The organism is Streptomyces sp. NPDC054866, from assembly GCF_053610745.1.
Map to the genome: position 1 here is coordinate 733580 of NZ_JBSGZA010000001.1, position 114912 is coordinate 848491.

Consider the following 114912-nt stretch of genomic DNA (forward strand, 5'->3'; position numbering starts at 1 on the left):
GCTCCAGGAAGGCCTTGAGGCATACGAGGGAACGGTCCTCGCCGTGACCCACGACCGCTGGTTCGCCCGCTCCTTCGACCGCTATCTCGTCTTCGGCAGCGACGGTCTCGTACGCGAGACGCCCGAGCCGGTCTGGGACGAGCGCCGGGTGGAGCGGAAGCGGTAGCGCCTCCTGGCTCCAGGAGGACAATGGCGGGTATGGCAGACACGACTGGCACAGCGGGCCCGTCCGATCCGGCGGGCCACCCGCTCCTCGCCCGGCACGCGGCCGCCCTCGACCTGTTCACCGACCGGGTGCACGCGGTCGGTGCCGATCAATGGGACGCGCCTACGCCGTGCACCGACTGGTCCGTGCACGACCTCGTCAACCACCTCACCACCGAGCAGCTCTGGGTGCCCTCGCTGGTCCGTGACGGCGCCACCATCGAATCCGTCGGCGACGCCTTCGACGGCGACATGCTCGGACCCGACCCGGTCGCCTCCTGGGACACGGCGGCCGCCGCGTCCCGCGAGGCGTTCCGCGAGCCGGGCGCCCTCGACCGCACGGTCCACCTCTCCTTCGGCGAGACCGCCGCGGACTTCTACTGCGGGCAGATGATCAGCGACCTCGTCGTGCACGCCTGGGACCTCTCCCGGGCCATCGGCGCGGACGAAAAGCTTCCGGACGACCTCGTCGCCTTTTCCGTACGGGAAATCACGCCGTACGCTGCCGACTTGGCGAAGACCGGGCTCTTTGCCCCCGCGGTGGAACCGCCGCGGGGCGCCGATGTGCAGACGAAGCTGCTGAGTCTGCTGGGGCGCAGGGTGTAGCCGCGGGGGAGCGCGAGTGATGGCGGGGGAGCGGGTGAGTCACGCGTGAGTGCTGAAGCACTGAGGACGACCTTCAGGACCGCGGACGTGGACGAGGCACGGCAGATGATCGGTGCCACGTTCTACAGCAACTTCATGGATGTCCTCGACGGACCGCGCCCCTTCAGCGCCGAGTTCGACATCGGGCAGCTCGGCGCGCTCACCGTCGGCGAGCTCAGCTGCGGCGCCGATGTGCGGATGCGGCTCGGCGAACTCGGCGCGTACCACGTGAACATACTGCTCGGCGGGCACATGCACTTCCGGCAGGGCGACGGCGCGGGCACCGTCGCGACGGCGGAGCGCGCCGGGGTGTTCCAGCCCGTCGGCGACACGGTGGTGGAGCGGTGGACCGGCGACTGCCGGATCCTGGCGGTGAAGATGGACCGCGAGGCGCTCGACCGGCGCCTCGAGCAGCTGCTCGGGCGGCCCGTCCGCGCCCCGCTGTCGCTCGGCCCCGAACTGGACACCACCCGTGGCCCCGGCCGCAGTTGGGCCCGTCTTGTCACCACGGTCATCGAGGATCTGCGCGAGGAGCCGGGCGCGCCGTACGGCCAGGCGTCGCTGTATACGCCCCTGATCGCCGCGCCCCTCCAGGAGGCGATACTGAACGGGCTGCTGCTCGCCGCCGAGCACCCCTTCCGTGACGAACTCGCCGCTCCGGCCCAGAAGTTGCGCCCGGCGCCCGTGAAGCGCGCGATGGACGCCGTCCAGGAGCGGCCCGAGCATCCGTTCACGCCGGCCGGGCTCGCGGCCGAGGCGAGGGTCGGGGTGCGCTGGCTCCAGGAGGCGTTCCGCCGCTATGTGGGCATGTCGCCCATGGCGTACGTACGGGACGTGCGGCTGACCCGCGTGCGGGACGAGCTGCGGGCCGCGGAGCCCGGCGCGCTCAGCGTGAGCGAGGTGGCGCACCGGTGGGGCTTCGGTCATCTGGGGAGGTTCGCCGAGCAATACCACGCCAGGTTCGGGGAGTTGCCGTCCCAGACGCTGCGGAGCTGAGGCCGAAGCCGACCGGGCCCTCGCTCGCCGCCCCCTGCGTTATCCGGACAGTGGCCGCGCTCAGCGGATCGTGACCGCGGGGCGGCTGATTTATCGTTTCACCTGTCACCGGCTGGGCCGGTCGCTGCCCACGGGTCCATAACCCGCCCCAGGGGCACGACCGTGACGGACCTCCGGGGACGATCCGGCCCGGCCCCAGGCCGGGCCGGGCCCGTGCCGCGGGTCCGGTCGCTCCCCCCGCACCACCGTGCAACCGGACCCGCTCCCTCAGGGTCGGGTCTCAGGCCGAGGCGGCGAGATCCGTGAGGGTCACCATCCCCACCGGCTGTCCGTCCTCGACGACGGGCAGCCTGCGGACGGCGTTCTCGAGCATCAGGCTGACCGCCGACGCCACCGCGTCGTCCGGAGCGACCATCACCGGATTCGGGGTGCAGATGGCCTGCGCGCTGACGGTGAGGGGATCGGCGCCGTCGGCGACGGCCCGCAGGGTGATGTCCCGGTCGGTGAGCACCCCGACGACCCGGCCGGCCGTGGCCACCAGGACGTGACCGATGTCCTGCGCGCGCATCAGCTGCGCCGCTTCCACCAACGAGGCATCGGGACCGACCGCCACGACGCCCGGTGTCATGACGTCCCTTACGACGACAGCCATGGTGGGGCCCTTCCTGTGGGGGGTGAGTCGTTCCGCCGCAGTACCCCTGTGGGGGCGGTCCATGCGGGTTTGCCCGGAAGAAGTGGGGAGACCCGGCCCGTGCACCCCCCACGGGCGGTACCGGGAGGGAAGGAGTCATGGCTGTTCTCGCTGTGTTCATCCCGGTGGTGATGCTGGGAGTGATCCTGGCACTCGGCCGGTACGAGGAGTGGATGCTGCCGTCCGTCGCGCGCCCCAAGCACGCCGCGAACGCCGACGAGGCGGAAGCCGTACGCCGCGCCACATGAAGGCGGCAGGGCGGCGCCCACTCCCGCGGGTGCCGCCCCCCCCGGTAGCGGGCGGGTTCCGCCCCCCCCCGTAGCGCACATGTGTTTGCCTCCCGGGCCTCGGGGCAGGCGGAGTTCATAGTGCTTCGGACCGGAGGCACGTCCGTGGGAGCAGCTTGCGCTCGCCCCGGGTGTGCCCCGACGTGATGCCGCGTGCAGCCCACGGTGACTCTTCAACCCAAGGCACCGACAAGGGAGTTGCGACGCATCATGCGATCCGACGCGCGACAGACGAAGCGCCATCCGCACGACGACGCCCCCGACACCGCAGCCGCTTTCCGCAGGCTCACCGAGATGCCGCACGGTCCCGAACGCGACGCACTGCGCCAGGAGTTGGTCAAGGCTTGGCTGCCGATGGCCGAGCGGCTCGCGGGCCGGTTCCGTAACCGTGGCGAAGCCCTTGACGACTTGCGCCAGGTGGCGGCCCTCGGCCTCGTCAAGGCCGTCGACCGTTACGACCCCGAGCGTGGCAGCGCCTTCGAGAGCTATGCGGTGCCGACCGTCACCGGCGAGATCAAGCGTCACTTCCGTGACCACATGTGGACCCTCCATGTGCCGCGCCGTGTGCAGGACTTGCGCAACCGGGTGCGGTTCGCCCGCCAGGACCTGGCCCAGACGGTCCCCGGGCGTGCGCCGACTCTCGCCGAGATCGCCGAGAAGGCGCAGCTCTCCGAGGAGGACGCGGCGGCCGGGCTCGAAGCGCTCGACAGCTTCACCGCGCTCTCCCTGGACGCCGAACTGCCGGGCAGCGAGGACGGATACGCGCTGCGCGACGCACTCGGCGCGGCCGACCCCGCGCTCGACGTCGTCATCGACCGCGAGGCCGTCAAGCCCCGCATCGCAGCGCTGCCCGAGCGGGAGCGCGACATCCTCTACATGCGGTTCTTCGGCGACATGACGCAGAGCCGCATCGCCGAGCAGCTCGGCATCTCGCAGATGCACGTCTCGCGCCTGATCAGCCGCTGCTGCGACCGCCTGCGCGAAGAGGTCATGCAGGACGCCGCTTAGGTCTGTTCGGGTGTCCCGTCAGTTCTGTTCGGATGTCCCGCGGCCCGCGCGGCGGGTCATGGCCAGCGCGATGTGGCGCGACATCACGTCGACCGTCTGTGCCTCGGCCATCGAGAAGGCGAGCCGCGCCCCGCTCCTGAACAGCGTCAGGACACCCTCCACCGGCCCGTCCGAGCGTCCCCTCAGCGGCACGCACAGCAGGGAGTTCACCTGCGCGCGTACGAGGACGGGGGCGCCGGACGCGTCCCGGCCGAAGGAGTCCGGGTCCTCCGGACGCACCTGCAGCATGGGCGCCCCGCCGCGTGCCGCCTCGACCACGAGGGGGCACGCGGCGGGCGCCTGCGCGAGGACGTCGCCCACCGGTGCGTCCTTCGGCCCCAGGACGGTCGTCCGCCGCTGCCGAGCCGCCCCCTCGTCGGTAATCACCCAGTCCGCGAACCGCGGGTGCAGGACACCGGCCGCGCGTTCGAGCACGGCCGCGCGGTCACCAGCGGGGGCGGTGAGCAGGGCGGTGGTCATGGCGTCCGCGAGGTCCATGCGGGCCGCGTGCCGGGTCGCCTCGCCGAGATCGGGGGCGGGCGGCTGGAAGGTCTCCTGAGCCGATTCCGATACGTGTGAGCCCGCGGGCCGAGTCCCCGGCTGGAGCACCACCAGGACCGCCGTGCGCGGCTCGGCGCCGGGCCGCAGGGCGGTGAGCGTCGCGCGGACCGGGAGCCGCGGATCGCGCTGGAGATGGACGGTGAGGCTGCGGTCGCCCTCGCCACGTGCGACCGCAGCGGTCTGCGAGCGGAACGCGGCCCGGTCCGCGTGCAGCAGGAGTCCGGTCAGCGGTCTGCCGGTGGCGTAGCCCGCGCGTACGCCCGTGAAGCCGGTCGCGGTGAAGTTCATCCGCCGGACCACCGACTCCCGGTCGACCAGGGCCACGGGCAGGGGGAGGCGTTGGAAGATGGCCCGCAGCAGCCGCTGCTCTTCCCGGTCGGGCGCGCCGCCGCCCAAGTGGCCGTCGGCGGCGAGCCGTTCGTAGAGCGGCCTCAACTGTTCGGCGACATGGTCGAGTTCGAAGATCGCCGCGTCGAGAACCCTGCCGAGGTCGCCCGCCGGAACGGCGCGCGCCGACTTCAACTCGGCGACGCGGCGCACGAAATCCGCAATCTCTTCACCGAACTCCTCCGTTTGCGCCATGTGCCGAACGTATCCGCTGCGGCCGTTTTCCGGGGGAACTCGCGGGAAGGCGGAGGGAAGGAGAGGTAAGGAGGAGGAAACCACCATGCCCCTCACAGCGGAACCGGACCTCGACCTCGCGGGACCCGAATCGGCGCTGCCCGGGCGCAGGCTCTCGGAACTGGCGGAACAGGCCGTGCGCTGCACCACCGCGTGCTGCGGCGCGGGCACGACCGTCTCGGACGGCGGCGGTGAACATCCCGCCTCGGTGACCCACCCCGACCTCGCCGGTCTCGTCTCCGTCCAGCTGCGCTCGGGCGACGGGCCCATACCGGCGGCGCAGGAGCGGGGTGCGCCGGTGGAGACCGGTGACCTTCTGCGGGACGAACGGTGGCCCGCGTACCGCGCCATGGCGCTCGACACCGGCGTACGCTCCAGCGTCACGCTGCCCTTCCAGCGCGCGGGGCTCACGGTCACCCTGACCCTGTTCAGCTTCCGCCCCGGCGCCCTCGACGACGTCCGGCACGGCCCCGCCCGGGCGCTGGGCGACCTCGCCACGACGGGCCTGGTCCGCGACCGCCGCTACCGCGCGGCGCTCGCCGAACTGGACCACCTCGGCACGGCCCTGCGCACCCGCCCCGTGGTCGACCAGGCCTGCGGCATCGTCATGCACGTCCTGACCTGCGACGTGGACAAGGCCTTCACGGTGCTGCGCCGCGTCTCCCAGACCACGAACCGCAAGCTGGCCGATGTCGCGTCCGCGGTGGTGGAGACGAAGGGGAAGGGGCTGGAGCGGGAGCTGGCGGGGCTGGCGGCTGCCGAAGACTGACCGGCCTGCTCGGGCATGGGTGGATCCGGGTCCCGGAAGGGTGGATCCGGGGGCCGGCGGGGCGGGAGACCGGCGGGGCGGAGACCGGCAGGGTGGATCCGGAGACCGGCGGGGCGGATCCGGGAACGGCAGGTCGGGTCCGAGACCCGCGGGGTGGATCCGGAGACCGGCGGGGCGGATCCGGGAACGGCAGGTCGGGTCCGAGACCCGCGGGGCGGATCCGGAGACCGGCAGGGCAGAGATCGGCAGGGTGGATCCGGAGACCGGCAGGGCGGATCCGGGAACGGCAGGGCGGCGGGTCCGGGGGAGGAACCACTCGGCCGGAGGCTCCCGCGCGCGCGGAGCCGCCCGTCACGCTTCGATTGACGCATGCGGACGGAACCCGAAGGCCGTGGCCCTGTCCGGTACGGACCTCCCCTGCCGGAGCCAGGCCTCCCGGTCCTGCCCGAGCTGTCCGCCGTGCTCGCCGGTGCCGCGGGCGGCGCGCACGCCGAACCCCCCGGCGGCAGCCCCGCACTCCTGGATGCCGCGAGCGGCTACTGGGCCCGGCGCGGCCTCCCGGTGGAGCGGGACCAGGTCGTCGCCGCGCCCGGCGCCGCGTCCCTGCTGCTCGCGCTGACCGCCGCCCTCGGTGGCGGCGACGTCCTGCTGCCGCGGCCCTGTCCCGCCTGGTGGGCGCCGCAGGTGCGGTTGCTCGGCCGGTCGGTGTACCACGTGCCGACGCCCGCCGAGTGCGGTGGCGTCCCCGATCCCTACGCCCTCATGGAGACCGTCCGCCGTATCCGTGCCGAGGGCGGCACCCCGCGCCTCCTCGTGCTCTCCGTCGCCGACGACCCGACCGCCACCGTGCCGCCGCCGGAAGTGCTCCACGAAGCCGTGGAGGCGGCAGCGGACGAGGGGCTGCACATCGTCGGTGACGAGACCTGGCGCGACACCCTGCATCGCCCGCACGACACGGTCCTGGTCAGTCCGGCCGAGATGGACCCGGGACGGGTGACGGTCCTGACCGATCTCTCCGGATCGTTCCTGCCGCCGGGCTGGCCCGCGGCGGCCGCCCGTTTTCCGGCCGATGCGCGGGGCTCGGCGCTGCGGGCCCGCACCCTTGACGCCCTCACCGCGCTCGGGGCGTGTGTCGCGGCGCCGGTCGCGGCGGCGGCGTCGTACGCGCTGGGTGAGCCGGACGAGGTGACCGACCGCCTTGCCCGCGCGACCCGCCTGCACGCGCGCGTGGCCGCCGCCGTGCAGCGGGCGGTGCTCGCCGCGGGTGCGCTGGCCCGGCCCCCGGCGGCGGGCCGTCACCTCTACGTGGACCTCGGCCCGCTGCGCCCCGCCCTCGCCGCGCGCGGAGTCGGCGACTCGCAGGACCTGGAGGACTTCCTGGGCGAACGCCTCGGGATGCCCGCGCCGGGCGGCCACCGCTTCGGCGACGAGCTGGGAGCACTACACGTACGTCTGTCCACCGGGCCTCTACTGGGCTCGACCCGGCAGGAACGCCTGGCGGCTCTCGCCGCACCGGACGCGCTGGAACTACCGCACGTGGAACGGGCGTTGAGCAAGCTTGGATCGGCCTTCGACGACCTCAGCGCAGCATCACAGCGCATGGAGCCTCCCCGGTGAAGCAAGAGACGCAACCGCAGCAGCCCGGCCACACGCCCCAGCCCACCCAGGCGAAGCAGCCACAGCAAACGCCCCGCCCCGCCGAGCGGCAACGGGGGCAGCGGCAGGCGCAGGGTTCGGGGGTGGCTGCGGACGCGGGGTCCGCGGACACCGGGTCCGTGTATGTCGGATCCGCGGCCTCCGGCGCGGCGGGCTCAGTGGCCTTGGGGCCCGGTGTTGGGGATGTCCGTGAGGTCGGGGCTTCCGGGCGGCGAGGGGTGCGGCAGGCGCAGGGCGCGGAGGCATCCGTGGACGCGGGATCCGTGCGCCCTGTGGCCTTGGAGCCCGGTGTTGGGGGTGTCCGTGGTGCCGGGGTGCCCGGCCGTGGTGGACTGTTTGCCCGGGTGGCCTCAGGTCCCGCCACCTCCATCCCCCTCGACCCGCCGGCGCCCCGGCTCTGGCCGAAGTCGTTCGTCGATCGGCTCACCGCGCCCTTGCCCGGGCTTCGGGACTTCGCGCGGTTTGCTCGTGAAGGTGCCCTGCGGCCCACTCCCGAGGGCCTCGCCGACATTCAGCGGCTGCCCTTCGAGCCGGGGCCCTTGCCGCGCGTGGACCACCGCACCGTCGCCGTCACCTGGGTCGGGCACGCCAGTTGGGTCGTGCGGATCGGTGGGCTCACGGTCCTCACCGATCCCGTCTGGTCCCGCAAGATCCTCGGCACCCCGGCCCGCGTCACACCTCCCGGAGTCGCCTGGAGCGCGCTGCCGCGTGTCGACGCGGTCGTCATCAGCCACAACCACTACGACCACCTGGACGCCCCGACCCTCGCCCGACTCCCCAGGGACACACCGGTGTTCGTACCCGCAGGGCTCGGCCGGTGGTTCACGCGCCGCCGGTTCACCAGGGTCACCGAGCTCGACTGGTGGGAGGCAGCCGAACTCGCGGGGGTGCGCCTCGACTTCGTGCCCGCACACCACTGGTCCAAGCGGAGCCTGATCGACACCTGCCGGACGCTGTGGGGCGGGTGGATCCTCACCGACCGCGACGGGCAGCGCGTCTACTTCGCGGGCGACACGGGCTACGGCCACTGGTTCGAGCGGATCGGCGCCCGCTATCCCGGCATCGACCTCGCCCTCCTCCCGATCGGCGCCTACCACCCGCGGTGGTGGCTCAGCGATGTCCACTGCGATCCGGAGGAGGCGGTGCGGGCGGCGGCCGACGTCGGGGCGCGCCGCCTCGCCCCGATGCACTGGGGCACGTTCCTGCTGTCCGGCGAGCCCGTGCTCGAACCGCTGACCCGGGTGCGGGGCGCCTGGGAGGCGGCAGGGATGGCTCGGGAGGACCTGTGGGACCTGCCGGTCGGTTCGTCCCGCGTACTCGCCAGGGGTCCGCGCTCCTAGGCCTTGATCCGCGCCGTGGCTTGTCGCGCAGTTCCCCGCGCCCCTTACGGGGCGCTGCCGAGCCGCTCAGGACGCCGTACGCCGGACCTTGCGCCACACCGTCGGCGCCACGCTGATCAGCACCGTGAGACCGACCGCCACCACCACGCCCTCCCACGGCTCCTTGAAGAGGGAGCCGCCGAGGATGCCGATCAGCTGGTACGTCACGGCCCAGGCGAGGCACGCAGGCACGTCGCCGCGGGCGAACTCGCGCAGCGGCATCTTTGCCATGAGGCACGCCAGCATCACCGGAATCCGTCCGGCGGGGACGAGACGGGAGAGCACGAGGACCAGGACCCCGTGGTCCGCGAGCTTGGCCTGCGCCTGCGCGAGACGGTCCTCGGGAGCGCGGTCACGGATCGCCGCGAGCCAGCGCGAGCCGTTCTTCGAGCGCATGCCCCGCCGCCCGAGCCAGTACAGCGCCATGTCCCCGAGGAACGCGGCGAACGCCGAGACCCCGAACACCACCAGCAGCGCGAAGGGCGCCGATTGGTGCACCGCCACCACGGCGGCCGAGCTGACCAGCGCCCCCGTCGGCACCACCGGCACCAGCGCGCCGAGCACGATGAGCAGGAACAGCGACGGATAGCCGACCGCCTGCTGCGTCGACTCCGGCGGCACCTGGGCCGCTGCGGCGAGGATCACTGAGGCTCTCCCTTGGTGACCTCGGGCCGCACGCTCTCGCCGTGCCCCAGGCGGTGCACCGCCACCTCGGGCGCGAGCAGCGCGGCCTGGCGCACGAACTCCTCGCCCGGCGTGTGGAATTCATGCGGTCGCACGGCGTCCATGCCGTACGGCCAGTACGTCCCGTAATGCACCGGCACCGCACTGCGCGGCGCGATTCTGGCGAGGGCGACCGCCGCGCGGCCCGCGTCGAGATGACCATGGCCGAGATACGGCCCCCAGCCGCCGACCGGAAGCAGCGCCACGTCGACGTCCCCGACCTCTTCGGCCATCGAGTCGAAAAGACCGGTGTCCCCGGCGAAGTACGTCCGTGCCTCGCCCCGCACCACGAAGCCGAGAGCGGGCGCGGCGTGCGGGCCCACGGGCAACCGCCGCCCGTCGTGCCGCGCCGTCACCACCCGTACGACGAGCTCGCCGATCCGCACCTCGTCGCCCGGAACGACGTCGATGAGACGCAGATGGGAGAGCCTGCGCGCGAGCCCCGGCACCTGCCTGCGGGCGCCGCGCGGCAGCAGCACGCGCGTGCCGGGGGCGATCCGTGCGAGGGACGGCAGATGCAGATGGTCGGCGTGCAGATGGGAGAGGAGCACGGCGTCGGCGACGGCCGCCTCGGGAGGCGGGAGCGCGCCTCTGCGCCGGCGCAGATGGGCGAGGCGGCGGGCGAACAGCGGGTCGGTGAGCACCCGGAGCCCGGAGTCCTCGACCGTGCAGGTGGCATGACCCCACCAGGTGATCTCCACCGGCACTCCGGTTCCTCCTTCGCGCGACTGTTTACGAGCCTACGGCCAGGAGTAGGGTCTTCGGCTGACGCCAGAGGTGAGGGGGACGCGATGGGAGACACCGCGAGCGTGACAGTGCTGCGGGTCGCGGCGATCGCGAGCCTGACACCGCTGGAGGAGCTGGACGCCGATCCCTTCCTGGTGGACTCCCGCAGCCAGCACGCGATGTGCGCGCGATGGGCCGCCGCCAGGGGGTACGTCGTCACCCGGGAACTCGTCGTCCGCGGGCTGCCCGCCGATCACGCCGTGCTCTGGGCCGACGTGGACGAGGGCCTCGTGGACCTCTTCGTCGTGCCGAGCCGCCGGGTCCTCGACCGCGCGCTGCGCTCGCCGGACGAGTTCACCGCGGAGTGCGGGCGGCGCGGGGTGCGGATCGAGACGGCGGGCCTCGCGGAACCGTCGTACGACGCGGTGATGAAGGCCCATGTCCACCGGCGGCTCTCCATGCCGACCGCGGGGTACGACGGCCGCTGACCCTTCCCCGCCCGCCGACCTTTTCACCCTGTGACACGCTGGTGTCCTGATCTGTCATGAAACGTGAGGCGGCACGGCGTGGGGCGAGGGCGATGGCGGGCGGTCGGCAGTGCTCTGTGGAGATCCGTCGCCGTGTGGCTGGTCAGTACGCTCACCATGCTCGCGCTCGCCGGGATCCTGCCCGACTTCCAGTTGCAGTCCGACGACGGTGACAGCGCCACCCGCATCGCCGTCACGGCCGCCCTGGGCGCCGGAGCCTTCGGCCTGCTCTCCTCGCTGGTGTGGCCCCTGCTCGTGCGGGCTCTGCTGCTCGTGCCCGCGCTCGTGCTCGGACTTCTCGCCTTCTTCCTCAACGGGTCGCTGCTCCTGCTCGCCCTCGGGCTGATTCCGGACGGCCGCGGTGAGGCCAACGCCGAGACCGCGGTCGTCGTGGCCGCCGTCATGTCCGCCGTCGCCTCCGCCACCGGCGGCGCCCTCGCCGTCCGCGACGACGACGCCTACCGCCGCCGCCTCTACCGCCTCGCCGACCGCAGGCGCCGCCGCCGCTCCGAAGGCAGGGTCGGCCCCGTCCCGCCCGGCACCGTCTTCATCCAGCTCGACGGCGTCGGCCACGACGTCCTGCGCACCGCCGTGGACAAGGGCCTCATGCCGACTGTCGCGGGCTGGCTCGGTCACGGGGGCGAGCCCAGCCATCGCCTCACGCCCTGGCGCACCGACTGGTCGAGCCAGACCGGGGCGAGCCAGCTCGGCATCCTGCACGGCTCCAACCACGATGTCCCCGCCTTCCGTTGGTACGAGAAGGACACCGGGGAGGTCATGGTCTCCAACCGGCCCGCGTCAGCCGTCGAGCTCCAGCGCCGCGCCATCGAGCGCACCGGCGACGGCGGCCTCCTCACCCTCGACGGCGCCAGCCGCGGCAACCTCTTCAGCGGCGGCGCCGAGCAGGTCGCCCTCGTCCTCTCCATGGCCGCACGCCGCGGCAAGGAGAACCGCTCGCGCGCCGGGTACTTCGCCTACTTCTCCGACCCCGCCAACGCCGTACGCACCGCCCTGTCCTTCGTCGCCGAAGTCGGCCGCGAGATCGGCGAGTCGACCCGCGCCCGGCTCAAGAAGCGCCGTCCGCGCGTCGGCCGTGGCGGGCTCTACCCCTTCATCCGCGCCTTCGCGACCGTCGTCGAGCGCGATGTCGTCGTCGCCGCTGTCATCGGGGACATGCTCGCCGGGCGCAGCGCGGTCTACGCCGACCTCGTCGCGTACGACGAAGTGGCCCACCACTCGGGGCCCGTCGGCAGCGACGTGGAGAAGGTGCTCCAGCGGCTCGACCGGTCCCTCGCGCTGATCACGAAGGTCGCCGAACACGCCCCCCGCGCCTACCGCATCGTGGTCCTCTCCGACCACGGCCAGAGCCCCGGCGAGACCTTCCGCGCCCGCTACGGCCTCACCCTCGGCGACCTCGTCAGGGCCGGCTGCGGCCTGCCCGTGCCGCGCAAGGCGCAGCGCACGCACAGCGGTGCCGAGGCCCGCTCGACGGTCCGCGCCGCGCTGCGCCGCCCCGTCGAGGAGGGCGCGGGCGAACACCGCCCCGCCCGCCGCGCGGAGCCCGTCGTCCTCGCGTCCGGCAACCTCGGCCTCGTCTCCTTCCCCGACGTCCCGCACCGCATGACCCGCGAGGAGATCGACCTGCGCCATCCGGCGCTCCTGCCCACCCTCGCCAACCACCCGGGCATCGGCTTCCTCCTCGTACGCAGCTCGGAGCGCGGCCCGGTCGTCCTCGGCGCGCGCGGCGGCGAGGTGTACCTCGACGAAGAAGACGCAGAAGACGCAGAACCCGGCGACCTCGGACCGCTCGCCGACTTCGGGCCCGGCGCCGCCGACGCCGTGCGCCGCACGGACGGCTTCCCGCACGTCGCCGACATCATGGTCAACTCCTGGTACGACCCCCAGGACGGCGAAGTCCTCGCCTTCGAGGAGCAGATCGGCTCGCACGGCGGACTCGGCGGCGCCCAGGCCCAGCCGTTCCTCCTTTCGCCCCTCGCGCTGTCCGCGCCGCTCGACGACGGGCAGGAACTCGTCGGCGCCGAGCAGGTCCACGAGGTCCTTCGGCGCTGGCTCGGTGAGTATCTGGGGCCCGAGATTCCGCTGGTCGGAGGGGTTGCCGCGGCTGTGGACGATTCCCGGCACCGCGGCCCGGAGGGCACAGCTTTTGCGGTCGCCGACCCTGCCGCGCAGGACAAAACACACTGATTTTGCGCGGCCCGCGCCGTGCCCGACCATGTCTCTCGCCCCGGCGATCCCGGGCGTCTTCGGCACGATGAGAGGCACCACCCCATGCACGACACCGGAACCGCGATCCAGCCGGCTCCGGCCCCCGACCAGGAAGAACAGCCGACAGAGCGGCACGAGGACGGCGGCAGCAAGCACGCCCGCCGCTTCGGCCTTCCCATCGCCACCTGCCTCGTCATGGGCAACATCATCGGCGGCGGCATCTTCCTGCTCCCGGCCTCCGTCGCCCCCTTCGGGACCATCAGCCTCGTCGCGTTCGGCGTCCTGACCGCGGGCGCCATCGCCCTCGCCCTGGTCTTCGGCCGGCTCGCGCAGCGCGATCCGCGCACCGGCGGACCGTACGTCTACGCCCGCGCCGCGTTCGGCGACTTCGCCGGCTTCCTCGCGGCCTGGTCCTACTGGGCCACCGCCTGGGTGTCGAACGCCGCGCTCGCCGTCGCCGCCGTCGGCTACCTGGACGTCCTGATACCGGTCAACGACCACAGGTGGACCGCCTGCCTGGCCGCCCTGGCCCTGCAACTCCTGCCCGCGCTCGCGAACTTCGCGGGCACCCGCTACGTCGGCGCGGTCCAGGTCGTCGCCACCGTCCTGAAGTTCGTGCCCCTGCTCCTGGTCGCGGTCGGCGGGCTCTTCTTCTTCGACAGCGCCAACCTCGGCCCCTTCCAGGCGAGCGACGACAGCCCGGCCGGCGCGATCTCCGCCTCCGCCGCGATCCTGCTCTTCTCCTACCTGGGCGTGGAATCGGCGGCCGTCAGCGCCGGTGAGGTGCGCGACCCGCGGCGCAACGTCGGGCGCGCCACCATCCTCGGCACCCTCGGCGCCGCCCTCGTCTATCTGCTCGGCACCCTCGCCGTCTTCGGCACCGTCGCCCACGACAAGCTCGTCGGCTCCACCGCGCCCTTCTCGGACGCCGTCAACGTCATGTTCGGCGGTTCCTGGGGCGGTACGGCGGTGGCGCTCGCGGCGGTCGTCTCGATCCTCGGCGCCCTGAACGGCTGGACCCTGCTGAGCGCCCAGACGCCGTACGCCGCCGCCAAGGACGGGCTCTTCCCCGCGGCCTTCGGCAAGAAGAAGCGCGGCGTGCCGACCGTGGGCGTCCTGGTCACCGTCGTCCTGGCCTCGCTGCTCACCGTCTACAACTACACGGCGGGATCGAGCGGCGTCTTCGAGTCCCTCGTCCTGATCACCACGTTCACCGCGACCGTGCCCTACCTCCTGGCCACCGTCGCGCAGATCTACTTCCTCGTCTCCGGGCAGGGCGAGCGCGTCAACCGTGCCCGCCTGGTGCGGGACGGCGTCCTCGCGGGCATCGCGTTCGGATTCTCCATGTGGCTGGTCGCCGGGTCCGGGTACGCGGCCGTCTACCAGGGCGTCCTGTTCCTCTTCGCGGGCGTGCTCGTCTACGCGTGGATGGCGGCCCGCAAGGAGCGGACCGCCACCCACTGATGGTTCCGTACTACCTGGCCAGCGGCGCGACCACCCAGCGGCGGGTGGTGAACATGCCGTCGGACGGGCCGATCTCGATCAGCTTGCGGGCGGCCGGGTAGGCCTCGTTGCCCTCGATCTCATAGCCGACGTCGAACGTGCCCGGCACGTCCCTGACCTCGGGCTCCCGCTGCGCCGCGGCACCCTGGCCGCCCGGCTCGTCGGCCGTGACGGCGGCGAGCTCGGCGAGCAGCTTCCGCTGGGCCGCGGCGAGAGCCTCGCGCGGGTCGCGTGCCCGCGGCGCGGCGGCCGCGGCCGTGCCGCCCTGGGGCGGCGGCGCGATGTCGGTGCTCGGCTCGCGCGTCGTGCCGGTGGTCTCGCGCGTGGAGATCTGCGCCTGGACGACGGTCGCGTCGTTGTCCAGGGCCACGCGGATGAGACCGCGGTCGGGCGTGATGACGGGGATGCCGTCGAAGACCTGCCGGAACGTCACATGGGTTTCGAGCGACACCGGCTCGCCCAGCTCGGAGCCGTCCTTCGCCCCGGAGTTCTGCATCAGGTCGTGCACGCTGTCCACGACGAGCTCGGCTCCGTCGGCGTGCTGCGCGGCGAACTCGTGCGCCGCCTGGACCGCCCGCTCCGTGGGCAGCTGCCGTAGGTTGCGGTGGTTGGCCTCGGCGAGCTTGACCCACCGGATGGCGTGCGGAGCCGTGGAGACGGTCCGGTCACCGGAGGTGGCGCTGAGCACGCCCTGCCGCTCGACCTGCACCTCTTGCAGCGCCGCCGACGGGAAGTCGGCGATGCGGCCCATCTTGGTGAGCTCCTGACTCGGGTCGCGCGGCGCGAGCTGCACGATCTGCGGGCTGGCCGGCGCCTGCGTCAGCGGCTCCCTGAGGCTCTCGCGCGCGTTGTACCAGCGCCACGCGTACCAGTTGTCCGCCACGTGCTCGCGGTACAGGGTTCGCTCGCCGTTGAGCCGGGCGTTGGCATCGGCCTGGTTGACGCCGACCGCACAGACCGACGGCGCCTGGCCCTTGTAGATGTCCCAGCTCGCGTTCAGCCACGCGTCGGTGAACGTCTGCCCGGCCCGCCACTTCTCCCAGAACTTCTTGCCGTAGTCCGGGCTGTCGATGCTGACCGTCTCGAACCCGAAGATCATGCGGAAGCCGATGTTGGGCCCCGCCCAGGTGCGGATCGGGGAGTGCCCGCCGAGGACCCGCAGCGAGGTGCAGGTGGACCAGAAGACGTAGTTGGCCTTCTCGTTGCCGAGCGCCATCCGGTTCGAGATCGCGTCGCTGCGGCCGTCCCAGACCGCGCCGAGCGGCGCGAAGAAGACGCCGTTGCCGTCCATGCCGCCGTGGCCCGAGTGGTAGACGGCGACCACCGCGTCCATGCCGTAGCGGTCCTGCCAGTTGTCGTACGTCTCCTCGTACGCCCAGACCTGCGCCCCGCCGTCCGCGAACCAGAAGTTGCGGTCGTAGAACTGCTGGAGGTACGCCAGCCACCCGGAGGCGTCGGCGTGCGTGTGGAAGAGAGGTGACTGGTTGACGAACTTCTGGATGCTGAAGGCACCCCACCAGCCAAACGTCGAGTCACGGTCACCGGCGGCTCCGGGCTTCGCGCCTTCCAGCGGAGACGGACCGCGTTCCGAGTAGTTCATGCGCATGGCCAAACCCCCTGAGTGGACTCCTCGTCCCGTGGGCGAGGGGGCCTCAAAGTGTCACCGCAGACGCGCCTTGCACAGTTGGCATTTCGGCCATAGCGACCGCGCACCGGGACTGCCGTGCCGCCTCAGGAACCCCGGCTCTCGCTGCTGAGGAGCCTGCCGCGGATCTTCTGCAGCCGTGGCATCAGGACGTACACGACCGTGAGGACCACGGCCGCGCTGAGGAGCAGAGTCTGGACGACCATGGGCAGTTTCGCCAGCCAGGAATGGAAGAGCAGTTCCAGGATGGTGAGGGTCGGGAAGACCGAGAGCCAGATCATCAGGGCCATGTGGTGACGGGGCGGGGGTGCGGTCTGCATGGGGGGTTCCTTCCGGGAATCCGGGAATCTCCAACCAACTGTTTGGAGATTGGTGCCGGAAAGCTAACACGCGGCAGGGTCATCTCCAAACAACTGGTTGGGTATGCTGGCCCCATGGCCTGGGACACCGCACGCACCCGTCAGGCGCTGCTCGACGCCGCCGTGGACGAATTCTCCGAGCACGGCTTCGACGGCGCCCGCATCGACCGCGTCGGGAAGCGGGCGGGCGTCAACAAGGAGCGGATCTACCAGTACTTCGGCAACAAGGAGAAGCTCTTCGGGCATGTCCTGGAGGCCGAGCTCGACCGCATCGCCACCGCCATCCCGGTCACCGTCGAGCAGGCCGCCGACCTCGGCGACTACGCGGGCCGGCTGTACGACTACCACCGTTCACGCCCCCAGTTCATCCGGCTCCTGCACTGGGAGGGCCTGCGCGACACCGGCGCCCCCGCACTCAAGGAGCCCGAGCGCGCCGCCACCTACGGGTCCAGGGTCGAGGCGCTCGCCCAGGCCCAGCGTGACGGCACCCTGGACCCGGACCTCGATCCCAAGGCGCTGTTCTACGCCGTACTCGCCCTTGGGGCCTGGTGGTTCAGCGTGCCCCAGGCGGTCAGGATGATCTTCGGCGGAGAGCAACGCCCGGAGACGGAGCGGGACGCGCTGATCGGACTCGTGCGCCGCCTTGCGGGCCAGGGTGACGGCTGACCCGCAACCCCCCATGGAGCGCGACCCCTTGGGGCGCCCGGTGGTCGCCCGTCGTTCACCGCCCGTGAGCCGGTCTTCCGCGTGCCTCGACTCAGGGTGTGATCGGATGGGAGCACGGACGTTCCGCGACGCATCACGGAACCGCACTGAAGGGATCTACATCGTGGCTACCACGCGCTCCGCGCACACGGTCTGGGAAGGCAACCTGCTGGAGGGCTCCGGCACGGTCACCTTCGACTCCTCCGGGATCGGGGAGCAGGCCGTGTCCTGGCCGTCCCGCGCCGAGCAGGCCAACGGCAAGACCAGCCCGGAAGAGCTGATCGCCGCCGCGCACTCCAGCTGCTTCTCCATGGCCTTCTCGAACGGCCTCGACAAGGCGGGCACCCCGCCGACCCGCCTGGTCACGTCGGCCGACGTGACGTTCCAGCCGGGCACCGGCATCACCGGCATCCACCTCACCGTCGAGGGCACGGTGCCGGGCATGGACGAGGCCGCGTTCCTCGCCGCCGCCGAGGACGCCAAGGTCAACTGCCCGGTGAGCCAGGCGCTGAAGGCCACGCCGATCACGCTGACGGCGAAGCTGGCCTGACGTACGGCTTTCCGGCCATTTTCTGACGGTGCCGCCGTCCCGTACGGGACGGCGGCACCGTCATAGGCGGCATTGACAACGGGCCGCTCAAGTTTTGTGATGGAGGTCGAAGTACGCCGGGAAACGGGCTCGCGGTGGAAGGGGACTGGACATGGCACGTGCAGTCGGGATCGACCTCGGTACGACGAACTCGGTGGTGGCCGTCCTGGAGGGCGGTGATCCCACGGTCGTCGCCAACGCGGAGGGAGCGCGCACCACACCTTCGGTCATCGCCTTCGCGAAGAACGGCGACGTACTCGTCGGAGAGGTCGCCAAGCGGCAGGCGGTCACCAATGTGGAGCGCACCGCGCGCTCCGTCAAACGCCATATGGGTGACGGGAGTTGGCGCTTCCCCGAGGGCGGGTCGGTGGACGGCACCCGCTACACCGCGCAGGAACTGTCCGCCCGCGTCCTGCAGAAGCTCAAGCGTGACGCCGAGTCCTATCTGGGCGAGGACGTCACGGACGCGGTCGTCACCGTCCCCGCGTACTTCGACGACACACAGCGCCAGGCCACCAAAGAGGCCGGCGAGATCGCGGGCCTGAACGTGCTCCGCATCATCAACGAACCCACCGCCGCGGCCCTCGCGTACGGCCTGGACAAGGGCGACGACCAGACGGTCCTCGTCTTCGACCTCGGCGGCGGCACCTTCGACGTCTCGCTCCTGGAGATGGGCGACGGCGTCATCGAGGTGAAGGCCACCAACGGCGACACGCAGTTGGGCGGCGACGACTGGGACCAGCGCATCGTCGAGTACCTGGTGAGGCAGTTCAAGAACGCCCACGGCGTGGACCTCGGCAAGGACAAGATGGCCCTGCAACGGCTGCGGGAGGGCGCCGAGAAGGCGAAGATCGAGCTGTCGTCGTCGAGCGAGACGGACATCAACCTGCCGTACGTCACGGCGTCGGCGGACGGCCCCCTGCACCTGGCGGAGAAACTGACCCGCGCTCAGTTCCAGGAGCTGACGGCGGACCTGCTCGAGCGCTGCCGCAGCCCCTTCCACCAGGCGGTGAAGGACGCGGGCGTGAAGCTCTCGGCCGTCGACCACGTGATCCTGGTGGGCGGTTCGACCCGGATGCCCGCGGTGACGGAACTGGTCAAGGAACTCACCGGCAGTGAGCCGCACAAGGGCGTCAACCCCGACGAGGTGGTGGCGCTCGGCGCGGCGCTCCAGGCCGGGGTGATCAGGGGTGACGTGAAGGACGTCCTGCTCCTGGACGTGACGCCGCTGTCCCTCGGGATCGAGACCAAGGGCGGCATCATGACCAAGCTCATCGAACGCAACACCACCATTCCCACCCGGCGTTCGGAGACCTTCTCCACCGCCGAGGACAACCAGCCGTCGGTCGGCATCCAGGTCTTCCAGGGGGAGCGGGAGATCGCGGCGTACAACAAGAAACTGGGCGTCTTCGACCTGACGGGGCTGCCCCCGGCGCCGCGTGGGGTGCCCAAGATCGAGGTCACCTTCGACATCGACGCCAACGGAATCATGCACGTGTCCGCCAAGGACGAGGCGACCGGGCGCGAGCAGCGCATGACGGTCACGGGCGGCTCCGCACTGCCCAAGGACGACATCAACCGCATGGTGCGCGAGGCCGAGGAGCACGCGGAGGAGGACCGCAAACGACGCGACGCCGCCGAGACCCGCAACCAGGCGGAGCAGCTCGTGTACCAGACGGAGCGGTTCGTGCGGGAGAACGAGGAGCGGGTCCCTGCGGAAACCCGGGCCGAAGTGGAGGCGGCGACAGCGGAGTTGAAGGACCTCCTGAAGAACAGGGCCGACGACACGGCGGCCCTGCGCGTGGGCGCGGAGAAGCTGGCCACCGTCAGCCAGCGGATGGGGCAGGCCATGTACGCGGGTTCTGGCGAGGGCGCCCAGGAGCAGGGGGCTTCGGCTTCGGGGGCCTCTGCCGAGGAGGGCGTGGTCGACGCGGAGATCGTGGACGACGAGAAGCCGGGGGAGCAGGAGAAGCGGGCCGGGGAGTAGCGCACCGTCGATCACCGGCTTCGCCGAGTTCGTCCTCAAACGCCGGACGGGCTGTCATCAGCCCGTCCGGCGATCACGACCCCGTCTTCTCCCACCCCCGCCGCTCCGGACGCGGCCCCACCCGGCGGGGGTCCCTGCTGCGGTACACGACGTACGGACGGAACAGGTACTGCACCGGCGCGCTGAACATGTGCACGAGCCGCGTGAACGGGATCAGCGCGAACAGCGCCATCCCGACCACCGCGTGGATCTGGTACATGACCGGCACCCCCGCCATCAGGTCCGTGTCCGGCTGGAGAGTGAACAGGCTGCGGGCCCAAGGCGCCATCGACTCGCGGTAGTTGTAGCCCTCGCCCGACGCGTGCGTCAGTTTGGCCACCATGCCGAGCACGATCGCCGCGAACAGCACGAGGTACATGAGCTTGTCGTTGGCGGTCGTCGCACGGAACACCGGCGCGTTCGTGCGACGCCGGTAGAGCAGCAGCAGGATGCCGAGCACCAGCAGGACGCCCGCCGCCGTGCCCCCGTACAGCGAGAACAGGTGGTAGGTGTGCTCGCTCACGCCCACCTTCTCCGTCCACGACTCCGGGATGAAGAGCCCCACCAGATGCCCGACGAGGACGAAGAGGATCCCGTAGTGGAACATCGGCGACGCGATATTGAGCAGCTTCGACTCGTACACCTGCGAAGAGCGCGTCGTCCAGCCGAACTTGTCGTAGCGGTAGCGCCACAGGAGGCCCGCCACGAGGAGGACGAAGGCCACGTACGGGATGACGCCCCACAGCAGCGTTCTCATCAGTGCTCCTCGATCAGTGCGAAGGGTTCAAGGCCGACGTCCTCCCGCGGGGGCCCCGACCTGGCAAGGGCCTGCGCCTCGGCCCGGTCCTTCGGCGAGGGCCCCGGCAGCGTCGCGCACACAGCGTCGAGTACGGGCGCGTACGGCGTACCGAAGTCGGTGAGGGCGAGCCGCAGCAGTTCGAGGCCCGCCCGGTTCTCCTCCAGGAGGACGGGGCCCGCGTGCGCCGAGAACTCCAGGACCGCGGGCAGGAAGTCCGGCAGCTCCTCGCCGGTGAACTCCATGCCGTGCTCCCGGTAGACCTCCTTGAAGCGGACCAGGGCCATCCCGCGCCGCCGCGTGTCGCCGTCGCGCCACCAGCTCAGATAGAGGCTGTGGCGGTTCTTGAAGTCGAAGACCTGGACGTAGTGCGCGGCCAGTTCGGACGCGCCGGTCTGCGCCGCGTGCGACAGGAAGGGCTCCAACTCGGGTGCGGCAGCGTTGAGTTGGGGCAGAAGCCCGCGGAACTCCTCGTCCGGATAGGACAGGCAGTGCGCGGCTGCCTGGTAGAGCACGGCGTGGTCGCTCACAGGGTGTCCTTCTCGGTGGCGGATGGCTGCTCGTCGGCGGTCTGCCGGTCCCGCAAGGCGTGGAAGTTCTCGATGGTCACAAGGGGGAGCTGCTTGCGACCCGAGTCCTGACCGAAGGGGCCGTCGCCGCCCATCCCCGGACCGTCCTCGTAGTCGAGGCTGCACGAGTCCGGCAGCGCGGACTCCTCGAGGCGCTGTGCGTCACCGACCGCGGCGGTCGGGATGACGTAGCGGTCCTCGTACTTGGCGATGGCGAGCAGCCGGTACATCTCCTCGATCTCCTGGCCCGACATGCCCACCGTCTCGGCGACCGAACTGTCGGGACGTTCCCCGAGGTTGATGGCCCGCATGTGTGCCCGCATCGCCGCCAGCTTCTCAAGGGAGGATCGCACCGGGCCCACGTCACCGGCCGTGAAGATCTCCGCGAGGTATTCGAGCGGGATGCGCAGGGTGTCGATCGCGCCGAAGAGGTTGTCCAGGTCCTCGCCGTCGTGCCCGGTCTCGCTCAGCGCGTCCACGACCGGGGAGAGCGGCGGGATGTACCAGACCATCGGCATCGTGCGGTACTCCGGATGCAGCGGAAGCGCTACCTTGTATGTGCTGATCAGAGCGTGCACGGGGGAGCGGCGTGCCGCCTCGACCCAGTCGTGACCGATCCCGGCCCGCTCGGCCTCGCGCCGCACCTCGGGGTCCTCCGGGTCGAGGAAGACCCCCAACTGGGCCTCGTACAGCGCCTTGTCGTCCGTGACCGACGCCGCTTCCGTCACCTTGTCGGCGTCGTACAGGATCACACCCAGATACCGCAGCCGCCCCACGCACGTCTCCGAGCAGACCGTGGGCAGACCCACCTCAAGGCGCGGGTAGCACATCGTGCACTTCTCGGCCTTGCCGGTGCGGTGGTTGAAGTACACCTTCTTGTACGGGCAGCCCGTCACGCACTTGCGCCAGCCCCGGCAGCTGTCCTGGTCGACCAGGACGATGCCGTCCTCCTCGCGCTTGTACATCGCCCCGGACGGACAGGACGCCACGCACGCCGGATTCAGGCAGTGCTCACAGATCCGCGGCAGATAGAACATGAAGGTCTGCTCGAAGGCGAACTTCACCTTCTCCGCCGCCTTTTCACGGGTCTTCGCCACCATCGGGTCGAGATCGCCGTACTCGGTCGCGCCGCCCAGGTTGTCGTCCCAGTTCGACGACCACTCGATCTTCATGGGCTTGCCGCTGATCAGCGAGCGCGGTTCGGCGACCGGATAGTCGTCGCCGAGGGGGGCGTCGGTGAGGTTCTTGTATTCGTACGTCCAGGGCTCGTAGTAGTCCTTGATCTCCGGCAGCTTGGGGTTGGAGAAGATCTCCAGGAGAGCCTTGATGCGGCCGCCGTTCTTGAGCTTCAGGGCGCCCTTCTTGTTCAGCTCCCAGCCGCCGCGCCACTTCTCCTGATCCTCGTAGCGGCGCGGATAGCCCTGGCCCGGACGGGTCTCGACGTTGTTGAACCAGACGTACTCCATGCCGTCGCGGTTGGTCCACGCCTGCTTGCAGGTGACGGAGCAGGTGTGGCAGCCGATGCACTTGTCGAGGTTCATCACCATCGCGATCTGTGCCATGACGCGCATCTAGTACTCCACCTTCTGCGAGCGGCGGCGGATGACCGTCACCTCGTCGCGCTGGTTGCCCGTCGGGCCCAGATAGTTGAAGGCCCACGACAACTGGGCGTATCCGCCGATGAGATGGGACGGCTTGAGGATCAGGCGGGTCAGGGAGTTGTGGATGCCGCCGCGCTTGCCGGTGGTCTCCGCCTTGGGGACGTTCACCGTGCGCTCCTGCGCGTGGTGCATGTAGACCGTGCCGGCCGGCATGCGGTGCGAGACGACCGCTCGCGCGACCACGACGCCGTTGCGGTTGACCGCCTCGATCCAGTCGTTGTCCTTCACGCCGATCGCGTCCGCGTCCTGCGGCGCCATCCAGATGCACTGCCCGCCCCGGGAGAGCGACAGCATGAAGAGGTTGTCCTGGTACTCGGAGTGGATGGACCACTTGTTGTGCGGGGTGAGATAGCGGACCGTCACCTCCTTCTCGCCGTCCGGGCCAAGGCGTGGCTCCCCGAAGAGGCGGTTCATGTCCAGCGGTGGCCGGTAGACGGGCATCGCCTCGCCCAGCTCGTGGATCCAGTCGTGGTCGAGGAAGAAGTGCTGGCGCCCGGTGAGCGTGTGCCAGGGCTTCAGGTGCTCGGTGTTGAGGGTGAACGCCGTGTAGCGGCGCCCGCCCGACTCGCTGCCCGACCACTCGGGCGAGGTGATCACGGGGACGGGCGCCGCCTGCGTGTCGGCGTACGTGATGCGCTTGCCCTCGTGCTCGGCGGCCAGGTGCGCCATCTCCTGGCCCGTACGCGCCTCCAGGGTGTGGAAGCCCTGCGTGGCGAGGCGGCCGTTGGTCGTGCCGGACAGGGCGAGGATGGTGTTCGCCGCCTTGACCGCCGTGTCCAGGGCGGGGCGCCCGTCGGCGGGTCCGCCGCGTACGACGCCGTTGCGCTCGCGCAGCTCGTCGACCTCCTGGTCGGGGTGGAGCGCGATGCCCTTCGCGGGCAGGCCCAGCTGCTCCGCCAGCGGACCGAGCGCCGCGAACTTCGCGCCGATCGCGGTGTAGTCCCGCTCCACCACTGTCAGACCCGGCATGGTCTTGCCCGGGATCGCCTCGCACTCGCCCTTGCGCCAGTCCAGGACGACCCCGCCGGGCTGCGCCGTCTCGCCGGGGGTGTCGTGCTGGAGCGCGGTGGCGACGACGTCCTTGCGTACGCCGAGATGGTCCACGGCCAGCTCGCTGAGCCGTTCCGCGATGGCCTTGAACGTGTCGAAGTCGGTGCGGGCCTGCCAGGGCGGGTCGACGGCGGGGGTGAAGGAGTGGACGTAGGGGTGCATGTCCGTGGAGGACAGGTCGTGCTTCTCGTACCAGGTGGCCGCGGGCAGGACCACGTCCGAGAGCAGCGTCGACGACGTCTGGCGGAAGTCCAGCGAGACGAGCAGATCGAGCTTGCCCTCGGGAGCCTCGTCACGCCACTTCACCGTCGAGGGCCGCTCGTCGGGCGCCGCCTCCTCCGCCCGCAGCGAGGAGTGCGTGCCGAGCAGGTGCTTGGTGAAGTACTCCGCGCCCTTGGCCGACGAGCCGAGCAGATTGGCGCGCCACAGGGTCAGGACGCGCGGCCAGTTCTCCGGGGCGTCCGGGTCCTCGCAGGCGAAGTTGAGGGTGCCTGCCTTGAGTTCGTCGACGACATTGGCGACGGGATCACCCGAAGCCCCCGAAGTGTCGCCCAGATCAAGGGAGTTGCGGTCGAAGGTCGGATAGGACGGCATCCAGCCGGTGCGCGCCGACAGGGCCAGGCAGTCGGCGCCCGTCATCCCGGCGAACCGGCCCTCGCCGAGCGGCGACGCGAGCACGTCCGCCGCGAACTTGTCGTAGCGCCACTGGTCGGTGTTGAGGAACCAGTACGCGGCGCCGATCATCTGCCGAGGCGGCCTGCTCCAGTCGTTGGCGCTGGCAAGCGTCGCCCAGCCGGTAGCGGGGCGGCACTTCTCCTGCCCGACGTAGTGCGCCCAGCCGCCACCGTTGCGGCCCTGGCAGCCGGTCAGCTGGAGCAGCGCGAGGAAGGCGCGGTAGATCGTCTCGGAGTGGAACCAGTGGTTGGTCCCCGCCCCCATGAGGATCATGCACCGGCCGCGCGACTGCTCGGCGGTCCTCGCGAACTCCCGCGCGATCTTCACCGCCTTCGCGGCCGGGACCGAGGTGTGCGCCTCCTGCCAGGCCGGGGTGCCGGGCGCGTCGGCATCCTCGTACGAAGAAGGCCACTCGCCCGGAAGCCCCTCGCGCCCGACGCCGTACTGCGCGAGCAGCAGATCGAAGACCGTCGTGACGAGCGGCCCGTCCTGGCCGCCGAGCCGGGTCGCCGGAACCCCCCGGCTGACGACCTCGCCGCGGCCCTGACCGTGCGTGCCGCCCTCGGTGTCGAAGCGGGGGAGCAGCACCTCGACACCTGTGGCCACGTCGGAGCCGTGCAGGGAGAGTTGCGGCTTGATGTTGCCGAGTTCCAGATTCCACCTGCCCTTGCCGGACTCGGTCCAGCGGAAGCCGAGCGAGCCGTTCGGGACGGCCGGGTGCCCGGTGTTCTCGTCCAGGACGGCCGTCTTCCAGTCGCCGCCCTCACCGCTCTGGCCCAGGTCGGTGGCGCGCAGGAACTTCGAAGGGACGTACGCGCCGTCGCGCTCGGTCAGCGTCACCAGGAAGGGCAGATCGGTGAACTTGCGCACGTAGTCGGTGAAGAAGTCCGTCTGCCGGTCGACGAAGAACTCCTTGAGGATGACGTGACCCATCGCGATGGCGAGCGCCCCGTCCGTGCCGGGGTGCGGGTGCAGCCACTCGTCGGCGAACTTCGTGTTGTCCGCGTAGTCCGGCGACACGGCCACGACCTTCTGGCCGCGGTAGCGCGCCTCGGCCATCCAGTGCGCGTCGGGCGTCCGCGTCACCGGGACGTTCGAGCCCCACATCATCAGATACGCGGCGTCCCACCAGTCACCTGACTCCGGTACGTCGGTCTGGTCGCCGAACACCTGCGGCGAGGCGACCGGCAGGTCCGCGTACCAGTCGTAGAAGGACAGCATGGGCGCGCCGATCAGCGACATGAAGCGGGCGCCCGCCGCGTGCGACACCATCGACATCGCGGGGATGGGGGAGAAGCCCGCGACCCGGTCGGGGCCGTGCGTCTTGATCGTGTGGACGTGCGCCGCCGCGATGATCTCGACGGCCTCGTCCCAGGTCGCCCGCACGAGCCCGCCCTTGCCGCGTGCCTGCTGGTACGTCCTGCGCCGCTCGGGGTCGTTCTGGATGTCCGCCCAGGCCAGGACCGGGTCCCGCAGCCGGGACTTCGCCTCGCGGTACATCTCCAGGAGCACGCCCCGGAGGTAGGGGTAGCGCACGCGGGTCGGCGAGTACGTGTACCAGGAGAACGCGGCGCCGCGGGGGCAGCCGCGCGGCTCGTACTCGGGGCGGTCGGGGCCGACGGAGGGGTAGTCCGTCTGCTGGGTCTCCCAGGTGATGATGCCGTCCTTGACGTACACCTTCCAGCGGCAGGAGCCCGTGCAGTTCACGCCGTGCGTCGAGTTCACGACCTTGTCGTGGCTCCACCGGTCCCGGTAGAAGGCGTCCGCGTCCCGGCCGCCGACGAGGCCGATGCTGTGCAGGTCGGGGGCGGCGGTGCCGCGGCGGAAGAACTTCCCCGCACGCAGCAGCGCGGCGCCGGGCTCGGTCGTCTCTGTCACCCTTGAGCTCCCTAGGTCTGCCTTTCAACGAACCTAGGTCCGGGGTGGCGGGGGCACACGGCGGCGACAGCCGTACGGGTTGCGGGGGCGCTCGTGGCATCGGCGCTTACCCCAGAGGTAATCGACCCCCGCCCGCGGGCCCGGCAGGGTGGTCTCACCGGATCCGGTCCGGCGCACTCCGGACCGGATCCGGCTCCCTTCCCTTTCCCCTTCCCCTTCCGCTGATGGAGGCCGGTTCCTCATGTCGACGTACTCTGCGCACCCGCTCACCGCACTGGCCCGCACGAACGACCCGAAGACCATGCTGCGCCGCTTCCTCGCCCTCGACGCGGTCGTGACCACCGGGAACGGCCTCGCGTACGCCGCCGCCTCGGGCCCCATCGGGCGCTTCCTCGGCGTCGACGCGGGACTCCTGCTCGGCCTCGGCGTCTTCCTCACGGCGTACGGCGTGGGCGTCGGCTTCCTCGCCTCGCGCAAGAGTCCGCCCACGCTGCCCGTCCGCGGGGTGATCGAGGCGAACGCGGCCTGGGCGGTGCTCAGTGTCGTCGCGCTGGTCGCCTGGCTCTCGCCGAGCACGGCGGGCGCGGTGTGGACCCTGCTCCAGGCCGTGACCGTCGGCGGCTTCGCCGCCGTCCAGTACGCGGCGCTGCGGGCTCTGCGGAGCTAGGGCCGGGCGTCGAAGCGGGTGCGGGCGGCCTCGATCTCGGCGAGGTACCGGTGCGTCCAGGCGCACATGCCGTCGACCGTGGCGAGCAGCCCCTGGCCCGCCTCGGTCAGGCGGTACTCGACGCGGGGCGGCACGGTGGCGTACACCGTCCTGTGCACGACGCCGTCGCGTTCGAGGCCGCGCAGGGTCTGGGTGAGCATCTTGTGGCTGATGCCGTCCACCGCGGTCCGCAGCTCGGTGAAGCGCAGGGTTCGGTCGGCCAGCGCGTTGATGATCAGCAGCGCCCATTTGTTGGCCACGCCCGCGAAGATCTCGCGGGCCAGCGAGTCGGCGCGCGTCAGGTCCGCGTCGTCGTGACGGCCGCCGCTGAACTCCTCGGTCCGCATGATGTTCCCTTTCACCAGCCGCTAGGACGCCGACGACTGGAGGTATTTGACCGTCGCCGGATCGGCCGGCAGGAGCGTCTCGACGGCCAGTTCGGCGACCGTCACGTCCATGGGGGTGTTGAAGGTCGCGATCGACGAGATGAAGGAGAGCAGGTGCCCGTCGTGCTCGATGCGCAGGGGCAGGGCGAAGTAGGGCACGCCGCTCTGCGGGCCGTCGGCCTCGAACACGTCGACACCGGGATCCGCCACCGGATAGGCCGCCACCTCCTCGTACACCGCGCGCAGCGCGTCCGGCCGCTGGAGCGCGATCTGCCGCTCCATCTGGTGCAGCAGATGCCCCCGCCACTCGCGCAGATTGCGGATCTTGGGGGCGAGGCCCTCGGGGTGGAGCGTGAGCCGCATGGCGTTCAGCGGCGGCTGGAGGAGGTGCTCGGGGATGCCGTCGAGGAACATCGCGATGCCGCGGTTCGCGGCGATCACGTCGTACGTCGCGTCGACGACCAGGGCGGGGTAGGGCTCGTAGGCGCGCAGGAGCTGCTCGAGGCCCTCCCGCAGGGCGCCCATCGAGGGGTCGTCCATCGAGGTCTCCCGGAAGCGGGGCGCGTAACCGGCCGCCAGGAGCAGGGAGTTGCGGTCCCTTACGGGAACGTCGAGGTGCTCGGCGAGGCGCAGCAGGATCTCCTCGCTCGGGCGTGACCTGCCGGTCTCGATGAAGCTGATGTGCCGGGCCGACGAGTCGGCGCGCAGGGCCAGTTCCAGCTGGCTCACCTTGCGCCGCTCGCGCCAGCCGCGCAGGAGCGGGCCGACGCCGGTACTTTCCTTGGTGGACACGGCAGTTGTCATACCGAGACAGTAATCCAAGGCTCCCGTCCGGTGGCGCTGAGCAGGGCCTTGTGGGAGGCGGTGTGGCAGGCTGAGGGAGATGGGTGTGTGCGTACGCCATACAGGTCGTACGCATGCCGTACGCACGCCATACGCACGTCATACGGACGGGAAGGGGCGCGGCCATGTCAGTCGAACCGCTGTCACAGAAGGACGTCGAGGAGCGGCTCGCGGAGCTGCCCGGCTGGTCACTGGAAGGCGACCGGATCACCCGCTCCTTCCAGCTCGGCTCGCACTTCGCGGCGACCGCGATGGTCGTCCACATCGCGCAGATCCAGGAGGACCTCGGCCACCACTCCGAGCTGACGCTGGGCTACAACACCGTCTCCCTGTCCGTGAACACGCACAGCGCGGGCGGCGCTCTCACCGCGCTCGACTTCGAGCTTGCGGGCCGGGTCGAAGAGCTTGCGGTCGGGCACGGGGCGGTCTGAGCGCGGATGCTGGACTACGGCAAGGAAGCCGGCCGCTACGACGCCTCGCGCGGCGGAGAGCCGCGCGCCGACGCCGCTGCCGCCGCGGTCGTCGGCCTGCTGCCGCCGGACGCCCGCACCCTCCTGGACGTCGCCTGCGGCACGGGTCTCGTCACCCGGCGCCTAGCCGGGGCGGGCCTTCGGGTCACCGGAGTGGACTCGGCGCACAACATGGCGCGCATGGCATCGGGGAGGGTGCCGGGCGCCATAGTCCTTGGCGACAGCCGCCGACTCCCCTTCCCCGACGCCTCGTTCGACGCGGTGTGCGCGGTGTGGCTGCTCCATCTGCTCTCCGGCGCCGAGGAGGCGGCCGCCGTCGTCGCCGAGTGCGTCCGGGTGCTGCGGCCCGGCGGGGTGTTCGTCACGACCGTAGACAAGGCCGCCGCGCACGACGTGGGCAGCGACATCGACGCCGTGCTCGCCCCGCGCCCGATCCGCCCCGCCGTCGACCATGGCAGGGCGGTCGAGGCATACGCGGCGGCGCGAGGCCTGACACCGGCCGGTGGAGCCCGGTTCCGGGGCCACGGTCAGGGACGCACGCCCCGCTCCACGGTCGACGACATCCACCGGGGATGGTTCACACGCATCCCGCCCGACGGCCCCCTGGCGGCGCAGCTCGCGGAGGGCCTCGCCGCCCTCCGCGACCAGGAAGTCCCGCGCCCCGACCCGTGGTTCACGCTCAAGTCGTTCCGAAAGCCGTCCCTGAGCCCGCCCGTCGCGTGAACCACATCGTCCAGTTGGCCAGCCAGGTCTTCCCCTCGTCGACGGAGAAGGCCTGCTCCCAGCGGGCGGTGCTCGCGGAGATGTCCGACCAGGCGAAGCGCACCCGGACGGCCTTGCCGTCGTGCTCGTCGTCTCCGTAGAACTCGCCCAGGCCGTCCGCCCCGAACCGGCCGACGACGGGCGGGAAGAGCTTGCCGCTGCGACTGGAGGACCAGTTCAGCGACCACTCCTCGGTCTCCCTGTCGAAGAGCCGCAGGGTCAGTCCCATGAAGCCCTCGCTGGGACAGTCCATTTCATCGATGTTCGCGGCTCCGCCGAAGAGGCTCCAGCAGCGGGAGACGGCTGCGAACTCCTCCCACCCGCTCTCAGGATCGAGGAAATCCGTCCGGCGGCGGTGCGCGACGTCCCAGTGGCCGAAGAAGAAGTCGAAATCGTGCGGGCTGCTCATGAGCGGTGGTCTCCTGTGGTGCCGTCGGGCAGGACATCGGCGATGTAGGCGTCGAGGCCGGTCGGTCCGGTCGGTCCGGTCGGTCCGGCCGGTCCGGCCGGGCCGGTCGGTCCGGGGGCGTCGGTGGTGCGCTCGGGTGCGAGCAAGTGCCGTACCCACGCGTCGCGTTCGTGCAGCAGGGGCGGCAGCTCCCAGACGCAGCCGATCAGCGGCCGGTCGAGGAGCATGAAGTGCGTCGGGTCCCGGTCGGGGCAGCCGAGCGCGGGCTGGCCCGCGACGGCGACGCGGCAGTGCAGGACGTTGTCCCACACCCAGCTGTACGCGTTGAGGTAGGCACCGCTGTCCCCGCCCCGGTGCAGCACGACGAACGTCGCGGGCGGCGTCCCGTCCGGCTCGGGAAGGAGCCGGGGCAGGATCTCGTACGCCGCCTTCTCGACGCCGGGCTCGATGCCCGCCGGGTCGGCGGTGACGTGATAGCGCTTGACGCGGCGGCCCGCCACTTCGATGGGTGGCGGCGAGTGCCGCAGTTTCTCCTGAAAGGGCATGTCAGGGACGCTAGGCCCGCTTCACTGACATCCTGTGTCAGTGAAGTTCACCAGATGTCCGGACGATGTGGGGGAGGCGTCGCCGTGAAGGCCGACAGGCTCGTCTCGATCCTCCTGCTGCTCCAGACGAGGGGCCGGATGACGGCTGCCCAGCTGGCCGGCGAGCTGGAAGTGTCGGTGCGGACGGTCTACCGGGATGTCGAAGCCCTGCACACCGCCGGGATCCCGCTCTACGGGGACGCGGGCCACGCGGGCGGCTACCGGCTCCTGGACGGCTACCGCACCCGGCTCACCGGCCTGACCGCGCCGGAGGCGGAGGCGCTCTTCCTGGCGGGCGCGCCGGGCCCGGCCGCGGAGCTGGGCCTCGGCCCGGTCCTCGCCGCCGCCCAGCTCAAGGTGCGCGCCGCGCTCCCGGCGGAGCTGCGCCCGCACGCCGACCGGGTCGGCGCCCGCTTCCACCTGGACGCGCCCGGCTGGTACGCACGCGCCGACGACGTACCCCACCTGGCCGCCGTCGCCGACGCGGTCTGGAACAGCCGTGTCCTGCACGTCCGCTACCGCCGCTGGCGGGCCCCCACCGAGGTGGAACGCGTCCTGCGTCCGTACGGCCTGGTCCTGAAGGCGGGCCGGTGGTACGTGATCGCGGAGGCCACGGATTCGGCCGGACCGCCACGCACGTACAGGGTCGACCAGATCCTCCAACTGGAGCTGACCGACGGTCAGTTCACCATCCCGGAGGACTTCGACCTGGCGGCGTACTGGGAGTCGTACCAGGAGGCTTTCCACGCGCGGCTCCACCAGGCCGAGGCGGTGGTGCGCCTGGCCCCGCACGCCCTGCCCCGCCTGACGGGCCCCGCGGCGCGCGCCGCCGAGGCGACGGGCCGCGCCGACCCGGACGGCTGGATACGCGCGGTCCTGCCCATCGAATCAGTCAGCCACGCCCACGACGATTTCCTGCGCTTGGGAGCGGACATCGAGGTGCTTGAACCCCCCGAACTCCGAGCGGAGTTGGCGTCGACGGCGGAGAAGCTGTACAGGCGATATGCGTGACCGAGACAGCCCACAGAGCTTGCCGAAACCGCAAGGGAACTGGCCAGGAGGAAGGCGTAGGCGCAGGCTGGACAAGACCCCAGGACCCCCCACACAAGACACAGAGACGGCGGCACTGAATGGCCCACGACGACGACCACGACCACGACCACGGCGTTGGCCATAAGCACGGCCACAAGCACGGCCACCACCACGAGGACATCGACTGGTCGACCATGGGCCCGATGCTGGAGCGGAACGCCGAGCTGGCAGCCCCGCAGAACCGCGAGATCGCCGAGTGGCTGCGCACGTGGCAGCCGGAGCCGAAGCTGATCGCGGACGTGGGCAGCGGCTCGGGCAGCATCTCCTTCCTCCTCGCGGAAGCCTTCCCCAAGGCCGAGGTGATCGCGGTGGACCCGGCCGAGCCCCTCCTGGAGCGCGCGAGGGAACGGGCGGCTCGCGACGGCCTGGCGGACAGGGTGAGCACGCTCCACGCGGAACTCCCGGAGGGAATCGGCGAGTTGCCGCCCGCCGACCTCCTCTGGATCGGCAGGGCCCTGCATCACGTGGGCGACCAGGAGGCGGCGTTGGCCGCCCTCGCGGACCGCCTGGCGCCGGGCGGCGCGATCGCGCTCCTGGAGGGCGGCCTGAACCAGCGCAGCCTGCCGCGCGACATCGGCTTCGGCCGACCGGGCCTCCAGACCCGCTTCGACGCGGCGGACGACAAATGGTTCACGCAGATGCGCGCGGAGCTGCCGGGCGCGAAGTCGGTCACGGAGGACTGGCCCACGCTCCTCACCGAGGCGGGCCTGCGCCACGCGGGCACCCGCTCGTTCCTCCTGGACCTGCCGGCCCCCGTCTCCGACACGGCCCGCGCCCAGATCCTCTCGGAGCTCTCCCGCCGCCGGGAGATGCACGAGGACACCCTCGACCCCGACGACCTGGCCACGGTCGACCGCCTCCTGGACGAGAACGACACCCAGAGCCTGCACCACAGGCCCGACGTGTTCCTGCTTTCGGCACAGACGGTTCATGTGGGGGTCAAGGGTTAGCGCGGCAGTGGCCGGGGCGGACGTACACGGTGACGCGCCAGCCCCGGGCGCTCTTGGTGCCGCACTGCTCGAAGCGGTCCTTCAGGACGTCGCGCTTCACGGTCTCCCGCTCGATCGCGTCGCCGGGGTCGCGCGAGGGATCGGTGACGAAGACGATCCGGTGCTGCTTGAGCATCCGCGCCCGGATGACATCGGCGGGGGCCTCGGTGCCGTACAAGGTGTGTGACGCGGCCGGACGCCGCTCGAGGGCGAGGTCGTCGAGCCCGGCGACGGCCCGCGGGTGAGGCAGGGTCCAGACCCGGCGCCGCAGGGGCATGTACAGCACGGCGTCGCCCTCCCGCCCGGCGTCCTGAATGGCTTGCGTGACCGCTGTCGTGTCGTCGAGGCGGCTCTCAGGGGTACGCAGATGCGCGCTGACGGGCGCCAGTGCGAGCAGACCGGCAGCGGCGGCCACCACGGCGAGGGCGGCGCGCCCTCGCCCGCCGCGCGTGACCCGGTCGAGAAGCGCTCCGATGAGCTGCGCCAGCCCGGCGAGGCCGTACAGGACGTAGCGGTCCGTGTAGAGGGGCTTGACCGGGGCGATGAGCAGCAGCGTGAGGGTGGGGGCGACGAGCAGGGGCAGGGCGAGTCGGCGCAACCCGACCGGCCGCGTCGCATCCCCCGCCCGCCTCCCCAGGAGCGCGGCGCAGACGGTCCCGGCAACACACAGACCGGCGGCCCCCGCGTACAGGTTCAGGTCGACATGCAGCCACCCCACCTGATCCTGCTGCCTTCGGCTCAGCACAGCGAGCGGCGCGAGGCCGGTGACCACGGCCGCCGCGGCCAGGGCCCACGCCCGACGCGCGGTCCGCGGCACCGTCAGTGCGTGCGCGGGCAGCGCGAACACCGCGAACTCGTGCAGCAGGCAGGCCACAAGCAGCAGTGCGCCGTACCAGCACCACAGCCGGCGCGCCCGACGCCCGTCGGCCGAGACCGCTCGCACCAGCGCGTACGTGGCCCAGACGACCAACGCGCTCACCATCGTGTACGAGCGCCCTTCCTGCGCGAACCGCTGGATCGACGGCACCACCGCGAACACGACCCCGGAGAACAGCCCCGCACGCGGACCGGCGAGGTGCCGCCCGATCACCGCCACACCGGCGGCGGCCACACTCATCGCGAGGACGGACGGGATCCGCATGACGAGCAACGGATCGGCGCCGCCGAAGAGTTCACAGACCCGGAAGAGGCCGTACATCAGCAGGTAGTAGAGCCCGTGGACGGCGTCCGCGTTCCACAATGTCTGCCAGAGGTCGGACAGGCCGCGGTGCGCGACGTCGTAGGTGACCGCTTCGTCCCGCCACATGTGGCCGCCGCGGCGTACGCCCCAGAGGCCGAGGGCGATGGCGAGCAGCACACCTGGCAACACAGCGGGCAACCATCCGGCCCATTCCCGGAGTTGAAGTGTGCGTTCCGCTCGCGGCGTGGTTGCCCGTGGCCGGGGCGGAGGAGTGGTCTGCGTAGTGGCGGCGATGGCGGGCTCCCCGTGCGTGTGCGGTCTGTTTTCCAAGCCCCGGGGCCCATGAGCGGGTCCGGGAAGCCGAGTTCAGCGGCGTGTGGATTGATAGGCAGCCCTGTTCCGCCGTGCCGATCAATTGCTAGCGTGGCCCCGGATCTTGACCAGAGGGGGCTGGGAGGGGCGGGTTGCGATGGGGCGTCGCGAGAAGCCACTGGAACCAACAGCGGGACCCGTCCATCGCTTCGCGCACGAACTCCGCAAGCTCCGCGCCGAGGCGGGCAGTCCCACTTACCGGGCGATGGCGCAGCGCGTGCCGTACTCGGCGCCCACACTCTCCGCGGCTGCCGCGGGAGAACGCTTGCCCACGCTGCCCGTGCTGCTCGCCTATGTGGCCGTGTGCGAGGGGGACCCGGCGGAGTGGGAGCGGCGCTGGTACGAGACGGTCGCCGAGGACGCCCGACGGGACACGGACGAAGGCGAGTCGCCCTATCCGGGGCTCACCAGATTCGGCACCGACGATCAGGCCCACTTCCACGGCCGTGACGACCTCGTGGACGAACTGGTGCGGCTCGCTTCACGACGGCGCGTCGCGGCAGTGATCGGCGCATCAGGCAGCGGCGAGTCCTCGCTGCTACGAGCCGGGCTCATCCCGGCGCTACGGGACTCCTCCGCCGCGTGGCGTCCCGCCGCGATCCGCATCCTCACTCCGGGCGACCGCCCGGCCCGCACCCACCGGGGCCTGTTGGTGCCTGCCGACGGCGAGGGCGACACGCTCCTTGTGATCGACCAGTTCGAGGAGGTCTTCTCGCTCTGTCACGATCCGGTCGAACGGGCGGAATTCCTGCACCGGTTGCTGGCGGCCCGAGCCCACGACAGCCGCCTGCGCGTGATCGTCGCCGTGCGCGCCGACTTCTACGGCCGCTGTGCCGAACACGGCCCGCTCGCGGAAGCGCTGGGCGACGCCAACCTCCTCGTCGGGCCCATGCGGCCGAGCCGCCTGCGCGAGGCCATCGTCAGACCGGCGGCGTCCGAACGGCTCATCGTGGAGCGGTCGTTGACCGCCCGGATCGTGGCCGACGTGGCGGGCGAGCCGGGCGGGCTTCCGCTCATGGCGCACGCGTTGCGCGAAGTGTGGCGCAGGCGCAGCGGCAAGACACTGACGGAGGCGGCGTACGAGGCGATCGGCGGTGTACGGGGCGCCATCGCGCACACCGCGGAGGACGTCTTCGGGCGCCTGACGGAGACGGAGGCCGCGACAGCGCGTCGGCTGCTCCTGCGGATGGTGGCGCCCGGCGACGGCACGCAGGACACTCGCCGCCCCGTCGACCGCACCGAACTCCCGCCCGGCTGCGACGACGTACTGGAACGCCTCGTCACCGCGCGGCTGCTCACCGTCGACGGCACCACCGTCGACCTCGCCCATGAGGCCCTGATCAGCGCGTGGCCCAGGCTGCGCGGCTGGGTGGACGCGGACCGGGACCGGCTGCGGCTGCACCGGGCGCTGACGGAGGCTGCCGTGACGTGGGAGGAGCTGGGGCGGGACCCGGGGGCGTTGTACCGGGGGACCCGGCTCGAGGCGGCTCGGGAGTCGTTCGGTGAAGTGCCTGCCGGGGGTGAACTGACGGCGCTCGAGAGTGAGTTCCTGGCGGCGGGTGTCGAGGCGTACGAAGACGGAGTGCGGGCCGGAGCCCGCGCCGCACGGCGTACACGCACGCTGTTGTCCGGCCTGGCTGTGCTGCTCTGCCTCGCCGTGGTGGCGGGCGTCGCCGCCTGGCAGCAGAACCGGAACGGGGAGCGGCAGCGGGCGGAGTCGGAGGCGCGGCGGATCGTCGGCGTCTCGCGGACGCTGCGGCTCTCGGATCCGGTGACCGCGATGCGGCTGAGTCTGGCTGCCTGGCGGGTGGCGGATCTGCCTGAGACGAGGGAAGCGGTGCGTGCCGCCGGCGCGTGGCAGGAGCAGGACTCGTTCTCCGGCCTGGACGACGGCACCGCACCGAACGCGCCACGCTACTTGAGCGGAAACGGTCGCACGCTGACGGCGATCGACCGTGACCGCGTGGTGCGGTGGGACGTGCGTGGCCAACGCCGCATCGGCACGTACGCAAGGCGGGGGATCCATGAGAGCAACATGGATGTCAGCGCCGACGGACGCCTGATCGCGCAGCACGGCAAGCGCGGCGTCCTGGTGTGGGACCTGAGCAGAAACCGAGCGGTGGGTCCGCGCTTCGGTACAGGGGAGTGGCAGGACACGGACGGATGGTTCGGGCCGAGCGGGCGGACCTTCGTCATCCGTAAGGGGGTCCGTGACGGCGCCACGGTCCAGGTGTGGGACGTTCGAAGGCACAAGCTGCTCGATGAGATCCGCGGCAGGACCACGGAGAGCCCGGCCCCCGTGCTCAGCCCGGACGACCGGCTGCTCGCGACGTGCTCGGAGACGGGCAGCAGTCTCTCCGTCCGGGACATCGTTAGGGGGCGAGAACTCCGGAGGACTTGGCCGCGGGAGGTGGACGAGCAGGTCTGCGGCGCCCCGGAGGTGACCTTCACCCCGGACAGCCGGGCGCTCGCCTTCTCCGTCCCGGGCGGCATCCGCACGTGGGAGGTGCGGACCGGACGGGAGCGGCCGAAGATCAAGCTGCCCGGTGACACGGAGGCGAGCCTGGACTTCGGTGAGGACGGCGCCACCGTCGCCGTCCTCACCGAGGGGACGATCACGCTGCGGCGGACCCATGCCCCTGGCAGGCCTCTGCTGCGATACCCGGTGCAGGATCGTGGAGCCACCGACGTGAGGCTGGACGCGGCGGACGGAGTGATCCGATACCAGGCCAACGCCGAAGTCGTACGAAGCCTCGACATCCGTACGGCCCTGTCGGCGCACCGGCTGGAGCAGCCGCTGACGGCGGCGCGCTTCAGCCCGGACGGCCGCACGCTCGCGACCGTCGAACGCCGGGCCGGCAAGGCGGAGTTCAGGCTGCGTGACGCTCAGAGTGGTGCGGTCTCGGCGTCGCTGCCCGGTCGGGCGTGCGCGGACTGCGAGGCGCCGCCGTGGGCGTTCTCCCCGGACGGCCGGACGTTCGCGTACGGGTTCATGGGGAAGCGTGGCACGACCGTTCGGCAGTGGAATGTCGAGCGGGGCGAGGAGTCGGCCCGTACGAGGGTGTCGTCGTGGGTCGAGAGTCTCGTGGTCCCGCCGGACGGCGCGGACGTGGTCACTGGGGGTGCGCCGTTGGGCGCGCGGGACAATGACGACTGGGAGATCGAGGTCTGGAAGGTCACGGAGAAGGCGCCGAGCAGAGCGCTGCGCCGGTCGACGGGCGGCCTCTCGGGAACGCTGTCCCCCGACGGAGGCTCCGTCCTCACCTGGGACGGTGTGCTGACCGACCTCGCGACGGGACGGTCCGCGCGGGTATTGCGCGGCGAGAATCTGTTGGAGACCGCTGTGTACAGCCCCGACGGCCGCTATCTCGCCGTGGCCGACGACAACGGGAGACTCACCTTGTGGGACGCCAGTGGCACCCGCGCACTGGGTGTGCTCTCCCCGGGGTCGTACGACCGGGCCGAGGAGAGCCAGGCACTCGGGTCGTCCCTGTCCTTCTCCGAGGACGGCCGATACCTCGCGGCGGGCAGGGCGGACGGCGCCGTACGTGTCTGGGAGACGGACACCCCCCGCCTCGCGGGCGCCGAGTACCCCGGCACCGACGGGCCCGTCCTGGCGCTCGGCTTCGCGGGGGAAAAACTCCGTGTGGCGACCGCGAACATACCCAGTCGTTCGATGCCGATCGCCGCAGGTCGCATGGCGGACGTGGTGTGCGATCGTGCCCGAGGCGGGCTCAGCAGGTCGCAGTGGCGTACGTATCTCCCGATTACGGAGTACCGAAGGACCTGTTGAGTCAGAGAGGCGCCCCCGCCCGGCAGAACCGGACGGGGGCGCGCCCCGCGCTGACCTCAGACCACGTCGAACGTGGCCGGGTCCGGTCCCAGTCGTCGGTCCTCGTTCAGTGCGCTGATCGCCGCCATGTCCTCCGGGTCCAGCTCGAAGCCGAAGACGTCGATGTTCTCCTTGATCCGGGATGGTGTCACGGACTTGGGGATCACCACGTTGCCCAGCTGGATGTGCCAGCGCAGGACGACCTGGGCCGGCGTGCGGCCGTGCTTCTGGGCGATCGCGATGATCGCCGGGACCTCCAGGAGGCCCTTGCCCTGGCCGAGCGGGGACCAGGCCTCCGTGGCGATGCCCTGTTCCGCGTGGAACTCGCGGGCGGCGCGCTGCTGGAGGTGCGGGTGGAGCTCGATCTGGTTCACCGCCGGGATGACCGACGTCTCGGCCAGCAGCTGCTCCAGGTGCTCGGGCAGGAAGTTCGAGACGCCGATGGACTTCGCGCGGCCGTCGGCCTGGATCTTCTCGAAGGCCTTGTACGTGTCCACGGCGAGGCCCTTGGAGGGCAGCGGCCAGTGGATCAGGTACAGGTCCACGTGGTCGAGACCGAGCTTCTCCAGGGACGCGTCGAAGGCGCGGAGCGTGGAGTCGTAGCCCTGGTCGGTGTTCCAGAGCTTCGTCGTGACGAAGAGCTCCTCGCGGGCGATCCCGGAAGCGGCGATGGCCTTGCCGGTGCCCTCTTCGTTGCCGTAGACGGCAGCGGTGTCGATGCTGCGGTACCCGGCCTCCAGCGCCGTCGCGACGGCAGACTCGGCCTCGTCGTCCGGGACCTGCCAGACGCCGAAACCGAGCTGCGGCATCTCGACGCCATTGTTCAGGATGATCGGGGGGACCTTGCTCACGAGCTTTCGATCCTTAAGTCGTCGGGTGGTACTCCCATGGTCAACGATCAGATGCGGTGCTGCATTCCTTGAACACTCCCGGGTGAAGTCCGGGCGTGTTTCGGCCCGCACCATTGACCGCGTTCCGTCATGCCGCGACTCTATTGCACATCACTGAACGCAGAACACTCATGTGAACGCCTGGTGAACACCCCACCACTCCTCGGCGCCGTGCGCGAAGGGCTGGGGCTCGACGCCATCTCGCTGACCGTCGCCCCGGACGGCACGGTACTTCCGTGCCCGGCCGCCGGTGAGCTGCTCGGGCCCGACGCGCCGAACGTCAGGAACCACCAACTGGGATGGATCTGGCGGCAGTCGGAGGCCTTCAACCGATACCGCGGCGAGGCCTGGATGCGTGAGCCCTGCCGCGGCTGCGCACTGCGGACCGTGGACTTCGGCGGCTGCCGCTGCCAGGCGTACGCCCTGACCGGCGACGCATCCCGCACGGCCCCCGCCTGCCACCGCTCGCCGGACAACGCGACGGTCCGCGCCCTCGTCGACGGCGCGGGCGGCAGGGCGAGCGACTTCGTCTACCGGGTGTCCCCGCAGACGTAAGCCCAGGCGCTGGATCATTCGGGCACGGCCGAAACGTCTGGCCCGCTCCCGGGCCCGTCCCTGACCTTGAGGTGTACGGGGAAGCACCGGACCCGACCAGCTCGGTGTGATCGGAACGGAGACACATGATGGCGACGAGGCAGATGACGAGGAAGACCTTTGTCCGTGCCGGCACCGTCACGGCTGCGGCCGTGCTCACGGCAGGTGGCGTGACGACGGCCCAGGCGGCCGCGTCCGGACCGGAGGTCAAGGGCAAGGCGGGTATTCCAAGTCGAGTGCCAAGTACGGTTACGCGTCCGCCAAGTGGACGTGGAAGGGGCCGGGCTCGACGAGCAAGGTCAAGTTCTACGTGAAGGACAAGAGCTGCCGGGACGGCGACGACGCCTTCGCCTTCATGCAGTTCAAGGGGTCGGACGGCGCAGTGATCGACGGGGACGCCCGCCCCGAGGACGAGACCTGCGGCAACGGGGGCATCAAGGAGACCCACCCCGGGTTCAGCGACGGCTTCAACGTCAAGTACGCCCGCGTGGTCGTGTGCAAGGACGACGTGTTGGGCAGCGGAGACACCTGCAAGAAGGGCAACTGGCACCGCAACCCCAAGGCCTGACCGGGGGTCAGGTCATCGGAGTACCAGCGGGTTCCCCTAGGCCGCGGTGGTCCCGAGGTACGCGTCCCGGACCCTCGGGTCCGCGCGTACCTCGGCCGCCGTGCCCTCGGCCAGGACTCTGCCGAGGTCGAGGACGACCACGCGGGCGCAGAGCTCCATCACGAAGGCGACGTTGTGCTCCACGAGGAGCACGGCACAGTTCTCCTCGTCCGCGAGGTGCCGGACGACGGCCGTCAGCTGGCCTCGCTCGTCGGCCGTCATACCGGAGGCGGGCTCGTCCAGGAGCAGCACCCTGGGCGGGTCCGCCACCGCGCGTGCCAGTTCCACCATGCGGGCCTGGCCGACCGGGAGCGCGCCCGCGTAGTCGTCGGTCAGAGCCTCAAGTCCGCACTCGCGCAGCACGGTTGAGGCGCGAGCGCGTCTTTCCTTCTCATGCGTACGTCGAGTGGGCGCCGCAAGGAGATCGGCGGCGAACCCGCCACCGCCGCCGCGCCACTCCTGCGCGACGAGCAGGTTGTCGGCGACCGTGAGCTGCCCGAAGAGCTGCTGGCGCTGGAAGGTGCGGCGCATCCCGTGGCGGGCGCGCCAGACGGGTGAGCGGCGGGTGACATCGACGCCGTCGAGCAGGACGCGCCCCTGGTCGGGGCGGCGGATGCCGGACACGACGTCGAACAGGGTGGTCTTTCCGGCCCCGTTGGGCCCGATGAGGCCGCAGACCTCCCCGGGCCGCAGGCTCAGGTCAACGCCGGTGAGTGCGTGAATGCCGCCGAAGCGGACGCCGATTCCGGAAGCTTCGAGTACGCGGTCGCTCATGGCCGGCCCACTCCTTCGGTGCGGCCGCCCCGCGCGGCTATGCCCAGATAGGCCTCGGTCAGCTGGTCCGCCCGCACCTCGGAGCGCGGGCCGCACCAGGAGACCCGGCCCTGTGCGAGATAGGCGACGGTGTCGGCGATGCCGAGGATCTCGGCGGCCTTCTCCTCCACCAGGAGCAACCCCGTGCCTGCGTCGCGGAGTTCGGCGAGCAGCCGGAAGACCTCGTCGACCACGCGGGGGGCGAGACCGAGGGACGGCTCGTCCGCGATCAGCACTTCGGGCGGGCGCTGGAGGAGGGGTGCGAGGGCGAGCATCTGCTGTTCGCCTCCGGAGAGGGAGCCGGCGGTGATCTTTCGCCGTGCGGCGAGGCCGGGGAAGCGGTCGTAGACGGCGTCGCGGGCGTGCCCGTCCGGCAGGTGCAGGGTGAGGTTCTCCTCGATGGTGAGGGCGGGGAAGATGCCGCGGCCCTCGGGGGCGAGGAGGACTCCCGCGCGGGAGCGGTGGACGGGGCCATTCCGTGTGGCGTCCATGCCGGCCACGTAGATCTGCCCCTTGGTGGGGGCGAGGAGCCCGGCGGCGGTCTTGCACGTCGTGGACTTGCCTGCCCCGTTGGGGCCGAGGAGGGCGAGGATCTCGCCCGGGTGGACGGTGAGGTCCACGCCATGGAGTACGGGGGCGCCGTCGTATCCGGCGTGGACGTCACGCAGGGCGAGGGAGGGCGGGTTCTTTTCCCCGATCCCGCCCCTTCCCGAAACCGGCCCCGCCGTCACCGGTGGCCGTCGATCACCGGCTCCGCCGAGTTCGTCCTCAAACGCCGGACGGGCTGAAACCTCCGCCACGCGCCGCCGATGCAACCGCACCGAAACCGCCGCGCAGTACCCATCCGGATCATTGGCCAACGCCAGCCCCGCCAGCCCGAACAGAATCACCGGCAGCTGCACCGACTCCGTCACGTAGTCGGCGACCAAGTGCGGCACGATCGCGAAGACGAGCCCCGCCACCACCGCGAACTGCGGCCTCCGCACCCCCGCGGCCACCACCACCGCCAGCCACACGAGGCCCGTCATCGCGGTGAAGTCCGTAGCCGTGATCCGTGTGTTGAACGACGCGTACATCACGCCGCCGAACCCGGCGAGCCCCGCCGACAACGTGAACAAGAGCAGCTTCGTCCGCACCACCGAGACGCCGGAGGCCATCGCCGCCGCCGGAGCGGACCGCACCGCCAGCATCGCCCGCCCCGTCGCAGACCCCCGCAGCGCGCTCAGCGCGGCCACGGCCACCGCCACCAGGACGACCATCGCCACGCCCATCGCGCGGTCGTCGCTCAGATCGACAGGGCCGAAGACGGCGCGCGGGATCTCCCAGCCGGTGTCGCCGTTCCTCAACCACCCCATCTGGAACAGCACTTGATCGGCGAGGAAGGCAAGGGCGAGCGTGGCGAGCGCCAGGGACCGGCCGCCGAGACGCAGCGCGGGCAGCGCGACAAGGGCGCCGAGTACCGCGGCCCCGCACGTCCCCACAAGGGCCGCGGCGATGAACGGCCACCCATGGCTCATCAGCAGGCCCGCCACGAGCGCCGCGCCCGTCACGAACGTCGCCTGCGCCAGGGACACCATCGCGCCGAGGCCGGTCACCACGGTGAAGGAGATGAAGACCAGGGAGATCGCGAGGCCCTGCGCGAGGATGCCGCTCCAGAAGGGGGTGGTGACCGTGTAGAAGGACAGGGCGAGCAGCACGCCGCCTACAGTCCACGGCCCCCAGCGCCGCACCCACGACCGGCCCGCCAGATAGTCGATCGGCGGCGCGTCCACCGCCGCCATGCCCGCCGTCCGCTGCCGCCGCGTCATGAGCAGAAGCCCGGCGAAGAGGATCAGGAAGGGCACCGCCGTGCGGAAACCTGTGATCTTCTCGGCGAAGTCCGCGTACCCGGCGACCAGATTCTGTAGTACGCCCAGGCCGAGCCCGCCCGCGAACGCCAGCGGGATCGACATGAAGCGCCCGAGCACCGCGGCCGTGGCCGACACGAAGAGGAACAGGGTGAAGTCGTGCGAGGACAACCCCAGCAAGGGGGTCGCCAGCACACCCGCCAACCCCGCGAGCCCCGACGACAGCATCCACGCCACCGAAGAGAGCCGGTCCGCGCTCATGCCCCGCAGCTCCACGAGCGAGCGGTTGTCCACCGCGGCCCGCAGCCGCAGCCCGAGCGGTGTGTGCCGCATCAGGATCCACAGGCCGATCGCGACCACGGCCGTCGCGACCCATGTGATCAGCTGGTCGGAGTCGATGCCGACGCCGTCCATGAGCTGCCAGTTCTTGGCGGGGCTCGGCCCGACGCCGGGCAGGCCGAACTGGTTCTCGGCCGGTTTGACGGACGCCCCCGCGTCCTCCAGGAGCTCCACCACCCACAGCCCGAGCGCAGGGAGCGCGACGAGCAGCCCGATCGTCGCCACGATCTGCGCGGTCTCGCCCACCCGCGCCAGTTTGCGGAACATCATCCGGTCCAGGCCCCAGCCGAGCGCGGGCGCCACGACGCAGACGAGGAGGAGCGCCGTCGGTACGGCGGGCCAGCCGAAGCCGGAGTGGAGTTCGTAGAAGGTGAGCGCGCAGAGGTAAGCGGTGGCGCCGTGCGCGAAGTTGAAGAGGCCGGATGCGGAGTAGGACAGGACGAGGCCCGTCGCGAGCAGCGCGTAGAGGGCGCCGGACACGAGACCGCTCAGCACGAACCCCAGCAGGTCGGACACGGGTGACACGCCCCTCTCCTAGAAGCTGCTACAGGCCCTCTACTTGAAGGGGATGGGTTCGTAGCACGTGAAGGGCGACGACACCGAGTACTTCCCGCCCTTCAGCTGCACGAGGGCCCCGCAGCCGAACGCCTCCTTCTGGCCCTTGGGCAGGCTGCGGTCGCCGACCATCGTGTCCTTGTCGGAGAAGCCGTTCGCCGCCTGCTGGAAGGAGTCGACGGACAAGTCCTTGCCCGCCTTCTCGGTGATCGCGAGGAAGAGATCGGCCGACATGTAGCCGGTCATCATGTGCATGTTGAGCGGGACGTCCTTGCCCGCCGTCTTCCTGATGTCCGCCTTGAACTGCTTCATCGCCGCGGTGTTCTGCTCGAACGGCTGGAAGGACAGCAGGATGTGCACGCCGTCGAGCGCCTTCTTCGTCGCGCTCTTGGCGAGCAGGCCGGGGTCGTAGTCGGTCGGGTCCGTGATCACGCCCTTGAAGCCGGAGCGCTTGACGGCGGTGAACAGGCCGATGTTGTACGGGGTCTGCATCACGGAGACGACCACGTCCGGCGCCTTGCCGCCGTCGGAGCGCAGGATCTCCTTCGTGTACGCCGACCAGTCGCTCGGCACGGAGGTCGCGGGCACGGTCGACTTGGCGTACGTGACCTTGTAACCGGCCGCCGCGAAGCTCTGCTTGTAGGTGCGGATGGCGAAGGTGCCCGCGTCGTTGTCGTTGGCGAGGATGGCCACGGACTTGCCCTTCGAGCCGTCCGTCACCTTCTTCAGGCCCTCGGGCCAGCTCTGCGTGATGGTGCCGCCGGGCATCGGGACCATGCAGCCGCCGAATCCGTACATGTAACTCGGCCCGCAGAAGGGCGGGATGGTGCCCCAGCCGAACGTTGGGACCTTCTGCTTCTGGAGGAAGTCGGAGCCGGAGAAGGTGACCGAGCTCATCGGCGAGATGGCGAACACCTTGTCCTGCTGGACGAGTTTGCGTGCCGCCGCGAGATTCTTGCCGGGGTCCTGGCCGTCGTCCTCCGCGCCGAGGTAGTCGATCTTCCGTCCGTGTACGCCACCTTCGGAGTTCACGCGGTCGAAGCGGGCCTTGGCGCCGAGGTCGGTGTCCTTCTTGCTGTAGCCGCTGGCGGTCGTCATGGAGACGATGCCGCCGACCTTGATGGAGTCGGCGGTCACACCGCGTACGGAGCCGCCTGCCTTGTCGCCGCCGCTCGAATCACTGCTGTTGGAGGCGGAGTTGCAGGCGGTGGCGAGCAGCAGTGCGGCCACGGTGGCGGTGATGGTGCGGATACGGATCGATCGCGACACGGGTCAGCCCCCTGAAGTCGAAGTGGGGCTGATTCTGTGCGGGACCTGATGAACCGTCAAGAACTGTCGCGCCGGTAATTGATGGGCCGTCAGAAACCCGCCCTGTTCACCTCACGCCCGGTACAGGGCCTCGACCTCAGCCGAGTAAGCCGTCTCGATAGCCTTACGCTTGAGCTTCAGCGAGGGCGTGAGCAACCCGTGCTCCTCGGAGAACTGGTTCGCCAGTATCCGGAACGTACGGATCGATTCGGCCTGCGAGACAAGGGTGTTGGCGGCCACCACGGCCCGCCGCACCTCCGTCTCCAGATCAGGGTCCCGCACCAGGTCCGTGGGCGACATCGGCGGCTTGCGGCGCATGTTCAGCCAGTGCTCGACCGCCTCGCCGTCCAGCGTGACGAGCGCCGCGATGTACGGGCGGTCGTTTCCCACCACGATGCACTGCGCGACCAGCGGATGATCGCGCACCCGCTCCTCCAGCTGCCCCGGCGAGACGCTCTTGCCGCCGGACGTCACCAGGATCTCCTTCTTGCGCCCGGTGATCGTGAGGTAGCCGTCCTCGTCGAGCGCGCCGAGGTCACCGGTGGCGAGCCAGCCCTCGTGCAGGGTCGCGTCGGTGGCCTTGGGGTCGTTGAGGTAGCCCTGGAAGACGTTGCCGCCGTTCAGCCACACTTCACCGTCCTCCGCGATGTACACGGTGGTGCCGGGGATGGCCTGGCCGACCGTGCCGAAGCGGGTGCGCTCGGGAGGGTTGGCGGTCGCGGCGGCCGTCGACTCCGTCAGGCCGTAGCCCTCGTAGATCTGGACGCCCGCGCCCGCGAAGAACAGGCCGAGCCGCCGGTCCATCCCGGACCCGCCCGACATCGCGTGGCGCACCCGGCCGCCCATGGCCTCGCGCACCTTGGCGTAGACGAGCTTCTCGAAGAGAGAGTGCTGCATGCGCAGGGCCGCCGAAGGCCCGGGGCCGGTGCCGAAGGCCCTGGCCTCCATGGCGTCGGCGTACCGCACCGCGCACTCCACGGCCTTGTCGAAGGGGCCCGTCTTGCCGTCCTTCTCGGCCTTGCGCCGCGCCGCGTTGAAGACTTTCTCGAAGATGTACGGCACGGCCAGGATGAAGGAGGGGCGGAACGCGGCCAGGTCGGGGATGAGCGCCGCCGCGTTCAGGCTCGGCTGATGGCCCAGCTTGACCCGGCCGCGGACCGCAGCGACCTGCACCATGCGCCCGAAGACGTGCGCGAGGGGCAGAAAGAGCAGCGTCGTCGCCTCGTCGCCGCGCCGGGAGTGGAAGACCGGCTCCCAGCGCTGGATGACCGTATCCGCCTCGAACATGAAGTTCGCGTGGGAGATCAGACAGCCCTTGGGGCGGCCCGTGGTGCCCGAGGTGTAGATGATCGTGGCGATCGAGTCGGGGGTGACGGCGCGGCGGTGGCGGTTGACCACCTCGTCGTCGACGTCCTGGCCCGCGCGGTACAGCTCGTCCACGGCGTCGGCGTCCAGCTGCCACAGCCTGCGCAGCTGCGGCAGCCGGTCGATCACCGAGCCGATCGTCATCGCGTGGTCCTCGTGCTCGACCATGGCGGCCGACACCTGCGCGTCGTGCAGCATCCAGAAGACCTGCTCGGCGGACGACGTGGGGTAGATGGGCACCACTTGGGCGCCGACCGTCCAGAGCGCGTAGTCGAAGAGCGTCCACTCGTAGCGGGTGCGGCACATGATGGCGACGCGGTCGCCGAAGCGCACGCCCTGGGCGAGCAGCCCTTTGGCGAGCGCCATCACCTGGTCGCGGAACTCCGCCGACGTGACGTCGCGCCACACGCCGTCGGTCTTGCGGCCGAAGGCGATGTGGAGCGGATCCTCAAGGGCATGGTCGAACACGACGTCGGCAAGGCCGCCCACCAGCGGCGCCGACGCCGACGGAGGGTTCGTGAACTCGCGCAATGATGCTCCTTGTGGCGCTCCGCACAGCGCCGGTGACGGTACCCCACCGCGCTGCCGGGCGGGAGAGGGGTGACCGACCCCTCGGTACGTACGATCCACGCTGGTCAGCCGGTTAAATGCGGCCACAAGGGGAGAGGCGGGACAGAATACTTACGGTTGAGTAAGTTTCGGTGGCGTAATCTCCACCGAATCTGTACGCGGCGGTTACGGCTGTGGCTGTCGTTCCAAGACCCGCCCCGCGGCCGCCGGAACGACAGCTTCCGGCGCCTTGGGCGTCCTGCGCGCGGACCGCACCATGACGAGGACCGCCGCTCCCGCGACCAGACCCACGACGCCCGCGACGACCGCCGCCGTGTTGAGGCCCGAGGCGAACGCCGCCCGCACGGCATGATCGCTAAGCGTGCCACGCATGGCCGCCGCACCGCCGCCCGCGACGGTGTGAGCCGCGTCATGGCCGAGCGAGTCCTGCATGCGCGAGGTCAGCACGGTGCCGAAGACGGCGACGCCGAGCGCGTACCCGAGCTGCCGGAACGTGTTGACCGCGCCGCCCGCCATCCCCGCGTTCGCAGGCGGCACCGCCGCGAGGGCCGCGCCTCCCAGGGCGGGCGAGACCAGGCCGGTGCCGATGCCCGCGAGAGTGAGCCCGGGGACGAGCGAACCCCAGGACGACCCGGCGTCGAGCACCGCGAGGGCGACACCGCCCGCACCGATCAGGAGCAGGCCCACGCCGATGGTCAGGCGCGCCGGCACCCCGTGCAGCAGGCGTCCGCCGAGCGCGGCCACGACGAACGAGGTCGCGGCCAGCGGCAGCATGACGAGGCTGCCGGTCACCGGGCTCATGCCGAGCACGGTCTGCAGCCAGATCGAGAGGTAGGGCATCAGGCCGAAGGCGGCCGCGTTGTAGCCGATCGCGCCGACCAGTACGCCCGTGAAGGCGGGCATGCGCAGCAGCCTCAGGTCGAGCAGCGGGTGCGCGACGCGGCGTTCGACGGCCACGAAGGCGGCGAGCGAGAGCACCGCGACCGCGAGGGTCGCCACGGTGGGCGCCGAAGTCCACCCCTCCGCACCGGCCCGCACCACCCCGTACGTCAGCGCGCCCGCGAACAGCGCGAACGTCACCGTGCCCGCCCAGTCGACCCGACGCCCTGCCAGGCCCTTCGACTCCGGCACCACACGCAGGGTCAGCCACATCGACGCGACGCTCACCGGCAGGTTCACGAAGAAGATCCACCGCCAGCCGGGCCCCTCGGTGAGCAGCCCGCCGACGATCGGCCCGAGCGCCGCCGCGGCCCCGCTGACCGCGCCCCAGACGCCGAGCGCGACCGACCGGTCCCGCCCCTGGTAGGCCGCGCCGAGCAGCGGCAGCGTCGTCGCGAACATCGCGGCGGCGCCGAGCCCTTGCAGCGCGCGGGCGGCCACCAGAGCCTCCGCGTTCGTGGCGAGCCCGCAGCCGAGCGAGGCGAGCGCGAAGAGCGCGGTGCCCACGACGTTGAGCCGCCGCCGGCCGAGCACGTCCGCCGCGGCGCCGACCCCGAGCAGCAGCGCGGCGAGCGCGAGGGCGTAGCCGTCGATCACCCATTGCAGATCACTCAGCGAGGCGTTCAGCGCCCTCGCCATGTCGGGCAGTGCCACGACCACGATGGTCACGTCCAGCAACAGCATGAACGTCCCCAGGCATACCGCTGTGAGCGGCCCCCATGTACGCATCTTCAACTCTCCTCGTGCGATTCGTACGACGCGTGTACGTGCCTCGTATGGCTCGTACGATGGAGTTCGCCCGGACGATCCAAGTCACCAGTCACGAGAGATCGAAGGAATCCGACACCGATGGGCAGTGCAGGAACGGAATCCCCCACATCGGGCATGCAGGACTCGTTCGACGCCAGGCTCCTCCAGGCGCTGGAGATCGACGGCCGCGCGCCCTTCAGCAAGATCGCCGCCGTCCTGGGGGTCTCCGACCAGACCGTCGCCCGCCGCTACCGCAGGCTGGTCTCGGACGGCAGCCTCCGGATCGTCGCAGTCCGGGACCACGAGAAGCTCGGCCAGGAGCAGTGGATGCTCCGGCTGCGCTGCGCTCCCGACGGCGCCGATGCCATCGCCACCGCCCTGGCGCGCCGCTCTGACACCTCATGGATCGGCCTCACGTCCGGCGGCACCGAGGTCGTCTGCTGCACCCGGCCACGCACCCGCACCGACCAGGACGAGCTGCTGCTCGCCAAGCTGCCGCGCACCCCGCACATCGTCGACATCCGCGCCCAGCAGATGCTGCACCGCTTCTTCGGCGGCCCGGACGGCTGGCTGATGAAGCACGGGCCGCTCTCCGATGAGCAGATCGCGGCCCTGCGCGCCGTGCCGCCCGCGCCCGCCGCCCACGCCAAGGCGCCCCAGCGGATCGAGCCGGAGGACGAGCCGCTCGTCGCCGCGCTCGAACAGGACGGCCGAGCGACCTACCCCGAGCTCCAGCGGGCCACCGGGCGTTCGGAGTCGGCCGTCAAGCGCCGCCTCGGCGCGCTCCTCGCCTCCGGCGCGATCTACATCGACATCGAGTACGCCAACACCCTCATCGGACTGCACGTCGCGGCGATGCTCTGGATCACCACCGCACCCTGGGCCATGGACTCGGTGGGCAAGGCCCTCGCGTCCCACGCCGAGATCGCCCACGCCACCGCCGTGGCAGGGCCGTCCAACATCATGGCGACGGCCGTGACCCGGGACATTCCGGCGCTCTACGCCTACCTCAGCGGGAAGCTGGGGCAGCTCGACGGCGTCCAGCACGTCGAGACGGCGCCGTACATGCGCCGCGTCAAGCAGCTCACCTACCGGCCCTATCCCCGCTGACGCCGCCGGTGCAGCCGGTCGCCGCCCGCGAGGATCGATGCCGCCAGCGCGTCCGCCGCGCCCTGCGCCGACGCCTGCGGCTCCCCGTGCAGGAGTACGAAGTCGACCGCGCCGAGCTCCGGAAGGCCCGCCCGCTCCGGGACACGGACCAGACCCGGCGGGATCAGGCCGTGCGAGTGCGCCATCACGCCGAGTCCCGCGCGGGCGGCGGCCACCAGGCCGTTCAGGCTGCCGCTCGTGCAGGCGATCCGCCAGGCGCGGCCACGCCGCTCCAGGGCTTCCAGGGCGAGGGCGCGGCTGATGCCGGGCGGCGGGAACACGATGAGCGGCACCGGCTTCTCGGGGTCGAGGCGCAGCCGTTCGGCGCCGATCCAGACCAGCTCGTCGTGCCAGACCAGCTCGCCGCGCGGATCCTCGGGGCGCCGCTTGGCCAGGACCAGATCGAGCTTGCCCGCGTCCAGCTTCTCGTGCAGCGTGCCGGACAGCTCGACCGTCAGCTCCAGATCGACGTCCGGGTGGTCGTGCCGGAACGACTCCAGGATGTCGGTGAGCCGGGTCAGGACGAAGTCCTCCGAGGCGCCGAACCGCAGCCGCCCGCCGAGCCGCGTCCCGGTGAAGAACGCCGTCGCCTGCTCGTGCACCTCCAGGATCCGCCGAGCGAAGCCGAGCATCGCCTCGCCGTCCTCGGTCAGCTCCACCGAGTGCGTGTCGCGCGCGAAGAGCTGGCGCCCGGTGGCGTCCTCCAGGCGGCGCACGTGCTGGCTCACCGTGGACTGCCGAAGCCCCAGACGCCGGGCGGCCTGCGTGAAGCTCAACGTCTGGGCCACCGCGAGGAACGTACGGAGCTGGGCGGGGTCGTACATGCTCACAAGGTTATCGCGGAACGTGATGACAGTCAGAGCGGTATCCGGGATTCCCGATCGCGGTGATCAGGAGGATCATCGAGAGGGCACGACATGAACCGAACCGATGGAGCGAAGTGAAACGCCCGAGCTGGCCCACCTGGATGCCGATCGACCCCTACATCCTGGCGTTGCTCGGCACCGTAGGCGTCGCCGCGCTGCTGCCCGCGCGCGGCGTGGGCGCCGACATCGCGGGCGGGGCGTCGACCGGGGCCGTGGCGCTCCTGTTCTTCCTCTACGGAGCGCGGCTCTCCACCCGTGAGGCACTGGACGGGCTCAAGCACTGGCGGCTCCATCTCACCGTCCTCGCCTGTACGTTCCTGGTCTTCCCGCTGCTCGGGCTCGCGGCGAAGGGCCTCGTTCCGTACGTCCTGACGCCCGCCCTCTACAGCGGGTTCCTCTTCCTGACGCTCGTGCCGTCCACGATCCAGTCGTCGATCGCCTTCACCTCCATGGCGCGCGGCAACGTGCCCGCGGCGATCTGCGCGGGCTCGTTCTCCTCGCTCGCCGGCATCGTCCTCACGCCGCTGCTCGCGGCCGCCCTGCTCGGCAACAGCGGGGGCGGGTTCTCCGCCGACTCGGTCCTGAAGATCGTGCTCCAGCTCCTCGTGCCGTTCCTCGCCGGGCAGGTCCTGCGGCGGTGGATCGGCGGCTTCATCGCGCGGAACAAGAAAGTGCTGAGCCTCGTCGACCGGGGCTCGATCCTGCTCGTCGTCTACACCGCGTTCAGCGAGGGCATGGTCCAGGGCATCTGGCACCAGGTGACGCCGCTGCGGCTCGGCGCGCTGCTCGGCGTGGAGGCGGTGCTGCTCGCCGTGATGCTCGCCCTCACCTGGTACGGGGCCAAGAAGATGGGCTTCGGCCGCGGGGACCGCATCGCCATCCAGTTCGCCGGGTCGAAGAAGTCCCTCGCGGCCGGACTGCCCATGGCGAGCGTCCTGTTCGGGGCACATGCCTCGCTCGCCGTGCTGCCGCTGATGCTCTTCCACCAGATGCAGCTGATGGTCTGCGCGGTGATCGCCAAGCGCCGCTCGCGGGACGTCGTGGACTTCGAGGACACCGTCACTGAGCCGTCGCGATCCGAAGAGACACGAACCGCGGTCGGTACAGGGACACGTTCCGGCTGACGTTCGCCTGCGCGCTCGCGGGCGCCGCGTCCAGCCAGTTGACGTCGTAACTGAGCAGCAGCCGCCCGTTCCGGCTGAGCGCGGGATGCGCCTGGGGGTTGTACGCGGCCATGTCCTGCTCGGCCGAGCCGTCCTTCGGCAGCGGCGGCGCGAAGCCCTTCGCGGGGCCGTGCCAGGGCCCGGTGGGCGAGCACGCCCAGTAGGACGTCACGTTCGTCAGGCCCTCGGTGCCCGCGGCCATCGTGAACAGGACGTACGTCCCCTTCACGCGCACCACCGTGAACGCGCTGCCCACACCCTTGCGCTCGCCGTCACCGAGGACGGACCGCGGCTTCCCTGACCCGGTCCAGTCCTCGCCGTCCCAGTACCGCCACGCGCCGGGCTCCGCAAGCCTGCCCTTGGGGACGCGCGCCACGTAGGCGTGCGACGCGGGGCGCGCGACCGCCTTGCCGTCGTTGCCGCCGAAGACGTACGTCCAGTCGCCGTCGTCGACCGTCGTCGTGCCGTACAGGACGCGCTTGTCGAGGTCCCGCACGGCACTCTGGTCGGAGACCTTGACGATGCCCTCGACGCGCAGATCGGGCAGGGAGAGCGTGGCGACCTCGGTCGCGGTCGGCACCCCGTAGATCCACGGACCCGAGCCGGTGGCGCGGGTCCACAGCAGGACGCGTACGACCTTGTCGGACGAGCCGGGGGAGCGGGGCTCCACCTTCGCGGCGACCGGCCAGCGCCACTGCTGCGGCGCAGGGTCGGGGAAGAGCGGGGCGGGCAGGGTGCGTTGCAAGGTGCCCGAACGCGACATCACCACGGCCGAGTTGCGCACCATGGGCGCGGTCGCGTCACGCCAGGTGTGGGGCTGGCCCGCGGGGTTGGGCGGGGCGTGCACCTGGCCGAGGAAGGTGTCGGAGAACAGCCAAAGGAGTCGCCCGTCCGGCAGGCGCACCGAATGCGTTCCGTCGCCGCCGGTCCAGTCGTCCGCCCGCGCCGTGTCGTCGCCGTAGCGGGCGAACGCCCCGGTGACCTTGTCGTCGGCGGTCCAGGACGAGACGGTGCGTGCCTGACATGCGTCGCCGCCCTCCCGGTCGTCTTCCGGGAGGGCGGTGAGCAGCACGGCCGCGCAGGCCAGGGCGAGCAGCAGGACGAGCCACGTCCTGCGCGCGCCCCAGCCACGGCGTGGACCTTGGTCGGCGGACACGTGCGGGACGTTAGTTGCTCCCGCGGATGTGGTCCATGGGGAGCCATGCGACGGTGTCCCGCGTCACAGGCGCCTTGGACGCGCCGTCCCGGCCGAGTGAGGCCAGCTCGGCATCGCTCAACGCACGGTCGAAGACCCGTACTTCGTCGATGGCTCCGGCGAAGTGGGCGCGGCTGTCGATCCGTTGGCCGATGTGGAAGCCGTACCCGGAAGTGCGGGTGACCGTGCCCGGGACGTCCGCGGTGGTGATCCGCGTGCCGTCGACGGACATCGTCAGCTGCCCTCCGCCACGGCGCAACGCGATGTGGTGCCACTGGCCGTCGTTGTAGGCGCCCGTGGTGCGCACGGACGCGGACTTCGGGGGAGTGCCGCCTTCGCGCGTGGTGATCAGACCCGTGACGCGGTTGCTCGCGGGCTCGCCGCGCAGCCACACCTGCGGCTGATTGGTGCCGATGCCGCCCATCCAGAGCAGCGGCTGTTCACCGCTGGTCGCGGAGTAGCGGAACCACAGGGATGCCGTGAAGTCCTTGGTGCCGAGCGGGAGTTGACTGCGGAAGGGCAGGCGTACGGCGTCGTTCGTGCCGTCGAAGGCGATGGCATCGCCGAACCGGCCCTCGGTCGTGGACGCCCCGCCGAGCACGGCCGCCGCCTTCGCGCGCGGCGCGCGGTCGCCGGTCGTCGGGTCCGGGCCGCGGCGCGGCTGCAGCCAGTCCTCGGTGAAGCGCGCGAAGCGGATCTCGTCGCGGGCGTCGACCGCCCCGCCCTCGTACATCAGGCCCACGTGCTCGCCGTCGGCCCGCACCATGTCCGAATAGCCGGACCAGTCCGTGGTGACCGTCGTGCCGCGGTCCACGCTGTCCCAGGTGCGGCCGCCGTCGTAGGACGAGCGGATCTGCATCGTGCGGCGCCGGTCGGGGTCACCGGGGCAGGCGAGCAGCATCCGCTTGCCGAACTGGAGTGTGGAGCCCTGCACTTGGGGCGTGTAGAGACCGGGAATGGCCTTGAACGGCGCCACGAAGGAATCACCCCCGTCACGGCTGACCGTGTGGGTGCGGTGCCCGAGGTCGGTGCCGTCCTGCTCGCGCCCGCTGACGTAGACCGCCCCGTCCGGGCGCTCCGTGATGGTCATCTCCGACGGCTTCTGCCGGAACGTGCCGTCGGCCGGTATCGGGTACGAATCCTTGGCGCCGATCCGCCAGTTGTCGCCCCCGTCGTCGCTGACGATCAGGGCCGCGTGGTTCGCGGTGACCCGACTGCCGTTCCACGTCTCGGTGTTGACGGTGAAGACGAGTCGGCCCGCGTGCTTGCCGCGGGTCAGCTGGAGACCGTGCACGGGCCCGGTCGCGTACCAGGAGTTCCAGTCCTTCGGCAGGATCTGGTCGCTCAGGTCGCGCGGCGCCGACCAACTGCGGCCGTCGTCGTCGCTGTACTGGAGGTGTGGGGTGCGGTCGCACGGTATGGCGCAGTTCTGTCCGTCCGTGCGGCCCGTGTTGTACGTCTCCGCGAGAATGATGCGGCCGGTCCTGCGGTCCACGATCGGCGCGGGATTTCCGTGGGTGTCGCCCGCGCCCTCGTTCACGACCTGGAGCGGGCTCCACGTGCGGCCGCCGTCGTGCGACCGCTTGACGACGATGTCTATGTCGCCCGCGTCACTGCAGTCGTTCACCCGCCCCTCGGCGAAGGCGAGGAGCGTGCCCTTCACTGTCTTCACCACCGCGGGGATGCGGTAGCAGGCGTACCCGGGGTCCTGCGAGGCCTTGAAAAGCACCTGCTGCTCGAACCCCGCCGCACGGGCGTCCGGCGCCGCCTGCGCCGCGGGCCCGGGGACCAGCGCCCCCAAGGCGACGACGGCTAAGGCAGCCGTGGCGGTGCGGAGCGATCTGAGGCGTACATGGAGAGCTGATGGCATGGCGCGGCCCACCCTTCAAGGTGACTGGACATCCTGACATCCCACGTCCGACGTTCGCGCCTCAGACGCTACTTGGACGGTTCGACACCCCACAAGAAGCGTGCGTGGCACGAATGGACGCGGCCTGGTCAGGGGACCGGACCCAGTGGACCCGGGAGGGCGGGCGGGACCGGGACCCCGCCGGCGCAGGGGGCGCTCCCCGCCGGCCGGGGTCCCGCCGCCGTGCAGCCGGGAGCGGCCGGTCAGCCCTGGGAGGCCGCGGCCCGCACGGCGATCCGGTGCTCGCCCGCGTACACGTTCATGGAGGAGCCGCGCAGGAAGCCGACCAGGGTCAGGCCCGTCTCGGCGGCCAGATCGACGGCGAGGGACGACGGCGCGGAGACGGCGGCGAGCACCGGAATGCCCGCCATCACCGCCTTCTGCGCCAGCTCGAACGAGGCGCGTCCCGAGACCAGGAGCACCGCCCGCGACAGGGGCAGCCTGCCGTCCTGGAGGGCGCGCCCGACGAGCTTGTCGACCGCGTTGTGCCGGCCCACGTCCTCCCGTATGTCGAGGAGTTCGCCGTCCTCCGAGAAGAGCGCCGCGGCGTGCAGGCCCCCGGTCCGGTCGAAGACCCGCTGTGCCGCGCGCAGCCGGTCGGGGAGGCACGCGAGCAGCTCGGTCCCGAGCCGGACCGGGGGAGTGTCGGAGATCGGGAACCGGGCCGTCGTCCGGACCGCGTCCAGGCTCGCCTTGCCGCACAGGCCGCAGGACGAGGTGGTGTAGACGTTGCGTTCGAGATTGATGTCGGGCAGGACGAGCCCCGGGGCGGTCTTCACGTCGACCACGTTGTACGTGTTCACGCCGTCCGCCGTGGCCCCGGCGCAGTAGACGATGGACTGGAGCTCGTCCGCCGAGCCGAGCACCCCCTCGCTCACCAGGAAACCCGCGGCGAGCGCGAAGTCGTCACCCGGCGTGCGCATCGTGATGGCCAGGGGCTTTCCGTTGAGCCGGATCTCCAGAGGCTCCTCCGCGACGAGGGTGTCCGGCCGCTCGCTGACGGCCCCGTCCCTGATGCGGATGACGCGGCGGCGCTCCGTGACTCGTCCCATGTCGATCAGTCCCGGTTCTGTACGTGCTGGTAGCCGAAACGGCCCTTGATGCAGAGGTTGCCGTGGGTCACAGGATTGTCGTGCGGTGAGGTGACCTTCACGATGTCATTGTCCTGCACGTGCAGGGTCAGATTGCAGCCGACTCCGCAGTACGCGCACACCGTCGTCGTCTCGGTCTGCCGCTCCTCGTCCCAGGTCCCCGCGGCCCGCATGTCGAACTCCGACTTGAAGCTGAGGGCGCCCGTCGGGCAGACCTCGATGCAGTTCCCGCAGTACACGCACGCGGATTCGGTCAGCGGTCCGTCGTGCTCGACGGCGATCCGGGCGTCGAAGCCACGGCCCACCACGGAGATGGCGAACGTGTTCTGCCACTGGTCACCGCAGGCGTCGACGCACTTGTAGCAGAGGATGCACTTGTCGTAGTCGCGCACATAGAGGTCGTTGTCGACCCTGGGCTCCTCGTTCAGGCGGGCGGCGTCCGGTCCGAAGCGGTCGGGCTTGGCCTCGTACTCCTTGAGCCAGCCCGCGACCTTCGGCGTGGTCGACATGTCGACGGAGGAGGCGAGGAGTTCCAGCACGACCTTCCGGCTGTGGCGGGTGCGCTCGGTGTCGGTGAGGACGGTCATGCCCGGCTCGGCGCGACGCGAGCAGGCCGGGGCGAGCGTGCGGGCACCTTCGACCTCGACGACACACACCCGGCAGGCGTTCTTCGGGGTGAGGGTGTCGCCCTCGCAGAGGGTCGGGACGTCCTTGCCCGCGGCCCGGCAGGCGTCCAGGATGGTCGACCCCTCGGGCACTCTGGCGTCCTGCCCGTCCAGCGTGAACTCGACGAGACGGCGCGGGATTCCCAGCGGTACGGCGGTCACTTGTACGCCCCCAGGCGGTCGATGGCGGATTCCACGGCATTCCACGCGGTCTGGCCGAGCCCGCAGATGGAGGCGTCCCGCATGGTCCGCCCCACCTCGCGCAGCAGGGCGATGTCGGCGGCGGTGTCCGCCCCCGTCCGCTCGACGATGCGGTGCAGGGCCTCCTCCTGCCGGACGGTGCCGACCCGGCAGGGCACGCACTGGCCGCAGGACTCGTCGCGGAAGAACTCGGCGATGCGCAGGAGGACGCGGGGGAGCGGCACCGTGTCGTCCAGGGCGAGCACGACACCGGAGCCGAGCGTGGTGCCCGCGTCCCTGGTCCCCTCGAAGGTGAGCGGGATGTCGAGCTCGTCGGGCCGTACGAAGCCTCCGGCCGCGCCGCCCAGGAGGACCGCGCGGAGGTTGTCCGGCATCCCGGAGAGGGCGAGGAGCTCGCCGAGGGTGGCGCCGAAGGGGAGTTCGTAGATGCCGGGGCGTTCGACGCTGCCGGAGACGCAGAAGAGCTTGGGCCCGGTGGATTTGCCGGTGCCGATGGCGGCGTAGGCCTCGGCGCCCATGGTCAGGATGGGGAGCACGTTGACGAGGGTCTCGACGTTGTTCTCGGCGGTGGGTTTGCCGAAGAGCCCCTTCTCGACAGGGAAGGGCGGCTTGGAGCGAGGCTCTCCTCTGTACCCCTCGATGGAGTTGAAGAGGGCGGTCTCCTCACCGCAGATGTAGGCGCCTGCGCCCCTTCGTATCTCGATGTCGAAGGCGTAGCCCTGCCCGAGGACGTCGTCCCCGAGGAACCCGCGGGCGCGGGCCTGTGCGATGGCGTGTTCCAGCCTGTGCAGGGCGCGGGGGTACTCGCCGCGGAGGTAGAGGTAGCCGAGGTGGGCGCCGGTCGCGTACCCCGCGATGGTCATCGACTCGATGAGTGAGTACGGGTCGCCCTCCATGATCACCCGGTCCTTGAAGGTGCCGGGCTCGGATTCGTCGGCGTTGCAGACGAGGTAGTGGGGGTGGTCCGGCTGCGAGGCCGTGGCCTGCCACTTCCTTCCCGTGGGGAAGGCGGCGCCTCCTCGGCCGAGGAGGCCGGAGTCCGTGACTTCGCGGATTACTTCGGCGGGGCCGATGGCGAAGGCCTGCCTCAGGGCGGTGTAGCCGCCGTGGGCGCGGTAGTCGTCCAGGGAGGTGGGGTCCACGGTGCCGATGCGCTTGAGGAGGATCAGGCCGTCCTGCCCGGCCTGGGGGACGGCCAGGGCCGCGGGGGGTTCTGCGGGGGCGGATTCGGGGGTGAGGGCGGCTTGGGTGAGGGTGTCGGGGGCGGCGGGGGCGAGGGTCGCGGTGACGTAGGTCTTCTCCCCAACCCCGCCCCTTCCCGAAAACCCGCTCTGGCGCGGGGGCCTTGGTGGCCGTTGATCACCGGCTTCGCCGAGTTCGTCCTCAAACGCCGGACGGGCTGGAGGGGTTTCAGCCCGTCCGGCGTTTGAGGACGAGCCGTCAAGGCGATTGGCTGTGACGCCAGGCCCCCGCGCCAGCGGGTTTTCGGGAAGGGGCGGGGTTGGGGAAAAATGCGCCGCAGGCACACCGGCCCGCACCACAAGCGCCGCAGGCGCCCGCTCGCACAGCCCCAGGCAGGGCGAGGCCTCGACGGTCACCCCGGACGCGGGGCCCAGCCGCGCCTCCACCTCCCCGCAGAGCGAGGCCCCGCAGACGAGGTCCGTGCAGACCCGCACCACCGTCGCGGGCCGCGGCCGCACCGAGAACATGGAGTAGAACGTGGCCACCCCGTACCCCTCCGCCGGCGGCACCATCAGCCGCCGGCAGAGGTAGTCGAGGCCCCCCTCGCTCACCCACCCCACGCGGTCGTTCAGCGCGTGCAACCCCGGCAACAGCTCATCCCGCCGCTCCCGCGCCGCCCGGCCACCCCGCGCCCACCGCAGGTCCGCGTCGCTGCGGTCATCGGCACCCTCCCAGGCCGATTCCGGCGGCCCGAGCACCGCGTCGACCGCCGCCCGCTCCTCGTCCGTCGGCTTGCTGTCACCGAAGTGCAGATCCATACGTCACCTCACCTCACTGGACCGTCGCCGGCACGGTCAGCTTGTCGATACGTATCGCCGACGCCTTGAACTCCGCCGTGCCCGCGATCGGGCAATTGGCCTCGATCGTGAGCTGGTTGGTGTCGACCTCGTCGGGAAAGTGCATGGTCATGAAGGCCAGACCGGGGCGGAGCCCGGGGTCCACCCACACCGGCGCCGTCACCGTGCCGCGCCGCGAGGACACCCGGACCTCCTCGCCGACCACGACCCCGTACCGCTCCGCGTCCTCCGGGCACAGCTCGACGTACTCGCCGCGCCGCAGCGGCGAGGCGAAACTCCCGCTCTGGACACCGGTGTTGTAGGAGTCGAGCCGCCGTCCCGTCGTCAGCCGGATCGGGTAGGAGTCGTCGGTGAGGTCGACCGGCGGGTCGTGTGCGACGAGCCCGAAGGGCGCGAGCATGCCGCGTCGCGCCGGGTCCGCTTCCCACAACCGGCCGTGCAGGTACGTCGGTTCGACCCGGTCCTCCGAAGGGCAGGGCCACTGGATGCCCTGCAGGGACTCCAGACGGTCGTACGTCATGCCCCAGTGGTCCGGCGACACCGCCCGCAGCTCGTCCCACACCGCCTGCGCGTCCGCGTACTTCCAGTCGTGGCCGAGCCGCTCGGCGAGGTCGCAGAGGATGTCGATGTCCTCGCGCGCCTCGCCCGGCGGCCGCACGGCCTTGCGCACCCGCTGCACGCGCCGCTCACTGTTGGTCGTCGTGCCGTCGGTCTCCGCCCAGGCCGCCGTGGCGGGCAGCACCACATCGGCCAGCTCGGCCGTCTTCGTGAGGAAGATGTCCTGGACCACGAAGAAGTCCAGGGCCCGCATCCGGCGCATCGCCTGCTCGCTGTCCGCCTCCGACTGCGCGGGGTTCTCGCCGATGCAGTAGACGGCCTTGAGCGAGCCCTCCTCCATCGCCTCGAACATCTCCGTCAGGTTCAGCCCGTACCGCGGCTGGATGACCGTGTCCCAGGCCGTCTCGAACTTCACCCGGCTCTCCGGGTCGAGGATGTCCTGGAAGCCGGGCAGGCGGTTGGGGATCGCCCCCATGTCGCCGCCGCCCTGCACGTTGTTCTGCCCGCGCAGGGGTTGCAGGCCCGAGCCGTAGCGCCCCACGTGGCCGGTCAGGAGCGAGAGGTTGATCAGCGCGCGGACGTTGTCCGTGCCGTTGTGGTGCTCGGTGATGCCGAGGGTCCAGCACAGCTGGGCCCGCTCGGCGCGGGCGTAGGCGTGCGCCAACTCCCTTATCGCGGCGGCCGGTACGCCCGTCACCTTCTCGGCGAGCGAGAGCGTCCACGGCTCGACCAGGGCCGCGTACTCCTCGAAGCCGGACGTCGCCCGCTCGATGAACGCCCGGTTGGCCAGGCCCGCGTGGATGATCTCGCGGCCGATCGCGTGCGCCATCGGGATGTCCGTGCCGACGTTCAGGCCGAGCCAGCTCTCCGCCCACTCGGCGGTCTTCGTGCGGCGCGGGTCGACCGCGTACATACGGGCGCCGTTCCTGATCCCCCTCAGGACGTGCTGGAAGAAGATCGGGTGCGCGAAGCGGGCGTTGGAGCCCCACATCACGATCAAGTCGGTGTGTTCGACCTCTTCATAAGAAGACGTGCCGCCGCCCGAGCCGAAGGCCGCGGAGAGGCCCGCGACGCTCGGTGCGTGGCAGGTGCGGTTGCAGGAGTCGACGTTGTTCGTGCCCATCACCACGCGGGCGAACTTTTGCGCCACGTAGTTCATTTCGTTGGTCGCGCGGGCGCAGGAGAACAACCCGAACGCACCGCGTGCCGCCTGGAGCCCCGCCGCCGTACGGGTCAGCGCCTCGTCCCAGGTGGCCCGGCGGAACGGCTCGTCGCGCGAGTCGCGTACGAGGGGGTGGGTGAGCCGGGTGTACGTCGTGGGCACCCGGTCCCGCTTCTTGCTCATGCCGCGCTCCTCATGTTCGCGCTCATGCCGCGCTCCTCATACGGTCGGCCAGCAGATCCGAGATGGCGTGGACGGTACGGAGCGTCGGCACCGGGACCCCGGTGATCTCCGCGAGTTCGACGACGGCCGCGAGCAGCACGTCGAGTTCAAGGGGTTTGCCGCGCTCCAGGTCCTGGAGCGTGGAGGTGCGGTGGTCACCCACGCGCTCGGCGCCGGCCAGGCGCCGCTCGACGGAGATGTCGGGGCGGCAGCCGAGTGCCGCCGCGACGGCGAGCGTCTCGTTCATCATGATCTCGATGACGCGGCGCGTCCCGCCGTGCAGGCACATCTCACGCATCGTGGCGCGGGCGAGCGCGCTGATCGGGTTGAAGGAGATGTTGCCGAGCAGCTTGATCCAGATGTCGCCGCGCAGTTCGGGCTCGACGGGGCACTTCAGGCCGCCCGCCTGCATGGCCTCGCTGAAGGCGAGACAGCGCTCGGAGCGCGAGCGGTCGGGCTCCCCGATGGAGAACCGGGTGCCTTCCAAGTGCCGTACGACGCCCGGCCCTTCGAGCTCCGTCGCCGCGTACACCACACACCCGATGGCCCGTTCGGGCGCGATCACCGCACTGACCGCGCCGTCAGGGTCCACGCTGCTGACGCGGTGGCCGTCGTGCGGGCCGCCGTGCCGGTGGAAGTACCACCAGGGGATGCCGTTCTGCGCGGCTATCACCGCCGTCTTGTCGTGCAGAAGCGGCTCGATCAGCGGCCCGCACGCCGCGTACGAGTTGGCCTTCAGGCCCAGGAAGACGAAGTCGACGGGGCCGATGTCGGCCGGGTCGTCGGTGGCGTGGGCCCGCGCGGTGAAGTCGCCGCGAGGGCTGTGGACACGTACTCCGTGCTGCCTCATGGCCGCCAAATGCGGTCCACGGGCGACGAGATGGACGTCGGCACCGGCGCGGTGCAGCGCGGCTCCGACGTAGGCGCCGATCGCACCGGCGCCGAGGACTGCGACTTTCACGGTGGCGCGCTCCGTTCGGTTGAGGGATCCGAAGAAGGCTCAGGGATCGACATCGCACGGCCATGTCGCATGCCGCATCGCATGCCATGAGTGTCGATGGAATATTGTCTACAGTATGGAAGTTGGCCCAGCAAGGGGTCGCGCGCCACATTGCATACCGTCGACGGAATCGCGCTTGCCTCTTCCCAACTCCCCTTCCGGGTTCCTACTGTTCGGGATCATGAGGCCCCCCGTCGCACCCCCGGGCTGGAGCCGCTGGCTCGTACCGCCCGCCGCCCTGTCCGTGCACCTCTCCATCGGCCAGGCCTACGCCTGGAGCGTCTTCAAGCCCCCACTGGAATCGGCACTCCACCTCAGCGGCACGCAGAGCGCGCTCCCCTTCCAGCTCGGCATCGTGATGCTCGGCCTCTCGGCGGCCTTCGGCGGCACGCTCGTGGAGCGCAACGGTCCGCGCTGGGCGATGACGGTCGCGCTCGTCTGTTTCTCGTCCGGCTTCCTGATCGCGGCCCTCGGCGCGGCGATCAGTCAGTACTGGCTGATCGTCTTCGGCTACGGCTTCGTGGGCGGTATCGGACTCGGCATCGGCTACATCTCGCCCGTATCGACCCTGATCAAGTGGTTCCCGGATCGTCCCGGCATGGCGACCGGCATCGCGATCATGGGCTTCGGCGGCGGCGCGCTCATCGCCTCGCCATGGTCGGCGCAGATGCTGGACTCCTTCGGCGCGGACTCCGGCGGCATCGCGCTCGCCTTCCTCGTGCACGGCCTCACGTACGCCGTCTTCATGGCGCTCGGCGTGCTCCTGGTGCGGGTGCCGCGTACGGAGGGTGCGCGGAAGCCGGGCGCTCCCGGCGCGCTCGACGGGCCGCAGGTGTCCGCGCGGGCCGCCGTACGTACGCCTCAGTTCTGGTGCCTGTGGGTCGTGCTCTGCATGAACGTGACCGCGGGCATCGGCATCCTGGAGAAGGCGGCGCCGATGATCACCGATTTCTTCTCCGACACCTCGACACCGGTCTCGGCCGCCGCGGCCGCGGGCTTCGTCGCCCTGCTCTCCGCGGCGAACATGGCCGGACGTATCGGCTGGTCGTCGACGTCCGACCTGATCGGCCGCAAGAACGTCTACCGCGTCTACCTGGGCGTGGGCGCACTGATGTATCTGCTGATCGTCCAGTTCGGGGACACATCGAAACCGCTCTTCATCGTCTGCGCGCTGGTGATCCTCTCCTTCTACGGAGGCGGCTTCGCGACGATCCCCGCGTATCTGAAGGACCTCTTCGGGACCTATCAGGTCGGCGCGATCCACGGGCGTCTGCTGACCGCCTGGTCGACGGCCGGTGTCCTCGGTCCGCTGATCGTCAACTGGGTCGCCGACCACCAGGAAGAGGCGGGCAAACGGGGAGCGGGGCTCTACGGCCTCTCCCTGACGATCATGATCGGACTGCTGATCGTCGGCTTCGTGGCGAACGAGTTCGTCCGTCCCGTCCACGCCCGCCACCACATCCCCGCCCCGAGGGAGGCCGCCCATGACGGCGCCGACCAGCACGCCGCCCAGTAGTCCGCCCCGCCGCAGGGCGCTGATCGTCGCCGCCTGGCTCTGGGTGGGGGTTCCGCTCGGATATGGGCTTTATGAGCTCGTACACAAGGCCACCCAGCTCTTCACCGGGTGACACGATGATGAGAAGTGGCCAAAGCCGACGCCCGATTCCTGTCGCTTTACGTGTCCTGTTACTGGTGAGTCGCTGAGCAGACTGGACCGTCCCGCATCTCCGGCAACAAGGGGGACCCGTTCATGCACGGCTCACGCATCGCCGCCGTCGGCCACTACCAGCCCGCCAAGATCCTCACCAACGAGGACCTGGCGGGCATGGTCGACACCAGCGACGAGTGGATCCGCTCCCGCGTGGGCATCCGCACCCGCCACATCGCCGGACCCGATGAGCCGGTCGACGAGCTCGCCGCGCAGGCCGGCGCCAAGGCCGTGGCCGCCGCGGGCCTCGCGCCCGACGCCATAGACCTCGTCCTGGTCGCCACCTCCACCGCGATCGACCGCTCACCGAACATGGCGGCCAGGGTGGCGGCCCGGCTCGGCATCCCGTCACCGGCCGCCATGGACATCAACGTCGTCTGCGCGGGCTTCACGCACGCGCTCGCCACCGCCGACCACGCCGTGCGGGCCGGGGGCGCCACCCGCGTCCTCGTGATCGGCGCGGACAAGATGTCCGAGGTGGCCGACTGGACGGACCGCACCACGTGCGTCCTGGTCGGGGACGGTGCCGGAGCCGCGGTCGTCGAGGCGTGCGGCCCCGGCGAGGAGCCCGGCATCGGTCCCGTGCTCTGGGGCTCGGTGCCCGAGATGGGCAATGCCGTCCGTATCGAGGGCACGCCCCCGCGGTTCGCGCAGGAGGGGCAGAGCGTCTACCGCTGGGCGACGACACAGCTGCCGCCGCTGGCCCGCAAGGCCTGCGAGAGGGCCGGTCTCACGCCGGAGGATCTGGCCGCCGTCGTCCTGCACCAGGCCAACCTGCGCATCATCGAGCCGCTCGCCGAGCGGATCGGCGCGGTCAACGCCGTCGTCGCGCGCGACGTGGTGAACTCCGGCAACACTTCGGCGGGCAGCATCCCGCTCGCCCTGTCCAAGCTGGTGGAGCGCGGCGAGATCAACCACGGCGATCCGGTGCTGCTCTTCGGCTTCGGAGGGAACCTGTCGTACGCGGGCCAGGTCATCCGCTGCCCGTAATGCGGCCCCACCATCGTCCCCGCACGGTGTGACGGGACCGACTCCCCCTGGTGCTGGCCATTGTGCTCAGTAGACTGTAGACAAAAGGCAATCGTCGAGGAGGGGACCGCGATGTTGTCCACAGGACTGCCGCAGGGGGCGGTGCCCAAGCTCGAACGGCCCGGTCCGCTCCGTGAGCGGGTCTACGAAGCGCTGCTCGAGCTCATCACGACCCGCGCGCTCCAGCCGGGCCAGCACCTCGTGGAGAGTGAACTGGCCGGGCACCTTGGGGTGTCGCGGCAGCCGGTGCGCGAGGCCTTGCAGCGGCTGAACACCGAGGGCTGGGTCGATCTGCGGCCCGCGCAGGGCGCGTTCGTGCACGAGCCGACCGAGGAGGAGGCGGACCAGCTGCTCACGGTCCGCACGCTCCTGGAGGCCGAAGCCGCCCGGCTCGCCGCGGCCAACACGGGCACGGCCGGGATCACCGCCCTGGAAGAGCTGTGCGCCAAGGGGGAGAAGGCCGTCGCGGACGGCGAGGTGGACCTGGTGGTGGCCACGAACGCGGGCTTCCACGCCAAGGTCATGGAGCTCGCCGGCAACGTCGTCCTCGCCGAGCTCGCCGGGCAGGTGGACCGCCGCGTGCGCTGGTACTACACGCCGGTGGCCCGGCAGCGCGGCAAGCAGTCCTGGATCGAGCACCGTCAGCTGATCGCGGCGATCGCCGACCGCGACGAGGGCCGGGCCACGGAGATCATGCGCGCGCACACGGAGCACACGCGCGAGACCTACCACCGGCGCGAGCGCGACGCCTGACGCTCACCTCTGAGGTCATGCGTGGGACACACCTGCCCCTCCCTTTGTCCTGTGACTGGAGAAAGTCATGGGTAATTCGTGCGCAACTTCTTCCCACTCCCGGCAGGCGCTGCTACGTTCCCCTCGAAAGCCCGGCGAGCTGAACGAAAGCCGGGCGTGATGACGTGAGTTGCCCGATGAGGCGGGGAGGGGCGCGTGAGACGTATGACGGCTCGACCCGCCAATGCGCACCAGGCGCGACTGCTGCGGCTGCTGCGTGACGGAGGGCCCAACTCCCGTGCCCAGCTGGGCGATCAGGTCGACCTCTCGCGGTCGAAGCTGGCCGTCGAGGTGGACCGGCTCCTGGAGACCGGACTCGTGGTCGCCGACGGACTCGCCGCCTCGCGCGGCGGCCGCCGCTCCCACAACATCCGCCTGGCCCCCGCCCTCCGCTTCCTCGGCGTGGACATCGGCGCGACCTCGGTCGACGTAGCGGTGACCAATGCCGAGCTGGAGGTCCTCGGCCACATCAACCAGCCCATGGACGTGCGCGAAGGCCCCGTCGCCGTCTTCGAGCAAGTCCTCGCCATGGCAGCCAAGTTGAAGGCCTCCGGGCTCGCGGAAGGGTTCGACGGCGCCGGTATCGGCGTCCCGGGTCCCGTCCGCTTCCCCGAAGGCGTCCCGGTCGCCCCGCCGATCATGCCGGGATGGGACGGCTTCCCCGTACGGGAGGCCATCAGCCAGGACCTCGGCTGCCCCGTCATGGTCGACAACGACGTGAACCTGATGGCGATGGGGGAACAGCACGCGGGCGTCGCGCGCTCCGTGGGCGACTTCCTCTGCGTCAAGATCGGCACGGGCATCGGCTGCGGGATCGTCGTCGGCGGTGAGGTCTACCGAGGGGTGACCGGCAGCGCGGGCGACATCGGCCACATCCAGGTCGAACCGGACGGGCGGCCCTGCGCCTGCGGCAACAAAGGCTGCCTGGAGGCGTACTTCAGCGGCGCGGCGCTCGCCCGCGACGCGGAGGACGCCGCCGGGCAAGGGCTCTCCCAGGAGCTCGCGGCCCGCCTGGAAGCCGCCGGGAAACTCAGTGCGGTCGACGTCTCCGCGGCGGCCGCCGCGGGGGATTCCACCGCGCTCGACCTCATCCGCGCGGGCGGCAACCGCACCGGCCAGGTCATCGCGGGCCTCGTCAGCTTCTTCAACCCGGGCCTCGTGGTGATCGGCGGCGGGGTGACCGGCCTCGGCCACACGCTGCTCGCCGCCATCCGCACCCAGGTCTACCGCCAGTCGCTGCCCCTGGCGACCGGCAACCTCCCCATCGTTCTGGGCGAGTTGGGGCCCACCGCCGGAGTCATCGGCGGCGCCCGACTCATCAGCGACCATCTGTTCTCACCGGCCTGACGGGCCGGTCCGTCCGACCCTCGCACCACCTCCGTACGACCTCTTGAGTACGCCTCACCCAGTACAGCGCCTTGCTCTGCCCTGCCCGAAATCGTCGGCCTTCCCCAAGCTCTCGGCTGCGCTCGAGCAGGGGATACCCCATTCGCCCAAGGGAACCGTCATGGCACCAGAACCACCGCTGCTCACCATGTCCGGCATCACCAAGTCGTTCCCCGGCGTCCGCGCCCTCGACGGCGTCGACCTCCAGGTCCAGGCCGGCGAAGTGCACTGCCTCCTCGGCCAGAACGGCGCCGGGAAGTCCACGCTCATCAAGGTCCTCGCCGGGGCCCACCAGCCCGACGACGGCGAGATCACCTGGCGCGGCGAGCGCACCACGCTCAAGTCGCCCATCGCCGCCATGCGCCTCGGCATCGCCACCATCTACCAGGAGCTCGACCTGGTGGAGGGACTGTCCGTCGCCGAGAACGTCCACCTCGGGCATGAACCGACGGCGGCCGGTTTCGTCGTGAAGGGGCGCGAGGCCAAGGCGTCAACTGCCGCCCTGCTCACGCGACTTGGGCATGGTGAGATCGATCCGGGCACGCTCGTCGGTGATCTCTCCGCCGCCCAACAGCAGATCGTTTCGATGGCCCGCGCGCTCTCCCACGAAGTGCGCCTCATCGTCATGGACGAGCCGTCGGCCGCCCTCGACCCGGACGAGGTCGACAACCTCTTCCGCATCGTCGGCGACCTCACGGCGGACGGCGTCGCCGTCGTCTACATCTCCCACCGTCTCGAAGAGATCCGCCGCATCGGCGACCGCGTCACCGTCCTCAAGGACGGCCGTGCGGTGGCGAACGGACTCCCCGCGAAGGAGACCCCGACCCGCGAGGTCGTCGCGCTGATGACGGGCCGCAACGTCGAGTACGTCTTCCCCGACCGACCCGTCGAACCGCCCCTCACCGAACCGGTGTTGAAGGTGACGGGCCTCGCCCGCGAGGGCGAGTTCGAACCCCTCGACCTCGAACTGCGCCCCGGCGAGATCGTCGGCCTCGCCGGACTCGTCGGCTCCGGGCGCTCCGAGATCCTGGAGACCATCTACGGCGCACGCAAGCCGTCCGCAGGTCAAGTCACCGTGGACGGGAAGCTGTTGAAGCCCGGAAGTGTCCGCGCCGCCGTCCGCGCGGGCCTCGGGCTCGCCCCCGAGGAGCGCAAGGCGCAGGCCCTGCTGATGCTGGAGTCCGTCACCAACAACGTGTCGGTCTCCTCCATGTCCCGTTTCTCACGCGGCGGTTGGATCGACCGGGGTGGCGAGAAGAAGGCCGCGCAGACCGCGACCCGCGAGCTGTCCCTGCGCCCCGACAATCCCGGCGCCCCCGTGCGCACGCTCTCCGGCGGCAACCAGCAGAAGGCCGTCCTGGCCCGCTGGCTGCTCCGCGGCTGCCGCGTCCTGCTGCTCGACGAGCCGACCCGCGGCGTGGACGTCGGCGCCCGCGCCGAGCTGTACGCCGTGATCCGCAGGCTCGCCGACGACGGCCTCGCCGTCCTGCTCGTCTCCAGCGAAGTGCCCGAAGTCCTCGGCCTCGCCGACCGTGTCCTGGTCCTCCGCGAGGGCCGCGTCGTCCATACGGCGCCCGCCCGTGACCTCGACGAACACCGCGTACTCGACCTCGTTCTCGAAGGGAGCCCGGCGTCATGACGCAGCCCGCATCGCCGCCACGGCCCGCCGCATCGAAGAGTCAACCGGCGGACGGCGCAAGCCCGTTGCGGACACTCACCGCACGAGCCGACGTGCGGACGCTGTCCCTGCTCGGTGTGCTCGCCGCGCTGGTCCTGATCGGCGGCATCACTCAGCCCGACTCGTTCCTGGACACCGACAACGTCCAGCTGATCCTCACCCAGGCGTCCGTCATCGGCGTCGTCACGGTCGGCATGACGTTCGTGATCATCTCCGGTGGCATCGACCTGTCGGTCGGCGCGATCGTCGCGCTCGCCTCCGTGTGGGCGACGACGGTCGCCACCCAGGAGTACGGCTTCGCGGGCATCCTGTTCACCGCGGTGATCGTCGGCATGGCCTGCGGCCTGGTCAACGGAGTGCTCATCGCGTACGGCGGGATGGTGCCGTTCATCGCGACGCTCGCCATGCTGGCCGCGGGCCGCGGCCTCGCCCTGCAGATCACCGACGGCAAGACGCAGATGGTCACCGTGGACGGGGTGCTGAAGCTCGGCGAGCGCGACTCCTACATCCTCGGCATCCCGCCGCTGGTGCTCGTCTTCGCGGCCGTCACCGTCGTCGGCTGGCTGCTCCTGAACCGCACCACCTTCGGGCGGCGCTCGGTGGCGGTCGGCGGCAACGCGGAAGCGGCGCGGCTCGCCGGCATCGACGTACGCAGGCAACGCCTTTATCTCTACCTGCTCTCCGGCCTCTGCTGCGGCATCGCGGCCTTCCTGCTGATCATCCTCTCCGGGTCGGGCCAGAACACCAACGGCAACCTCTACGAGCTCGACGCCATCGCCGCGGCGATCATCGGCGGCACGCTGCTCAGCGGCGGCCGGGGCACCATCACGGGCTCCGTGCTCGGCGTACTGATCTTCATCACGATCCAGAACATCTTCGCGCTGAACAACCTCCAGAGCGACGTCCAGCAGATCGCCAAGGGGGCGATCATCGTCGCCGCGGTGCTCGTCCAGCGACGTACGTCCTCCACTCACTGACCCACAGATCAGCAGACCCGCAGACCCGGAGAAGGGTTCACCGTCATGCCAGAGACATCCCCATTCGCGAGCCGCAGAGGGCTGCTCTTCGGAGCCGCCGCCCTGTCGACCGGTGCCCTCATCACGGGGTGCACCAGCAACGAGCCGAAGGACGAGGGCTCGGACGACAAGAGCCAGCCGGTCGCCGACGACAAGCCCGGCAAGAAGGTCACGATCGGCTTCGCGGGCCCGCAGGCCGACCACGGCTGGCTCAACGCGATCAACGACAACGCCAAGGAGCGGGCGAAGAAGTACTCGGACGTCACGCTGGAGTCCACCGAGGGCTCGAACGACACCGCCGCCCAGATCGGCCAGGTCGAGACGCTGATCAACAAGAAGGTCGACGTCCTGGTGATCCTGCCGGCCGACGGCAAGGCCCTCACCCAGGTCGGCCTGAAGGCCATGCGGGCGGGCATACCCGTCGTCAACCTCGACCGGGTCTTCGCCTCGCCGCAGGCCTACCGCTGCTGGATCGGCGGCGACAACTACGGCATGGGCCTCAGCGCCGGGCACTACATCGGCGAGAAGCTCAAGGACAAGAAGAACGCCAAGGTCGTCGAACTCGCGGGACTCGACAACCTCGAACTGACCAAGCAGCGCACGAAGGGCTTCGACGACGCCCTGAAGAACTACTCGAACATCGAGAAGGTCGCCCGGCAGGCCGCCGAGTTCACCGTCGAGTCGGGACAGCAGAAGATGTCCCAACTCCTCCAGGCCCAGAAGAACTTCGACGCCCTGTGGAACCACGACGACGACCAGGGCGTGGGTGCCCTGCGCGCCATCAAGCAGGCGGGCCGCGACGACTTCCTGATGGTCGGCGGCGCGGGCGCGCTCTCCGCCTTCCAGGCCATCGAGTCCGACAACAGCGTGCTCAAGGCCACCGTCCTCTACCCGCCGTCGATGGCCGCATCGGCCATCGACCTGGCCCGCGCGCTGGGCCAGAGCAAGGGTGTCAGCGGGATGGCGGAGTTCGAGATCCCGGCCTTCATCACGCTCTACTCGGCCGTGGTCGACAAGGAGAACATCAGCACGTACATGTCCACCGGCTTCAAGTGATGCGCGCGTCCGCACCCCCCACCGAGCGTTTACGAGGAGGAGTACCGCATGCGTGAGACGGAACACGAGGCCGGGACAGGGAAGCGGCGGCTGGGGGTGGGCATGGTCGGCTACGCCTTCATGGGCGCCGCCCACTCCCAGGGCTGGCGCACTGTCGGACGCGTCTTCGACCTGCCGGTGCAGCCGGTCCTCTCGGCGGTCTGCGGACGCGACGGCGCCGCCGTGCGCGCCGCGGCGGACCGGCTCGGATGGGCGGCCGCGGAGACCGACTGGCGCGCTCTCGTGGCCCGTGACGACGTCGACCTCATCGACATCTGCACCCCCGGCGACAGCCATGCGGAGATCGCGATCGCCGCGCTCGACGCGGGCAAGCACGTGCTGTGCGAGAAGCCCCTCGCCAACACCGTCGAGGAGGCCGAGGCGATGGCCGAGGCCGCCGAACGGGCGCGCACCCGGGGGCAGATGGCGATGGTCGGCTTCAACTACCGCCGTGTTCCGGCTCTCGCGCTCGCCCGGCAGATGGTCGCCGAAGGTCGCATCGGCAGCCTGCGGCACGTCCGGCTCACGTACCTCCAGGACTGGCTGGTCGACCCCGGCTTCCCGCTGACGTGGCGGCTGCGCAAGGACCGCGCGGGCTCGGGCGCGCTCGGCGACCTGGGCGCGCACATCGTGGACCTCGCGCAGTATCTGGTCGGGGAACCGGTGGCTGGTGTCTCGGCACTGACGGAGACGTTCGTACGGGAGCGGCCGTTGCTCGACGGGGCGTCCAGCGGGCTCACGGCGGAAGGCGGCACCGCGACCGGCCAGGTCACGGTGGACGACGCGGCGGTCTTCACCGGCCGCTTCGCGTCGGGCGCCCTCGCCTCCTTCGAGGCGACCCGCTTCGCCGCCGGTCGCAAGAACGCCCTGAAGCTCGAACTCAACGGATCCGACGGCTCATTGGCCTTCGACCTGGAGCGCCTGAACGAGCTCTCCTTTCACGATCACACGGAGCCCGCCACGTCATCGGGCTTCCGCCGCATCCTGGTGACCGAGCCCGGCCACCCGTACCTGGAGGCCTGGTGGCCGCCGGGGCACGGACTCGGTTACGAGCACACCTTCGTGCACCAGGCCCGCGATCTGCTGCACGCCATCGCCACGGGCGAGCAGCCCGAACCGTCCTTCGCCGCGGGTCTCTCCGTGCAGCGGGTGCTCGCCGCGGTGGAGGAGAGCGCGGCGAAGAACTCGGTCTACACCCCGGTAGCTTCCACCCCCGTCACGGTCTGAGGAGGCCTGTTCATGCCCCGCGACTTCACGCTGTTCACCGGCCAGTGGGCCGACCTGCCGCTGGAGGAGGTCTGCCGCCTCGCCCGCGACTTCGGCTACGACGGTCTCGAACTCGCCTGCTGGGGCGACCACTTCGAGGTCGACAAGGCGCTGAACGACCGTTCCTACCTGGACTCGCGCCGTCAGCTCCTCGACAAGTACGGACTCAAGTGCTGGGCCGTCTCCAACCACCTGGTCGGGCAGGCCGTCTGCGACGCGATCATCGACGAGCGGCATCAGGCGATCCTGCCCGCCCGCATCTGGGGCGACGGGGACGCGGAGGGCGTACGGCAGCGGGCCGCCCGCGAGATGGAGGACACGGCACGCGCGGCGGCGGCGTTCGGCGTCGACACGGTCGTGGGCTTCACGGGCTCGGCGATCTGGCATCTGGTGGCGATGTTCCCGCCCGCCCCGGAGTCGATGATCGAGCGCGGCTACGACGACTTCGCCGAGCGCTGGAACCCGATCCTCGACGTCTTCGACGTACAGGGCGTGCGCTTCGCACACGAGGTGCATCCCTCGGAGATCGCCTACGACTACTGGACAACACACCGTGCTCTGGAGGCGGTTGGCCACCGCACGGCCTTCGGCCTGAACTTCGACCCCTCGCACTTCGTGTGGCAGGACCTGGACCCGGTCGGTTTCCTCTACGACTTCCGGGACCGCATCTACCACGTCGACTGCAAGGAGGCGAGGCGCCGCCTGGACGGCCGCAACGGCCGCCTGGGCTCGCACCTCCCGTGGGGCGACCCGCGCCGCGGCTGGGACTTCGTGTCGGCGGGCCACGGGGACGTCCCCTGGGAGGACGTGTTCCGGATGCTCGGCTCGATCGCGTACGAAGGCCCGATCTCGGTGGAGTGGGAGGACGCCGGAATGGACCGCCTCCAAGGTGCGCCGGAGGCGCTGAAGCGCCTGAAGGCGTACGACTTCGAGCCGCCCACGGCGTCGTTCGACGCGGCGTTCGGCGGTAACTGACCGCCGTTCGGCGGAAACCGAGCCGCACGAGCGGCAGTCGCGCGGAGCCACTTTGTCCTGGGCAAGGAAAAAGCTGAACTTCATTGCTGTGCAAGGGCTTTCCGTCCCGGACAAACGTGGCTACCGTCCCTGATGTGTACAGGACATGAACCTTCCGGGGTGACGGCGCACCCCGGCGCCCAGCGCCCACCCCGCACCACACCCGCGTACGACCGTCCCCCTTCCGGAGGAACTCCGTGCACAGGAAACGCCTCAGACTCCGTAACACCCGCAGCCTTCGCAAGACCCTCGCGCTCTTCACCGGCACCCTGCTGGCGGGCGCCACGCTCAGCCTCACCGCCCCCACCGCGAACGCCGCCGACCCGGAGGCCGTCCGCGCCGCCCAGGAGCAGGCCGCCAAGGCCGCGGCGGCCCCGGTGGCCGAAGACTTCCAGCAAGTCACCCTCGCCAAGGGCGAGCCCGAGACGGGCGAGCCCATGACGCTCGCCGTCCTGCCCGACCGCTCGGTCCTGCACACCTCCCGCGACGGCACGCTGCGCCTCACGGACGCCGCGGGCAACACCAAGATCGCGGGCAAGATACCGGTCTACACGCACGACGAAGAGGGCCTCCAAGGCATCGGTCTCGACCCGAAGTTCAGCGAGAACCGCGCGATCTACCTCTACTACGCGCCCCCGCTCGACACCCCGGCCGGCGACGCCCCGGAGACCGGCACGGCCGAGGACTTCAAGAAGTTCGACGGCGTCAACCGCCTCTCCCGCTTCGTCCTGAAGACCGACGGCACCCTCGACAACGCCAGCGAGAAGAAGGTCCTCGACGTCCCCGCGAGCCGCGGCATCTGCTGCCACGTCGGCGGCGACATCGACTTCGACAAGGACGGCAACCTCTACCTCTCGACGGGCGACGACTCCAACCCCTTCGCCTCGGACGGCTTCACGCCCATCGACGAGCGCGCGAACCGCAACCCCGCCTTCGACGCCCGCCGCAGCGCCGGCAACAGCAACGACCTGCGCGGCAAGATCCTGCGCATCAAGGTCGCCGACGACGGCTCGTACACCGTGCCGGCCGGCAACCTCTTCGCGCCGGGCACCGAGAAGACCCGCCCCGAGATCTACGCGATGGGCTTCCGCAACCCCTTCCGCATGAGCGTCGACAAGCCCACCGGCACGGTGTACGTCGGTGACTACGGCCCCGACGCGGGAGCGGCCGACCCCAAGCGCGGCCCCGCCGGCCAGGTCGAGTTCGCCCGCGTGACCAAGCCGGGCAACTTCGGCTGGCCGTACTGCACCGGCAAGAACGACGCGTACATCGACTACGACTTCGCGACGCAGACCTCAGGCGCCGCCTTCGACTGCGCCGCGCCCAAGAACACTTCCGTGCACAACACCGGCCTGACCGACCTTCCTGCTTCGCAGGAAGCCTGGATCCCGTACGACGGCGGCTCCGTCCCCGAGTTCGGCTCAGGGTCCGAGTCCCCGATGGCGGGCCCCGTCTACCGCTACGACGCGGCGAACACCTCCCCGGTGAAGTTCCCGGAGGCGTACGACGGTGACTTCTTCGCCGGTGAGTTCGGACGGCGCTGGATCAAGCGCATCGAGCACGGCGCTGACGGAACGGTCTCGAAGATCAACCCGTTCCCGTGGACGGGCACGCAGATCATGGACATGGAGTTCGGCCCAGACGGCGCGCTGTATGTCCTCGACTACGGCACCGCCTGGTTCGGCGGCGACGAGAACTCCGGACTCTTCCGCATCGAGAACGCCACAGACGGCCACTCACCGGTCGTCGAGGCCAGCGCCTCCGTGACCAGCGGCCAGGCCCCGCTCAGGACCAAGTTCACCGCGAAGGCCACAGACGCCGACGGCGGCACGCTGACCTACGCGTGGGACTTCGGTGACGGCGGCAAGTCGACCCAGCAGAACCCCACGTACACGTACAAGAAGAACGGCGTCTACACCGCGACCGTGACCGTCAAGGACTCCACAGGGCGCACCGGTTCGGCCAGCGCGCACGTCACCGTCGGCAACACCGCACCCAAGGTGACCCTTGAACTCCCGGGCGACGGGCAGCTGTTCACCTTCGGCGACAAGATCCCCTTCAAGATCAAGGTGACCGACAGGGAAGACGGACCGATCGACTGCACGAAGGTCAAGGTCACACACATCCTCGGCCATGACAGCCACGGCCACCCGGTGACCTCGGCCAACGGCTGCGAAGGCACCCTCCAGACGTCCGCGGACGGCGAGCACGACCCGAACGCGAACATCTTCGGGGTCTTCGACGCCGAGTACACCGACAAGGGCGCGAACGGCCAGCCCGCGCTGACCACCCACGACCAGAACGTCGTCCAGCCCAAGCACCGCCAGGGCGAGCACTACAACGACTCCAAGGGCGTCTCCGTGGTGAACCACACCCCGGCGCACGGCGGCAAGACGGTCGGCGACATCAACAACGGCGACTGGATCTCCTTCAAGCCCTACATCCTCGGCAACGCCACCAAGCTGACCGCGCGCGTCGCGTCGGGCGGCGCCGGCGGCACGCTGGAGGTCCGCAGTGGATCGGCCACCGGAAACCTCCTTGGCAAGGCCCAGGTCGCACCGACCGGCGGCTGGGAGACGTACAAGGACGTGAGCACCGCCATCAGCAAGGCACCCAAGAGGACGACGACGCTCTTCCTGGTCTTCAAGGGCACGGGCACCGGAGCCCTGTACGACGTCGACGACTTCACCTTCACCACGAGCTGAGGAAGGGGTCACCATGCGCGCATCCGCACGGATCGCCACCGCGAGCGCCGCGGCCGCACTGCTCATCGGCTGTGTGTCGGGCCCCGCGGCGTCCGAGCCGGAGGGCAAGCAGGAGGGTGAGAGGGTCCTGGTCTTCTCGAAGACCGCGGGCTTCCGACACGACTCGATCCCCGACGGCATCGCAGCCATCAAGGAGCTGGGCGCGGCGGGCGGCTTCGCCGTCGACGCCACCGAGGACGCCGGAGCCTTCACGGCCAAGAACCTCGCGCGGTACGACGCCGTGGCCTGGCTCTCGACGACGGGCGACGTCCTCAACGCCGCCCAGCAGACCGCCTTCGAGGGCTACATCAAGAAGGGCGGCGGGTACGTGGGCGTGCACGCCGCCGCCGACACCGAGTACGACTGGCCCTTCTACGGCGGGCTCGCGGGCGCGTACTTCCAGTCGCACCCCGCGATCCAGCCCGCGAAGGTGCGGGTCGAGGACCACGGGCACCCGTCAACGGCACATCTGCCGGGGGTCTGGGACCGGACCGACGAGTGGTACAACTACCGCTCCAATCCCCGGGACCGCGCCCACGTCCTCGCCTCGCTCGACGAGTCGTCCTACTCGGGCGGCTCCATGTCGGGCGACCATCCCATCGCCTGGTGCCAGGACTACCAGGGGGGCCGCTCCTTCTACACGGGCAGCGGCCACACCAAGGAGTCGTTCGCCGATCCCGCCTACCGCACCCATCTGCTCGGCGGAATCCGCTGGGCGACGGGAGCGGCGCAGGCCGACTGCCGTCCGGAGAAGGGCTATACGCCGATCTTCGACGGTACGGCGAAGTCGTTGGAGGCCTGGAAACAGGCGGGCCCCGGCTCGTTCTCGCTGAACGAGGGCGACGGGACCCTGACGACCGTCGGCGGCATGGGCATGCTCTGGTACGACGGGGCGAAGGAGCTCGGCTCCTACTCTCTGAAGCTGGACTGGCGCATGGACGGCGACGACAACTCCGGGATCTTCGTGGGCTTCCCGGCCTCCGACGACCCCTGGTCGGCCGTGAACAACGGCTATGAGATCCAGATCGACGCCACCGACGTCCCGGAGAAGACCACGGGCTCCGTCTACGGCTTCAAGTCCGCCGACCTGAAGAAGCGCGACAAGGCGCTGAATCCGGTGGGGGAGTGGAACACGTACGAGCTCCGGGTCGAGGGCGAACGCCTTCGGATCTATCTCAACGGAGTGAAGATCAACGACTTCACCAACACGGATGCGGCGAGGAGCCTGAAGGACGGTCACATCGGCATCCAGAACCACGGTGCCGATGACCAGGTCTCCTTCCGTGACATCCGGGTGAAGGACCTGCCGGCCCGCACCGCGTCCGGCGCGGGCCGCTAGACGGCGGCGGGCGGAGGACGCCGGACCTCCGCCCGCCGTCTTTTCCCCGTCCGCCATCCTTCTCCGTCCGCCGTCTCATTCCCTGTTTCTTCCCTGCGCGTTCGCCGCGTGTACGACAGGAGGCAGCCGTGTCCCATCCCTCTTCTTCCCCATCGTCCTCCTCCTCTGGTGGCCTCACCGGGGTGTGGCTGATCGGGGCGCGAGGTTCGGTCGCCACCACGGCTGTCGCGGGGTGCGCGGCCGTGGCGGCCGGTCTGCACGCGCCGACCGGCATGGTGACGGAGACCCCGCCGTTCGCGGACAGTGGTCTGCCAACGTTGTCTTCGCTGGTCTTCGGCGGCCACGACGTGATGGAGTGCCCGCTGCCCAAGCGGGCGGAGCAGCTGGCCGCCGGGGGCGTGCTCCCGCACGGCGTCCCGTCGGCCGTGCGCGCGGAACTGGCGGCGGCCGACGCGGAGATCCGCATGGGCGGACCGCGCCGCGGGGACTCCGACACCAGGACGGACGAGGAACTGATCGCTTCCTTCGCCGCCGACCTCCGCGATTTCGTACGCCGCCGGGGGCTCGCCCGTGCGGTGGTGGTGAACGTGGCGTCGACGGAACCGCTGCCGGTGGAGGGCGAGGGGAGACTGCCCGCGAGCTCGCTCTACGCGGCGGCGGCCCTGCGGGCGGGCTGCCCGTACGTGAACTTCACCCCGTCGGCGGGCCTGCACCACCCGGCGCTCGCCTCTCTGGCGGCTTCGTCGGGGCTCCCTCACGCGGGCCGGGACGGCAAGACGGGCCAGACCCTCCTGCGCTCGGTCCTCGGCCCGATGTTCGCCCAGCGTGCGCTGGCGGTCCGCGCCTGGTCGGGCACGAACCTCCTGGGCGGAGGCGACGGCGCGGCCCTCGCGGACCCGGCCGCGGCGGCGGCGAAGAACGCGGGCAAGGAACGGGTGCTCGCCGACACGCTGGGCTCCGCCCCGGAGGGCGAGGTCCACATCGACGACGTCCCCTCGCTCGGCGACTGGAAGACCGCCTGGGACCACATCGCGTTCGACGGCTTCCTCGGCGCACGGATGGTCCTGCAGACAACTTGGCAGGGCTGCGACTCGGCCCTGGCGGCACCTCTGATCCTGGACCTGTCCCGCTTGCTGGCCCGCGCCCACGAGAGGGGCCTGACGGGGCCGCTAGGGGAACTGGGCTTCTACTTCAAGGACCCGGACGACGGCTCGTCCTCGGCCCTCGCCGAGCAGTACGAGGCGCTGGTGGGGTTTGGGGCGCGGTTGCGGGGGGGCTTCGGCATGAGGGGGGCGGGGGCTTCGGAGGGGGCTTCGGAGGGGGCTGAGCCTGGGGCCGGCAGGGAGGGTGAGGGCGCGGGGGATGGCCTGGTGAATGGTGAGGGCGAGGCTTCGCCGGGGTTGCGCCTTGTGGGCGGGGGTGAGGCTTTGCACGACCAGCGGGGCGGGGCGGATGGTGATGGTGGGGGTGTGGCTGCTGACGGTGACGGCGCGGGTGAGGCTGCTCGTGGTGACGGTGATGGTGGGCGTGTGGCTGCTCGCGGTGACGGCGCGCGTGCGGCTGCTCGCGGTGACCGTGGTGATGGTGCGGGTGAGGCCGTTCGTGGTGGCGGCGTGGGTGGGGGGCCGTGCGGGCCTGGCGGCCTGGGGGCCGGTAAGGACTGGGCCGAACTCCTGCGCGTCTCCGCCCTGTTCACCGTGCCCGGGGACGCCATCGCGGGCGCGGCGGCGGCAGGGCTTCGGCCCAACCGCCGCACCCTCCTCGCCATCGCCGCCTCACTCTCCCTCTACGAAGCGGGCATGGCCCTCAACGACTGGGCGGACCGGGCGGAGGACGCGATCGAACGCCCTCACCGCCCACTGCCGTCCGGCCGCATCGCCCCGTCGGCCGCACTGGGCGCTGCGGCGGCCCTGACGGCAGGGGGCCTGGCTCTGGCCGCGGCCGCGGGACGCCCCGCGCTGACGGTGGCGACCGGGCTGGCGGCCACGGTGTGGGCGTATGACCTGGGCCTGAAACACACTCCGGTGGGCCCGGCCGCCATGGCCACGGCTCGCGCCCTCGACTTGCTTCTGGGCGCGGCGGCCACGTCGGCGGGGACATCGACCGCTGGGCCGCGACGGCACCGGGCGGGTCGGCTCGGGGCGGGCACGCAGGCAAGGGTGGGGGAGCGGAGCTCCAACCTCCTGGGACACCTCGCAACCGTTCGTCGCGGCAGGGGGTTCAGTCTCGGTCTCGGTCCGGGGCCCGGACCTCGCGCTGCGGTGCCCACCGCCCTGGTTCTGGGTGCCCACACCCTCGCGGTGACCGCGGTCTCGCGCCGCGAGGAGCAGGGCGGCTCCACGGCGGCCCCACTCTGCGCACTCGCCGCGACAGCCGCGCTCACGCAACTGCTGGCCCGAAGCGGGGGCGCTGGCGGCGGAGTTGGCACGGTCGCTGGCGTCGGCACAGGGGCCGGTACGGGAGCCCGCGCTGGCATCGGCAGCGGTACTGGAGCCAGCAGCGGCATCGAGCCTGGGACCAGTTCCGGCGCGGGCACTGGGCCTGGAATCAGCCCCGGCACGGGCACTGGCACCGGCAACGGGACCCTTCAACTCCCGGTGGGTCGCGGGGTAGCAGCCACCCCCGGCCTGCCAGGTTCGCCCTCGGGGCAGCTGATCGGGACCCGCCTGGTGGGCCGAGCGGCGGGGCGAGGTTGGCGTACCGGCGGCGTGTTGGGCTCCGCTACGGGGAGCCCCAAAAGCGCTGCCTGGCGCACCGGAGCCCGCGGTGCTGTCCAGGCCGCGCTCGCCGCCACCTACGCGGCCACCGCCGCCCGCCCCCTCTTCCACGCCTCGCTCAATCCGTCGCCCCAGCTCACCCAGCGGGCCGTAGGCGGTGGCATCCGAGCCATGATCCCGCTCCAGGCCGCACTCTCCGCCCGTGCGGGAGCCCTGGGCCCCGCCCTCCTGACCGCCGCTCTGGCCCCGGCGGCCCGCAAGTTCGGCCGGAAGGTGAGCGTCACATGACGGAGACGACAGCCGGGACGAGCACCCCGCAGGCCCAGGCGACCGCGCGGAGTGTGAGCCCCGCCGAAGCGGGACCCTCCTCCCCCTTCCGCTTCGGATACGGCACCAACGGCCTCACCGACCTCCGGCTCGACGACGCCCTCGGCCTCCTCGCCGACCTCGGCTACGCAGGCGTCGGACTCACCCTCGACCACATGCACCTCGACCCCCTCGCCCCCGACCTCGCCGCCCGCACCCGCCACGTGGCCCGCAGCCTGGAACGCCTCGGTCTGACGGTGACGATCGAGACCGGCGCCCGCTACGTGCTCGACCCGCGCCGCAAGCACGGGCCCTCGCTCCTGGACCCCGACCCGGACGCGCGCGCCGCCCGGGTCCGCCTGCTGATACGTGCCGTGCAGGTCGCCGCCGACCTGGGCGCCCATGCCGTGCACTGCTTCAGCGGCGTCACCCCCGAAGGCACCCCAGAGGAGACTGCTTGGCAGCGGCTCGCCGAGGCCCTGGGCCCCGTACTGGACGCCGCGTCCGGCACCGGCGTACCTCTGGCCATCGAACCCGAACCCGGCCACCTCCTCTCCACACTCGCCGACTTCCATCGGCTCCGTCACGAACTGGGCGACCCCCAGCTCCTGGGCCTCACCCTCGACATCGGCCACTGCCAGTGCCTCGAACCGCAGTCCCCCGCCGACTGCGTACGCGCCGCCGCCCCCTGGCTACGGCACGTCCAGATCGAGGACATGCGCCGCGGCGTCCACGAACACCTCCCGTTCGGAGACGGAGAGATCGATTTCCCGCCCGTCCTCGAAGCCCTGGCCGCCACCGGCTACCAAGGCCTCACCGTCGTCGAACTGCCCCGCCACTCCCACGCCAGCCCCCAACTCGCCTCCCACTCCATCGAGTTCCTGCGCAAGGCGGCAACCGAAGCGACCCGCACAGCCCCAGTCGCCCCTACAACTTCAGCTTCAGCCAGAGGAGGAACCCCGTGACCGAAGCCCCCGTCATCGACGACCTCCGCACCCGCCTCGAAGCCACCCTCGGCGGAGCCGCCCGCGCCTGGCTGGACCAGGCCACCGCGGAGGCCACCGCCCACCGCGGGCGGCCGGCCCAGAACGAGACCCCCGTCTGGGAGTTGCGCTTCGCCGAAGCCGGGCGACGCTGCGGCCAGGACAACGCCGACGCCGCCCGCGTACTGCTCCTGCACGCGGCCGCCGCGGACCCGGCCACCCTCACCCGCGTCTACGAACAAGGCACCGCGGCCGAGCGCCGCGCCGTCCTGCTCGCCCTGCCCCACCTGATCCAGGGCCCGGAGGCCTTGCCCTTGGTCGAGGACGCCCTGCGTACCAACGACACCCGGCTCGTCGCCGCCGCCGTCGGCCCGTACGCCGCCCGGCACCTCGCCCCGCACGAATGGCGCCACGCGGTGCTCAAGTGCCTGTTCACCGGCGTCCCCGTGGAAGCCGTCGCCGATCTGGACCGGCGCGCCCGCGACGACGCCGAGCTCGCCCGGATGCTCGGCGACTTCGCCGGCGAACGCACCGCCGCAGGTCGCACCGTCCCCAGCGATCTGCACCGCGTCCTGGCCCTGACCACCGCCCCGGCGGCCCCCGAGACCCCTTCCACCGGCGAGGAGCAGGAGTCCTGATGCGCATCTTCGACCCCCACATCCACATGACGTCCCGTACCACCGACGACTACCAGGCCATGTACGCCGCAGGCGTCCGTGCCGTCGTCGAGCCCGCGTTCTGGCTTGGTCAGCCCCGCACCTCACCCGCCTCCTTCTTCGACTACTTCGACTCCCTCCTCGGCTGGGAACCCTTCCGCGCGGCCCAGTACGGAATCGCCCACCACTGCACCATCGCCCTCAACCCCAAAGAGGCGAACGACCCCCGCTGCACCCCGGTCCTGGACGAGCTGCCCCGGTATCTCATGAAGGACAACGTCGTGGCCGTCGGTGAGATCGGCTATGACTCCATGACCCCCGCCGAGGACGCGGCGCTCACCGCCCAGCTCCAGCTCGCCGCCGACCATGAGCTGCCCGCGCTCGTCCACACCCCGCACCGCGACAAGCTCGCCGGCCTGCGCCGCACCATCGATGTCATCCGGGAATCCGCGCTGCCCCTGGACCGGGTCCTCATCGACCATCTCAACGAGACCACGGTCAAGGAGGCCAAGGACAGCGGCTGCTGGCTCGGCTTCTCCGTCTATCCCGACACCAAGATGGACGAGGACCGGATGGTGGCCATCCTGCGCGACCACGGACCCGAGCGGGTCCTGGTCAACTCGGCCGCCGACTGGGGCAAGAGCGACCCGCTCAAGACCCGCAAGGTCGCCGACGCCATGCTCGAATCCGGGTTCAGCGAGGACGATGTCGACCTGGTGCTGTGGCGCAACCCGGTCGCCTTCTACGGACTCAGTGGCCGCCTCGCGCTCGACGTCACGGACACCGAAGCCACCCACGAGGGCAACTCCATCCTCCGCGGCGGGGCGTGAGCCATGCGCTTCCGGCACCCCGACGGCAGCGTCGTCCACCTCGCGTACTGCACCAACGTCCACCCCGCAGAGACCCTCGACGGCGTCCTGGCACAACTCCGCGACCACTGCGAACCCGTGCGCAAACGGCTCGGCAGGGACCGCCTGGGCATCGGCCTGTGGCTCGCCAAGGACGCCGCGCACGCCCTGGTCACCGACCCCGCCGCCCTGCGCGGCCTGCGCACCGAACTCGACCGGCGCGGCCTCGAAGTCGTCACCCTCAACGGATTCCCGTATGAAGGGTTCGGAGCCGAGGAGGTCAAGTACCGCGTCTACAAGCCGGACTGGGCCGACCCCGAGCGTCTCTCCCACACGACCGACCTGGCCCGTCTGCTTGCCGCCCTCCTCCCGGACGACGTCACCGAAGGCACCATCTCCACCCTTCCTCTCGCCTGGCGCACTCCCTTCGACACCACGCACGCCGAGGCCGCCCGCGCCGCCCTCACCGCGCTCGCCCAACGCCTCGACGCACTCGCTGAGTTGACCGGCAAGTCGATCCGTGTCGGCCTCGAACCGGAGCCGGGCTGCACCGTGGAGACCACGGGCGACGCGATCGCCCCGCTCACCGCGATCGGCCACGACCGCATCGGTGTCTGCGTCGACACCTGTCACCTCGCCACCTCCTTCGAGGACCCGCACACCGCGCTCGACGCGCTCGCCGCCGCGGGCATCCCCGTCGTCAAATCCCAGCTCTCCGCCGCCCTGCACGCCGAACACCCCCATCTCCCCGGAGTCCGCGAGGCCCTCGCCGCCTTCGACGAACCCCGCTTCCTGCACCAGACCCGCACCCGCACCGCGACCGGACTGCGCGGCACCGACGACCTCGGTGAATCCCTCGCCGGTGACGCCCTGCCCGAGACGGCACCCTGGCGCGCCCACTTCCACGTCCCCCTGCACGCCGCTCCCGCGCCGCCCCTCACCTCCACACTCCCCGTACTCAAGGACACCCTCGCCCACCTGGTCGGCGGGCCCGACCCCCGAACCCGCCACCTCGAGGTCGAGACCTACACCTGGCAGGCGCTGCCGCCCGAACTGCGACCTCGATCCCGCCCCCAGCTCGCCGACGGCATCGCCGCCGAACTCACCCTCGCCCGCGATCTCCTGACGGACCTCGGCCTGAAGGAACTCCCATGAGCCCCACACCCCTCCTCGTCCTGGACGTCGTCGGCCTCACCCCCCGTCTCCTCGACCACATGCCGCGCCTCAAATCCCTCGGCCAGTCCGGCTCTCAGGCCCCGCTGAGCACGGTCCTGCCCGCCGTCACCTGCGCCGCCCAGTCCACCTTCCTCACCGGCACGATGCCCGCCGAGCACGGCATCGTCGGCAACGGCTGGTACTTCCGCGAGCTCGGCGACGTACTGCTGTGGCGGCAGCACAACGGCCTCGTCGCCGGCGACAAGCTGTGGGACGCCGCCCGTCGCGCGCACCCCGGCTACACCGTCGCCAATATCTGCTGGTGGTACGCCATGGGCGCCGACACCGACATCATCATCACCCCTCGTCCCGTCTACTACGCCGACGGCCGCAAGGAACCCGATTGCTACACCCGGCCCCCGGCCCTGCACGACGAACTCACCGAGAAACTCGGTACGTTCCCCCTCTTCCACTTCTGGGGTCCCGGCGCCGACATCGTGTCCAGCCGCTGGATCGTGAACGCCACGCGCCACATCCTCGCCACCCGCCACCCCGACCTGGCCCTCTGCTACCTCCCTCACCTCGACTACGACCTGCAGCGCTTCGGCCCCGACGACCCGCGCTCCCACCAGGCCGCCGCCGAACTCGACGCGACCATCGCCCCCCTCCTCGACGAGGCGAAGGCGGAAGGCCGCACCGTCGTCGCCCTGTCCGAGTACGGCATCACCCGCGTGGACCGTCCCGTCGACATCAACCGCGCCCTGCGCCGCGCCGGCCTGCTCGAAGTGCACACCCAGGACGGCATGGAGTACCTCGACCCGATGGCGTCGCGTGCCTTCGCCGTCGCGGACCACCAGATCGCCCACATCTACGTGCGCAGGCCCGAGGACCTGGAAGCCACCCGCCAGGCACTCGCCGACCTTCCCGGAATCGAGCAACTCCTCGACGACGAGGGCAAGAAGGCACACCACCTGGACCACCCGCGCTCCGGCGAGCTCGTCGCCGTCGCGGAGCCGGACGCCTGGTTCACGTACTACTACTGGCTCGACGACGACCGCGCGCCCGACTTCGCGCAGCTCGTCGAGATCCACCGCAAACCCGGCTACGACCCTGTCGAGCTGTTCATGGACCCGCTCGACCCGTATGTGAAGGTCAAGGCGGCCAAGGCGGTGGCCCGCAAGAAGCTCGGCATGCGCTACCGCATGGCGGTCGTGCCCCTTGACCCGTCACCTATTCGCGGCAGCCACGGCCGCCTTCCCCTGAGCGACGACGACGGTCCGCTCATCATCAGCTCCACCCCCCATGCGTTTACCGACCGGATCGCGGCCACCGCCGTGAAATCCCTGCTCCTCGACCTGGCCGGTCTGGGCTGAGGAGCAGTTACAGAGAGTGAAGCACGCGTCACTGACAACGCGCCAGTGGCGTCCGCCCGCACGTCGAAAGATCCGGGAAAACCCCGAGAGTCCTAGAGCCCGAGAGAGGCACCCGTGACCGACTTCCACGACACTCCCGCCGACGAGGCCCTCAGACAGCGCCTCGGCATCAACCGCCGCCGCTTCCTCAGCACGTGCACCGCCGTCGGCGCCGGCGCGATCGCCGCGCCCGTGTTCGGCGCGGCGCCGTCCTTCGCCCAGCCGCAGACCAAGGGCGGGCACGGCCACGGCGGCGAACTGGTGCCCGCGAAGAAGCGCGGCATCATCCTCTACACGGTGCGTGACGCGACCGGCCGCGACCCGCTCGCCTCGAACCTGCCCTCCGGCTTCCGCGAGGTGTTCAAGGAGCTGGCCCGCTACGGCTACAAGCAGGTCGAGTTCGCGGGCTACGGCCAGCACGCCAACTCCCCCGGCGGCGCCAGTCTCGAGTCCGTCGAGGGTGCCAAGCTGCTGCGCTCCTGGCTCGACGACTACGGCCTGCGCGCCCAGGGCAACCACGGCTTCATACCGGGCTCCTGGCCGCTCACGCAGCCCGACCTCGACACGTTCAAGAAGCACCTGGAGATCGCCAACATCCTCGGCATGGACCACATGGGCACCGGCGGTGACCCGACCAACAGCTCGTACAAAGCCGATTGGGACGTCGCCGCCGACAAGTGGAATGCCATGGGCGCCATAGCGCGCAAGGCCGGCATCAAGCTCTACACCCACAACCACGACTCGGCGTACGGCTTCCTGCTCGACGGCGGCCCGCTCGACGCGCAGGGCCGCCCGACCCGCAGCTCCGGCATCCGCAAGCTGGAGTACTTCCTCAAGGCCACTGATCCGCGGGCGGTCTGGCTGGAGATGGACGTCTACTGGGCGCACGTCGCGCAGTACAAGTTCCACACGTACACCGCACACGACGGCTCCCAGCGGAAGAAGGTCTTCGACCCCGCCGCGCTCGTCAGCCGCAACAACAAGCGCTACCCGCTGTTCCACGCCAAGGACGGCACCCGCAACGACACCAGCGGCCAGGGCTACGACATGGTGGCCTTCGGCGAGGGCGTCATCGACTACCGCACCTTCTTCAGCCGGGTCGGCGAGAAGAATTACCACAACCCGATGGTCGAGCAGGACAACGCGCCCAGCGGCACCGATCCCGGCCAGTCACTGAAGCTCGCGAAGACCGGTTACGACAACCTGGCGGCTCTCCGCAAGAAGCGCTGAAGCCGTCCGCACACACAGCTCTCGCCGCGCGGAAACCGCGCGGCGAGAGCTGATGGACGTCGGGGGGCAGGCAGTCAGGCCATCTCCTCACCGAGGGGTTGCGGATTGGGTTTGATGCCTTTGTCCTTGGGCCTTCCGGGTTGGGAGAGGAAGAGCGCGATGAACCCGGCGAACAGGGAGATCGAGCCGGCCAGCGTGAAGGCCCCGGTGTGGCCCCAGTTGCTCACCACGACGGCGCCCATTCCGGAGCCGAGAAGCCCGGATACCAGCTTGGAACTGTAGACCAGGCCGTAGTTGGAGGCGTTGTTGTTCTCGCCGAAGTAGTCCGCCGTCATCGCCGCGAACATCGGGAAGATGGCGCCGCCTCCGAATCCGGAGATGCTGGAGAAGACCAGGAACAGCGGGAGGTTCTTGATGTCCGCGGACCATAGGATGCCGTACTGGGAAAGGCCCAGGACGATGCAGACGAATATCAGGCAGCGTTTGCGTCCGTAGAGGTCCGAGAGCCAGCCGATGACCCCTCGGCCCGTGCCGTTGACGATGGCCTTCAAGGACATGGCCGTGGCGACGATTCCGCCGGCGAATCCGGCTTCCTTTCCGATGTCCACCTGGAACGCGATGCCGAAGATGTTCACGCCGGATGTGCACAGCAGGCAGAACCACATCAGTGCGACCCGGCCGGTCTGCCACGCCTCCTTGGGTGTGTACTGGCGCACGGCGGGCGGGTTCATCGCCATCGCGCGCCTGGCCCGTGGGTCGTCCGGCGGCCGCAGCGGGTCCACGTCGGCCGGCCACCAGTTCTTCGGCGGGTCCTGGAAGAAGTAGCCGGCGACGGCGACCATCGCCGCCAGGAAGAGGCCGACGCTCACGAGCACCCAGCGGAAGTTCGTCAGGTCCATATAACCGGTGAAGATGAACACGAACGGCACCGAGCCGTAGGCGAATCCGCCGTTGACGAATCCGGTCTTTCCTCCCTTCCGTTCGGGATACCACTTGCCGACCATGTTCACGCAGGTCGCGTACACCATGCCGGCGCCCATACCGCTGAACATGCCGAAGCCGATATAGGCGACGATCACATGGGGCGCGAACGCCAGTGACACATAGCCGAGCAGCGTGCCGAGAGCGCCGCACATCATCGCCCAACGTGCCGGAAGCCTGCCGCTCTCGCGCAGCTTGCCCGCCGGGAAGGCCACCGCGGCCTGGAAGAAGACCCACACGCCCAGCATCCAGAAGATGTGGGTGTCGCCCCAGGAATGCGCGGTGTGCAGGGTGTCCTCGGCCGACGCGAACGCGTACTCGGCCGAGCTGATGCCCATCATGCCGATCCACGGCAGGATGACCATCCATTTGCGCTTGCGGCCCATGATGTCGATGTCGGTCTCGCCGACTCGGTACATCCGGCCGTTGGTGTCCGTCACCTCCCTGTACGGGACGGCTGTGGATATGTCGGTTGTCGTCATGTCGGTTCAGCACCCCTTGCGTCGAAAAGATCCTGGCCAGCGCCCCCTGTCCAATTCCTTTCGTGTGCGCACGGGTCCCGGGTCCTGCCGACGCGCACCGCCGGCAGGACCCAACACCGGTCACCTCATCGACCGCCCCCCAACAGACCGGCCGCCCGGGCCCACCGGTACTTCGCGCCGAGCGCGGCGACCGGTTTCTCCGTGGTGTACGGGTACGCCACGACGCCGCGCTCGAAGAGGTACTGGCAGGCCTCCTCCACCTCGACGTCGCCCGCCAGGGATGCCACGACGGGCTTCTCGATGCCACGCTCACGGAACTCCGCGATCACGCGGGCCGTTAGTTCGGCGAAGACCATGGGAGGGGTGACGATGGTGTGCCAGTAGCCCAGGACAAGTGCGTGAATGCGGGGGTCCTCGAGGCCGAGCCTGATCGTCGCCTCGTACGTCGACGGGGGTTCGCCCCCGGTGATGTCGACGGGGTTTCCCGCCGCCCCGAAGGGCGGGATGAATGCCCGGAAGGACGCGTCCAGGTCGTCTGGGATATCCATCAGCCGCAGCCCGTTGTCGGTCACCGCATCGGAGAGCAGCACCCCGGATCCGCCCGCACCCGTGATGATCACGATGTTGTCGCCCTGCGGGGTGGGGAGCACCGGCAACGCGCGCGCGTACTCCAGCATTTCGTTGAGGCCGGGGGCCCTGATGACGCCCGCCTGCCTGAGGATGTCGTCGTACACGGCGTCATCGCCCGCCAGGGCACCCGTGTGCGATCCGGCGGCCTTCGCCCCGGCTGCCGTACGTCCGGCCTTCAGGACCACGACAGGCTTCTTCGGGACGGTCGCCCGGGCGGCCTCCACGAAGGCGCGGCCGTCCTTGAGGTCCTCCAAGTGCATGGCGATGCACTTGGTGTTGGGGTCCTCGCCGAACCACGTGAGGAGGTCGTCCTCGTCCAGGTCGGACTTGTTGCCGAGCCCGACGATCGCCGAGACGCCCGTCTTCGTAGTGCGCGCGAAGCCGAGGATGGCCATCCCGATGCCACCGGACTGACTCGTCAGGGCGACCCCGCCCTTGACGTCGTACGGCGTGCAGAACGTGGCGCACAGGTCCTGCCACGTCGAGTAGTAGCCGTAGATGTTCGGGCCGAGCAGCCGCACTCCGTGCCGCTCGCCGATCTCGACGATCTCGTCCTGGAGGGCCTGTTCACCGGTCTCGGCGAACCCGGAGGGGATCAGGACCGCGTTGGGGATGCCCTTGCGACCCACCTCCTCCAAGGCCGACGCCACGAACTTGGCGGGGATCGCGAAGACCGCCACATCCACCTCACCGGGAACGTCCGTGACACTCTTGTACGCCTTGCGGCCCAAGATGTCATCGGCCTTGGGGTTCACCGGATGGATCTCGCCGGAGAAGCCGCCGTCGATGAGGTTGCGCATCACCGAATTACCGATCTTGCCCTGCTCGTTGGAGGCGCCGATCACGGCGACGGAGCGGGGCTCCATCAGCCGCCGCATCGACGTGAGCATCTCCTCGCGCGTGTAGGTACGGCGCTTCTTCGGAACCCCTTCCGCGAGGATGACGCGGATGTCCGCTGCGATCGCGCCCTCCGGAGTGGCGATCACCGGGTTGAGGTCCACCTCGGCGATCTCCGGGAAGTCGGTGACCAGTTGGGACACCCGGCGTATCTGCTCGGCGACGGCCCACCGGTCCACCGCGGGCGCGCCCCGCACGCCCCTCAGGACCTCGGCCGCGCGGATCGAGTCGAGCATCGAGGCGGCCTCGTCCGCGTCGACCGGCGCGAGACGGAACGTGACGTCCTTGAGGACTTCGACGAGTACGCCGCCGAGCCCGAACGCGACGACCTTCCCGAACGTCGGATCGGTCACCGCCCCGACGATCACTTCCTGGCCGGACGGCAGCAGCTCCTGCACCTGCACGCCCTCGATTCGTGCATCCGGCGCGTACGCGCGCGCGTTCTCGACGATTTCGTGGAAGGCGGCCCGCACGTCGGTGGCGCCTTCCACGCCGACGATGACGCCGCCCGCGTCGGTCTTGTGCAGGATGTCGGGGGAGACGATCTTCATGACGACGGGCCCTTCGAAGCGGGACGCGTGCGCGACCGCCTCGTCCACGTCCGTCGCAAGCTCCTCGCCCGGCACGGCGATCCCGTACGCGTCCGCGAGGATCTTGCCCTCCGGCGCCGTCAGCGAGGTCCGTCCCTCGGCGCGCACGGTGTCGAGGAGCGCCCGCACCGTCAGTGCGCGGTCTTCGGCCATCACTCAGATCACTCCGTTCGACTTGAGCAGGCGCAGTTCCTCGTCACCGAGGCCGAGCTCACCGACGAAGACCTCCGCGTTGTGCTCGCCCAGGAGCGGCGAACTGACCACGTCGACGGGGGAGTCCGACAGCTTCAGCGGGGATCCGACCGTGGTGAAGGAGCCGCGCTGCGGATGCGCGACCTCGACGACCATCTCGTTCGCGGCCAGCGAGGCGTCCTCGATGATCTCCTTGGTGGAGAGGATCGGGCCGCACGGGATGTTGTGGGCGTTGAGCCGCTCAAGGACCTCCCACTTGGGGAGCGTCGAGGACCACTCCTCGATCAGCTGGAACATCTTGCCGAGCTTGGGAAGCCGAGCCTCCGGAGAGGCCCACTCGGGGTCCTGAGCGAGCTCGGGACGCCCGATCAGCTCGGTGAGCGGCTGCCAGCCGACGGGCTGCACGATGACGTACACGTAGTCGTTCGGTCCGCCCGGCGCGCACTTGACCGCCCAGCCGGGCTGCCCGCCGCCGCTCGCGTTACCGGAGCGCGGCACCTCGTCCCCGAAGTCCTCGTTCGGGTACTCGGCGAGCGGCCCGTGCGCCAGGCGCTGCTGGTCGCGCAGCTTGACCCGGCACAGGTTGAGCACGGCGTGCTGCATGGCCACGTTCACGCGCTGCCCGCGACCGGTGTTCTCCCTCTGGAAGAGGGCGGCGAGAATGCCGGCGACGGCGTGGATGCCGGTCCCGGAGTCACCGATCTGAGCACCCGTGGCGAGCGGGGGGCCGTCCTCGAAGCCCGTGGTCGACATGGAGCCGCCCATGGCCTGTGCCACCACTTCGTAGGCCTTGAAGTTGGTGTAGGGGCCGTCTCCGAAGCCCTTGATCGAGGCGTAGACGATCCGCGGGTTGATCTCCTGGATGCGTTCCCAGGTGAAGCCCATCCGGTCCACGGCACCGGGGCCGAAGTTCTCGACCATCACGTCGGAGCGCCGGATCAGCTCCGTGAGGAGCTCCTTGCCGCGCTCGGACTTGGTGTTGAGGGTGATGCTCCGCTTGTTGCAGTTGAGCATCGTGAAGTAGAGCGAGTCGACGTCCGGGAGATCACGCAGCTGCTTGCGCGTGATGTCCCCGGAGGGCGCCTCCAGCTTCACCACGTCCGCCCCGAGCCAGGCAAGGAGCTGAGTGGCGGAGGGCCCGGACTGGACGTGTGTCATGTCGAGGACGCGTACGCCCTCAAGAGCCTTGGTCGTCATCGCGCGGGCTCCTCACTTGTACATGGTCTGGTTCATGGTTCCGGGGGCGTACGCGTCCGGATCGACCCATACGTTGATCAGCGAGGGCTTGCCCGACTCGCGTGCCCGCCGCAGAGCGGGGCCGATGTCGGCGGGGTCGCGGACCTCTTCGCCGTAACCGCCCAGCATCTGGGCGAACTTGTCGTAGTGGACGTCTCCGAGGGTGTTGCCGATCCGCTCGCGCTCCTCGCCGTACTTGGCCTTCTGGCCGTAACGGATCTGGTTCATCGAGGAGTTGTTGCCGACGATGCCGACGAACGGCAGGTTGTAGCGGACGAGCGTCTCGAAGTCCCACCCGGTGAGCGAGAAAGCACCGTCTCCGAAGAGGGCCACCACCTCCTTGTCGGGCCGCGCCTGCTTGGCGGCGAGTACGAAGGGGATGCCGACGCCGAGCGTGCCGAGCGGTCCGGGGTCCATCCAGTGGCCGGGCGACTTGGGCTGCACGACCTGCCCGGAGAAGGTGACGATGTCGCCGCCGTCGCCGATGTAGATGGAGTCTTCGGTAAGGAAGTCGTTGATCTCGCTGACGAGCCGGTAGGGGTGGATGGGTGAGGCGTCGGACTTCAGGTTCGGAAGCCGCTTCTCGATCGCCGTCTGCTCGGCGGCGCGCAGCTCGTCGAGCCACTCCTTGCGCTTGGAGGCGCCTCCGTTGAGACGCCCGGAGGCGGCTTCGGTGACCGACTTCAGGATGAGCCCGGCGTCACCGACGATGCCCAGGTCGATGTCCCTGTTCTTGCCGACGGTGCGGTAGTCGAGGTCGATCTGCACGACTGTCGCGTCCGGGGAGAGCCGCTTCCCGTAGCCCATACGGAAGTCGAAGGGCGTCCCCACGATGACGATGAGGTCGGCGTTCGAGAACGCGTACCGCCGCGAGAGCTGGAAGTGGTGCGGGTCCCCGGGCGGCAGGGTCCCACGGCCCGCGCCGTTCATGTAGGCGGGCACATTCAGCGTGCGCACGAGGTCGATGGCGGAGGCGGTGCCCCGTGTCGTCCACACCTGGCTGCCAAGCAGGATCGCGGGCTTCTCGGCGTGGACGAGCAGGTCGGCGAGCTTCTCGATGGCCTCGGGGTCGCCGGCCGAGCGGGTGGACGCGCGATACTGCCCGGCCTGCGGCACCCGGGCCTTCTCCACCGGCACCTTGGCGTCGAGCACATCGCGCGGGATCTCAAGGAAGGACGGGCCGGGAGCGCCGTGGTAGCACTCGCGGAACGCCATCGACACCATGTCCGCGGCGCGCGCCGTGTCCGGCACGGTCGCGGCGAACTTGGTGATGGGCGTCATCATGTCGACGTGCGGAAGGTCCTGGAGTGAGCCCATCTTGTGCTGGGTGTGCGCTCCCTGGCCGCCGATCAGCAGCATGGGGGACTCCGCGCGGAAGGCGTTCGCTACGCCCGTGACGGCGTCCGTGGTTCCCGGTCCTGCCGTCACGACGGCGCATCCCGGCTTGCCGGTGAGGCGCGCGTAGCCGTCGGCCGCGTGGGCGGCGACCTGCTCGTGGCGTACGTCGACGACATCGATCCCCTCGTCGACGCAGCCGTCGTAGATGTCGATGATGTGGCCGCCGCACAAGGTGTAGATGACCTCCACACCCTCTGCTTTGAGTGCCTTGGCGACCAGATGCCCACCGGAGATGTGGGTTTGGTTCGTGTCGCTGCTGCCGTCGGGCATGGCGAAGTCCTGTCCCTTCGTAGGGGAGTTGGAGCGCTCACATGCTGCTCGTAGGTGCTCTCGCGGTAGATTGCATACAGTCGACGAATACTGTATGAAGCTTGTTATCCCGCATCCGGTCAGTGGTGTCCAGGGGGCGTGCGGCACTTTTCGGAAGCGGGGGGTTCGCTCCCCGGAACGACACGGCGTCAGGAGCCGGAATGGACCTGTTCGAGCACCAGGCAAGGGAACTCTTCGAGGAATACGGCATCTTGGTGCCGCGGGCGGAGGTCGCCGACACGGCGAAGGAGGCGCGCGCGGGCGCCGAACGCCTGGGCGGCCGCGTCGTCGTCAAGGCCCAGGTGAAGACGGGCGGACGCGGCAAGGCGGGCGGCGTGAAGATCGCCGCCGACCCGGCTGCCACCGAGATCACGGCCCGCCAGATCCTCGGCATGGACATCAAGGGCCACACCGTGCACAAGGTGATGGTCGCCCAACCCGTCCAGATCGACAGCGAGTTCTACGTCTCGTACGTACTGGACCGCGCGGCGGGGCGCTTCCTCGCGATCGCGTCCGCCGAAGGCGGCATGGAGATCGAGGAAGTCGCGGCGAGCCGACCCGAGGCCGTCGCGCGCGTGGAGATCGACCCGGCGACGGGAGTGGACGACGCGAAGGCGGCCGAGATCGCCGCCGCGGCCGGACTCCCCGAGGCCACCGCCGACGTACTGGTCAAGCTGTGGCAGGTACTGACCCGCGAGGACGCGCTCCTCGTGGAGGTGAATCCCCTCGTCCGCACCGCCCAGGGAGAGATCCTGGCCCTCGACGGCAAGGTCACCCTGGACGACAACGCCCGCTTCCGCCAGGCACGCTGGGGCGCCGACGACTCCGCCCACGACGACCCCCTGGAGGCGGCGGCCGCGTCCAAGGGCCTCAACTACGTCAAGCTCGACGGCGAGGTCGGCATCATCGGCAACGGCGCGGGCCTCGTCATGTCCACCCTCGACGTGGTCGCGGGCTGCGGAGCGCGCCCCGCGAACTTCCTCGACATCGGAGGCGGCGCCTCCGCCCAGATCATGGCCGACGGCCTCTCCGTCATCCTCTCCGACCCCGCCGTCAAGTCCGTCTTCGTCAACGTCTTCGGCGGCATCACCGCGTGCGACGCCGTCGCCGACGGCATCGTCCAGGCTCTGGAATCCGTCCAGTTGACCAAGCCGCTCGTCGTCCGCCTCGACGGCAACAACGCCGTACGCGGCCGCACCATCCTCGACGCGCGCTCCCACCCCCTCGTCCAGCAGGTCACCACCATGGACGGCGCCGCACGCCGCGCCGCCGAACTCGCCGGTCACACCAACGCAGCCTAAGGAGCCGGGACATGGCGATCTACCTCACCAAGGAGAGCAAGGTCCTCGTCCAGGGAATGACCGGCGCCGAGGGCATGAAGCACACCCGCCGCATGCTCGCGGCGGGCACGGACGTCGTCGGAGGCGTCAACCCCCGCAAGGCAGGGCGCACCGTCGACTTCGACGACCGCGCCGTCCCCGTCTTCGGCTCCGTCCGCGACGGCATCGAGGCCACGGGCGCCGACGTCACCGTGGTCTTCGTGCCACCCGCCTTCTCCAAGGCGGCGGTCACCGAGGCCGCCGACGCCGGGATCGGCCTCGCCGTGGTCATCACGGAGGGCATCCCCGTGCACGACTCCGTCGCCTTCCACGCGTACGCCAAGGAGCGCGGCACACGCGTCATCGGCCCCAACTGCCCCGGGCTCATCACCCCCGAGCAGGCCAACGCAGGCATCATCCCCGCAGACATCACCAAGTCCGGACGCATCGGCCTGGTGTCGAAGTCCGGCACACTCACCTACCAACTCATGTACGAGCTGCGCGACATCGGCTTCTCCACCTGCGTCGGCATCGGCGGCGACCCCGTCGTCGGCACCACACACATCGACTGCCTCGCCGCCTTCGAGGACGACCCCGACACCGAACTGGTCGTGCTCATCGGTGAGATCGGCGGCGACGCGGAGGAACGCGCGGCCGCCTACATCCAACGTGCCGTCACCAAGCCGGTCGTCGCCTACATCGCCGGCTTCACCGCACCCGAAGGCAAGACCATGGGCCACGCGGGAGCCATCGTCTCGGGATCTTCCGGGACCGCGCGCGCGAAGCAGGAGGCGCTGGAAGCCGTCGGGGTGCGGGTCGGCGCCACGCCGACGGAAACGGCCCGCCTCGTTCTCAACCAACTCGGGGCGTGATGTCACTCATAGGTGGCACGGCCTGACTGCACTAGCGTCCCCCAGCACATACGCCCGGACCGCGAACCGAGCGGCGCCGTGCGAGCCATGTACGCCCCGCCCCGACTGTGCACCGTGAGCGGAGACACCCGAATGGCACCCACCCTCACCAACCCCCGCGTCCTCAAAGCCGGTACGGCCTGGGCCGACGCCTGGCGACGCTGCATCGCCGTCGCGCCCGAGGCCTTCCGCGACGACCGCGTACTGAATCTCTGGAACGGCACGTGGCAGGCGGACGGCAGGGCCCTGCCCGCCACATCCCCCGTCGACGGCAGCCCCATCGCGGGCCCGCCGCGCCTCGACGCCGCCACCGCCCAGCAGGCCGTACGCGCCTCACTCGACCAGCACCGGGCCTGGCGCCACATCCCGCTGGACGAACGGCGCGCCCGCGTCGCCGCCACCCTCGACGCCCTCACCGAACACCGTGAACTGCTCGCCCTCCTCCTCGTCTGGGAGATCGGAAAGCCCTGGCGGCTCGCCCAGGCCGACGTCGACCGGGCCATCGACGGCGTGCGCTGGTACGTCGACGGCATCGAGCCGATGGTCGAGGGCCGGACCCCGCTGGACGGTCCGGTTTCCAACATCGCGAGCTGGAACTACCCGATGAGCGTGCTCGTTCACGCAGTGTTGGTACAGGCACTCGCGGGCAACGCGGTCATCGCCAAGACCCCGACCGATGGCGGCGTCGCCTGTCTGACCCTGGCTTGCGCACTGGCCGCCCGCGAAGGGATTCCCGTCACCCTCGTGAGCGGCAGCGGCGGAGAACTGTCGGAAGCGCTGGTCCGCGCACCCGAGATCGGCTGCGTCTCCTTCGTCGGCGGACGTGACACGGGCGCCGCCGTCGCCACCGCCGTCGCGGACCTCGGCAAGCGGCACATCCTCGAACAGGAAGGACTGAACACCTGGGGCATCTGGAACTACAGCGACTGGGACGCGCTCAGCGCCGTCATCCCCAAGCTCTTCGACTACGGCAAGCAGCGCTGCACCGCGTATCCGCGCTTCGTCGTCCAGCGGGGCCTCTTCGACGAGTTCCTCGCCGCCTATCTCCCGGCCGTGCGCACCCTCCGCGTCGGCCACCCGTTGGCGGTCGAGCACGCCGAAGACCCGTTCCCGCAGCTGGACTTCGGCCCGCTGATCAACGCGGCCAAGGCGAAGGAGCTGGGCGATCAGGTGGCGGAGGCCATCGACCGGGGGGCCGTGCCGCTGTATCGCGGCGCACCGGCGGCGGACCGCTTCCTGCCGGGCCAGGACACGGACGCGTACGTCCACCCCGTCACGCTCCTCAACCCGCCGCCGTCATCGCCGCTGCACCACGCGGAGCCGTTCGGCCCGGTCGACACCATCGTCCTGGTCGACACGGAGGCGGAGCTGCTCGCCGCCATGAACGCGTCGAACGGAGCGCTGGTCGCCACGCTGTCGACCGACGACACCGCGACGTACGAACGCCTCGCGCCGCAGATCCGCGCGTTCAAGACAGGCCGCGGCAAGCCTCGCTCGCGCGGGGACCGTGACGAGCTGTTCGGTGGGTTCGGCGCGTCCTGGCGCGGCGCGTTCGTCGGCGGCGAGCTGCTTGTGCGTGCGGTCACGCATGGCCCGGCGCATGAGCGGCCGCCGGGGAACTTCCCCAGCTACCACCTCATGGCCTGAGAGCCGGTCCGGCAGGGGGTCGGGTGGCTGGTGGCTAGCCGATGCCCTGCCGATCGGGCAGCAGCGCGAACGCACGGTCCGCGGCCTCCGGGACCGTGCGTTCCACCGCCTGCGCGAGCAGCTCACGGTGGCGCAGGAGCGGCTCCCTGCGCTCCTCGGGCGTGAGCCGCAGCAGATCGTCGAGGCCGGCCAGCATGCGCCGGGTGACCTGCGGATTGCCGATCGCGCACCCCCGGATCTCGGCGAACCCGAGATCCACGAGCGCGGTCCAGTCCGGCACGGGCTGCACCATCCGGACGGCCCCGCGCCGGTCGCGGTGGCGCAGGGCGCCCAGCGGATAGCTGGCCACCGATGCCAGAAACTGGATGATGCGGTCCAGGGCCTGCACGGCGGTGGTCGGGTCGTTCACCGCGGGGGAGAGGGCCCGCAGCGCGATGTCCGCGAGCTGTCGAAGGCCGAACCCGAGGTCCTGGTGGAAGGTGCGTTCCACGCCGACGTACACCGTGTACCGCAGCGCGCGCCGTGACGGCGCGGCCCCGCCGTGGACGGTGAACACCGGGGTCCCCGGCACCACGAAGTCCCCGATGCGCGGCAGCAGCCGCAGCACCACACCGTGCCGTCTGGCCACCCTCACGACGCGGGCGATGTGCACGTCCCGCAGCACCCCGGCCCGCCCGTGGTGAGTGATCCGGGCGGTGGCGGGGCCGAGGCGTTCGTCGTCCACCACTCCTTCGGTCGGGTGCTTCACGGCCCCCCGGAACGACTCCCGGGCGATCCGGTCGATGACGAAGCTGATCCGCATCATGCGGAGCGTGCCGTTCACGTACGCCACGAAGAGCAGCAGGCTCAGGAACACCATCGCCATCGCCAGGAGCGACTCGACCAGCGGCACGCTCGTCAGCCGACGCGGGTCGGTCTCGCTGTCGAAGGACGTCAGTGTCATCAGAGAGAACAGGAACGTCGCCAGGAAGACGGTGAGCGTGATCTTGGTGATCCGCGACCTGACGTACAGCCGCACCACCCGGGGACTGAACTGCCCGCTGGCCATCTGCACGGCCACCAGCGAGATGCTGAAGACGACACCGATGAAGGTCATCATGGCCGAGCTGATGGTGCTGATCACCACCTTGGCGTCCTCGGCGACCCCCATCAGGCTCTTGACGGTGTCGTAGTCCCCGGCGTTCTGCGTCGCAGCCACGATCTGGCTGTCCACCTCCGCCGCGGCCAGCCACAGCACCATGGCCCCCACGAGCCCGGCCGTCGGCGCGAACCACATGGTGTCCCGCAGGTGCTCGCGCAGCGGGGACAGCAGCCGAGGCCGCCGCACCTTCACGCGACCATCGCCGAGCGTTCCCGTAATCAACCCGTCACTCATGGTGAGACTGTAGATGCGGCGGTACGGGCCGCCGGGCATCCGCCCGCCGACCGACGGATACGCAGGTGAAAGGCACTCCGAAAGCTTGGTATTGTTGTCCATGTCGCCGCGGGGAACACCCCGCGAACGGCAGACACCTAGTCCGGGTGGCGGAATGGCAGACGCGCTAGCTTGAGGTGCTAGTGCCCTTTATCGGGCGTGGGGGTTCAAGTCCCCCCTCGGACACCAGCCAGAACCCCACGGTCTCTCTGAGACCGTGGGGTTTTGTCATGCCTCCAGAGGGAGGCGGTCGTCTCAGCGTGGCTTCAGTTGATCTGTGTTCCGGCCCGTCAAAAACTCGGGGCGATTCCTTCAACGGGTCAGGCGGTGGCCTCGGACGCCGGGCGCGGATCGGTGGCTGCCTCGCCGTCGGTTCCGGCATCCGCCTGGCGTATGGGGATGAACGACGCGACCACCGCCGCCGCGAGGCCCACCCCGCAGCCCATCAGCATCGCGGCCCGGAAGCCGTTCTCCGACGGCAGGAAGTGGCCGCCGAAGTCCGTCGTCATCTGGGCCAGGACCACGCCGATCACGGCTGCCGCCGCTGAGCTGCCGATCGAGCGCATCAGGGTGTTGAAGCTGTTGGCCGACGCGGTCGCCGACTGGGGGACCGCGCCCATGATCAGGGCGGGCATGGCGCCGTACGCGAGGCCCACGCCCGTGTTGCAGATGAGCGTCACGACCAGCAGGCCCCAGGTCGAACCCATCAGGAGCAGGGACGAGCCGTAGCCGACCGAGATGACCAGGGCTCCGACCGACAGCGTGACCTTGGGGCCGCGGGCGGCCGAGAGCTTGGCGCCGAGCGGTGCGAGGGCCATCATCATCAGGCCCGCCGGGGCCATCCACAGGCCCATGGCCATCATCGACTGGCCCAGGCCGTAGCCGGTGGCCTCCGGAAGCTGGAGGAGTTGAGGGACCACCAGGGACTGGGCGTACATCGCGAAACCGACCAGGACCGAAGCCACGTTCGTCATCAGGACCTGCGGGCGTGCGGTGACGCGCAGGTCGACCAGCGGCTCGTCGGTACGCAGCTCCCAGCGGCCCCAGGTCAGCAGGACGACGACCGCGGCGGTGAAGAGGCCGAGCGTGGTGCCGCTCGTCCAGCCCCAGTCGGAGCCCTTGGAGACGGCGAGCAGCAGGCAGACGAGGCCGCTGCCGAGGCCGACCGCGCCGAGGGCGTCGAAGCGGGCCGATCCGGTGCCCACCCGGCCCGCGGGCACGAACAGCCAGGCCAGGACGGCGACCAGGAGACTCAGGGCGGCGGCGACCCAGAACAGCACGCGCCAGCTGGCGTTCTCGGCGACGGCAGCGGAGAAGGGCAGGCCGAGCGCACCGCCCACGCCCATGGACGCGCTCATCAGGGCGATGGAGGAGCCGAGCTTCTCGGGCGGCAGCACGTCACGCAGGAGGCTGACGCCCAGCGGTACCACGCCCATGCCGAGGCCCTGGAGCCCTCGGCCGACGATCATCGGCACCACGGAGGACGCGAGCGCGCAGACCACCGAGCCCGCGACGAGCGGCAGCACGGAGACGAGCAGCATGCGCCGCTTGCCGTACATGTCACCGAGCCGCCCGGCGACGGGTGTCGCCACCGCCGCCGAGAGCAGCGTGGCCGTGACGACCCAGGAGGCGTTCGACGGGCTGGTGTCGAGCATGGCGGGCAGATCGCCGATCAGGGGCACCACCAGCGTCTGCATGATCGCGGCCACGATGCCCGCGAGGGCGAGTACTCCGACGACGCGCCCTGGGCGGACGTCGGGCTTCGAGCTGACCACTGGCTTCTCCTTCGGCTTTCCGGGCGGCACCGATGTGCACCATCCCGATGTGCACTATACATATGAAGTGCATGATGCATATGCCTAGTAGAATGCGTGGCATGGAAAAGCCCGGTCGTCGCATGGACAAGCCCACTGGCCGCACGGAGAAGCCCACTCGTCGCACGGAGAAGCCCGTACGGCAGGTCGAATTCGAGACGATGCTGCTCGGACGGCACTCGCATCTGTTCAACCCCCGCACACGCTCCTCGGGCGGGCGCCTCGACCGCAGCGCGTACATCCTGCTCAGCCGCATCCAGATGGACGGCCCCATGTCCATCGGTCAGCTCACCGAAGCCTTCGGCCTCGACGCCTCCACCCTGAACCGGCAGACCGCGGCCATGCTGCGCGCCGGACTCGTCGAGCGCATCCCGGACCCCGACGGCGGCATGGCCCGCAAGTTCCGCATCTCCGCCGAGGGCGCGCGGCAACTCGACGCCGACCGGGCCGAGTACATCCTGAGCCTGGGCAAGGTCATGGACAGCTGGTCGCCGGAGGACGTGGCGACGTTCGCCGGATTCCTCCAGCGTTTCAACAGCGACATCGAGCGCCTGGAGGGACATCCCTGGCCGCGCCCGTGAACCACCGCCGTGCGGGACACGGGCGCCCTGCGCCCGTCGGGAGGCCGAGTGGCCGACGATGATGCAAGAAGTCGTCGATCGGAGAACTCGATGCTCACCAGATGGCAGCGGCGCCCGGAGGCCCGCCCGCGGCTACACGCTCTCGGTCGCCGTGCCGATCACGGCCTCGGCGCTGTTCGCGTACGCGACGGCCTCGGACTCATAGGCATGCGGGAACGCGCCCACTCCGTCGGCGGCCACCCGTACGCGGGCCGCCGCCCCGAGGCCGGCTTCGAAGTCACCGCCCACCTGCCGCCGCTCCCCGAGAACACGGAAGAGAAACGCACCACATGACCCTCCGCGTCCTGCTTGCCGACGACCAGGCCCTCCTCCGGGCGACCTTCAGCACCCTGATCGACTCCTGCGACGACATGGAGGTGGTCGCCGAGGCCACCGACGGCGAGCAAGCCCTCGAACTGACCCGGACCCACCGCCCCGACCTCGCCCTCATGGACATCCGCATGCCCGGTACGGACGACGGCCTGGCCGCGACCTCCCGGATCTGCGCCGACCCGGAGCTCGCCGCCACCCGCGTCCTCATCCTCACGACCTCCGCGACCGACGAGTACGTCGCCCAGGCCCTGTACGCGGGCGCGAGCGGATTCCTCGGCAAGGACGTGGGTGTCGACGAACTCCTCGGCGCGATCCGCACCGTGGCCGCGGGCGATTCGCTGCTCTCCCCGTCGGCCACGCGCGCCCTCATCACCCGCTTCCTCGCCACCCCCGGGCCCGGCGGCCACCTGACGCCGCCCGAGAGCCTCGCCGAGCTCACCGCCCGCGAGCGGGAGGTGATGGTCCTGGTCGCCGAGGGGAAGTCCAACGCCGAGATCGCCGAAGCGCTCAGCGACAGCCCGTCGGCCGTGCGCACCCACGTCCAGAGCGCCATGACCCAGCTCGGCGCCCGTGACCGCGCCCAACTGGTCGTCATCGCCTACCAGTCGGGCCTCGTCCGGCCCGCGCCGCCCCTGTGCTGAGTGCGGTGCCTGGTTCAGGACCTCCTGAACCCGTCCCCTACTTCTTGAGCCCCCGTCACTTCTCGAGCCCGTGCGTCACTTCTTGAGCCCGTCCATCGTCGCGCGCGTGTCGGACTTGAGCATCTCCTCGACCTCCGACGCGGTCGGCGGTTCGGTCTTGTCGTCGGCGCCGCCGTAGTAGCTCCAGCGCGTCTCGATGGTGAACCAGCCCTCGCGCACGGCGAGGGTCATGCCGTTGAGGTCGTCGTCGCCCGAGCCGCTCGTGTCGGTGATCAGGTACGCCTCGTCACCGATGCCGCTCACGGCCTTGGTCTTGTAGGTGTACGTCTTCTGCGACTGGTCCTCGTAGGCCTTCTGCTCGGAGGCGAACTCGCCCTTCGGGTCGGTGGCCTTGTGCCACCGGGCGGTGGAGTAGACGTAGATGCTCGAATAGCTGTCGGCGCCCGCCTCCGGGTCCTTGAGCTTGCGGCTGCAGTAGCTCTGGTCGAACCCCTTCTGCTGTGAGCCGTAGTGGGTGGTCGAGGTGGAGTCCGTGTCGATCTCGTACTTCTTCTTGAAGGCGTCGAGCGGGGAGACGTCGCAGAGGTTCTTCGTGTACTGGTATCCGGCGAGGTCCGCCTTCGCGCCGTCGCCGCCGCTGCCGCTTTCGCTGTCGGAGCCGAGGTTGCCGGTGGCGAAGAGTGCTCCCGCCCACAGGGCCGAGGCGACCACGGCACCGCCGACTCCCCACACCCAGCCGGGCGTCGGCTTGCGCGGGCCTGTCGGGCCTGCCGGGGGTGCGGGCGGCTGGCCGTAGGGGCCGGGCTGCTGTCCGTACGGGCCCGGGGGCTGGCCGAAGGGCTGAGGCGAGGCCGGGGGTGCTTGGGGCGGCACCGCGCTCGGGGGCTGCTGGTACGGATTCGGGGTCTGCTGGTAGGGGTTGGGCTGGTTCGGCTGATGGGGCTGGTTCGGCTGGTTCGGCTGGTTGGGCTGGGGATTCGGTATCGACATAGGCGGCAATGTACCGCCGGTCGCGGGGTGGGTGGACGTGGCGCGGCCCTCGTCGCCCCGGGGGTGACCGGCTCAAGTAAGGTCACCCTTAGCTATGCGTACGCAGTGAACACCTGGAGGCTCCCTCATGCCGCTCACCGCTCCTCCCGATGGGGCTACTCGTCGGCCGCCCCGCATCCCGCGGCCGCGGCCCGTCGAGCGCGCGCACAGTGCGTGGGTGGAGCGGACCGTGGCGCGGGGCGTGGAGCGGGGCGACTTCTGGGACGCGGTGCGGGCGGCGGGCGGGGCGCCGGTCGTCGAGCCCGATCCGCAGGGCGACGACGAGCACCGGGTGGTCACTTTCCTGTGGCGCGGCACGGACGCGACCCGCGCGGTCCTCGTCATGCCGAACAAGATCGTCGACCCGCGTGACATGACCCCCAACCTGATGGAGCGGGTGCCGGGCACGGACATCTGGCACTGGTCGATCCGGATGCGGGCGGACTGGCGGGCGACGTACAGCCTGTGCGTGGACGAAGGAAACGGACCTCGGCCCGAGGACGAATACTGGCCCTGGCTGCGCCGGCAGCAGCGAACGGACCCCCTCAACTCCCTTACCCTGGCCCGACGTTGGGGCGGTGACCCGGTCTCGTACGTCGAGCTGCCGCAGGCCCCGGCCGGCGGCGACGACTGGCAGCGTCGCGAGGGGGTCGCGCGCGGCACCGTCAGCACGCACACGGTCCGCAGCGAACTGCTCGGCAACGAGCGGCAGGTGCACCTCTACGAGCCGCCGGGCGGAGGACGCGACCTGCCCGTCCTTGTCCTGATGGACGGTGAGATGTGGCAGCAGGGCCTGGATGTCGCGGCCCTCCTGGACAACCTCATCGCCGACGGCCGCATCCCGCCCCTGGCCGCCCTGCTGCCCGAATCCCTGAGCGCCGACCAGCGCTGGGCCGAGCTGGCCTGCAACGAGCGGTTCGTCGGATTCCTGGAGACCGAGCTGCTGCCCTGGGCGGGCGAACGGCTGTCCCTGACCGGCGATCCCGCACGGACCGTCATCGCGGGCCAGAGCCTGGGCGGCCTCACCGCCGCGTACGCCGCGGTCGTCGCGCCGGGGCGGTTCGGAAGCGTCCTGGCGCAGTCGGGCTCCTTCTGGTGGCCGGACGGCCCCGACCTCGAACGCTCCGAATGGCTGACCGGCCGCATCGCCGAGAGCGAGAAGCTCCCGGTCCGGTTCTGGCTGTCGGCGGGCGAACAGGAGTGGGTAGCGCTCCCGGCCATGCGAAGGCTGCGCGCCACTTTGCGGGAGAAGGGTTACGAGGACGCCGTGTACCGCGAGTTCAATGGCGGGCACGATTACTTGTGCTGGCGCACGGAACTGGCGGACGGGCTCGTGGGGCTGCTCGGGGCGGAGGCTGCGGGGGAGTCTGCAGGGGGGATCGCTGCCGCGTAGCGGTTGGGGTGGCCGGGTCTTTCGCCGTCCAGCCCTGGGCGGCGAGGGACGGTCCCGCTGGGCGGGAGTGGGTAGCGCTGCCCGTCAGGCACCTAGCTATGTCGGCGTACCGACGTGGCGGACGACGGGCTTCTGGGGCTCGGCGAGGGGGCTGCGGTGCATACCCCGCCGCGTAGCCCTGAGGGGGGCTACGTCATTCGCCGTCCAGATCGGCGCGGTGGTGCTCGGGTCGACAAGTAGCGGCGCCGCCCCGGTGGATGGGAGCGGGTCGCGTTGCGTGCCGAGTTCGGCGGGCGCGGGTTACCTGCGCTGGTGCGCCGAGCTCCCGCACTCGCTCGGCGGGCCGCTTGGGGTGGCGTTTGCCGTGGCCGTTGCTGCCGCGTAGCCCTCGGGGGGTCCTACGTCCTGCACCGTCCAGTTCTGGACCGGGGCGGGCGTGGTGCCCGTGCCTACCAGTAGTGACTCCATCCCGCCGCCGGCCAGGCCCTCGCCTGTTCCCTTGAGGTATGCCTCCTTGCGGGTCCAGCAGCGGGCGAAGGCCAAGGGGCGCTCCGCGGGCGGGAGTTCGGCCAGTTCCGATTGTTCCTGGGGGTGCAGGGATACCGCTACCTCGGCCACCGTTTTCCCGGACGGCAGCCTCTCGACATCGGCGCCGACCGGCCGGTCCGCGAAGGCGAGCAGGGCCAGGCCGTCCGTGTGGGAGAGCGAGAAGTGCGGGCCCGCACCTCCGGCGACGGCGGGGCGGCCGTGCGGCCCGCCGCACAGCGGGCACGGCAGCCTGACCAGCTCCACCGCCGCGGGATCGACGGAGAGGTACGCGCCGAGCCGCAGCCGGAGCGCGGTGTGCACCGCCGCGTACAGTTCCTGGTCCGCCGGGCGCCGCAACGCCGCCGCCCGGCGCCGCTCCTCCGCGTCGAGGAGCGACACGTCGAGCGGCGCCGGGCGGACGAACTGGATCTCCGTCACGCGGGCGGGTCCTGGAGGCGGGCCACGCAACGGCCGTACGTCTCCGGGCCGTACACCGTCGCCCACCCCTCGGGCGCGGCGCGGAAGACCGGCCACAGGGAGTGTTCCCCGAGCGCGTTCTCCAGCACCAGGTGGGTCGGCTCGGCGTCGGTGCCGGTGTTGGTGGCGGTATCCACCGGGTCGAAGGGGCCGGGTGTCTTCGTCATGCGTGGTCCAGCTCCTTGAGGCGGGCGGCGAGTGCGGCGCAGACCTCGTCGAGGCGGCGCGGCTGCGTCAGCTCCGGGTGCAGGCAGTCCACGTCGTGATTGCTGATCGAGCCGCTGACGTACGGAGCCCAGGCCTCCCTCGTCAGCCAGTCCTCGGCGCGCGGCGCGGCGGCCGTGAAGAACAGGGCGTCACCGTCGAAGCGGCGGTGATCGTGCTCGCGCATCAGGCGGGCGTTGTTGATGACGATGTCGAGAACCGCTGACAGTGTCCTGTCCGGCAGGCCGGCCAGGGCGCTGCCTTCGCGCTGCAGCGTGGCAAGTACGTCCTCGCGGGTCAGCTCGTCCGTCAGGTCATAACCTGCCATCCGCAGGAGTGCCTTGAGGGCGTCCGCCTCCGCCGGGACCGCGGCGTCGCGCCACTGGTCGGAGGGGTACGCGTCGAGCAGCGCGAGCAACTCGACCTCCTCGCCAGCTTCTTGGAGGAGTACGGCGACCGTGTGGGCGAGTACGCCGCCGACCGACCAGCCGAGCAGCCGGTAGGGGCCGTGCGGCCGGACCGCGCGCAGCGCCTCTACGTAATCCGTCGCCATCTCCTCCATCGTGGCCGGCAGTTCACCCTCGCCGTGCAGGCCCCGCGCCTGGAGACCGTACACCGGCTGCCCCGGATCGAGCCGCGACAGCAGCCCCGAGTAGCACCAGCTCATGCCGCCCGCAGGGTGGAACGCGAACAGTGGGGTGCGGTCGCCGCCCGCGCGCAGCGGAAGCAGCACGTCCAGAGCGTGGTCGGCCTCGCCGCGGTCCGCGTCCAGGTGGGCGGCGAGCGCCGCCGGGGTCTGCGCCTGGAAGAGCGTGCCGATGGTGAGCTCGGCGCCCAGCGTGTCGCGGACCCTGGCGACCAGGCGGGCCGCCAGGAGCGACGTGCCGCCGAGGTCGAAGAAGGCGTCGTCCACGCCGAGTTGAGGCACACCGAGGATCTCGGCGAAGAGGCGCGTGAGCGTCTCCTCGCGGTGGCCGCTCGGCACCCGGCCGCCGTCGCCGGACCCCTCGAAGGCGGGGGCAGGAAGCGCGCGCCGGTCCAGCTTGCCGTTCGGGCTGAGCGGGAAGTCGTCCAGGACGAGGATCGCGCCCGGCACCATGTAGTCGGGCAGCGTGCGGGCGAGCCGGGCGCGCAACTCCTCGGGATCGGGATCGGGGGCGGGGACGGCTCCGTTGTCGGAGGGCGTCACGTACCCGATGAGCCGCTGGTCACCCGGACGGTCCTCGCGGACCAGGACGCTGGCCGCGCCCACCGCCGGATCGGCGGCCAACTCGGCCTCGATCTCGCCGAGTTCGATGCGCAGGCCGCGCAGCTTGACCTGATGGTCGGTGCGGCCCAGGTACTCGATCTCGCCGTGCTCGGTCCAGCGCGCCAGGTCGCCCGTGCGGTACATGCGGGTGCCGGGCGGGCCATAGGGGTCGGCGACGAAACGGGACGCGGTCAGCTCGGGCCGCCCCAGGTACTCGGCTGCCAGCTGGGTCCCCGCCAGGTACAACTCGCCCTGCACGCCGGGCGGGCACGGCTGGAGCGCCACGTCCAGGACGTACAGGCGCGTGTTCCAGACGGGCTTGCCGATCGGCACCGGGCCCGTCGCGTCCGTGTCGCACGGGTGGTACGTCACGTCGACGGCGGCCTCGGTCGGACCGTACAGATTGTGCAGCGGTACGCCGTCGAGCACGCGCCCGAACTCCCGCACCGTCTCGCGCGGCAACGCCTCCCCGCTGCAGAAGACGTGCCGCAGGCCCGCGCAGTCCGCCGCGGCCGGTTCCGAAAGGAACACCTGAAGCATCGACGGCACGAAGTGGCAGACGGTGACGCCCTGTTCGCGGATAACGCGCGCGAGATACGCCGGGTCCTTGTGGCCGCCGGGCTCGGCGACGACGAGCGTCGCGCCCACCCGCAGCGCCCAGAAGAACTCCCACACCGACACGTCGAAGCCGGACGGCGTCTTCTGCAACACGCGGTCACCGGCAGCGAGTTCGCACTCGGCCTGCATCCAGCGCAGCCGGTTGTCGATCGCCGAGTGCGGTACGACGACGCCCTTGGGGCGGCCGGTCGACCCGGACGTGTAGATGACATAGGCGGGGTGGTGCGGGGTGAGCGCGCGCGGTGGGTCGTACGAGCCGTACGGCGTCGTGTCCAGGCTGTCCAGGGTGACGAGCGGGACACCGGACGCGGGCACCCGGTCGGCACGGTCGGCGATCACGCAGGCAGGGCCCGCGTCGTCCAGCATGTACGCGAGGCGGTCCGCCGGATAGTCCGGGTCCAGCGGGAGGTAGGCGCCGCCCGCCTTCAGCACGGCGAGGAGCGTGATCACCAGGTCGAGGGAGCGGGGCACGGCGACCGCCGCGAGCGCGCCCGGACGTACGCCGACCTCGATGAGATGGTGGGCGAGCCGGTTGGCGCGGGCGTTCAGCTCGGCGTACGTCAGCTCCTGGTCGCCGAAGACCAGGGCGGTGGCGTCCGGGGTGCGGACCGCCTGGCCCTCGATCGGGCCGATCAGCGTGGTGGGCGGTACCGGGTGCGCGGTGGCGTTGAACTCCTCGGTGACCAGGGAGAGTTCAATACGCCGTGCGATCGTGTGCTCGGCCAGCGGAGTGTGCGGGCCCGCGTCGGCTATGCGCTCCAGGAGTTCCATGAACCGAGCCTGGTGGACGCCGAGTTCCTCCGGCTCGTACAGGGCGGGATTGCCGTCGTAGTCGATGCGCAGGCCGCTGCCGTCGGCGCGGTCGTAGACGTTGACCGTGAGGTCGTCGACCGGGCCCGCCGACAGATTGTGGGCGTCGGTGCGGGCGCCCGCGAAGGTCAGCCCGTAGTCGAACGGCATGACGTTGATCAGCGGGCCGACCAGGGACCGGCCCTCGCCGAGGAGGCCCAGGTCGCGGCGGATGTCCTCGTAGCGGTAGCGCTGGTGGCGGCGGGCGGCGCGGATGCCGAGCACCACCTGCCGGGTCAGCTCGGCGAAGGTCGCCTGCGGGGTCACGGTGAGCCGCAGCGGCAGCACGTTCATCACCATGCCGGGCACGCGAAGCGCCACCGAACCCATGCGGCCCATCATCGGCAGGCCGAGCACCACCTCGGCGGAGCCGGTGGCCCGGGAGACGTACAGGGCCTGCGCGGCGACCAGCACCTCGGGCCAGGTGGCCCGCATCGAGGAGGCCGACTCACGCAGCCGCGAAGTCGCCTCGGGGGAGAGGCGTGCGCTGCGCCGATGGAAGGTGCGGGAGGGCAGCGCGGTGCGCCCGGCCAGGTTGGGGGCGTCGGGGCGGTCGGCGTAGGCGCCGTCCCAGTAGCGGCGGTCCGTCTCGAACGTCTCCGAAGCGCGGTACGCGGTGTCCTCGGCGACCAGGTCCTCGAGCCGCCCGAAGGGACTCTCGCCCGGCTCCTCGCCCGCGGCGAGCGCGGTGTAGACCTCGGCGGTGCGGCGGGCGAGCAGCGAGTAGCCGAAGCCGTCCATCACGATGTGGTGCACCCGCTGGTACCACAGCCAGCGCTCGTCGCCGACGCGGAACAGCGCGTGCGCGAACAGCGGCCCGGCCGCCAGGTCGAACGGCGTGGCCAGGTCCTCGCGCATCCAGGCCCGCGCCTCGGCGTCCGGGTCGGAGGCGGCGCGCAGATCGCGCACCTTCAGCGGAAGCGTCGGGTCGGCGACCTCCAACTGGCTGGGCCCGTCGGCTCCTTCGATGATCCTCACGCGCAACGCGTCGGCCTCGGACACCACCTGACGCAGCGTCCGCGCGAAGACGGACGGGTCGATGGGCCCGTGGATCTCCAGGCACTCGGCCGTGTTCTGGGCCGGGCTGCCCGGGTCGAGCGCCTGCGCGAACCACATGCCCGACTGGGCAGCGGTGAGCCTCATGTGGAGGCTCCCAGAATCGGTGCCCAGGCCTCGATGGCGGGCTGCTCGGCCAGGTCCACGAAGGTGGCGCTGATGTCGTGCTCGCGGCGCCAGCGCTCGATGAGCGACATGATGCGCACCGAGTCGAGGCCGTAGTCGACGAGGTTCTCGTCGACGGGGATGTCGGCCGGGTCCTCGCCCAGGACATCGGCGACGTCGGCCCGTATGAGTTCCACGCTGAGCGCCATGTCAGATCCCCTTCAGAACCGCGTCGGTGGTGGTGACGACCGCGCACCGGCCGGCAGCGTAGCGCAGGGCCATGTCGTGGTCCTCGCGGGAGAAGTCGGCCACCGCGTCCGCGACGACGAACGCCTGCACGTCACGCATCCACGCGTCGGCGGCCGTCATCAGGACGCCGATGTGCGCGTACACGCCGACGATGACGATCTGGTCCCGGCCCGCCTCGCGCATGCGCTGCTCCAGGTCGGTGCGGACGTACGCGCTGTACTTCCACTTCGTGAGCACCGTGTCGCCGGGCTCCGGTGCGACCGGGCCCGCGATCGCCTTCGCGTGCTCGTCGTCGGGAAGGCCGGGGCCCCAGAAGTCCTGCTGGAGGCCGCGCTCGGCCGGCGACTGGCCGCCCGGCTGCGCGGAGTACAGGACGGGGATGGCGGACGCGCGCGCCGCCTTCGCCAACTCGCCGACGTTGGCGAGGAGTTCGGTGGTCGGCGAGGTGTCGGGGGTGTAGGCGGTCAGGAAGTGGTTCTGCAGGTCATGGACGAGCAGCACCGCCCGCTGCGGGTCGATGGTCCACGCGACCCGGTTGTCGGGCAGTTCCTCGGGCGAGGGCATCGGGTACGGCGTGACGGCGGGGAGCGCCATGGTGGGGCCTTTCGGGAACTCAAGGGAGCTGGGTGGAACGGGCGCTGCCGGGCGGAGGTCAGCCGCCTGGAGCTGACGGCAGGGTCAGCCGCCCGGCGTCGCGGCGGTCGTCCGCTGGTCCTTCTTGCTGATCTTGCCGATGCCCGTCTGCGGGAAGGCGGTCACGAACTCGACCCGGTCGGGCACCTTGTACGCGGCGAGCCCGCGCTCCCGTACGAACTTCTTGATGACGACGGGCTTCAGCGGTTCGGCGTCCGCGCGCAGGATCACGTACGCGAGGGTCCGCTCGCCGAGATACTCGTCGGGCACGGCGACGACCGACACGTCATGGACGTGGGGGTGGGCGAGAATGATGTTCTCGACCTCCTCCGGCGCGATCTTCTCGCCGCCGCGGTTGATCTGGTCCTTCGCCCGGCCCTCCACCACCAGATGCCCGGTGGGGGTGCGGCTCACGATGTCGCCGGTGCGGTAGAAGCCGTCGGCGGTGAACGAGCGTGCGTTGTGCTCGGGGGCTCGCCAGTAGCCGCGGATGGTGTAGGGGCCGCGGGTCAGCAGATGGCCCGCCTCACCGTCCGGGACCTCCTGGTCGAGGTCGTCGACGATGCGGATCTCGTCGTCCGGGGAGATCGGGCGGCCCTGCGTGGTGACGATCGTCTCCGCGGGGTCGTCCAGACGCGTGTAGTTGACCAGGCCCTCCGCCATCCCGAAGACCTGCTGGAGGGTGCAGCCGAGCGCGGGGGCGACCCGGCGCGCGGCCGACTCGCTGAACTTCGCGCCGCCCACGAGGAGCACCTCAAGGCTGGAGATGTCGTACGGCGTGCTGCGCCCCGCGTCCGTCCACACGAGCGCGAGCGGCGGAACGAGACCCGTGATCGTCACGCGTTCCCGCTCGATGAGCGGGAACGCGGTGTCCGGGTCGGGCTGCGGACACATCACGACACGGCCGCCCGCGTAGAACAGCCCCAGTGAACCGGGCGACGACAGCGGGAAGTTGTGGGCCGCGGGCAGCGCCACGAGGTAGACGGAGTCCTCCGTCACGCCACAGATCTCGTTCGAGCCCCACAGCGAGTACATGTAGTCGTCGTGGGTGCGGGGGATCAGCTTCGGTACGCCGGTGCTGCCGCCCGACAGCTGGAGGAACGCGAGGTCGGACGGGGCGGGCCCGTCGATCTCGATCGGCTCGCGCGGCACGTCGGACAGGGCCGTGTGCTCGCCGGGGTCGCCCACCACGAACACGTCGCGCAGCGTGGGGACTTCGGCGCGGATCTTCGAGGCGAGGTCACGGTGGTCGAAGCCGCCGAGCCGGTCAGGGATGACGTAGGCGACGGCCTCGGTGAACTCGCAGAAGTAGTGGATCTCCGTCTCGCGGTGCGCGGGCAGCGCGAAGACCGGCAGGGCGCCGATCCGGAAGAGCGCGAAGATCACCTCGAAGAACTCGGCGACGTTCGGCAGCTGGACGACGACCCGGTCGCCCTTGGAGATGCCGCGTGCGGCGAATCCCGCAGCCAACTGGTCGGCGCGCACGTCGAGTTCGCCGTACGTCCAGTTCCGCTCCCCGTCGGTGATCGCGACCCGCGCGGGGTGCGCGTCGGCGCGCTCGCGGAGCATGCCGCCGAAGGTCTCGCCGCGCCAGTACCCGGCGGCGCGATAGCGCTCGGCGAAGACCTCCGGGATGCGCGGCGCGTCCGCGCGACTCGCTGCTGTCGTCATCGGTCGACCCCCACCGCGTCCAGGAACGTACGGAACTTGGCGCCTGTCTCGGCGCGTTCGGCCTCGGGCGAGGAGTCGGCCACGACGCCCGCGCCCGCGAAGAGCCGCAGCCGTCCGCTGCCGTCCTGCGTCTCCTCGGCCTCCGCGCAGCGGATCGTGACGACCCACTCGCCGTCGCCGCGCGCGTCGCTCCACCCCACCATGCCGGTGTAGTGCCCGCGGCCGAACGGCTCCAGCTCGCCGATCACGTCACGGGCGTGCCCGGTAGGGGTACCGCAGACAGCCGGAGTCGGGTGCAGGGCGGTGGCGAGCTCCAGGGCGGAGGTGGCCGGTTCGGCGAGCTCGCCCGTGAGGGTCGTCGACAGATGCCACATGGTGGCGGTGCGGACCAGGGTGGGCCGCTCGGGCACGTCGAGGTCGGTGCAGAACGGGGCGAGGGCCTTGTGCACGGCGTCCACGACGACGGCGTGCTCGTGCAGGTCCTTCGCCGATTCGAGCAGCGCGGCCGCCCGGCGCACGTCCTCGGCGAGGTCCGCCGAGCGGGGCGTCGAACCGGCCAGGGGGTTGGCGGTCAGACGGTTGCCCTGCCGGGAGACGAGCAGCTCCGGGCTGGCGCCGAGGAGGGTGCGGCCCGTGCCCGATGGCACCGCGAAGGAGTAGCCGAGCGGGTCGCGGCGGGCCAGGCGCTGGAGCATCGCGGGCAGGTCCAGCGGGCCGTCCGTGGACAGCTCCAGGGTGCGGGCGAGGACGACCTTGTCGAACTCGCCGCTCTTCATGCGGGCCACGGCGGCCTCCACCGAAGCGGCGTACTCCTCGCCCGATGGAACCTCGCGCACCTGCCAGCCGCCGGCCGTTGCGGGCGGCTCGGTGGGCAGCGCGACCAGCGGGTCGGTGCGCAGCGCGGGCGCCCAGCGCGCCGCTTCGGGCACGGCGAGCACGGCGGGCTCGGCCGGGTCGAAGGGGATGGTGCCCACGACGACCGGGGCCTGGTTGCCCGCGCGGAGCTGCGCGTCGAGGGTGGCGGCGACCCGCTCCGTCAACGGCCGCTCGTCGTGCGGGACTTCGGCGGCCGTGCCGTGGGCGAGGAGGGTGCGGGTGGGCGACGCGAAGAACCGGGTGTCGCCGGGTCGGTAGGCGTCGAGCAGCGCGGTCGCCGCGCCGACGGCCCCGGGGGTGGTGGGGGCGGCGTCTGCGACCACGTCGTTGGGGGGTGTCACGGATGACTCCTCGTCAAGTAGGGGAGGGCGGCGCGGCTTTCAGGCGCGCAGGGTGGCGCCGCCGTCCACGTACAGGTCGTGCAGGGTGATGTGCCTTGCCCGGTCGGAGACCAGGAAGGCGACCGCGTCGGCGATGTCGGAGGGGTCGGCGATCCGGCCGAGCGGAATGCCGACCCGGTACGAGCCCGGGTCGCCGTCGATGACACGGGCGGCGGCCTGCTCGTGGTCGCCCGTCCACAGCTGCCGCTGCATGTCGGTGTGCGTGGAGCCGGGCGACACGACGTTGCAGCGCACGCCGTCGCGGGCGACCTCAAGGCCGAGGCACTTGGTGAACATCGTGGCCGCGGCCTTGGACGCGGCGTACGCGGCCATCTGGGTGCGGGGCACCCCGGCGGCGTTCGAGCCGACCGTCACGATGGAACCCTTGCCCCGCGCGGTCATGCGGCGGGCCGCGGCGCGCGAGGTGTGGAAGACGCCGTTCGTGTTGACGGCGAAGGTCTCCGCCCAGTCGGTGTCGGTGAGTTCGACGACCGGGGCGGGCCGCAGGATGCCCGCCACGTTCACCAGGATGTCCAACGGCCCCGCGGTGCGCTCGACTTCCTCGAACGCCGCCTCCACGGCCGCCGCGTCGGTGACGTCGAGGACCATGCCGGTGATGCGGCCGCCCGACGTCTGCTCCTCGGCGTCCTGGTCCTTGACATCGGGCGACAGGTCGGCGGCCACGACCCGCGCGCCGCGCTCGGCGAGCGCGCGGGCCACGGCCTGTCCGATGCCCCGGCCCGCGCCGGTGACCAGGGCCACCCGCCCCGCGAGCTCGGGGTCGGTTATGCCGGAGGTCACTTGCCCATCGCCTTCTCGACGTCCTCCAGGACGGAGACGGCGGCCTGCGCGCCACCCAGGCTGGTCCACTTCGAGCCGTCGATCTCGGTGGTGTGGTTCTTCTTGACCGCGTCGAGCTGCTTGTACGCGGCCTTGCCCTTCAGCTCCTTGAACAGGTCGGCGTCAGGACCGGCGGAGGCGAGGGTGCCGATGAACAGCCAGTCGGCGTCGATCTGCTTGAGGTCCTCGTCGCTGAGCGGCGTCGAGTGGCCCTCGCCCTTCTTGTTCTGGATGCCGGGTCGCTTGAAGCCGAGGTCCTTCAGGACGTCGGAGATGAACACGCCCTGCTGCATGACGGCGGTGCCCTTGGCGGAGTAGCGCGCCACGGAGACGCTCGCGCCCGCGTTGTCGCCGAGGTTCTTCTTCGTGGCGGCTGCCTTGGTGTCGTAGTCCTTGAGGAACGCGCTCGCCTCGTTGGACTTGCCGAGCACCTTGCCCGTGATCTCCAGGGACTTCTTCCAGTCCTTGGTCCTGTCGATCGTGACGACCGTCGGGGCTATCGCCTTCAGCTGCTTGAGCACCTGCTGGTCGGCGAGCTGGCCCGCGAGGATGACGTCCGGCTTGGCCTGGAGGACCTTCTCGATGTCGGGTCCGGTGACCGCGCCCACGACCGGGATGCCCTTGGCCTGGTCGGCCAGATACTCGGGGGCGCCCTTCTGGCCTCTGCCCGCGGAGAGACCGACGGGCTTGACCTTCAGGGCGAGGGCGGAGTCCAGGTCCATCTCGCTGAGCGCGATGACCTTCTCGGGATTGGCCGGAACCTTTACCTCCGCACCGGAGGCGTCGGTGACGGTGACGTCCTTCGCGGCGTTCTTGGCCTTGTCGCCGGAGCCGGAGCCGGAGTCGTCGGACGAGTCCGAACCGCAGGCGGAGAGGGCGAGCGCGGAGGCCAGAGTAAGGGCCGCAACCGCGGTCAGCCGGGTGCGCGGGGAGTGGTTCGAGGACATGTCCGTGTCTCCATGCTTCAGAGTCCGGGGGTCAGGCCGGACATAAGGGTCGTCCCTGGCCGTGTCGGGGCATGACGAAGTACC

At 70.7% G+C, this 114912-nt stretch carries 95 protein-coding genes, 1 tRNA gene and 1 pseudogene (1 of these 97 running past the window's edge); 51 read left to right on the forward strand and 46 right to left on the reverse strand.

Features of this window, described 5'->3' with window-relative positions; translation table 11 throughout:
* The 3 genes in view from ACWGI2_RS03115 to ACWGI2_RS03125 are tightly spaced (at most 45 nt apart) and all read left to right on the forward strand, a layout consistent with a single transcriptional unit that may run on beyond the window.
* A protein-coding gene (locus ACWGI2_RS03115; protein WP_160508317.1) for an ABC-F family ATP-binding cassette domain-containing protein crosses the window boundary here: on the forward strand, positions 1-166 show its 3' end. The gene continues 1454 nt to the left of window position 1, outside the view; 166 of the gene's 1620 nt are visible here — the last part of the coding sequence; the start codon falls outside the window, past its left edge; it ends in the stop codon at positions 164-166.
* Positions 167-198: 32 nt separating this feature from the next.
* Positions 199-810 carry a TIGR03086 family metal-binding protein gene (locus ACWGI2_RS03120; RefSeq protein ID WP_453693441.1) on the forward strand — a complete coding sequence of 204 codons (612 nt, stop codon included), beginning with the start codon at positions 199-201 and terminating at the stop codon, positions 808-810.
* A gap of 45 nt (positions 811-855) precedes the next feature.
* Positions 856-1845, forward strand: coding sequence for an AraC family transcriptional regulator (locus tag ACWGI2_RS03125; RefSeq protein WP_453693443.1), 990 nt, complete (start codon positions 856-858; stop codon positions 1843-1845).
* A gap of 280 nt (positions 1846-2125) precedes the next feature.
* Here ACWGI2_RS03125 and ACWGI2_RS03130 read toward each other — a convergent pair whose 3' ends face one another.
* Positions 2126-2497, reverse strand: coding sequence for a CBS domain-containing protein (locus tag ACWGI2_RS03130; RefSeq protein ID WP_160508321.1), 372 nt, complete (start codon positions 2495-2497; stop codon positions 2126-2128).
* 137 nt (positions 2498-2634) lie between these two features.
* Here ACWGI2_RS03130 and ACWGI2_RS03135 point away from each other — a divergent pair, with 137 nt between their 5' ends.
* Positions 2635-2784 (forward strand): hypothetical protein, encoded by a 150-nt coding sequence (locus tag ACWGI2_RS03135; RefSeq protein WP_453394394.1) that lies wholly within the window; start codon positions 2635-2637, stop codon positions 2782-2784.
* A 249-nt stretch (positions 2785-3033) separates the two neighbouring features.
* Positions 3034-3831 (forward strand): RNA polymerase sigma factor SigF, encoded by a 798-nt coding sequence (locus ACWGI2_RS03140; protein WP_453394395.1) that lies wholly within the window; start codon positions 3034-3036, stop codon positions 3829-3831.
* 18 nt (positions 3832-3849) lie between these two features.
* Here ACWGI2_RS03140 and ACWGI2_RS03145 read toward each other — a convergent pair whose 3' ends face one another.
* On the reverse strand, positions 3850-5013 hold the full coding sequence (locus tag ACWGI2_RS03145; protein WP_453693446.1) for a PAS domain-containing protein: 1164 nt from the start codon (positions 5011-5013) through the stop codon (positions 3850-3852).
* 85 nt (positions 5014-5098) lie between these two features.
* On the opposite strand from ACWGI2_RS03145, the gene ACWGI2_RS03150 reads away from it, so the two are divergent.
* From ACWGI2_RS03150 to ACWGI2_RS03160, 3 genes are all read left to right on the forward strand, one after another.
* On the forward strand, positions 5099-5821 hold the full coding sequence (locus ACWGI2_RS03150; protein WP_453693448.1) for an ANTAR domain-containing response regulator: 723 nt from the start codon (positions 5099-5101) through the stop codon (positions 5819-5821).
* Between the two features lie 369 nt (positions 5822-6190).
* On the forward strand, positions 6191-7438 hold the full coding sequence (locus tag ACWGI2_RS03155) for an aminotransferase class I/II-fold pyridoxal phosphate-dependent enzyme (RefSeq protein WP_453693450.1): 1248 nt from the start codon (positions 6191-6193) through the stop codon (positions 7436-7438).
* 383 nt (positions 7439-7821) lie between these two features.
* Positions 7822-8817 carry an MBL fold metallo-hydrolase gene (locus tag ACWGI2_RS03160; RefSeq protein ID WP_453693452.1) on the forward strand — a complete coding sequence of 332 codons (996 nt, stop codon included), beginning with the start codon at positions 7822-7824 and terminating at the stop codon, positions 8815-8817.
* Between the two features lie 66 nt (positions 8818-8883).
* Here ACWGI2_RS03160 and ACWGI2_RS03165 read toward each other — a convergent pair whose 3' ends face one another.
* Together ACWGI2_RS03165 and ACWGI2_RS03170 are read right to left on the reverse strand one after the other, a co-directional pair.
* A complete protein-coding gene (locus ACWGI2_RS03165; RefSeq protein ID WP_453394911.1) occupies positions 8884-9498 on the reverse strand; it encodes a DedA family protein in 615 nt (204 codons plus the stop codon).
* The gene (locus ACWGI2_RS03170) at positions 9498-10286 is read right to left on the reverse strand and encodes an MBL fold metallo-hydrolase (RefSeq protein WP_453693454.1); all 789 of its coding nucleotides are present in this window, start codon (positions 10284-10286) and stop codon (positions 9498-9500) included. The genes ACWGI2_RS03165 and ACWGI2_RS03170 overlap by 1 nt, the downstream gene beginning before the upstream one ends.
* Positions 10287-10370: 84 nt before the next feature.
* On the opposite strand from ACWGI2_RS03170, the gene ACWGI2_RS03175 reads away from it, so the two are divergent.
* The 3 genes from ACWGI2_RS03175 (at position 10371) to ACWGI2_RS03185 (ending at position 14522) form a co-directional block, all read left to right on the forward strand.
* A complete protein-coding gene (locus ACWGI2_RS03175) occupies positions 10371-10793 on the forward strand; it encodes a hypothetical protein (RefSeq protein ID WP_453394401.1) in 423 nt (140 codons plus the stop codon).
* A 78-nt stretch (positions 10794-10871) separates the two neighbouring features.
* Entirely contained in the window at positions 10872-13037 is a 2166-nt protein-coding gene (locus tag ACWGI2_RS03180) for a phage holin family protein (protein ID WP_453693456.1), read from the forward strand.
* An 84-nt stretch (positions 13038-13121) separates the two neighbouring features.
* Positions 13122-14522, forward strand: coding sequence for an amino acid permease (locus ACWGI2_RS03185; RefSeq protein WP_453693458.1), 1401 nt, complete (start codon positions 13122-13124; stop codon positions 14520-14522).
* Between the two features lie 10 nt (positions 14523-14532).
* Here the strand turns inward: ACWGI2_RS03185 and ACWGI2_RS03190 are convergent, their stop codons facing one another.
* A complete protein-coding gene (locus ACWGI2_RS03190) occupies positions 14533-16167 on the reverse strand; it encodes a DUF6345 domain-containing protein (RefSeq protein ID WP_453693460.1) in 1635 nt (544 codons plus the stop codon).
* Positions 16168-16292: 125 nt separating this feature from the next.
* On the reverse strand, positions 16293-16526 hold the full coding sequence (locus ACWGI2_RS03195; protein WP_453693462.1) for a hypothetical protein: 234 nt from the start codon (positions 16524-16526) through the stop codon (positions 16293-16295).
* Positions 16527-16640: 114 nt separating this feature from the next.
* Here ACWGI2_RS03195 and ACWGI2_RS03200 point away from each other — a divergent pair, with 114 nt between their 5' ends.
* The 3 genes from ACWGI2_RS03200 to dnaK all read left to right on the forward strand — a co-directional run bounded on the left by ACWGI2_RS03200 (position 16641) and on the right by dnaK (position 19846).
* Positions 16641-17231, forward strand: a complete 591-nt coding sequence (locus tag ACWGI2_RS03200) for a TetR family transcriptional regulator (protein WP_453693464.1) — start codon at positions 16641-16643, stop codon at positions 17229-17231.
* A 163-nt stretch (positions 17232-17394) separates the two neighbouring features.
* On the forward strand, positions 17395-17820 hold the full coding sequence (locus tag ACWGI2_RS03205) for an OsmC family peroxiredoxin (protein ID WP_344528536.1): 426 nt from the start codon (positions 17395-17397) through the stop codon (positions 17818-17820).
* Between the two features lie 151 nt (positions 17821-17971).
* The gene (gene dnaK / locus ACWGI2_RS03210; protein ID WP_453693466.1) at positions 17972-19846 is read left to right on the forward strand and encodes a molecular chaperone DnaK; all 1875 of its coding nucleotides are present in this window, start codon (positions 17972-17974) and stop codon (positions 19844-19846) included.
* Between the two features lie 73 nt (positions 19847-19919).
* On the opposite strand, the gene narI is transcribed toward dnaK, so the two are convergent.
* From narI to ACWGI2_RS03230, 4 genes are read right to left on the reverse strand one after another with little or no spacing between them, the layout of a single operon-like run.
* Positions 19920-20642 carry a respiratory nitrate reductase subunit gamma gene (narI, locus tag ACWGI2_RS03215; RefSeq protein ID WP_453693468.1) on the reverse strand — a complete coding sequence of 241 codons (723 nt, stop codon included), beginning with the start codon at positions 20640-20642 and terminating at the stop codon, positions 19920-19922.
* Entirely contained in the window at positions 20642-21211 is a 570-nt protein-coding gene (narJ, locus tag ACWGI2_RS03220; protein WP_453693470.1) for a nitrate reductase molybdenum cofactor assembly chaperone, read from the reverse strand. Before narJ ends, narI begins: the two co-directional genes overlap by 1 nt.
* Positions 21208-22821 (reverse strand): nitrate reductase subunit beta, encoded by a 1614-nt coding sequence (gene narH / locus ACWGI2_RS03225; protein WP_453693472.1) that lies wholly within the window; start codon positions 22819-22821, stop codon positions 21208-21210. The genes narJ and narH overlap by 4 nt, the downstream gene beginning before the upstream one ends.
* Complete coding sequence (locus ACWGI2_RS03230; RefSeq protein WP_453693474.1) at positions 22822-26514, reverse strand: nitrate reductase subunit alpha; 3693 nt, start codon at positions 26512-26514, stop codon at positions 22822-22824.
* A 241-nt stretch (positions 26515-26755) separates the two neighbouring features.
* Between ACWGI2_RS03230 and ACWGI2_RS03235 the strand changes: the two genes are divergently transcribed.
* Entirely contained in the window at positions 26756-27181 is a 426-nt protein-coding gene (locus tag ACWGI2_RS03235; RefSeq protein ID WP_453693476.1) for a hypothetical protein, read from the forward strand.
* Here the strand turns inward: ACWGI2_RS03235 and ACWGI2_RS03240 are convergent.
* Together ACWGI2_RS03240 and ACWGI2_RS03245 are read right to left on the reverse strand one after the other, a co-directional pair.
* Positions 27178-27567, reverse strand: a complete 390-nt coding sequence (locus ACWGI2_RS03240; RefSeq protein ID WP_453394412.1) for a winged helix-turn-helix transcriptional regulator — start codon at positions 27565-27567, stop codon at positions 27178-27180. The genes ACWGI2_RS03235 and ACWGI2_RS03240 overlap by 4 nt on opposite strands.
* 21 nt (positions 27568-27588) lie before the next feature.
* Complete coding sequence (locus tag ACWGI2_RS03245; RefSeq protein ID WP_453693478.1) at positions 27589-28410, reverse strand: helix-turn-helix domain-containing protein; 822 nt, start codon at positions 28408-28410, stop codon at positions 27589-27591.
* Between the two features lie 164 nt (positions 28411-28574).
* Between ACWGI2_RS03245 and ACWGI2_RS03250 the strand changes: the two genes are divergently transcribed.
* Positions 28575-28880: a 4a-hydroxytetrahydrobiopterin dehydratase gene (locus ACWGI2_RS03250; protein ID WP_453693480.1), complete on the forward strand. Its 306-nt coding sequence runs from the start codon at positions 28575-28577 to the stop codon at positions 28878-28880.
* 6 nt (positions 28881-28886) lie between these two features.
* On the forward strand, positions 28887-29642 hold the full coding sequence (locus tag ACWGI2_RS03255) for a class I SAM-dependent methyltransferase (protein WP_453693482.1): 756 nt from the start codon (positions 28887-28889) through the stop codon (positions 29640-29642).
* Here ACWGI2_RS03255 and ACWGI2_RS03260 read toward each other — a convergent pair.
* Together ACWGI2_RS03260 and ACWGI2_RS03265 are read right to left on the reverse strand one after the other, a co-directional pair.
* Complete coding sequence (locus ACWGI2_RS03260) at positions 29599-30090, reverse strand: hypothetical protein (RefSeq protein WP_453693484.1); 492 nt, start codon at positions 30088-30090, stop codon at positions 29599-29601. The genes ACWGI2_RS03255 and ACWGI2_RS03260 overlap by 44 nt on opposite strands.
* On the reverse strand, positions 30087-30635 hold the full coding sequence (locus ACWGI2_RS03265; protein ID WP_453693486.1) for a hypothetical protein: 549 nt from the start codon (positions 30633-30635) through the stop codon (positions 30087-30089). The genes ACWGI2_RS03260 and ACWGI2_RS03265 overlap by 4 nt, the downstream gene beginning before the upstream one ends.
* A gap of 84 nt (positions 30636-30719) precedes the next feature.
* Here ACWGI2_RS03265 and ACWGI2_RS03270 point away from each other — a divergent pair, with 84 nt between their 5' ends.
* Positions 30720-31685, forward strand: a complete 966-nt coding sequence (locus ACWGI2_RS03270) for a helix-turn-helix transcriptional regulator (protein ID WP_453693488.1) — start codon at positions 30720-30722, stop codon at positions 31683-31685.
* Positions 31686-31804: 119 nt separating this feature from the next.
* Positions 31805-32716, forward strand: a complete 912-nt coding sequence (locus ACWGI2_RS03275) for a methyltransferase (protein WP_453693490.1) — start codon at positions 31805-31807, stop codon at positions 32714-32716.
* Here the strand turns inward: ACWGI2_RS03275 and ACWGI2_RS03280 are convergent.
* A complete protein-coding gene (locus tag ACWGI2_RS03280) occupies positions 32706-34124 on the reverse strand; it encodes a glycosyltransferase family 39 protein (protein ID WP_453693492.1) in 1419 nt (472 codons plus the stop codon). The two genes, ACWGI2_RS03275 and ACWGI2_RS03280, sit on opposite strands and share 11 nt — an antisense overlap.
* 280 nt (positions 34125-34404) lie before the next feature.
* Between ACWGI2_RS03280 and ACWGI2_RS03285 the strand changes: the two genes are divergently transcribed.
* Complete coding sequence (locus ACWGI2_RS03285) at positions 34405-38100, forward strand: nSTAND1 domain-containing NTPase (protein ID WP_453693494.1); 3696 nt, start codon at positions 34405-34407, stop codon at positions 38098-38100.
* 56 nt (positions 38101-38156) lie between these two features.
* On the opposite strand, the gene ACWGI2_RS03290 is transcribed toward ACWGI2_RS03285, so the two are convergent.
* Positions 38157-38948, reverse strand: coding sequence for an aldo/keto reductase (locus ACWGI2_RS03290; RefSeq protein ID WP_453694641.1), 792 nt, complete (start codon positions 38946-38948; stop codon positions 38157-38159).
* Positions 38949-39173: 225 nt separating this feature from the next.
* Between ACWGI2_RS03290 and ACWGI2_RS03295 the strand changes: the two genes are divergently transcribed.
* The gene (locus ACWGI2_RS03295) at positions 39174-39584 is read left to right on the forward strand and encodes an SPASM domain-containing protein (protein ID WP_453693496.1); all 411 of its coding nucleotides are present in this window, start codon (positions 39174-39176) and stop codon (positions 39582-39584) included.
* 349 nt (positions 39585-39933) lie between these two features.
* Complete coding sequence (locus tag ACWGI2_RS03300) at positions 39934-40191, forward strand: hypothetical protein (RefSeq protein ID WP_453693498.1); 258 nt, start codon at positions 39934-39936, stop codon at positions 40189-40191.
* Between the two features lie 36 nt (positions 40192-40227).
* Here the strand turns inward: ACWGI2_RS03300 and ACWGI2_RS03305 are convergent, their stop codons facing one another.
* The 5 genes from ACWGI2_RS03305 to ACWGI2_RS03325 form a co-directional block, all read right to left on the reverse strand.
* Complete coding sequence (locus tag ACWGI2_RS03305; RefSeq protein WP_453693500.1) at positions 40228-41004, reverse strand: ABC transporter ATP-binding protein; 777 nt, start codon at positions 41002-41004, stop codon at positions 40228-40230.
* A complete protein-coding gene (locus tag ACWGI2_RS03310; RefSeq protein WP_453694642.1) occupies positions 41001-43745 on the reverse strand; it encodes an ABC transporter permease subunit in 2745 nt (914 codons plus the stop codon). The genes ACWGI2_RS03305 and ACWGI2_RS03310 overlap by 4 nt, the downstream gene beginning before the upstream one ends.
* A 39-nt stretch (positions 43746-43784) precedes the next feature.
* Positions 43785-45053 (reverse strand): ABC transporter substrate-binding protein, encoded by a 1269-nt coding sequence (locus tag ACWGI2_RS03315; protein ID WP_453693502.1) that lies wholly within the window; start codon positions 45051-45053, stop codon positions 43785-43787.
* Positions 45054-45164: 111 nt separating this feature from the next.
* Positions 45165-46988: an AMP-dependent synthetase/ligase gene (locus tag ACWGI2_RS03320; protein ID WP_453693504.1), complete on the reverse strand. Its 1824-nt coding sequence runs from the start codon at positions 46986-46988 to the stop codon at positions 45165-45167.
* 204 nt (positions 46989-47192) lie between these two features.
* Positions 47193-48695 (reverse strand): MFS transporter, encoded by a 1503-nt coding sequence (locus ACWGI2_RS03325; RefSeq protein WP_453693506.1) that lies wholly within the window; start codon positions 48693-48695, stop codon positions 47193-47195.
* A gap of 120 nt (positions 48696-48815) precedes the next feature.
* Here ACWGI2_RS03325 and ACWGI2_RS03330 point away from each other — a divergent pair, with 120 nt between their 5' ends.
* Positions 48816-49826 (forward strand): Lrp/AsnC family transcriptional regulator, encoded by a 1011-nt coding sequence (locus tag ACWGI2_RS03330; protein WP_453394429.1) that lies wholly within the window; start codon positions 48816-48818, stop codon positions 49824-49826.
* Here ACWGI2_RS03330 and ACWGI2_RS03335 read toward each other — a convergent pair.
* The gene (locus ACWGI2_RS03335; protein ID WP_453693508.1) at positions 49814-50689 is read right to left on the reverse strand and encodes a LysR substrate-binding domain-containing protein; all 876 of its coding nucleotides are present in this window, start codon (positions 50687-50689) and stop codon (positions 49814-49816) included. The two genes, ACWGI2_RS03330 and ACWGI2_RS03335, sit on opposite strands and share 13 nt — an antisense overlap.
* A gap of 116 nt (positions 50690-50805) precedes the next feature.
* Between ACWGI2_RS03335 and ACWGI2_RS03340 the strand changes: the two genes are divergently transcribed.
* Entirely contained in the window at positions 50806-51855 is a 1050-nt protein-coding gene (locus tag ACWGI2_RS03340; protein ID WP_453394431.1) for a bile acid:sodium symporter family protein, read from the forward strand.
* Here the strand turns inward: ACWGI2_RS03340 and ACWGI2_RS03345 are convergent.
* The 7 genes from ACWGI2_RS03345 to ACWGI2_RS03375 form a co-directional block, all read right to left on the reverse strand.
* Complete coding sequence (locus ACWGI2_RS03345; RefSeq protein ID WP_453693510.1) at positions 51791-53050, reverse strand: hypothetical protein; 1260 nt, start codon at positions 53048-53050, stop codon at positions 51791-51793. The two genes, ACWGI2_RS03340 and ACWGI2_RS03345, sit on opposite strands and share 65 nt — an antisense overlap.
* Positions 53051-53060: 10 nt before the next feature.
* The gene (locus ACWGI2_RS03350; RefSeq protein ID WP_453693512.1) at positions 53061-54959 is read right to left on the reverse strand and encodes an exo-alpha-sialidase; all 1899 of its coding nucleotides are present in this window, start codon (positions 54957-54959) and stop codon (positions 53061-53063) included.
* A 242-nt stretch (positions 54960-55201) separates the two neighbouring features.
* Complete coding sequence (gene fdhD / locus ACWGI2_RS03355; protein ID WP_453394434.1) at positions 55202-56050, reverse strand: formate dehydrogenase accessory sulfurtransferase FdhD; 849 nt, start codon at positions 56048-56050, stop codon at positions 55202-55204.
* Between the two features lie 5 nt (positions 56051-56055).
* On the reverse strand, positions 56056-56916 hold the full coding sequence (locus tag ACWGI2_RS03360) for a 2Fe-2S iron-sulfur cluster-binding protein (protein WP_453693514.1): 861 nt from the start codon (positions 56914-56916) through the stop codon (positions 56056-56058).
* On the reverse strand, positions 56913-58955 hold the full coding sequence (locus tag ACWGI2_RS03365) for an NADH-ubiquinone oxidoreductase-F iron-sulfur binding region domain-containing protein (RefSeq protein ID WP_453693516.1): 2043 nt from the start codon (positions 58953-58955) through the stop codon (positions 56913-56915). The genes ACWGI2_RS03360 and ACWGI2_RS03365 overlap by 4 nt, the downstream gene beginning before the upstream one ends.
* A gap of 13 nt (positions 58956-58968) precedes the next feature.
* A complete protein-coding gene (locus ACWGI2_RS03370) occupies positions 58969-60897 on the reverse strand; it encodes a molybdopterin oxidoreductase family protein (RefSeq protein WP_453394437.1) in 1929 nt (642 codons plus the stop codon).
* Positions 60898-60919: 22 nt separating this feature from the next.
* On the reverse strand, positions 60920-61897 hold the full coding sequence (locus ACWGI2_RS03375; protein WP_453394438.1) for a 2-dehydropantoate 2-reductase: 978 nt from the start codon (positions 61895-61897) through the stop codon (positions 60920-60922).
* A gap of 220 nt (positions 61898-62117) precedes the next feature.
* Here ACWGI2_RS03375 and ACWGI2_RS03380 point away from each other — a divergent pair, with 220 nt between their 5' ends.
* The 20 genes and pseudogenes from ACWGI2_RS03380 to ACWGI2_RS03475 all read left to right on the forward strand — a co-directional run bounded on the left by ACWGI2_RS03380 (position 62118) and on the right by ACWGI2_RS03475 (position 86310).
* Positions 62118-63452, forward strand: a complete 1335-nt coding sequence (locus ACWGI2_RS03380) for an OFA family MFS transporter (protein ID WP_453394439.1) — start codon at positions 62118-62120, stop codon at positions 63450-63452.
* A complete protein-coding gene (locus ACWGI2_RS03385) occupies positions 63421-63564 on the forward strand; it encodes an MFS transporter small subunit (protein ID WP_202121416.1) in 144 nt (47 codons plus the stop codon). The genes ACWGI2_RS03380 and ACWGI2_RS03385 overlap by 32 nt, the downstream gene beginning before the upstream one ends.
* Before the next feature lie 122 nt (positions 63565-63686).
* Positions 63687-64634: a beta-ketoacyl-ACP synthase III gene (locus ACWGI2_RS03390; protein ID WP_453394440.1), complete on the forward strand. Its 948-nt coding sequence runs from the start codon at positions 63687-63689 to the stop codon at positions 64632-64634.
* Between the two features lie 111 nt (positions 64635-64745).
* Complete coding sequence (locus ACWGI2_RS03395) at positions 64746-65426, forward strand: GntR family transcriptional regulator (protein ID WP_453394441.1); 681 nt, start codon at positions 64746-64748, stop codon at positions 65424-65426.
* 204 nt (positions 65427-65630) lie between these two features.
* Positions 65631-66812 (forward strand): ROK family transcriptional regulator, encoded by a 1182-nt coding sequence (locus ACWGI2_RS03400; RefSeq protein ID WP_160508408.1) that lies wholly within the window; start codon positions 65631-65633, stop codon positions 66810-66812.
* A gap of 160 nt (positions 66813-66972) precedes the next feature.
* Positions 66973-68490 (forward strand): sugar ABC transporter ATP-binding protein, encoded by a 1518-nt coding sequence (locus ACWGI2_RS03405; RefSeq protein ID WP_453394442.1) that lies wholly within the window; start codon positions 66973-66975, stop codon positions 68488-68490.
* Entirely contained in the window at positions 68487-69506 is a 1020-nt protein-coding gene (locus tag ACWGI2_RS03410; RefSeq protein WP_453394443.1) for an ABC transporter permease, read from the forward strand. The genes ACWGI2_RS03405 and ACWGI2_RS03410 overlap by 4 nt, the downstream gene beginning before the upstream one ends.
* Positions 69507-69551: 45 nt before the next feature.
* Positions 69552-70601, forward strand: a complete 1050-nt coding sequence (locus ACWGI2_RS03415) for a substrate-binding domain-containing protein (RefSeq protein WP_453394444.1) — start codon at positions 69552-69554, stop codon at positions 70599-70601.
* A gap of 48 nt (positions 70602-70649) precedes the next feature.
* Positions 70650-71867 (forward strand): Gfo/Idh/MocA family protein, encoded by a 1218-nt coding sequence (locus tag ACWGI2_RS03420; protein ID WP_453693518.1) that lies wholly within the window; start codon positions 70650-70652, stop codon positions 71865-71867.
* Between the two features lie 12 nt (positions 71868-71879).
* Entirely contained in the window at positions 71880-72881 is a 1002-nt protein-coding gene (locus ACWGI2_RS03425) for a sugar phosphate isomerase/epimerase family protein (protein ID WP_453693520.1), read from the forward strand.
* A 236-nt stretch (positions 72882-73117) separates the two neighbouring features.
* On the forward strand, positions 73118-75625 hold the full coding sequence (locus ACWGI2_RS03430; RefSeq protein ID WP_453693522.1) for a PQQ-dependent sugar dehydrogenase: 2508 nt from the start codon (positions 73118-73120) through the stop codon (positions 75623-75625).
* Between the two features lie 13 nt (positions 75626-75638).
* A complete protein-coding gene (locus ACWGI2_RS03435; protein WP_453693524.1) occupies positions 75639-77003 on the forward strand; it encodes a ThuA domain-containing protein in 1365 nt (454 codons plus the stop codon).
* A 128-nt stretch (positions 77004-77131) separates the two neighbouring features.
* A pseudogene (locus ACWGI2_RS03440) lies at positions 77132-78274 on the forward strand (inositol-3-phosphate synthase); the annotation flags it as partial.
* Positions 78275-78286: 12 nt separating this feature from the next.
* Complete coding sequence (locus ACWGI2_RS03445) at positions 78287-80008, forward strand: SCO3242 family prenyltransferase (protein ID WP_453694643.1); 1722 nt, start codon at positions 78287-78289, stop codon at positions 80006-80008.
* Positions 80005-80991 (forward strand): sugar phosphate isomerase/epimerase family protein, encoded by a 987-nt coding sequence (locus tag ACWGI2_RS03450; RefSeq protein ID WP_453693526.1) that lies wholly within the window; start codon positions 80005-80007, stop codon positions 80989-80991. Before ACWGI2_RS03445 ends, ACWGI2_RS03450 begins: the two co-directional genes overlap by 4 nt.
* A complete protein-coding gene (locus tag ACWGI2_RS03455; protein WP_453693528.1) occupies positions 80988-81647 on the forward strand; it encodes an EboA domain-containing protein in 660 nt (219 codons plus the stop codon). The genes ACWGI2_RS03450 and ACWGI2_RS03455 overlap by 4 nt, the downstream gene beginning before the upstream one ends.
* Positions 81647-82495 (forward strand): TatD family hydrolase, encoded by an 849-nt coding sequence (locus ACWGI2_RS03460; RefSeq protein ID WP_453394453.1) that lies wholly within the window; start codon positions 81647-81649, stop codon positions 82493-82495. The genes ACWGI2_RS03455 and ACWGI2_RS03460 overlap by 1 nt, the downstream gene beginning before the upstream one ends.
* Before the next feature lie 3 nt (positions 82496-82498).
* Entirely contained in the window at positions 82499-83668 is a 1170-nt protein-coding gene (gene eboE, locus ACWGI2_RS03465; RefSeq protein ID WP_453394454.1) for a metabolite traffic protein EboE, read from the forward strand.
* Positions 83665-85041: an alkaline phosphatase family protein gene (locus tag ACWGI2_RS03470; protein WP_453394455.1), complete on the forward strand. Its 1377-nt coding sequence runs from the start codon at positions 83665-83667 to the stop codon at positions 85039-85041. The genes eboE and ACWGI2_RS03470 overlap by 4 nt, the downstream gene beginning before the upstream one ends.
* A 114-nt stretch (positions 85042-85155) precedes the next feature.
* Positions 85156-86310 carry a sugar phosphate isomerase/epimerase family protein gene (locus ACWGI2_RS03475; RefSeq protein ID WP_453394456.1) on the forward strand — a complete coding sequence of 385 codons (1155 nt, stop codon included), beginning with the start codon at positions 85156-85158 and terminating at the stop codon, positions 86308-86310.
* A gap of 74 nt (positions 86311-86384) precedes the next feature.
* Here ACWGI2_RS03475 and ACWGI2_RS03480 read toward each other — a convergent pair whose 3' ends face one another.
* From ACWGI2_RS03480 to ACWGI2_RS03495, 4 genes are all read right to left on the reverse strand, one after another.
* The gene (locus ACWGI2_RS03480; protein ID WP_453394457.1) at positions 86385-87773 is read right to left on the reverse strand and encodes an OFA family MFS transporter; all 1389 of its coding nucleotides are present in this window, start codon (positions 87771-87773) and stop codon (positions 86385-86387) included.
* Between the two features lie 125 nt (positions 87774-87898).
* Entirely contained in the window at positions 87899-90043 is a 2145-nt protein-coding gene (locus ACWGI2_RS03485; protein ID WP_453394458.1) for an acetate--CoA ligase family protein, read from the reverse strand.
* 3 nt (positions 90044-90046) lie between these two features.
* Positions 90047-91279, reverse strand: a complete 1233-nt coding sequence (gene frc, locus ACWGI2_RS03490) for a formyl-CoA transferase (RefSeq protein WP_160508440.1) — start codon at positions 91277-91279, stop codon at positions 90047-90049.
* 12 nt (positions 91280-91291) lie between these two features.
* A complete protein-coding gene (locus ACWGI2_RS03495; protein WP_453394459.1) occupies positions 91292-92986 on the reverse strand; it encodes a thiamine pyrophosphate-binding protein in 1695 nt (564 codons plus the stop codon).
* A gap of 200 nt (positions 92987-93186) precedes the next feature.
* Here ACWGI2_RS03495 and sucC point away from each other — a divergent pair, with 200 nt between their 5' ends.
* The 3 genes from sucC to ACWGI2_RS03510 all read left to right on the forward strand — a co-directional run bounded on the left by sucC (position 93187) and on the right by ACWGI2_RS03510 (position 96902).
* Complete coding sequence (gene sucC / locus ACWGI2_RS03500) at positions 93187-94326, forward strand: ADP-forming succinate--CoA ligase subunit beta (RefSeq protein WP_453693530.1); 1140 nt, start codon at positions 93187-93189, stop codon at positions 94324-94326.
* A gap of 11 nt (positions 94327-94337) precedes the next feature.
* Positions 94338-95216 carry a succinate--CoA ligase subunit alpha gene (sucD, locus tag ACWGI2_RS03505; RefSeq protein ID WP_453693532.1) on the forward strand — a complete coding sequence of 293 codons (879 nt, stop codon included), beginning with the start codon at positions 94338-94340 and terminating at the stop codon, positions 95214-95216.
* A 132-nt stretch (positions 95217-95348) separates the two neighbouring features.
* Positions 95349-96902, forward strand: coding sequence for an aldehyde dehydrogenase family protein (locus ACWGI2_RS03510; protein ID WP_453693534.1), 1554 nt, complete (start codon positions 95349-95351; stop codon positions 96900-96902).
* A gap of 34 nt (positions 96903-96936) precedes the next feature.
* On the opposite strand, the gene ACWGI2_RS03515 is transcribed toward ACWGI2_RS03510, so the two are convergent.
* The gene (locus tag ACWGI2_RS03515; RefSeq protein ID WP_453693536.1) at positions 96937-98277 is read right to left on the reverse strand and encodes a DUF2254 domain-containing protein; all 1341 of its coding nucleotides are present in this window, start codon (positions 98275-98277) and stop codon (positions 96937-96939) included.
* Between the two features lie 140 nt (positions 98278-98417).
* Here ACWGI2_RS03515 and ACWGI2_RS03520 point away from each other — a divergent pair.
* Positions 98418-98505 (forward strand) — tRNA-Leu (locus ACWGI2_RS03520).
* 131 nt (positions 98506-98636) lie between these two features.
* Here the strand turns inward: ACWGI2_RS03520 and ACWGI2_RS03525 are convergent.
* Positions 98637-100091 (reverse strand): MFS transporter, encoded by a 1455-nt coding sequence (locus ACWGI2_RS03525; protein ID WP_453693538.1) that lies wholly within the window; start codon positions 100089-100091, stop codon positions 98637-98639.
* Between the two features lie 122 nt (positions 100092-100213).
* On the opposite strand from ACWGI2_RS03525, the gene ACWGI2_RS03530 reads away from it, so the two are divergent.
* Positions 100214-100711, forward strand: coding sequence for a MarR family winged helix-turn-helix transcriptional regulator (locus ACWGI2_RS03530; protein WP_453394914.1), 498 nt, complete (start codon positions 100214-100216; stop codon positions 100709-100711).
* A 132-nt stretch (positions 100712-100843) separates the two neighbouring features.
* Here the strand turns inward: ACWGI2_RS03530 and ACWGI2_RS03535 are convergent, their stop codons facing one another.
* Positions 100844-100999: a hypothetical protein gene (locus ACWGI2_RS03535; RefSeq protein WP_453394465.1), complete on the reverse strand. Its 156-nt coding sequence runs from the start codon at positions 100997-100999 to the stop codon at positions 100844-100846.
* A gap of 41 nt (positions 101000-101040) precedes the next feature.
* Here ACWGI2_RS03535 and ACWGI2_RS03540 point away from each other — a divergent pair, with 41 nt between their 5' ends.
* Positions 101041-101724 (forward strand): response regulator transcription factor, encoded by a 684-nt coding sequence (locus tag ACWGI2_RS03540; protein ID WP_453394466.1) that lies wholly within the window; start codon positions 101041-101043, stop codon positions 101722-101724.
* Between the two features lie 75 nt (positions 101725-101799).
* Here the strand turns inward: ACWGI2_RS03540 and ACWGI2_RS03545 are convergent, their stop codons facing one another.
* A complete protein-coding gene (locus ACWGI2_RS03545) occupies positions 101800-102714 on the reverse strand; it encodes a hypothetical protein (protein ID WP_453394467.1) in 915 nt (304 codons plus the stop codon).
* A gap of 127 nt (positions 102715-102841) precedes the next feature.
* Between ACWGI2_RS03545 and fes the strand changes: the two genes are divergently transcribed.
* Positions 102842-104146, forward strand: coding sequence for an enterochelin esterase (gene fes / locus ACWGI2_RS03550; RefSeq protein WP_453394468.1), 1305 nt, complete (start codon positions 102842-102844; stop codon positions 104144-104146).
* Between the two features lie 300 nt (positions 104147-104446).
* Here fes and ACWGI2_RS03555 read toward each other — a convergent pair whose 3' ends face one another.
* From ACWGI2_RS03555 to ACWGI2_RS03595, 9 genes are all read right to left on the reverse strand, one after another.
* A complete protein-coding gene (locus ACWGI2_RS03555; protein WP_453693540.1) occupies positions 104447-105112 on the reverse strand; it encodes a 4'-phosphopantetheinyl transferase family protein in 666 nt (221 codons plus the stop codon).
* Complete coding sequence (locus ACWGI2_RS03560) at positions 105109-105318, reverse strand: MbtH family NRPS accessory protein (protein WP_453394470.1); 210 nt, start codon at positions 105316-105318, stop codon at positions 105109-105111. The genes ACWGI2_RS03555 and ACWGI2_RS03560 overlap by 4 nt, the downstream gene beginning before the upstream one ends.
* Positions 105315-109214 (reverse strand): amino acid adenylation domain-containing protein, encoded by a 3900-nt coding sequence (locus ACWGI2_RS03565; protein ID WP_453693542.1) that lies wholly within the window; start codon positions 109212-109214, stop codon positions 105315-105317. The genes ACWGI2_RS03560 and ACWGI2_RS03565 overlap by 4 nt, the downstream gene beginning before the upstream one ends.
* On the reverse strand, positions 109211-109441 hold the full coding sequence (locus ACWGI2_RS03570) for a phosphopantetheine-binding protein (protein ID WP_453394472.1): 231 nt from the start codon (positions 109439-109441) through the stop codon (positions 109211-109213). Before ACWGI2_RS03570 ends, ACWGI2_RS03565 begins: the two co-directional genes overlap by 4 nt.
* 1 nt (position 109442) lies before the next feature.
* Positions 109443-110075: an isochorismatase family protein gene (locus tag ACWGI2_RS03575; RefSeq protein WP_453693544.1), complete on the reverse strand. Its 633-nt coding sequence runs from the start codon at positions 110073-110075 to the stop codon at positions 109443-109445.
* Between the two features lie 84 nt (positions 110076-110159).
* Positions 110160-111785, reverse strand: coding sequence for a (2,3-dihydroxybenzoyl)adenylate synthase (locus ACWGI2_RS03580; RefSeq protein WP_453693546.1), 1626 nt, complete (start codon positions 111783-111785; stop codon positions 110160-110162).
* Positions 111782-113002 carry an isochorismate synthase DhbC gene (dhbC, locus tag ACWGI2_RS03585; protein WP_453693548.1) on the reverse strand — a complete coding sequence of 407 codons (1221 nt, stop codon included), beginning with the start codon at positions 113000-113002 and terminating at the stop codon, positions 111782-111784. The genes ACWGI2_RS03580 and dhbC overlap by 4 nt, the downstream gene beginning before the upstream one ends.
* Before the next feature lie 39 nt (positions 113003-113041).
* The gene (locus tag ACWGI2_RS03590) at positions 113042-113842 is read right to left on the reverse strand and encodes a 2,3-dihydro-2,3-dihydroxybenzoate dehydrogenase (RefSeq protein WP_453693550.1); all 801 of its coding nucleotides are present in this window, start codon (positions 113840-113842) and stop codon (positions 113042-113044) included.
* The gene (locus ACWGI2_RS03595) at positions 113839-114828 is read right to left on the reverse strand and encodes an ABC transporter substrate-binding protein (protein ID WP_453693552.1); all 990 of its coding nucleotides are present in this window, start codon (positions 114826-114828) and stop codon (positions 113839-113841) included. Before ACWGI2_RS03595 ends, ACWGI2_RS03590 begins: the two co-directional genes overlap by 4 nt.
* Positions 114829-114912 lie beyond the last annotated feature (84 nt).

Excerpts from the sequence above, each read along its gene's own strand:
- ACWGI2_RS03120 (WP_453693441.1), top strand. The coding sequence starts at position 199 with ATGGCAGACACGACTGGCACAGCGGGCCCGTCCGATCCGGCGGGCCAC.
- ACWGI2_RS03130 (WP_160508321.1), bottom strand. The coding sequence starts at position 2,497 with ATGGCTGTCGTCGTAAGGGACGTCATGACACCGGGCGTCGTGGCGGTC.
- ACWGI2_RS03135 (WP_453394394.1), top strand. The coding sequence starts at position 2,635 with ATGGCTGTTCTCGCTGTGTTCATCCCGGTGGTGATGCTGGGAGTGATC.
- ACWGI2_RS03140 (WP_453394395.1), top strand. The coding sequence starts at position 3,034 with ATGCGATCCGACGCGCGACAGACGAAGCGCCATCCGCACGACGACGCC.
- ACWGI2_RS03145 (WP_453693446.1), bottom strand. The coding sequence starts at position 5,013 with ATGGCGCAAACGGAGGAGTTCGGTGAAGAGATTGCGGATTTCGTGCGC.
- ACWGI2_RS03150 (WP_453693448.1), top strand. The coding sequence starts at position 5,099 with ATGCCCCTCACAGCGGAACCGGACCTCGACCTCGCGGGACCCGAATCG.
- ACWGI2_RS03155 (WP_453693450.1), top strand. The coding sequence starts at position 6,191 with ATGCGGACGGAACCCGAAGGCCGTGGCCCTGTCCGGTACGGACCTCCC.
- ACWGI2_RS03175 (WP_453394401.1), top strand. The coding sequence starts at position 10,371 with ATGGGAGACACCGCGAGCGTGACAGTGCTGCGGGTCGCGGCGATCGCG.
- ACWGI2_RS03185 (WP_453693458.1), top strand. The coding sequence starts at position 13,122 with ATGCACGACACCGGAACCGCGATCCAGCCGGCTCCGGCCCCCGACCAG.
- ACWGI2_RS03190 (WP_453693460.1), bottom strand. The coding sequence starts at position 16,167 with ATGCGCATGAACTACTCGGAACGCGGTCCGTCTCCGCTGGAAGGCGCG.
- ACWGI2_RS03195 (WP_453693462.1), bottom strand. The coding sequence starts at position 16,526 with ATGCAGACCGCACCCCCGCCCCGTCACCACATGGCCCTGATGATCTGG.
- ACWGI2_RS03200 (WP_453693464.1), top strand. The coding sequence starts at position 16,641 with ATGGCCTGGGACACCGCACGCACCCGTCAGGCGCTGCTCGACGCCGCC.
- dnaK (WP_453693466.1), top strand. The coding sequence starts at position 17,972 with ATGGCACGTGCAGTCGGGATCGACCTCGGTACGACGAACTCGGTGGTG.
- narI (WP_453693468.1), bottom strand. The coding sequence starts at position 20,642 with ATGAGAACGCTGCTGTGGGGCGTCATCCCGTACGTGGCCTTCGTCCTC.
- narH (WP_453693472.1), bottom strand. The coding sequence starts at position 22,821 with ATGCGCGTCATGGCACAGATCGCGATGGTGATGAACCTCGACAAGTGC.
- ACWGI2_RS03235 (WP_453693476.1), top strand. The coding sequence starts at position 26,756 with ATGTCGACGTACTCTGCGCACCCGCTCACCGCACTGGCCCGCACGAAC.
- ACWGI2_RS03240 (WP_453394412.1), bottom strand. The coding sequence starts at position 27,567 with ATGCGGACCGAGGAGTTCAGCGGCGGCCGTCACGACGACGCGGACCTG.
- ACWGI2_RS03245 (WP_453693478.1), bottom strand. The coding sequence starts at position 28,410 with ATGACAACTGCCGTGTCCACCAAGGAAAGTACCGGCGTCGGCCCGCTC.
- ACWGI2_RS03250 (WP_453693480.1), top strand. The coding sequence starts at position 28,575 with ATGTCAGTCGAACCGCTGTCACAGAAGGACGTCGAGGAGCGGCTCGCG.
- ACWGI2_RS03255 (WP_453693482.1), top strand. The coding sequence starts at position 28,887 with ATGCTGGACTACGGCAAGGAAGCCGGCCGCTACGACGCCTCGCGCGGC.
- ACWGI2_RS03260 (WP_453693484.1), bottom strand. The coding sequence starts at position 30,090 with ATGAGCAGCCCGCACGATTTCGACTTCTTCTTCGGCCACTGGGACGTC.
- ACWGI2_RS03265 (WP_453693486.1), bottom strand. The coding sequence starts at position 30,635 with ATGCCCTTTCAGGAGAAACTGCGGCACTCGCCGCCACCCATCGAAGTG.
- ACWGI2_RS03275 (WP_453693490.1), top strand. The coding sequence starts at position 31,805 with ATGGCCCACGACGACGACCACGACCACGACCACGGCGTTGGCCATAAG.
- ACWGI2_RS03285 (WP_453693494.1), top strand. The coding sequence starts at position 34,405 with ATGGGGCGTCGCGAGAAGCCACTGGAACCAACAGCGGGACCCGTCCAT.
- ACWGI2_RS03290 (WP_453694641.1), bottom strand. The coding sequence starts at position 38,948 with ATGCCGCAGCTCGGTTTCGGCGTCTGGCAGGTCCCGGACGACGAGGCC.
- ACWGI2_RS03305 (WP_453693500.1), bottom strand. The coding sequence starts at position 41,004 with ATGAGCGACCGCGTACTCGAAGCTTCCGGAATCGGCGTCCGCTTCGGC.
- ACWGI2_RS03325 (WP_453693506.1), bottom strand. The coding sequence starts at position 48,695 with ATGCGTACATGGGGGCCGCTCACAGCGGTATGCCTGGGGACGTTCATG.
- ACWGI2_RS03330 (WP_453394429.1), top strand. The coding sequence starts at position 48,816 with ATGGGCAGTGCAGGAACGGAATCCCCCACATCGGGCATGCAGGACTCG.
- ACWGI2_RS03335 (WP_453693508.1), bottom strand. The coding sequence starts at position 50,689 with ATGTACGACCCCGCCCAGCTCCGTACGTTCCTCGCGGTGGCCCAGACG.
- ACWGI2_RS03350 (WP_453693512.1), bottom strand. The coding sequence starts at position 54,959 with ATGCCATCAGCTCTCCATGTACGCCTCAGATCGCTCCGCACCGCCACG.
- fdhD (WP_453394434.1), bottom strand. The coding sequence starts at position 56,050 with ATGGGACGAGTCACGGAGCGCCGCCGCGTCATCCGCATCAGGGACGGG.
- ACWGI2_RS03365 (WP_453693516.1), bottom strand. The coding sequence starts at position 58,955 with ATGGATCTGCACTTCGGTGACAGCAAGCCGACGGACGAGGAGCGGGCG.
- ACWGI2_RS03370 (WP_453394437.1), bottom strand. The coding sequence starts at position 60,897 with ATGAGCAAGAAGCGGGACCGGGTGCCCACGACGTACACCCGGCTCACC.
- ACWGI2_RS03380 (WP_453394439.1), top strand. The coding sequence starts at position 62,118 with ATGAGGCCCCCCGTCGCACCCCCGGGCTGGAGCCGCTGGCTCGTACCG.
- ACWGI2_RS03385 (WP_202121416.1), top strand. The coding sequence starts at position 63,421 with ATGACGGCGCCGACCAGCACGCCGCCCAGTAGTCCGCCCCGCCGCAGG.
- ACWGI2_RS03390 (WP_453394440.1), top strand. The coding sequence starts at position 63,687 with ATGCACGGCTCACGCATCGCCGCCGTCGGCCACTACCAGCCCGCCAAG.
- ACWGI2_RS03395 (WP_453394441.1), top strand. The coding sequence starts at position 64,746 with ATGTTGTCCACAGGACTGCCGCAGGGGGCGGTGCCCAAGCTCGAACGG.
- ACWGI2_RS03400 (WP_160508408.1), top strand. The coding sequence starts at position 65,631 with ATGACGGCTCGACCCGCCAATGCGCACCAGGCGCGACTGCTGCGGCTG.
- ACWGI2_RS03405 (WP_453394442.1), top strand. The coding sequence starts at position 66,973 with ATGGCACCAGAACCACCGCTGCTCACCATGTCCGGCATCACCAAGTCG.
- ACWGI2_RS03410 (WP_453394443.1), top strand. The coding sequence starts at position 68,487 with ATGACGCAGCCCGCATCGCCGCCACGGCCCGCCGCATCGAAGAGTCAA.
- ACWGI2_RS03415 (WP_453394444.1), top strand. The coding sequence starts at position 69,552 with ATGCCAGAGACATCCCCATTCGCGAGCCGCAGAGGGCTGCTCTTCGGA.
- ACWGI2_RS03420 (WP_453693518.1), top strand. The coding sequence starts at position 70,650 with ATGCGTGAGACGGAACACGAGGCCGGGACAGGGAAGCGGCGGCTGGGG.
- ACWGI2_RS03425 (WP_453693520.1), top strand. The coding sequence starts at position 71,880 with ATGCCCCGCGACTTCACGCTGTTCACCGGCCAGTGGGCCGACCTGCCG.
- ACWGI2_RS03435 (WP_453693524.1), top strand. The coding sequence starts at position 75,639 with ATGCGCGCATCCGCACGGATCGCCACCGCGAGCGCCGCGGCCGCACTG.
- ACWGI2_RS03445 (WP_453694643.1), top strand. The coding sequence starts at position 78,287 with ATGAGGGGGGCGGGGGCTTCGGAGGGGGCTTCGGAGGGGGCTGAGCCT.
- ACWGI2_RS03450 (WP_453693526.1), top strand. The coding sequence starts at position 80,005 with ATGACGGAGACGACAGCCGGGACGAGCACCCCGCAGGCCCAGGCGACC.
- ACWGI2_RS03460 (WP_453394453.1), top strand. The coding sequence starts at position 81,647 with ATGCGCATCTTCGACCCCCACATCCACATGACGTCCCGTACCACCGAC.
- eboE (WP_453394454.1), top strand. The coding sequence starts at position 82,499 with ATGCGCTTCCGGCACCCCGACGGCAGCGTCGTCCACCTCGCGTACTGC.
- ACWGI2_RS03470 (WP_453394455.1), top strand. The coding sequence starts at position 83,665 with ATGAGCCCCACACCCCTCCTCGTCCTGGACGTCGTCGGCCTCACCCCC.
- ACWGI2_RS03480 (WP_453394457.1), bottom strand. The coding sequence starts at position 87,773 with ATGACGACAACCGACATATCCACAGCCGTCCCGTACAGGGAGGTGACG.
- ACWGI2_RS03485 (WP_453394458.1), bottom strand. The coding sequence starts at position 90,043 with ATGGCCGAAGACCGCGCACTGACGGTGCGGGCGCTCCTCGACACCGTG.
- frc (WP_160508440.1), bottom strand. The coding sequence starts at position 91,279 with ATGACGACCAAGGCTCTTGAGGGCGTACGCGTCCTCGACATGACACAC.
- ACWGI2_RS03495 (WP_453394459.1), bottom strand. The coding sequence starts at position 92,986 with ATGCCCGACGGCAGCAGCGACACGAACCAAACCCACATCTCCGGTGGG.
- sucC (WP_453693530.1), top strand. The coding sequence starts at position 93,187 with ATGGACCTGTTCGAGCACCAGGCAAGGGAACTCTTCGAGGAATACGGC.
- sucD (WP_453693532.1), top strand. The coding sequence starts at position 94,338 with ATGGCGATCTACCTCACCAAGGAGAGCAAGGTCCTCGTCCAGGGAATG.
- ACWGI2_RS03510 (WP_453693534.1), top strand. The coding sequence starts at position 95,349 with ATGGCACCCACCCTCACCAACCCCCGCGTCCTCAAAGCCGGTACGGCC.
- ACWGI2_RS03515 (WP_453693536.1), bottom strand. The coding sequence starts at position 98,277 with ATGAGTGACGGGTTGATTACGGGAACGCTCGGCGATGGTCGCGTGAAG.
- ACWGI2_RS03530 (WP_453394914.1), top strand. The coding sequence starts at position 100,214 with ATGGACAAGCCCACTGGCCGCACGGAGAAGCCCACTCGTCGCACGGAG.
- ACWGI2_RS03540 (WP_453394466.1), top strand. The coding sequence starts at position 101,041 with ATGACCCTCCGCGTCCTGCTTGCCGACGACCAGGCCCTCCTCCGGGCG.
- ACWGI2_RS03545 (WP_453394467.1), bottom strand. The coding sequence starts at position 102,714 with ATGTCGATACCGAATCCCCAGCCCAACCAGCCGAACCAGCCGAACCAG.
- fes (WP_453394468.1), top strand. The coding sequence starts at position 102,842 with ATGCCGCTCACCGCTCCTCCCGATGGGGCTACTCGTCGGCCGCCCCGC.
- ACWGI2_RS03560 (WP_453394470.1), bottom strand. The coding sequence starts at position 105,318 with ATGACGAAGACACCCGGCCCCTTCGACCCGGTGGATACCGCCACCAAC.
- ACWGI2_RS03565 (WP_453693542.1), bottom strand. The coding sequence starts at position 109,214 with ATGAGGCTCACCGCTGCCCAGTCGGGCATGTGGTTCGCGCAGGCGCTC.
- ACWGI2_RS03570 (WP_453394472.1), bottom strand. The coding sequence starts at position 109,441 with ATGGCGCTCAGCGTGGAACTCATACGGGCCGACGTCGCCGATGTCCTG.
- ACWGI2_RS03575 (WP_453693544.1), bottom strand. The coding sequence starts at position 110,075 with ATGGCGCTCCCCGCCGTCACGCCGTACCCGATGCCCTCGCCCGAGGAA.
- ACWGI2_RS03580 (WP_453693546.1), bottom strand. The coding sequence starts at position 111,785 with ATGACGACAGCAGCGAGTCGCGCGGACGCGCCGCGCATCCCGGAGGTC.
- ACWGI2_RS03595 (WP_453693552.1), bottom strand. The coding sequence starts at position 114,828 with ATGTCCTCGAACCACTCCCCGCGCACCCGGCTGACCGCGGTTGCGGCC.